Raw genomic sequence first — 114,336 nt, forward strand, 5'->3', positions numbered from 1 at the left:
CGACACCCTGGCTCACCGTCAGTGGCTTAGTACCCAGGAGCGGCTCGCCTTGCTGCGACTTGCCCACGTTGACCCAGGCCTAGACTGGCAGGCCAGGGTCGCCTCATCCCTGGGCAGTGGATCCCTGAGCGGTTCGGCCCCGTTGCAGCTGGGCGCCCCCGAGGCACTGGCCGCCAGCGCCGTCACCAACGAGGGCAAGGGCTCTCTCTATGTGCAGCACACCCTGATCGGCTACCCCGAACGGGCTCCTGCCCGGTTAAGTCAGGGGATAAGCGTGACCCGCAGCTGGTTCAACAGCGATGGTCAGCCGTTTGATCCCGCCAAGGTGAAGGTCGGTGATCTGGTGGTGGTGCGGCTCAATGTCAGCAGCAAATCGGCGGTGCCCGATGCTCTGCTGGTGGAGATGGTGCCCGCTGGTTTTGAGCTGGAGAATCCGGCCCTTGGCAACAGCATCAAGCTGGAAGAGCTCTCCATCGAGGGGAAACCGGCGTGGCAGAGCGAGTGGAACGACTACTTCAAGCATCAGGAGTTTCGCGACGACCGCTACACGGCGGCGCTCGAACTGAGCGAGGGGAGCAACCAGCAGCTGGTCTACCTGATGCGGGCGGTGACGCCGGGTCGCTATCAGGTGCCGCCGACCCAGGTGGAGGATATGTACCGGCCCGAGCTGCGGGCCGTGGGAGAAGACATTCACGAGGTCGTTATCTCTGAGTAGCTGGCGCTTTATGAGTCGCAGACGCCCGCTGCGTAACGTCCCCCCCCTTGAGCGGGGCCACCCGCTCACTTTATGGCAGCGCGGTTGCCTGAAGCTTCGCCACAGTGGCCGCGCTTGTCGGCGTTGGCTGGGCCGTCTGCCACGTTGGCTGCGCTTCTCGGCGCTGGGGGCTGTTGCCCTGTTCCTGTCGTTGCTGGCGCTGGATCGTATTTTCCCACCGCCGCCGCTCGACCCCGCCTACGCGCGGGTGGTGCTCGACATGAAGGGGAGGCCACTGCGCGCCTTTGCCGACACCAGCGGCGTGTGGCGTTACCCCGTGACCCTGGATCAGGTATCCCCCCGCTATATCGAGGCATTGCTCGGCTACGAGGATCGCTACTTCTGGCGCCATCCCGGGGTCAATCCGCTGGCCATGGTGCGCGGGGTCTGGCAATGGCTGCGCTACGGTCGGGCCGTCTCGGGCGGCTCGACCCTCACCATGCAGGTAGCGCGCCTGATCGAGCCCTACCACAGAAGCGTGCCCGGCAAGCTGCGCCAGATGGCGCGCGCGCTGCAGCTGGAGTGGCACTACGACAAGCGCACTCTGCTCACCGTCTACCTCAACCGGGCTCCCTTTGGCGGCAATCTGGAGGGGGTGCAGGCGGCAAGTTTTGCCTATCTTGGCAAGAGCGCGGCCAAGCTGACCTACGCCGAGGCATCGCTGTTGGCGGTGCTGCCACAGGCCCCCAGCCGCAACCGGCCAGATCGCCATCCCGAGCGGGCTCGCGCCGCCCGCGACAAGGTGATGCAGCGACTGGTGGCGCAAGGGGTCTGGCCCGAGCAGGTGTGGCAGGAGGGGCGCATCGAGCCGGTGCTGGCCCGCGGTCACTTCACGCCGATGGAGGCGCCGCTCTTTGCCCGCCTCGCCGCCGACCGTCAGGCGGGGGCGCTGGTGCACACTACGATTGATGGCGATCTGCAGCGCTGGCTGGAGACGCGGGTGGCGAGCTATATCCGCCGCTTCCCCGAGCAGACCTCCGCTGCGTTGCTGCTGGTGGATAACAAAACCATGGCGGTGCGTGCCTATGTGGGCAGCGCCGAATATGGCAATTTGCGCCGCCACGGTTACCTCGACATGGTGCAAGCGATCCGCTCCCCCGGCTCCACCCTCAAGCCCTTTATCTACGGTCTGGCGATGGACGAGGGGTTGGTGCACTCGGCCTCCCTGCTCTCCGACGCGCCAAGGCTGGGCTCGGACTATAGACCCGCCAACTTTTCCGGCGCCTTTCAGGGGCCGGTGACCCTTGCTCAGGCGCTGCAGCAATCCCTCAACGTGCCTGCGGTGCAGGTGCTGGAGGCGCTCGGGGCCGACAAACTGGTCAGCCGCCTCGACAACGCTGGGGTGCGGCTGGCGCTCTCCGACAAACCAAATCCGGCCATTGCGCTGGGGGCGGCAGGCATTCGGCTCGAGCAGTTGGTGGCGCTCTACAGCGCGCTGACCCGTGAAGGGCAGGTTGCGATGCCGGTCTGGCTGGCGGGGCAGCAGGCGGTGCCCCGCCCCTTGCTGAGCCCGGGTGCCGCCTGGATCATCTGGCAAATATTGAGCGCGCAGGGGCGGGCGGATCAGCCCTTTGCCAGCGAGGCGACCGGCCGGATCAACCGGCTGGCCTGGAAGACCGGCACCAGTTACGGCTATCGCGACAGCTGGGCGATGGGGGTCTCCGGTCGTTGGACCATCGGCGTCTGGCTGGGGCGCCCCGACGGCACCCCCTTGCCCGGTTTTTACGGCCAGAGTGCAGCGGTGCCGCTGCTGCTTTCGGTCTACTCGCGACTGGCTGACAACAGCCCCTTGCCGGTGCAGCCCAACACTGTGAGCGAGGCCGAGATCTGCTGGCCGCTGGGGCGCAAGGCGAGTGCGACCCTGCCGGAGGCCTGTCTGCAGCGCCAGAGCGCCTGGTTGCTGGAAGGGAGTGATCCTCCCACCTTGCCGGATCCCATGGATTGGCCCTCGCCGCTGCGCCAAGTTGCGCTGACCGCCGAGGGCAAGCCGACCCTAGCCCGCTGCCAGGATGCGGCGCAATCCGGTTTTCGGGCCCTGTGGCCGCTGTCGCTGGAGCCGTGGCGGTTACCCGGCGAGCGGCGCCAAGCCTTGCTCGCCAGCGGTTGTGCGGGGGAGGGGCAGAGCGCCGAGCTGCAGGCCCCGATCCGCATCGTGGCGCTGGGGGAGGGCAACCTTATCTGCAGTCAGCGCTATCGGCTGCAACCCAAGGTGCTGGGCGGTGTCGGCAAGCCGTTCTGGTTTCTCAACGGCCAGCGGCTGCGCTGGGACGGGGATCAGGTGCTGAGCGTGGCGGGACGCTATCAGCTGGTGGTGGTGGACGAGGCGGGCAACAGCGATAGAGTCGAATTTCGGCTGGAAAACCCCTCCTGAGAGGGCGACTGGTTCGCGCTGGCCGAGCGCCATAATATTGACGGCGCCTCATGTCACCAAGACGGGATCAGGCTTTGAGCTGATCCCGTTGGGCCATATGGGCTGCTGGTTGGCTCAGGATTTGACTTGCCCCAACCGGGTGAAGAAGTGCTGGCTCTTGCGCTGGTGGAAATGACTCTTCTTGATGGGATGGAAGATCAGGCGGCTCTTTGGGTGTCTGGTCCCAGCAGCTGATTGAGCCCCTGTTGTGCTTGTTCGAAACGGGTCAGAGCCGTCGGGTTAGCATAGCCACTGCCGAGCATGGTGAGCATGGCATCGAAGGCTTGATGGAACTCAGCCAGTTGCTGGCGAAAACCGCTGCGAGCACGCAGGGCAATCAGCTCGGCAAACGGGATGTCGCTAAGGTGAGTGGGCACTTGCAATGGTATCTCGAGGTGGAAGCAATCCTGCCCGCCCCGGTTGTGGTAGCGAGACTCCAGCAGGTGCAGCAGGCGGTCGAGATAGTCGTGATCCGTGATGAGCGCACCCTCATTGGCGAGTGCCCATTCACGGGCGAGGCGCATGGAGAGCAGATTGGCAAAGCGTCGCGCCATCCTGACCCCTCCCTTATCCGACGTGGCAAAGCCGTGGGCGAGGCAAAAGCTGTGTAGCCGCTCAAGACCGGCCTGAGCGGGGCAGAAGCAGTCGTGGTTGGTAGGTTGGCGCCAGCGAGTGATGAGCGCCTTGTTGCCAAACACCTTGTGGCGGACAAAATCGGGGGCGACAAGGCCGCTGATCTGGCTCTCCAGCTGCGGGGTGATGTCTGCAAAGAAGCTTGGCTCAGGCCGCTTTGCCAGCAGATCGGTCTGCTCTTCCAGGGTATGGAGCAGGACGGTGAGGCTGCTCTGTTCACTGACGGTAAAGACGAAGGCGAGTCGCTCCAGATAGAGCAGGGCAAACTTGAGCCAGAGCTCGTCGCGAACCTCCATGCCGGGGTAGTAGATAAAGGTCTTCATCGAATCTGTCTGTTGTCAGGGGGTGGCCAGGGCGCAGGTTTGGGAATATACGCAAGATTGCCGCCGCGTCGCAAACGTTGCATGAGGGAATGTGAGTAAACGCGCATCCAGTAGGCGCTGGCTACAAAGTTCTGATATAATTCGCGCCCTTAAATCAAGGCCACCCGAGTCAAAACCATGAAGTTCATTATCAAGCTGTTCCCGGAAATCACCATCAAGAGCAAGTCAGTTCGCCAGCGCTTCACCAAAATGTTGCAGGGCAACATTCGCAACGTGTTGCGCCGCTTCGACGAAGACGCCCGCGTACGGATGGATTGGGACAAGCTGGTAGTGAGCTCTCGCAACGATCAGTTTCACGCCCAGTATCTGGAGACGCTCAGCTGTATTCCTGGCATCCAGTACTTCCTCGAAGTGAAACTGAGCAACTTCACCGACCTGCACGATATCTTCGAGCAGACCCGTGCCGTCTGGGGCGATCGCCTGAAAGGCAAGACCTTCTGCGTGCGTGCCCGCCGTGTCGGCAAGCACGACTTCAGCTCGCTGGAGCTGGAGCGTTATGTAGGGGGAGGCCTTAACCAGCATTGCGAAACCGCCGGTGTGCGCCTGAAAAAGCCTGACATCCAGGTCAACCTGGAAGTGGAAAATGACGAGCTCTACATCATCAGCGCCGTCCACCACGGCATGGGGGGCTTCCCCATGGCGACCCAGGAAGATGTGCTGAGCCTGCTCTCCGGTGGCTTCGACTCGGGTGTCGCCTCCTACCAGTTCATCAAGCGCGGTTGCCGGGTGCACTACTGCTTCTTCAACCTTGGCGGCGCCGCCCACGAGATCGGTGTCAAACAGGTGGCCTATTACCTGTGGAACAAGTTTGGCGCTTCCCACAAGGTGCGCTTCACCGCCATCGATTTTGAACCCGTGGTCGCCGAGATTTTGGAGAAGGTGGATAACGGTCAGATGGGGGTGGTGCTAAAGCGGATGATGATGCGCGCCGCCGGTCATGTGGCCGACTACTTCCAGATCCCGGCACTGGTGACAGGCGAGTGCGTGGGTCAGGTATCCAGCCAGACTCTGACCAACCTGAACGTCATCGATCGGGTGACCGACAAGGTGATCCTGCGCCCGCTCATCACCTGGGACAAGCCGGACATCATCAGTGAAGCCCGCCGCATCGGCACGCTGGAGTTTGCCGAGACCATGCCGGAGTATTGCGGCGTCATCTCCAAGAAGCCAACCATCAAGGCTGTGCTGTCCAACATCGAGGCGGAAGAGGCCAACTTCGACTTCGCCATCCTGGACAAGGTGGTGTCCGAGGCCCGTTACCTCGATATCCGCCGTATCGGTGAAGAGACCGCCGCTGAAGTGCAAGAGGTCGAAACGACTCAAGTGCTGGGCGCTGATGAGGTGATCCTGGATATCCGTTCCAGTGATGAGCGAGACGAGAAGCCGCTGGTGGTGGAAGGACGTGAGGTGCTGCACCTTCCTTTCTTCAAGCTGGCCACCGCCTTTGGTGATCTGCCTGGGGAGAAGACCTATCTGCTCTACTGCGATCGCGGCGTGATGAGCAAGCTGCAGGCGCTCTATCTGAAAGAGAAGGGCTTTGACAACGTCAAGGTCTACCGCCCGTAACGGCACACGCTTCCCATAAAAAATCCGGCCAATGTGCCGGATTTTTTATGTCACTCTGATGGGGTCCTGACGTCGCACGCGGCTCAGGGGCAGGGGACGGGTGTAAAGGTCGATTGCCCCTGACAGCGCCAGCCCATTTCGGCTTGCCGCATCTGCCACAGGTTGTTGCTGCGAAACAGGGTCAGGATGTAGATCATGTCGCTCTTGTTGCCATCGAGGGCCACCGAGAGCACCAGATCGTTGTCCAGTTGTTGTGCCTGGATACGACTGGGTATGTCGCTGTGGCCGACAAAACGCAGTGCCACTTCACGATAATCGTTGACCCAGGTTTGCTGGGCAGTGTTTGCCTGGCGGATCTGCTGGTTGAACTGCTGTACCGGGGTAGAAGCCAGTCGTCCGAACAGTATCTGTGCATCGGCTTGCGCCGTTGCCACATTCATCAGTAACAGGGAAGTGATGAGCCCAAGTTTTTGCATGAGGGATTCCGGCTTACAACGACTGGATCGTATGACAACAGAAAAGCTTGCTTGGTTCAACGTAACTCGGCCGGGAGTGCGACACAGCGCCCCCGGCCTGGATATCAATGGCGTTGCAACGAGAAGGTGGGCAGTGACAGGTGCCAGTAGATGGCGGCAACCCGTAAACCAAACACGGCCGTCATGCAGATGAGCATGGCGGTGACCCTGTCCATATTGACCTCAAGCGCCAGGGTATAGAGGATGCCTCCCAGGATGCAGGCGGTGGCATAGATCTCTTTTTGCAGCACCATGGGTACTTCCCGGGCCAAGACATCCCGGATCATGCCACCGGCCACCCCTGTCATGGTTCCCATGATCACGGCAATCAGGCCGGGGGAACCAAAGTTGAGGGCCTTCTGGGTGCCGATCACGGTGAAGAGGGCCAGCCCGAAGGCGTCTGCCACCGGCAGCACATACCAGGGCATGCGACGGGGCAGCTTGACCATCCACATCCCGATCAGCGCTGTGGCGATGACGATCCAGATATAGAGGGGGTCGCGCACCCAGAACACAGGGGTGGCCCCCAGGATCATGTCACGTATGGTGCCGCCGCCGATGGCGGTGACGGCTGCCAGTACCATGACGCCGAAGCCATCCATCCTGAGCCGCCCCGCAACCAGCACGCCCGAAAACGCGAATACCGCAGTACCAAACATGTCGCTGATGTAAACAATCTGCTCAACCAGTGTCTGCATGGAGAACAACTCACGTCCAATTGTTGATGGGGCCGCGATTTTAGGGGCTGGGCCAGCATCTGACCAATGGCGGCCTGCAAAAATGGGAGCCAGACCCAGTTTTTGCAGGCGGGATACGGGGTGAGCAGAGGGGAAGTGGCTGCTGGCTTGAGGCGGGAGCCGAAGCTGACAAGGGGCAGGACGTCTCATGACCCTCTGTCTATGCCTGCATCCCGCTGATAAGGGGGACTTTTTGAATTTTTTTGCTTAAGTCCTGCGAGAGTGTGCCGATAAATAGGGTAAGCGGCGTTAATGCGATGAAGCGTTAAAAATAATGCTAAAGACATCGAAAAAGAGGCCGTTAAATAAGACGCATCGGACATGAAAGACAATAAAGTTCGAGCAAATTAGATAGCAAATTTAATAGCTTAGGAGAATAGTTATGGCCATGTATATCAACACCAACGTTTCATCGCTCAACGCTCAGCGTAATATGACGAACTCGACCAAATCATTGGATACTTCTTATACCCGTTTGGCATCTGGTCTGCGCATCAACAGCGCAAAAGATGATGCCGCCGGTCTGCAAATATCCAACCGTCTGACTTCCCAGATCAACGGGTTGGATCAGGGTAACCGTAATGCCAACGATGGTATCTCTCTCGCGCAAACTGCCGAAGGGGCCATGGATGAAGTGACCGGTATGCTGCAGCGGATGCGCACCTTGGCTCAACAATCTGCCAACGGTTCCAACTCAGCAAAAGATCGTGAAGCCCTGCAAAAAGAGGTGGATCAGCTGGGTGCAGAGATAAATCGTATCTCTACTTCTACCACTTTTGCGGGTACCAAACTGTTGGATGGATCTTTTGGTGGCACCTTCCAAGTCGGTGCTGATGCCAACCAGACTATCAGCTTTAGCCTGTCCCAGGCCGCTGGCTTCAGCATCTCCGGGATTGCTACTGCGGCATCAGCTACGATTGCAACCACAGGGACTGCCGTCGGTATCTCGACCATTTTTACTGGTGGTGGCGTGGGTGGTATCAGCATCAGCAGCCAAAGTAATGCCCAGAATGTGCTAGCGGCCGTTGACTCCATGTTGGAAGTTGTTGACAGCAAGCGTGCTGAGTTGGGTGCAGTACAGAACCGCTTGGATTCCACCATTCGCAACCAGGCTAATATCTCGGAGAACGTATCAGCTGCCCGCTCCCGTATTCGTGATGCGGACTTTGCCACCGAGACCGCCAATATGACCAAGAACAACATTCTGCAGCAGGCTGCATCCAGCGTTCTGTCACAAGCCAACCAGCGCCCGCAGGCTGCACTCCAACTGTTGCAGGGCTAACAAAAGAAAACAGGGCGGTTGTTCAGGCCGCCCTGGTCAAGAGATGGAACAAAGGGGTGTTCGGGTTAGCACTCTGTTCTATCGGGAGAGAATAAAATCTCTATTAGTAGTGCCAAGTGTTGTCCAGCTGTTCAGTTCTGCCACGCTTGGTCGTATTCTCCTGAGCATATGCTCATTTTAGGCCGGATTTTCCGGCCTCTTTTTATTGTGCCGTCAAATTGACGCCACTCCATCCTACTAAGCACAAACCGTGCCAAAACCAAATTCTCCTATGTGTTAGTCGTCATGGTGACTGATGTCAGATGGCGAGTCTTCTGATGCCTGTGATTTTGCCGCTGGCCGGATAAAACTTGCCGCCTTCGGCAATTATTTTCCTAAAGCTTGTGTTCATGCGGCCGTTACATAAAGTGAAGCAATCGAGGGGTGTTCGGAATCCAACGTTTGCACTACTGCGGGTGGCCTGTTCGTTCAAACAACCACCCGCCAGAAGACACAGGATTGTTCAACCTGCTCTTCTAACGGTGGGACGTCGCCTTGGCGGCGCAACCCGCAGTCGCATGTTCTTCGGGAGATTTTATTATGGCCATGTTTATCAACACCAATACGTCATCACTGAACGCCCAGCGTAATTTGATGAATACCACCAAATCTTTGGATACATCGTATACGCGTTTGGCGTCCGGTTTGCGTATCAACAGTGCCAAGGACGATGCGGCTGGTTTGCAAATATCCAACCGTTTGACCTCTCAGATCAACGGCTTGGATCAGGGTAACCGCAACGCTAACGACGGTATCTCTCTGGCGCAGACGGCGGAAGGAGCGATGGATGAAGTGACCGGTATGCTGCAGCGCATGCGCACTCTGGCTCAACAGTCTGCCAACGGCTCCAACTCAGACAAGGATCGTGAGGCCCTGCAAAAAGAAGTGGATCAGCTGGGTTCTGAGATCAATCGTATCTCTACCGATACCACCTTCGCTGGTACAAAATTGCTGGACGGCAATTATGGCGGTACCTTCCAGGTGGGGGCCGATGCTAATCAGACCATAGGTTTTAGTTTGAGTCAGGCTGGCGGCTTCAGTATTTCAGGGATTGCGACGGCGGCCTCCAATTTTACCAGTGGTCCTGCAGGCTCTATTACCACTGCGGTTTCAAGCATCTTCACCAGTGGGTCAACCCCTGGTGGTATTAGTATCAGCAGCCAGGGTAACGCCCAAAACGTGCTTCAGGCCGTTGACTCCATGCTGGAGGTGGTGGATGGCAAGCGTGCCGAATTGGGTGCGGTGCAGAACCGACTGGACTCCACCATTCGCAACCAGGCCAACATCTCCGAGAACGTCAGCGCCGCCCGCTCCCGTATCCGGGATGCGGACTTCGCGACCGAAACCGCCAATATGACCAAGAACAACATTCTGCAGCAAGCGGCCTCAAGCGTGTTGGCCCAAGCTAACCAGCGTCCTCAATCTGCCTTGTCTCTGCTCGGCTAATGATGGACAGTGCTGATTGAAATGGGAGAAATAAGATGACAACTGAACTCGGTAATGTGTCATCTGCCAATGGCGCTTCCTTACAGCTAAGTGATAAGGGCGGCCAAGTGGCCGCTCAACTGCTTTCTGGTTTAGTGGAAGAACCTGGCGTTGCACTGCGGAAAAATCAGGATGCGGCAAAAACTGATCGCCAGCCGGTACAAAGCCAAGCAGAGATTGAAAAACAGGTACAGAATTTGCAATCATTTAGCTTGCAACAAGGTTGGACGGTTAATTTCAGCATGGAGCAAGACTTGGGGCAGGTGGTGATCAAGGTGGTTGACTCAGACACCCGATCCGTTATACGGCAAATTCCGAGTGAAGAGCTGCTCGAAATTCACAAGCGGATCCAGGCCTTGCGTCAGGGAGATGCGGGTGCTAATCCGAAACTTGGCCTGTTGCTAGATAGTGAAATTTAAATCGAACAAATGAGGAGACGATAACATGGCAATTACCTCTGCTGGCGCTGGTTCTCAACTTGATCTCGAGAGTGTGATTGCGGCCAGTGTGGCGGCTAAAAAAGCACAGTTACAACAACCGATCATCAAAAAACAAAACAGTACCCAGATCGCGATTTCTGGTATTGGTCAGCTAAAATCATCCCTCACCACCTTCACTGATATTCTCGATACATTGAGCAAACCTGGCGCTTTCAACAAACGTGCTATCAATATCACCCAAGATAAAGATAACCCGGTGATGAAAGTAGAGAGTAAAAGTGGTGGCTCAAATGGTCAGTATAATGTCACCGTAAAACAATTAGCGACCACCAGTCGCCAAGAGGGTCTCTTTGATAGCTCAACGACTTCACTTATTACCCAAGATGGTCAACTGACGTTCAAAGCTGGTGATAAAGAGTTCAAGGTTGATGTTAAAGCTGGCGATACCCTGCAAGATATTCGCAAGAGTATTAACAGCAATAGTGATAACTTTGGGTTAAGTGCCAATATTGTTAACACCGCAGATGGTAAAGCAAAATTAATTATTGATTCAGGTGTCTCTGGGGATGGTAAGGGTCTTACTATCACCGGCAATACATCAGAGCTTGGCATGTTTTCGATTGGAGAGCCTGGTAGTGTCATGAGTCAGACACAGGCCGCGAGCAGTGCTGAAATTCTGATTGATGGTAATGAGCTTAAAAGTGATACCAATGTTTTTGATGATTCGATACAGGATCTCAAACTTACTGTGCTACGCGTATCGGATGAAGATAGCAGCGGTGGTCTAAAGTCTAACAAAGTAGATGTATCTACCGATAAGTCTTCAATTGAAGACATGGTGAAACAGTTTATCGATGGCTATAACGCACTTCAGGACAAGATGGATGCGCTGGGCAAGCGAAACAGTATTGTCGGTGGAGTCAGACAAGATGATGGTGGAGCTCTTGCAGGTGATGCAAGTACACGGACAATCAGTAGCTTTATGGCTAATACCATCACTGGAAACACAGGTTCGAGTACAACATATTCAAGTATTTTCGAAATTGGTATCAAAATGGATAATAAGGGAAAGTTATCTGTAGATAAAGAGAAGTTTGGCCAAGCAGTGGATAAAAATTTCGATCAGGTAGTGGCCTTATTTGGTGGTGATGATGGTCTTGCTGGTACTTTGAATAAAGGGCTCAAGGAGTATACCAAGTCAGGTGGTATGTTGGCTGAACGCACAGATACACTTAATGCGGACTTACGCAGTCTGAATCAAAAGCAGGCAACATCAAATGCTCAACTGGTTAAGTATGAAGCTTCACTGCGTGCACAATATGGTAGTCTGGATGTGTTGCTAGCTAAAATGAATAACTCCGCATTAGCATTGAAGTCATTACAGATTAACAACAACAATAACAGATGATTGTTATTAGAGGTAGCATATGATGTACCAACGTAATCTAAAAGCATATAAAGCAACCAGTATTGCGGCTGATCTTGCTGTTGCAGATCCACATCGTGTTATTCAACTCATGATGCAAGGGTTTTTAGAACGGTTGGCTCAATCTAAAGGCGCGATAGAGCGTGGTGACATGGAAGCAAAGTCTATTGCTGTTTCGAAAGCTCAGGGACTATTACATGGATTACAGGATGCACTAGATATGAGTCAGGGTGCGATTTCTGAAGATTTATACAAACTCTATGCATATATGGATGAGCGCATTTGGGATGCCAGTCTGGCACGGGATGTCGCGCCCCTCGATGAGGTTATGGCACTGATGGTGACGATCAAGTCTGCTTGGGATCAATTGCCGGAAGCCGAAAAGCAGCAGGGCTATCAGATGAGACAACAGTTGGGTGAGCTGTGAGAGTCACTCTTACCTGCCTCGATGAGGCATTACGGGATAATCTCTACTTGATAGAGGATCTATTGCAACAGCATCAATATGATGAGGCTTTGCTCTGCATGGATGATCGGCTGGCGCTGATAGGTCGTCTGGTGCAGCTTGCTCAAGATGAACCTGAGCAGCAGCAGGCTGTTGCGGCCTTGGCTGGTGAACTGTTCATTCAAGAAAAGAGCACGAAAGCCCTGGTAGCCAGCCATCATCACGCCATTTTTGAACTGCTGACCCAAGTCGGCAAAGCCAACAGAGCTGGGCAAGCGTATCGTGCGAACAGCAAGGAGTTCTGATGCCAGGCAATATTGATGCAGCCCTGATAAAAGCGGAACAGGATGCACTGCGACTTCAGCAGCAAGCAGAGCAAGAAGCCGCAATGAAGGTGGCGTTGCCCCTTCGCTTTGCACAAAACATGGCGGTGTTTCGCCAATATATTCCCCATATCGCCGACATGTATGAGGACTATCAGCCCGCCCGTCCATTCAAGTTTTTCTGCAGTGAAAACGGTCAACCCAATCTGACCTGGCTCGATGATGATGTGGCCGTATACGGTGCCGAACCTTATCTCATCTGTGAGACGCTGGTGAGCGAGTTCATGGAGAAGGGGGGGTTGTCCAAGTTTTCCTTCAGTCAGGAGGCCAACCCCCTTGGCTTCATGCATGTCGAGTACCTTAATAAGCTGAACGCCTATCTTGACGACATTTCCTCGCGAGAAGAGAGGCTCGACCAGGTACCCCATGAGGTACCGAGTGCCCTGATATTCGGAGTCGGTCTGGGGTATCACCTCGGTTATCTCTATGAAAGGTGCAAGATTGGGACTCTCTTTCTATTTGAGCCGGACCCGGATCTCTTTTACGCTTCTCTGTTCTGTTTCGACTGGGCGCCATTGCTGACTTATCTGCATCAGGAGAATCTGGGGTTGCACATTCTGCTGGGGCAGGATGAAGAAACCATAGTGAGAGATTTTTCTGCGGCCATTCAAAGCCGTGGCTCTTTCCTGATCGCCAATGCATTCATCATGTGGGGCTATCAGAATGAGGAGATAAGAAAGCTGATAGAGAAGGTGCAGCAGGAATATTATCTGCTGATAATGGGGTGGGGCTTCTTCGATGACAATCTGATCGCACTGTCTCACACAATCAATAATATCGAGCGTGCTGTACCATTTTTGAAAAAGGGGGGGAGGATCCCATCGGATTATTATCGGACCCCTGTCTTTATTATTGCCAATGGCCCTTCTCTGGATGATTCCATCGCGGTCATCGAGAAAAACAAATACAAGGCCATCATTATTTCCTGTGGCAGTGCCATTTCAGCCTTGCACAAGGTCGGCATCAAGCCGGACATTCACGTTGAGACGGAGCGGACCAAGATAGTCTATGACTTCCTGGTCAATCTGAACGATCCTGATTACCTGCGCGATGTCCTGTTCCTGAGCACGGATGTGATTCACCCCGATTGCGCTACACTTTTCAATCAGTCAGTATTTACCTTCAAGCTTGGTGAACCAGGAGTGGCGCTCTACCACAATTATTTCTCCCATTTGAACGCCTGCGCTGCCCTCGGTGGGGTGAACCCCCTGGTGGGCAATATAGGTATCAGTGCCCCCATCCACCTTGGTTTTAAAAACCTGTATCTGTTCGGTCTAGATAACGGCTACAAGCACAAGGGGCACCATCATTCCAAACTCAGCTCGTACTATAACAATGAGGAGAGTGCAGGGGCGCTGGGCGAAATGATGTATGGCGATAGTCAGTGGCGGCGCGAGGGGAATTTTGGCGGCATGGTGATCAGTAATGCCATGTTTGATACCTCGCGACGCGTGATCGAGCAAGTACTGGCTACCAATGAAGATGTACGCTGTTTCAATTGCAGCGATGGTGCCAAGATAGATAAGACGAGGGCCTTGTCGAGTGCCGAGATAAGCCTCTCTATGCCGGTTGACAAGTCCGCCCTGCTGGGGGAGATAGTCGCCTTGTGTGCACCTATCCCCTTATCAAAGCAGGATGTCGAGTCGTTGCTAGATATCGAGTTCTTCAATATCTTCATCGACAAGATGGTGGCCGAATGGCAACAGGATTTCACATCTCGCAATGAGATAAATCAGTTGATGCTGCGCAACTTTGGCTATCTTGCCCAGATTTCTGCCACACGCCAGCAGCATATTTCACAGACCATGATAGGGTCTATGAATTATGTGTTTACCCTGCTGAGCTCCATCCTCTACTCCTTCAAGGGGGAGGAGGAGACGCTGGTGCTGATGAAGCCGGCCATCGAACTCTGGTTGGAATTCTTGGCGAAAGTGAGAGACATGTATCCAAAGGCACTCGATAGCGTCGATATGATAGATAACGAAGTAATGGCGCTGTTTAGAAAATAAAGGAAAAGATTCAAATAAATTAAAAACACCGACCCAAGGGTCGGCGTTTTTTTATCCCTTGGGATAGGGATTCTGCGCCGCTAGCAACCGCACATCTTTTCGCAGGATCTGTACCGAGATCAGCGCATCCGGCTCCAGTTCTACACTACCGTCGTGATGCTGTACGTGTTCAAACAGGCGATGGTAGCCCGGGTGCCAGCCAAACAACTCTCCGTAATTCATCTTGTAGCTGAAGAGATTGGCGTGATGCTGATAGTCGTTGCGATAGTGGCCCGCCGGGGGATTGAAATCCAGTATGGTCATGAGGCCCCGATCGGCCAGCAGGGCATCACTGCCGGCGGCAATCCTGAACAGATCTTGAGGATCGCACAGATAGAGGCAGAAGCCGAAGATGATGAGATCGACCTGATCTATTTCGGGCAGGCTGTCGGCTGTCCCCACCGTAAGTTGCAACCCTGGATAGCGAGAGAGCCCATCCTGGATGGCGCTGGCTGAGGGATCAACCCCATAGCAGCGGGCGCCGTAGTACTCGGCCAGTTGCGCCAGTCGCCAGCCGTTGGCACAACCTATCTCCAGGATCCTGGCAGGTTTGCTGCCGAGGTATTTCAGCGCCTTGAAGATGGGGTCACTAGCCAGAGATTTCTCGAGGATGGCGGTCTTGTTGCGCTTATACCACTCATTCCCTTCTTGGGCCATGAAGACGTTTTTCTGATGCATATGCCCTTCCGTTATTTAAAAACGTCGTTGTTTACCGGCGTGTTTGCCAATATAGGTTGAGTAACCGTTTTTCCTATCACATCAGGAAGATACTTGGGCGCCAATCCAAAGCCAGGACGTACACTGCGGACCGCATCTGCCGTGATGGTTTCTCCCACCTGCAGGTCTTTGACAAAATAGAGAGAGCGCCGAAATTTTACATTTCCCACTTCGCTGGATTTTCGGCTGTAATCTACTTGACCCAGTGCAGACCATGCTGTTCTGGCACTGATACATAGTTGCTTTAATTCTGCTGGCTCCAGCGAAAAACTATCGTCAGGACCACCGCCATTTCGATCCAGAGTAAAATGTTTCTCAATGATCGATGCTCCCAACGCTACACTCGTAATAGCAGTCGTATTATCGAGCGTGTGATCTGATAACCCTGTCACTAGTCTGAATCGCTGTTGCATATCCAGCAGAGTTCGTAGATTGTAATCCTCTGCTGGAGCCGGGTAGCCACTGACACAGTGCAATATGGCCAACTGTTCGCATCCACCTTCATACGCAGCTTCGATAGCTTCTTTAATTTCTTCAGCGTTAGCCATACCAGTTGATATTATCATCGGTTTACCGGTACTCGCAGCATACCGGATCAACGGAAGATCGATTGCTTCAAAGGATGCAATTTTGTAAGCTGGCGCGTTTATATTCTCAAGAAGATCCACTGCGGTGGTATCAAAAGGAGAGCTGAAAATGGTAATACCGATCTGGTGTGCATGTTCAAAGAGGGGGGCATGCCATTCCCAAGGCATCTGTGCCTCTTGATAAAGTTGGTAGAGATTTTTACCACACCACAGCCCTCCATGAATACGAAAGTCTGGTGCATTGCTGTTGAGAGTAATGGTGTCTGCTGTATAAGTCTGTAATTTTATAGCACTAGCACCAGCATGCTTAGCCTCTGTAATTAAGCGTAATGCATTATTTAGCTTGCCATTATGGTTAGCAGACATTTCTGCTATCACATATGGAGGAAAACCATCACCAATGCCAACATCGTTAATAAATATTTTTGGTTTCATATATTATCTGCTCCTGAATGCTATTATTCTTTCTAGTTGAGCAGTTCTATTGCACTCCCATTGTTTTTTTAAAATAGCCAGCCTGTGAACGTTGATAAACTCGCCATTAATAAAGTGATGAGCCTTAAAAACTCCCTCGGTTTCAAAACCAAACTTGTGGTGCAAGGTAATTACAGGGCGATTAAAATCTAATACCTCACAGTATAGTTTGTGTAAGCCAAGTGTAATGAATGCCAGATCGAGCATCAGAAACTCCATCTTAGCTCCAGATCCTCTTGGTGCTGAAGGTGATGTATAAAATGCCCAGGCTGAATTTTTATTACTCAAGTCTACATTGTTAAATGATGTTATGCCACATGGCTGTCCGTCGTATTCATACATATAATATCTTTGGTCTTCACAAACTTTAATTCTCTCCCACCAAGAATAATGTTCTTCTTGCGATATCACATGCTGAGTATACATGTTATTTCTTACTTTTGGTTCATTACGCCAAGCGAGCATAATATTTAGCTCATCTTCCTTTATATTTCGCAAGACACCAAGAGTATTCATACGTATCTCTCCATTGAAGTGGATACTATTACATCTGAAACCCGCCAGGCCCCTAAGCCATCTATAATACTAATGGCGCACCTTGTCATTTTAGTACTGATTCCCGGCGCTGAAATATAATTATTAAACCAATTTATAATATTCTCTTCCATATTTTCTGTCTGTATACATTCAGCAGCTCCTGCTGACATTAAATAGCCTGCAACCTTTCGTTGATTGTCTGCAATTATCATCATCAATGTAGGTAAACCGAGACAGCATCGCTCCCAAGATGTACTACCCGCAGCACCGATCGCCAAGTCACTACTCGCCATCAGTTGCGCCATATTGTTAGCATTAACCAGTACTTCGGTTGGCCAGTGTAGAGTTGCAGCGAGATCTTCAATCTGTGTTAGCCATGGGGCCTTTGGTCCCATTACTACAAGGATCCGGCAATCGTCAGGCAAGGGGGCACAGCGTAATGCATTCAACACTTGGCCAGTTACATTAAACTTGTCGACTCCCCCCATAGTGATCAGCACTTGTTTTAGCACCGGGAGTTGGCGCCGTTCTAGAGAGTATCCTCGTAATGCAGCAAACTCTGGGCGAAGCAGGGCATAGCGGGGACCTGTCAGGAGTGTGCAACCGGGTGGGACAAGTTCTCGGTAGTCATCGGGCTGGCGGCCCAGATTCTGATCGAGCAGTAGATCGCAATCGTGGGGGCGATCTGCAAGGTCATCGATCACCATGATCCGACCAACATGATGGCGCAGCCTGCTCTCCCAGCTGGCATCGAGAGCATAGTGGTCGACAACCAACCACGCCGGATGCAGCTCGGCCAAGATATCTCGGCTTTGTGCAGCATCCAACACCCAGTCGCATCCAAGCCAGCGAGCGTGTGCGGGTGAGGATGCACTTGCAGTGTCTTGTTCTGACTCGGGTGTTGTGTCAAGGAGATGGCAGTGATGGCCACGTGAACGGATAAGTTCAGCAAGGTGTCCTGGATGAGCGCGGCAGACAAACCAGCACTCAGCCCCTTTCTCACGCAATGCATCGGCCAGGGTCAGGCAGCGCATCACATGACCTGTACCGGCCTCCAGCGATGCATCGGTACGAAAAGCAACCCTTTGGTTGTCCAACCTAGTGCGATCCGATGCTGTGAAACCAGCCTGCTGAATGTTAGGTAGCACTCAGCGTACCTTGAACACCGGCTGGATCGGCTCGCCATCCAGAGATTGATTAATGGCCTTGTCGGCATCCAGACGGATAAGCGTTGGTAACACCTCGGCATAGACACCCAGCAGGGTTCGAACGTCCTGCTCGCTGTGGGCGAGATTGAGGTTGTGGCTGCCGAGGCTGAGAATGCCACGTTTGCACAGCTCCTGCATGAAGTAGCTTTTTAACTGCCAGTTGGTGTGGTTGGCCGAATCACCTATCAGTAAGAAACACCAACTGGGGTGGCCAGCGCTTTGCAGCCAGCTCGGGGCGTTCACTTGCAGCAGCAGTGCGTTGAGCCCATCCAGCAGTTGCTGGCCCCGTTCGGCAAGTCGCGCAGGCACGTCGAGCAGGCGCATCTTCCTGATGACGGCGTTGGCCGCCGCCAGGGCGATGGCATCGCCGCCAAAGGTGCCGGAGAAGAAGATGTCTTCCATGCGGCGCATGTACTGGCGGCGACCCACCACGGCGGAGATGGGGAAACCATTGGCCATGCCCTTGCCAAAGGCGGCCAGATCCGGAGTGACCCCGAACAGGGTCTGGGCGCCTCCCAAATGATTTCTAAAACCAGTGATGGTCTCATCGAAGACGAGCAGGGCGCCATGCTCGTCGCAGAGCTGGCGTAGACCGGGCAGGAACTCGGGTGTGGGCCAGGCGATGTTCATGGGCTCCAGGATCACGGCGGCAAACTCGCCGGGGTGGGCCTCCAGCTGGGCCTTCAGCGAGCCAAGGTCGTTGTAGTCGAAGCGATGGGTCAGCTCGCGCACGCACTCGGGTACCCCCAGGTGGCGGGTGGTGGAGCCTATGTACCAGTCCTGCCAGCCGTGGTAGCCGCAGACGGCTACTCGCTCCCGACCGGTCACGGCGCGAGAGAGGCGAATGCAGGCTGAAGTGGCATCTGTGCCGTTCTTGCCAAAGCGCACCATCTCGGCACAGGGAATAAGCTCGATTAGCTGTTCGGCGACCTCGGTCTCAAGCCGGTGGGGAAGTGAGAAGATGGAGCCCAGATTGAGCTGCTCCAGCACGGCCTGGTTTACATCCGGGTCACAGTAACCCAGGCTGATGGCCAGCAGACCGCTGGCAAAGTCCAGGTACTCGTTGCCATCTACGTCCCATACCCTGGCTCCTTGGCCGCGCTCGATAAAGAGCGGGGCGGCGCCATAGGGGAAGCAGAGGCGGCTCTTGGAGAAGGTCTGGGAGCCCAGAGGAATGCTCTGCTCGGCACGGGCAGAGAGCGCCAGTGAATGCTGATAACGTGAGGTCATGAATGCTTCTCCTTAGCGAGGGAACGCGCCAGCCCCTCATTGCGTTGGTGATGGATGTTCAGGGTCGCCAGTTGCGGCTCCCGCGCCAGCAGGGCGAGGATGTCTTCGGTGGTGAAGGCGGGCTTGGCCGGATAGAGCTGGCGGTAGACTTGCTCGACCAGCTCGAAGTCGGCGGGCTCGTCCACCGTCCAGCGCAAATGGGCCAGGCTGGGGGTGCGGTTCAGTGTCCCTATCTTGAACTGATCTTCATGCTGGCGGATGTAGTAGGTCACATGCTCGCGCTCGACCGGGCTCTGGGCGCGTTCGGCCAGCAGGTCGAGGGTGGCGGCGCTCAGTATCTCCGCATCCAGTCCGTCCGGGTAGCTGGGATCCCAGCAGTTGCTGCTGTAGTCATAGCCACCGGTCAGATGAAGCTCGATGAGCTCGTCGATGAGGACGGGATCCGCTAGGGGGCAGTCGCCGGTGAGCCTGACAATCTGGCTGGGTTCAAAGGGTTGCGCCGCCAGATGAAAGCGCTGCAGCACGTCGTCCAGGGGGCCGCGATAACAGGGAACATCCAGCTCTGCGCAGAGGGCCGCTATGGCTAGGTCGTCGGCCTGGTCACTGGTGGCGACCACCAGTTGATCGAGCCTGGCCGAGCGCTGGAGCCGCTCTATCTGGCGGGCTAGCATGGGGGCGCCTAGCAGGGGCTTGAGCACCTTGCCCGGCAGTCGGCTGGAGCCGGCTCTGGCCTGCAGGATACCGAGGATCATGATGTTCTCCACAAGGCTGGGTTGATGAGGGCCGGCTCGTCACAGGCGATGGCAGCCAGCTCGTTGTCATGGCACGGATGCAGATGGGCATAGGCCGATGCGATCGCCGCCAGCTCATGGGTATGACAGACCCCTACCACGAAGCGGCTCACCTGGGGCAGGGCCGGGATCAGGGAGAGCGCCTTGTGGAGGGGGGAGCGATGGGGCTGCCACCCATCCAGTCGCGTCAACTGCTCGCTGAAGGCATCAAAGTGGTCGGGACGCAGGTCCGGCTGCATCAACAAGAGGCCTTGCAGGAAGAGGGAGCGAACATGGATTTCGCACCCCAAGTCCTGCAATCGGTCGAGCCAGCCCGAGCGTAAAAAGCGCTGATCGAGCAGGTTGGCCGGTAACTGCACCAGCTCCAGGGGGTAACCCTGATCCAGCCACAGTGCCAGCTCCTCGGGGGAGTAGACGGAGATCCCTGTCTTGCCCACCTTGCCCTCTTGCTGCAGTATCGCCAACGCTTCGAACAGGGTAGGGCTGGCATCTTGGCTGCGGTGCAGCAGCAAGCCATCCAGCCTGGTGCGCCCCAGCCGTTGCAGGCTGCTCTGTACGCAGGCGTTGACCTCGGGGGGCCTGATGCCGGGTGCCAGCTTGTTTACCAAGCGAAAGTCGGCAGCCGGCCTGGTGCCAAGCCGTGACTCGGCATTGCCATAAGCCTGAGCCGTATCCAGGGTATCCATCCCCAGCTGGCGCGCCAAGGCCAAGATGGCGTCGAGTTCGTCATCCGCTACCTCGCCCGCGCGGTTGCTGATGCCATAGGCGAGCCCGAACTGCACAGTCCCCAAGGCTAGGCGCATAGTACCCGCTCCAGGGTCTGGATGACCTGATCCTGCTCTGCTGAAGAGAGGGCTGGGAACAGGGGGAGGCTGATGGCTTGCCGATAGTAGGCTTGGGCGCCGGGGTAATCGGCGGGGTCATGGCCAAGACCACGGTAATAGGGCTGGGCCGGAATGGGCATGTAGTGGACGTTGACACCGATGCCAGCTTCTCTTAGCTGGGCAAACACACGGTCCCGGTCGGCGATCTGGACCACATAGAGGTGGTAGCCGCTGCAGCGGTCATCCCTTTGACGCAGGTGCTGCACCGGCAATCTGGTCAGCAGGGCGTCGTAACGGGCTGCCAACTGCTGGCGCCGGTCGATAAACAGGGGCAGGCGGCGGAGCTGGCTTGAGCCCAGCGCCGCCTGGATGTCGGTCAGGCGATAGTTGAAGCCCAGCACCTGCTGCTCGTAGTACCAGCCACCTGGATTGGGAAGGCTCAGTTGCTCGGGGTCCCGGGTGATGCCATGGCTGCGATAGAGGCGAAGCCTTGCCGCCAGCTCGGCACTGCGGGTGGTCACAGCGCCTCCTTCCCCCGTGGTGATGGGTTTCACGGGATGGAAGCTGAAGACGGTCATGTCGCTGTGGGCACAGCTGCCGATGGGTTCCCCCTGATAGCTGGCCCCCAGGGCATGGCAGGCATCCTCGATGAGGTGAACGCCATATTGCCGGCATAGGGCACCAATCTCGGCGAGATCGCAAGGCTGACCCGCCAGATGCACTGCGACAAGGGCCCTGGGTTGGCGAGAGCTGCCCTGAACGCTTTGCAGCTTAACGCGCAGCGCCGCCACGCAGAGGTTGCCGGTATCGGGCTCCACGTCGACGAAATCCACCTGGGCACCGCAGTAGCGGGCACAGTTGGCCGAGGCGACGAAGCTGATAGCTGAGACCCAGACCCAATCCTTCTCACCCAGTTCAAGCGCGGCGCAGGCGAGATGCAGGGCAGTGGTGCCATTGCTGCAGGCGATCACATGGGGAGCCCGGCAGTAGTCGGCCAGCCCCTGTTCAAAGGCTGGGACCATCTGACCTTGTGTTAGATAGTCCGACTGCAGAACGGCGACGACGGCCTCGATATCTTCATCTGTGATGGATTGGCGTCCATAGGGGATCATTCGGCTAGCACCTGCTGGTTCATGGTTTTCAATTCCTCTATCGACAGGAAATCGTGATTATTGAGGGAATTGTATTCGAAGCCAGGCTCGACCAGGGTCGCCTTCTCCTCCAGGGCATTGATCGCGAAATCATTGTTTCGACTCGTGAAGGTGATGCTTGGGGCGATGACGTAATAGTCCTTGAACTCATAGGTATGGTAGGAGTCATCGGCCGGGCACATCACCTCGTGCAGCTTCTCGCCCGGGCGGATGCCGATGATCTCTTGGGGCAGCTCGGGGGCCATGGCGCTGGCGAGGTCCGTGATGCGCACCGACGGGATCTTGGGAACGAACACTTCCCCCCCCTTCATGCGGACAAAGTTGGTCAGCACGAACTCCACCCCCTGCTGCAGGGTGAGCCAGAAGCGGGTCATCTCCCCATGGGTGATGGGCAGGCGGCTGGCGCCCTCTTTGATCAGCCGATCGAAGAAGGGCACAACAGATCCACGGGATCCCACCACGTTGCCGTAGCGCACCACTGAGAAGATGGTCGGGTGCCTGCCCGCCATATTATTGGCGGCCACGAACAATTTGTCTGAGCAAAGCTTGGTGGCGCCATAGAGGTTGACCGGGTTGGCGGCCTTGTCGGTGGAGAGGGCTATCACCTTCTCGACCCCGTTGTTGAGCGCCGCCTTGATGACGTTTTCGGCGCCCCCGACGTTGGTCTTGATGCACTCCATGGGATTGTACTCGGCGGCCGGCACCTGCTTGAGGGCAGCGGCATGGACCACGAAGTCCACGCCGTGCATGGCCATATTGAGCCGCTCGGCATCGCGTACATCGCCGATGAAGTAGCGCATGCAGGGATGGTTGAAGCACTGCTGCATCTCGAATTGTTTGAGTTCATCACGGGAATAGACGATCAAACGGCTCGGCGTGTACTGGGAGAGGACAGTTTCGATGAATTTCTTGCCAAAGGAGCCGGTACCTCCGGTGATCAGGATCGTTTTTCCGTTGAACATGTCATAGTCCCGTTATGGAGTGAGTATCTGTCAGAGTGGAAAGCATATTTTATGCCATATCTTGTGGTGAGCCATCCGCTGTGAAGCCCGGGATCAGGACGATGGCGGCTTGCTGCGGGCTTATGGCATCACACACCTGCTGCACGGCATTGAGTGCCCTCGGGGTGAAGCGGTGTAGCTCATCCGAGTTGATGAGTTGCAGGCGCTGGTGTTTGACCGCATCGATCATGGGCCACTGCTGCCAGTGACGCAGGGCGCCGGGATCTTGACTCCCCGCCAGGATCAGTGCCGGGTTGGCCTTGATCACCTGCTCCAGACTGACTTGAGGGTAGGGGGTCTTGGCCTTGGCCATCAGGTTCTCCCCCCCGCATAGTTCGATGGCCTGAGCTGGCCAGGCGGCACTGCTGACGCTGGTCAGAGGGGGATGCCAGAGCTGATAAAACACCTTGATATGCTTGGGCTGGCCGTAGCGTTGCTTGAGTTCTGCCAATCTGGCGAGATAGGCATCGGCCTGGGAATTGGCTGCTTGTTCCAGCTCCAACCGTTTTCCCAGCGCCCGTATTTCTGTGGCCAGGGAGGCGAAGTCCGTGGGCTCAGAGTAGAACACGGGAATGCCCAGCTGCTCTATGGGAGCGAGCATGCGGGATTGGGCAGAGTGCCAGGCCACCACCAGATCCGGTTTCTGGGCCAGCAGGGCTTCCAGGTTGATGCTGCGGTAGTTGGCCACGTGTGGCCGAGTTGTCACCTCGGGCGGAAAGTCGGAGGCATCATCGGTGGCGACGATGCGATCGCCGGCACCGATGGCAAACAGCAGCTCGGTCAGATGGGGCGTGAGGCTGACGATGCGCATCGGCGCAGCCGCCAGCAGCGTCAGTGGCCAACAGAGCAGACAGATCAGGGCGACATACCTAGCCATGCAGTTGCTCCAGTGCAGTGAAGAGGAGTGCCAGTGCCAGCCAGCCCCAGCCAACCTGTTGCAACCGGTTGAGCAAGCGCAGTGCACTGCTGGCATCAGGGTCGTTCACCGCATCGAACACCGGGAATCGGAACAGGGTGTTCTGGTAATAGCGTGGGCCACCCAGCCGGATACCCAGCGAGTGGGACAGCAGCGTCAACAAGGCGCCCATGGCAGGGTAGGGCCACTGTATGGCCGTGCGCAGGCGAGCCCCCAGTTGGCGCAGCCGGATCAGGCCAAGGGGCAGTACCAGCAGCAGGATGGCGGGGGTACAGAGTCCCTGGTAAAGCATGGCAGCGGCACGGCCGAAATGGCTGAATGCCGCTTGCTTGGGGCTCCAGCCCAGGTTCATCAATTGAGCGAGTCGCCACAGCAGGGCACCTTGAACGCCTGCCAGCGCAAACCCGAGCAAGGGGCCGGCCCACTGCCCTGTCAGCCGCAGTGCACAGGTCTCGCTGACCGCCTTGGTGACCCCCATCACGGAGAGTTTGCCGGTCTCACGCCTGAGCCAGGGGGCGGCCTGCAGGCGGGCAACCACCAGGGTTTCCTGACATGCCAGTGAACGGGTGGACTTGGCCAGCTCTCGCAGCGGGCGCGATTCTATCATCAGCAGCAGAAACAGCAGATCAAACAGCGGCTCCGAGAGGGAGAGGTTGCGCACGGCCCAGAGTCCGGCGGCGCATGGCAGCCAGACGACCAGCAGGGCCAGCAGGCCGGCCCGAAATTGCTGCTGGGGCGCGCCATCGGGACGGTGAACCTTGTGGCCCAAGCGAGTCAGCAGGGGCACCAGAGCGGAGAGTCTGAACTGGGCAGGCCAGGGCAGTATGGCTTCCAGCAGCGCGGCCCCGAGCAAAATGGCCGCCGGAGTGGCGGCCATGTGTTCCAGCGTGGCGAGGTCGATCACAGCTTGCCGAGCATCTTGATGATCATCTCGGCCGAATGCTTGCCGGCCACCTCGATAAAGGCGTCGAAGGATTCAACCTGTTCCTTGCCGGCGATGTCTGACATGGCGCGCACCACCAGATAGGGGACCTTGAACATCTGGCACACCTGGCCGATGGCGGCCCCTTCCATCTCGACTGCCAGCATCTGCGGGAAATCGGCACGGGCCTTGGCGATGGCGTCCGGTTTGCACATGAACTGATCGCCGGTACAAATAAGGCCAATTTTGGTTTGATGCTTGCCTTGCTCGGCGATGCAATCTTGGGCCACTGCGATCAATTTATCATCGCAGGGGAAGGCGGCGGGTTGTTGCGCCATCTGGCCCATCTCGTAGCCGAAGGCGGTCACATCCACGTCGTGGAAGCGCATTTCGCTGGCGATGACCACGTCACCTATATGAAGATCCTGGGCAAAGCCGCCGGCAGAGCCGGTGTTGATCACGCAATCCGGGGCAAATTTTTCCAGCAGCAGGCTGGTGGCGACGCTGGCGGCAACCTTACCGATGCCAGAGCGAGTCAGGATCACCTCTTTGCCCGCCAGCATTCCCTGATAGAACTCGCAACCGCCCAGTTGCAGGGTGGTTGGCTCGTTCATCTGGCTGCGCAGCAAGGCCACTTCCTGTTCCATGGCGCCGATAATACCTACTTTCATCACTCACCTCGTCTCGATGGCCGTGTGGCCGAATAAGTTGTTGTGGATCATAACAAAAGTTGGCGATGGCGCCGAGCATTCCGAGATTATCGCCAGGAGGAAGATAAAAAGGGGACAGAGGTGGAAGTGATATGTCCCCGTTTCATCAGCCGCTTGTCGCAGTGGGTCCGGTTGCGGATCCCGCCGCGATTGATGAAGAGCCCGCCGATGGCTTGCCGCCGCGCTATGGCGCCGTTGTCATGGTTGCTGAGGACGACGCAGACCCGGCTGACGTGTCCATCCCGGTTGTCGATCTATTTTGGGAGCGATTCCAGCTGCGTCACCGTGTGATAGATCTCTATGGCACTGGCGGCCAAGCCGGCCGGTCCGCCGATGAGGCCATAACGGGCACCGCTAGCCCGTGTAGCGGGATTGAGCTGGAGGAAACTGGCAGCGCCGACGCGTTATCCATAAGCAGGACCTCGATTGGCAGCGGATGAGGATGCTCATCATCATGGTGTTGCATTACACCGAGGCGGGCCTGCGGCATGGGTCCATGCCCGCTGACCGATTGCATTCATCGGCTAACGATTTGATATGTTTTGGTCGCTATAAATAGTTTGTGATGAAAGTCTGGTTGTTAGGAAAAGTAACTTGCTTTCACACTGCGAATTCCGGTGAAGGGAGTAGGCCGTTCTGTGATAACATGCCGCCCTCGCGAAACCAGCCCTTCCCTTGGTTTTTCGCAACGTCTCATCTCCCGTCAGGAATGTCCGGGTATTAGCTCACACGGATGTGATCGCCACAGTGCACCTGCTTGTCAGCAGTTGAGGATCACCAGTCACCATGTTTTATAAAAATCTGTCTATCGGCAAGAAGATTGCCGTGGTCTTTGCGGTCATTGCTGCCGTCAACGTGATATTCGGTATTTTTCTCTCCAGCGAGCTGCGCGGCGTGCGCGACCGCGTGTTGAACTTTACCGACTCCACCCTGCCGAGCGTGCTTTCGGTGCAAACGCTGCTCTACGACGTCTCTTATGTGCGTCGGGCCCAGTTCGCCCTGCTGATGGTTGACGATGCCGCCGATCTGCAGGCCCGTCGTGGCCGTATTCAGGACAGTGTCCAGAAGGTCGAGCGTGCTTTTCGTGGCTACGAGTCAACGGTGGGTGCTGAACATGAGCGCCGGGTGTTCAACCGTGCCAAGCAGGACTGGCAGCAGTACCTGAACTCGGTCAATGCAGTCGATCAGCTGTTGGTACAAGGCCAGCTGGCCCAGGCCAAGGCACAGCTGTTCCAGTCCAACGCCGCCTATGGTGCACTGGAGCAGTCGGTCAACAGCCTGGTGGAGGTGAACCTCGGCTTCGTGAAGGAGAATCGTGGCAGCCTGCTCGACAGCGTCAACATGGTGACCCGTTTTGCCATGGTGAGCATCGGTGGTCTGCTGCTGTTCATGATGGCCATGACCTGGTTCCTGACTCGCCAAATCTGTTTGCCGCTGCAAGCCGTGGTGGCGCAGGCCAACGCCATCGCCGCAGGTGACCTGACCCATCAGTTGGATCGCCAGCACATAGGCCGTGATGAGCTGGGCATGCTGGCCAAGGCATCCCTCAAGATGCAGGACAATCTGCGTGGCCTGATTGAAGAAGTGGTCGCCGCCGTGACCCAGCTTGGCACCGCCATCGAAGAGGTGAGTGCCGTCTCCGCACAGTCGGCGCAGGGGATCCAGAGCCAGCAGCAGGAGATCACCCTGGTGGCGACCGCCATGACCCAGATGAAGGCGACCGTGGCCGATGTGGCCGGCAACACAGAGACCGCCTCTGAGTCCGCCAGCTCTGCCAACGCCTTGGCCCGTCGCGGCAATCAGGATGTGCAGAGCTCGCTGGTGGCCATTACCCGGGTTGCCGAGGAGATTGAACAGGCGGGGACCCTGGTCGCCGAGCTGGAGCGTGAATCTGCCCAGATCAACGTGGTGGTTGACGTGATCCGCGGCATCGCCGATCAGACCAACCTGCTGGCGCTCAACGCCGCCATCGAGGCGGCCCGTGCCGGTGAGCAGGGTCGTGGCTTTGCCGTGGTGGCTGATGAGGTGCGTACCCTGGCGGGTCGCACCCAGGCATCCACCGGCGAGATAGTGGCCATCATAGAAACCCTGCAGGCGCGCGCCAACCAGGCGAAAGAGGTGACAGGTCAAAGCTGCGATATGATCCGCCAGTGTGTGGTGCAGAGCGAACAGACCAGCGATGGCATCCAGCAGATCGAAGAGGCGGTCGCCCAGATTGCCGACATGGCCATTCAGATTGCCAGTGCCTGTGGTGAGCAGGATGCGGTCTCCGATGAGCTGGGTCGCAACGTGGAGCGGATCAATGAATCTTCCAACGAAGTTGCCATCGGGGCCGATCACACCGCCCGCGCTTGTCTGGAGCTGAGCCAGCTGGCCGCCGGCCTGAAGCAGACCATAGGTCGCTTCCGTCTGGCTTGATGATATAAAGGGCTGTGCTGGGTCGGCTCACGCTGAGCAGGCACTGTCCCCGTTGGATTGATAACAAAACCCGGCTCAGGCCGGGTTTTGTTATTTGGCAAAGACAGTACTGAAAAGGCCGGCGCCCAGTGGATAAACCCCTTTTTGTGGTTGATTGAGCCGTTGCAAAGGGGAGGGAGTTGATATCGGTTGCAAGACACTTGCTGAGAGCATGTGTATATCAAGCTCCCGGCTGAGGGTAAGGTAGGTGCCGGGCAGGATTGTTTTGCGGCTTTGCAGATAGATGGCTTTGCAATAGACATAAAAAAACCCGGCCTGGACCGGGTTCACTGTGCGTGCCTCTGCGAGGCGCTGGCTTATTTGGCCAGGGATTCAGGCAGGTTTTCACGGATCTTGCCGAGCATCTCTTTCAGGACGCGCGGGTTGGCAACCACTATGTTGCCGGAATTTTCGTAGTTGTGACCACCCACGAAGTCGGTGACGATGGCGCCGGACTCTTTGGCCAGCAGCTCACCGGCAGCGGTATCCCAAGGCTTGAGGCCGATTTCCCAGAAACCGTCGACGCGACCGGCAGCCACATAGGCCAGATCCAGCGCGGCAGAGCCGGAGCGACGGATGTCAGCACATTCGATGAACATGCTCTGGAACATCTTCAGGTACGGTTCTATGTGGTGTTTCTGTTTGAATGGGAAACCGGTGGCCAGTACGGTGCCAGCCAGCTCTTTGGCCTTGCCGACACGGATGCGGTAGCCGTTCAGCTGGGCGCCGTTACCACGGGTCGCGGTAAACAGCTCGTCACGGATGGGATCGTAAACGACGGCCTGCTCGGTCTTGCCCTTGACGCGCAGGGCGATGGAGACAGCAAAGTGCGGAATGCCCTTGACGAGGTTGGTCGTGCCATCCAGTGGGTCAATGATCCATTGGTAGTCCGGATTGGTTCCGGCAATCTCACCAGACTCTTCAGCTATGATGCTGTGTTCCGGGTAAGATTTTTTGATGGTGTGAATGATGGCCGCTTCGGCGTCACGGTCAACGTTGGTCACGAAGTCATTGCTGCCTTTCTGGATGGCCTCGATGTTTTCGGGCTGGGAGAAGGCTTTTACTACTACTTGACCGGCGTTGCGCGCAGCGCGCACGGCGATATTCAGCATCGGATGCATAGGTTCACCACTGGATGTTAAAGAACGGGGGATAAAAGGACGCGGTATAATAGCAGTCTTTTCGATAATGGCAACCGTTATACGCCTTCTCCCTGACCTTGGCGACTGCCAGATCTGACGGCTCCAATACAGACTCTTTTTGGTCTAATCTTATGGCGGTAGCCGAATAACAGGCTGCATTGAGCATAGGGACGTGGATCATGAATCTGTCATTAGTCAGTCAAAAACCGTCGGCAGCTACCACTCAAGGTCTGCTGGCTGCCTTGAGAGCATCAACCGGATATGGCGACTACTTCAACGAGGTGAGCATTGCCCAGCCATCACTGTGGCAGCCGGGTAAAGAAGAGGCGGCCATATTGCTGTTAGATGGCGATACACCCTGGCCCGAGTTTGCCTGGCAGCGCAGCGGCGAGACGTTCGGTTTGCCGGTATTACCGCTGTTGATGCGCGGCGGGGACGAGACCCTTACTATTCAGGGGCCGGATGTGCGGGATCCGCGTTTCTATTTTGTCTCCAATGGCATAGTGCTGGACGAATCCGAGCTGGCCGATCCCGCCTGTAGCAGAGTGCTATTGAGCAAGCTTGAGTCCTATTTTCCGCTGTTGTCCCGTCTCATCTTGTTGCGTCAGCGCCAACCCATGGGGCTGTATAGCTAGCGTTTCCTTTCCTGCTTTCGGCCTGTTAAAGCGGTGCAATATTTGTCATAACTGACCGTATTGTGCCGCTTTGCCATGCCGGAGCGCGGGAAGATGTCCGCATGGGTCTACCCCGTAGTCGTTAACGATCTGGCATAAGCACAGTAGTGGCCATCTCTGTGCCAATGTGTGGATCACAAGGAGTTCATGATGATTGATTTTTATACTGCAGCTACCCCCAATGGTTTCAAGGTGGCGATTGCCCTCGAAGAGTTGGGGCTGCCTTATCGGGTGATCCCGCTGGATTTGTCGGCGCTGGATCAGAAAAAGCCCGAGTTTCTGGCCATCAACCCCAACGGACGGATCCCGGCCATCGTCGATCGGGATAACGGTGACTTCGCCGTGTTCGAGTCCGGCGCCATCCTGCTCTATCTGGCTGAGAAGGCGGGCAAGTTGCTGCCGCAGGATCCCAAGCGTCGTTCCCAGGCCATCCAGTGGCTGATGTTCCAGATGGGCGGGGTGGGCCCCATGATGGGGCAGGCCAATGTCTTCTATCGCTACTTCCCGGAGAAGATTCCGGCCGCCATCGAGCGCTACCAGAAGGAGGGACGCCGCCTGTTCGAGGTGCTCGACAGTCACCTGGCGCAGCATGAATACCTGGCCGATGAGTACAGCATCGCCGACATCGCCACCTGGCCCTGGGTGCGCATTCATGACTGGAGTGGTATCTCCATCGAGGGTCTGCCGCATCTGCAAGCCTGGATGGTGCGCATGGCAGAGAAACCCGCCTGCCAGAAAGGGATTACTATACCGCCGCGCAACGAGACACCGGAGGATCTGGTCAAGCAGGCACAGCGGATGGTAACGCGTTGATTTTTATTGCTGACGGGGCAAATTGCCCCGTTACATTAGAAAAACTTGGGAAAGCTGATTACAAAGATTCGTTCGTTTTTCGTGATCTGAATCACTAAGATCACGCCAAGCCAAGGGAGTGCCCTGCTCCCGGCCGGTGCGGGTTCTCCGCCTTGTATTTTCACCTTTGATTGACTCTTTTTTTGGATCCCCTCTGCAGGTTTCTGTCAGGGATGCGGCAGCTTTTTGATGATTTTCGGGACTGAGATATGTATCGGCACAGTTTTTACCCTCTGTTTTTTCTGACCATCCTGATGGTCGCTGTGGGCCAGATGACCCAGACCCTGTATGTGCCCTCCATTCCTATGATGGCGGGGGACTTCAACGTGGCCTCCGGCCAGTTGCAGGCGGTGATGGCCTGTTACCTCATTCCGTACGGGCTATCCCAGTTTGTCTATGGCCCGCTGTCAGATCGCATCGGCCGTCGTCCGGTGTTGCTTATCGGCATGATGGTGTTTCTGGTGGGGACTCTGACCATTCAGCTGATCCCGAGCTTCACCGCGCTGCTGGTGGGCAGCCTGATCCAGGGGATGGGGACGGGTGCCGGTGGTGCCATGAGCCGTACCGTGATGCGCGATCGCTACAGCGGCGCCGAATTGAACCGGGCCAACAGCCTGGTGAGCATGGGGGTGATCTTCTCCCCGTTGCTGGCTCCCGTACTGGGCGGCTGGTTGACCGAGCTGTTCAACTGGCGCGCCGGTTACTGGTTCCTGTTCGGCTTTGGTGCCGTGACCACCCTGGCACTGCTGGCCTGGTTTGGTGAAACCCTGCCGCAGGCTGCCCGGCAACAGCCGCTGCGAGTCGGCGCCGCCTACCGCCACGTACTGGGCAATCCGCGCTTTCAGGGTAACCTGCTCTGCCTGATGGCGACCTTTGCCGGTCTGGCAGTGTTTGAAGCGGCGGCCGGCGTGCTGCTCGGCGATGTGCTCAAGCTGAGTGCCCGCACCGTGAGCGTTCTGTTCGTGTTGCCGCTGCCCGGCTACCTGTTCGGCGCCTGGCTCTCCGCCAAGCTGAGCTTTCGCCTGAGTCAGGGCAAGCTGATGCGTCTGGGCATCGTCTTCCTGGCGCTGGGGTCGCTGATCATTCTGCTGCCTGGCTTGTTTGGCGTGGTAAGTGCGGCTTCTTTGGTAGGCGGCGCGGCCGTCTACTTCATCGGTAGCGGCATCCTCTATCCGACCGCCACCTCCTGCGCCATCGAGCCCTTCCCGGGACAGGCGGGAACAGCCGGCGCGATCCTGGGTGGCATGCAGAACCTGGGGGCGGGGATAGTCACCCTGCTGGCCGCCGGCTTCCCGATGGAAGGGCAGGTGACCCTGGGGGTTATCATGACGCTCATGGTCCTGCTGGTGGCCCTGAGCTTTGCCTGGCTACGCCACCACGGCTCGCCTCACGAGCAGATGGCCGTCTGATCGTCTTCTGTCACAATGACAAGCCTGCCCTCGTCGGCGGGCTTTTTATTGGCTCGATAGCCGGTGCCGCGTGGGCATCGACCGGGGGGAATCTGAGCAGACAAGAATGCGCTGCGCCTTGGTAAACGGCAGGCAAAGAAAAAGCCCGTCATCTGGATGACGGGCTTTTTGCTGTTGGTACCCCGGAGATGCCGTTGCCGGTTTGGGCCCTTGAACCGTAGGTTCAAGGCGGGAATCGAATCTGACCGCAGGCTTCTCGGTCGTGCCGAGCATGCGCAATAGCCAGAAGGCCGATCCCCTGGTGGGTATGATTATCGGCTCGGGGACTTGAACCGGCTGACAAACATCCCAGGGAATTTTAAAACGGTATGCGATTAGGGCTGCAGGCCCTCGCCGCTGGATTCGCCATACTGTCCGTGCTCGATCAAGGCCGCTTCTATGGTGCGTTGCAGCATCTTGATCCGCTTATCCATGGTCTCAGAGTATTGGTGATTCTTCTCTTTTTCAAGGCAGAGCTCATGGCAAAAATTGAGCGCGGCCATCACCGCCAGCTGTTCATTGCTGGAGACCTTTGATCGTTGACGCAGCTCGATGAGTTTGTCAGTCAGCTGGTCGGCGGCCTGGCGCAGGGCATCCTGCTGTCCCAAGGGACAGGATACCTTGTAGGGACGTCCCAAAATGACGATTTCTACGGCCTCTGTGCTCATGCCTTCCTCAATACGGCGGTGCTGATTTCCGCCTTTATCCACGTGGACAACTGGGCGGGACTATATAGCGCAGATGCAGAAGTTTCAAGGCCTTGCTGGCTCTGGAAGGGGGAGAATGCTAGGATCCTGACCATTAATTTTGCATATTTGCCTGAACTTTGAGCGGATCTTCGATGAGCAAAACGAACCCCCTGAAATACACGGCCGTGGCCGACCTGATGGAACAGCATGAGCTGATGGCAACGGCGGTGGAGGCCCATGGCGTGATCTGCGGTCTCGTCTGCGGTGGCGTGGCACTGGATGACAAGAGCTGGTTGCCGCCCTTCAACGATCTGGTCAACGACGGTTTCGGCTTGCCGGCCCCGGTGCGCCAGGTGATGACAGATCTCTATCACGAGATAGTCGAGAGCCTGATGGCCCAGAAGGGCGTCGAGCTGCTGCTGCCAAGCGATGAGGCGCCGCTCGATGAGCGCATCGACTCGCTGGTGGACTGGTCACAGGCATTTCTGGCCGGGTTTGGCGTGGTGCAGCAGGAGCTTTCCAGGGCGTCCGAAGAGTTGCAGGAGATGATCCAGGACATCGCCAGCATCACCCAGGTCTCTGCCGAGTTCGATCAGGAGGATGACGAAAACGAAGCCTCCTTCCTGGTGCTCTACGAGCATGTACGGCTGGGGGTGATGATGACCTTCGAGGAGTTTGGCAAGCGTCCCGATACCCCGATCGCGCCGCCGACCTTGCACTGATGGCCCTTGCGACAGAAACAGCATAATACAACGCAGAGCGCCCTGGTGGCGCTCTGCTTTTATCCGGCCTGATGGAGATAAGCCGGGCATTTTTTCAACCAGATCATGGTCGTGACGCCGTTTTTTGCCCGTGGCTTCGCATCCCGGCCCCCCGCTTTGTGATAGCATGGGGCCACGTTTCCAGCTTCTTCCTCTCATCTCATGTCTCAATCTGATCTGGTTCATGTCGACGTGGCTATCGTCGGCGGTGGAATGAGTGGCGCCGTGCTGGCGCTCTCTCTTGCCGCGTTGCGAGGTGCCGACGGCGAGCCCCTGCAGATCCTGCTGCTGGAGGCGAGCGCCCCCGAGCTCAATGCCCATCCCGGCTTCGATGCCCGCGCCATCGCGCTCTCTGCGGGCACCTGTGATGCGCTGGCCCGTCACGGCCTCTGGCCTCGCTTCGCCCCCCACTGCACCCCCATCACCCAGATCCATGTCTCGGATCGGGGCCATTGTGGCCAGGCCAGGTTGTCGGCGGCGGAATATGGTCTGCCTGCGCTCGGCCAGGTGATCGAGCTGTCAGCGGCCGGCATCACACTGCAACAGGGAATGGCGACCTGTCCTCACATCCATATGCGGTGCCCGGCCCAACTCTCGACCATTGAGCCGCTTGAGGAGGGCGTGACCCTGGTGCTGGCCAGTGGCGAGCGTTACCAGACCCGGCTGCTGGTGGCGGCGGATGGCGGTCACTCCTTCGTGCGTCAGCACTTCAAGCTGCCGGTCACTCGTCACGACTTTGAGCAAAGTGCCATCATCGCCACGGTCAAGACCGCCGAGGATCCCGCCGGGCGGGCGTTCGAGCGCTTCACCCAGGGGGGGCCGCTGGCTTTGCTACCGATGCAGGATGGGCTCTCTTCCCTGGTGTGGAGCGTCGGGCGGGATCAGACGGATGACCTGATGGGACTGGATGACACCGCCTTTCTCGCCCGGTTGCAGCAGGCGTTTGGCTGGCGGCTCGGCCGTTTCGAGCGATGCGGCCAGCGTCACGTCTATCCGCTGGTGCAGACGGCCACCGACTATCCGTTGGCTCAGCGCACCGTGCTGGTGGGCAATGCCGCTCACCTGCTGCACCCCATCGCAGGGCAAGGCTTCAACCTCGGCATGCGCGATCTTGACCTGCTTGCCCAGGCGGTTGCTGGCGCGCTCGCGGTGGGGGAGGATATCGGCAGCTTTGCTGTGCTCAACGGTTACTGGCAGCAGCGCAAGGAGGATCAGGCCCGCACCATCTGGCTCACCTCCTCGCTGGCCCAGCTCTTCTCCAATGGCCACGATCCGTTGGTGGTGGGCCGCAACCTGGCGCTCTCCCTGATGGGGCGGCTGGCTTGCCTCAAGGCGCCGCTGGCCTCCCGTACCCTGGGGTTTGTGGCTGACGTGTGCCGTAGTAAATGAGGTGCGTTGCCCTGCAGCGGTCAAACGCGAATTGAAAGGGCTGATGCCAACGGGCGTCCCCTGCTGACCCGACGGTCAGCCACGAAAGGAACAGATGATGCAGATGCAAAACGTGGATGTGGTGATTGTTGGGGGCGGTATGGTAGGCCTGGGGCTCGCCGCCGCACTCAAGCAGAGCGGCCTCAAGATTGCCATCGTGGAGGGGCAGTTGCCCGATCCTGCGCTTGGTGACGCGCCGGACAACCGGGTCAGTGCCTTGAGTCTGGCCAGTCAGCGCATCTTGCAGCAGGTTGGCGCCTGGGCCGGGATCGAGTCGCGCCGCCTGCAGCCCTACGAGAAGATGCAGGTGTGGGAGCAAGACAGCTTCGGCCAGATTGGCTTTGATGCCGCCGGTCTGCGCCAGGCGGCGCTCGGTCACATCGTCGAGAATCGGGTCATTCAGCTGGCGTTGCTGGAGGCGATTCTCGATGACAGTAACGGGGGGGCGAGCAACATCAGTCTGCTGAGCCCGGCCCGAGCCGCCAGCCTGCAAAGTGGCGAGGCGGGTTCGCTCCTGCTGCTGGACGATGGCCGCGCCCTGTCGGCCAAGTTGGTGGTGGCCGCCGATGGCGCCCACTCCTGGGTGCGCCGGCAGGCGGATATTCCGCTCACCAGCTGGGATTACGGTCATCACGCTTTGGTGGCGACGGTGCGCTGTGCCGAGCCCCACGAGGCGGTGGCCCGCCAGATCTTCACCCCCGATGGTCCACTCGCCTTCCTGCCCCTGTGGCAACCCGATCTCTGCTCCATCGTCTGGTCTGTGCCCGCCACGCGGGCCGAGGCGCTGTGTGCCTGCGATGACGAACAGTTCAACCGCCAGCTCACCACCGCCTTCGATGGCCGGCTGGGGTTGTGCAAGGTGGAAGGGATGCGCAGTGCCATCCCGCTCACCGCCCGCTATGCCCGCGATTTCGCTCGCGAGCGGTTGGTGCTGGTGGGGGATGCGGCTCACACCATACATCCGCTGGCGGGGCAGGGGGTCAACCTGGGCCTGCTGGATGCGGCAGCGCTGGCGGAGCAGATTGTGCACACTCATCGTGTCGGTGGGGATATAGGCCTGCTGGCCAACCTGCGCAGCTACGAGCGCTGGCGCAAGAGCGAGGCGGCCCGCATGCTGGCGGCGATGGAAGGGCTCAAGCGGCTGTTCAGCGGGGCCAACCCCCTCAAAAAGCTGGTGCGCGGGGTGGGATTGTGTGCTTTCGACGCACTGGCGCCGCTCAAACAAGGGGTGATCCGGGCTGCCATGGGGCTCGATGGCGAACTGCCCATCCTGGCCAAGGGTGAAAAAATCTAATACTACTCAGGTTTTTTTACAACAAAACTAATCTGACGAGGCTGATGACCTATTTTGGGCATCAGCCTTTAATCTGGGTGGCGGGCGAAACGTTTTTCTGTAAATTGTGACGAAACGGTAAAAATCAAAATTTAATCTCGTGTGAGTCGCTTTTTTACTGTTTTTATCACTGTTTTTACCTTAGTGTCTGGGGTCTGTTTACTGGCAGTGGATTAGTTTTTTTTGAGCGGCCCGCTCGCCCGCTTGTCATATAATCCGCTGCGTTCAAGGAATCACTCTTGCCCTGCGGGGCTGGAACGAGCACAGACTCCGACCGTCTCTTCTCTTTTTCTGTTGCACAGACGATGGCATGTTCTGTTGGCTGTCAGGGGAGGGCGGATTGCGAGTGTTGTCGCGAACGCTTAAGGAAACACAGCGATGATCCAGACTACAGTATTGCATCCCAAGCACTTGGAAGCCGGCGCCAAAATGGTGGACTTCCACGGTTGGGAAATGCCCATCAACTACGGCTCCCAGCTGGAAGAGCACCACGCGGTGCGCACCGATGCCGGCATGTTCGACGTCTCCCACATGACCATAGTCGACTTGACTGGCGAGCGGGTCAAAGCCTTCCTGCAACACCTGCTGGCCAATGACGTGGCCAAACTCACTGTCTCCGGCAAGGCCCTCTACAGCGGTATGCTCAACCCCGATGGCGGCGTCATCGATGACCTCATTACCTACTATCTGACCGATACCTTCTATCGCCTGGTGGTGAACTCGGCTACCCGCGAGAAGGATCTGGCCTGGATCCGTCACCACGCCATCGATTTTGCCGTGAGCGTGACCGAACGTCCCGAACTCGCCATGATCGCGGTGCAGGGCCCCAACGCCAAGGCCAAGGCGGCCAAGGTGTTCACCCCTGAGCAGAACGCGGCAGTGGAAGGGATGAAACCCTTCTTCGGCGTGCAGGCAGGGGATCTCTTCATCGCCACCACGGGTTACACAGGCGAAGACGGTTACGAAATCGTGGTGCCGGGATCCCGGGCGTGCGACCTGTGGCAGGCGCTGCTGGACAACGGCGTGGCCCCTTGCGGGCTGGGCGCGCGAGATACCCTGCGCCTCGAAGCCGGCATGAACCTCTACAGCCAGGACATGGACGAGAGTATCAGCCCACTCGCCGCCAACATGGCCTGGACTCTGGCCTTCGAGCCGGCCTCCCGCCAATTTATTGGTCGCGCCGTGCTGGAAGCACAGAAGGCGGCGGGCACCCAGCCCAAGCAGGTTGGTCTGGTGATGGAAGAGAAGGGGGTGCTGCGTGCCGGCATGCCGGTCACCTTCACCACCGCCAGCGGTGAGAAGCGGGAAGGTGTGATCACCTCAGGCTCGTTCTCGCCGACCCTGGGCTACAGCATCGCCCTGGCGCGGGTGCCCCGCGATATCGGTGAAGAGGCCCAGGTAGAGATCCGCAAGAAACTGGTCACTGTGAAGGTCACCAAGCCCGCTTTCGTGCGCAACGGCCAGAAGCTGGTGTAACAACCCCATTGCGGCGAAGGGGCAGCCCTTCGCCAGTACCCCTTGTACGCGGTCCAGGTACGAGTGATCCAAGTGAATAAGAAGGAAGCACAAATGAGCCATATCCCGAGCGAACTGAAATATGCCACCTCCCACGAGTGGATCCGTGTTGAAGCCAACGGCGAGGCCGTGGTCGGTATCACCGAGCACGCCCAGGATCTGCTGGGAGACATGGTGTTTATCGACCTGCCGGAAGTGGGCAAGCAAATTGGCGCCGGTGATGACTGCGCCGTGGCCGAGTCGGTCAAGGCCGCCTCTGACATCTACAGCCCGGTGAGCGGTGAGATAGTTGCCATCAACGAAGAGCTGGAAGGCAGCCCGGAGCTGGTCAACTCAGACCCCTACGGCGCTGGCTGGCTGTTCCGCATCAAGCTGGACGATGCGGGCGAGCTCGCCAACATGCTGGATGCGGAAGGCTACCAGAACGTGGTGGACGAAGAGTAATGCCCCCGGGCCCTGCCACACAGCAGGGCCCGTTTGTATGACCGCCAGCCTCTGGTAGAAGGGTGACGTCGCCCGCGCCTGCCGTTTGCCAACCTGGCCTTGCCACGGGGCAAGCAGGCCGGTACGCAACAAGGCGATCCCCTGTCGATGCTGGTGCCGCACTCTGCCTGCGGGACCCAGAACATGAGTGGAGCTGGTATCTGCCGGCTATCAGGAACATCAGGTCTTGGTTATCAGGACTTAAAACCAGGAATAGGGAAATGACCCAGTCACTGTTTGAACTCGAGCAAAAAACCAATTTCATCCGTCGCCACATAGGCTCGGGTGAGGAAGAAGTGCGCGCCCTGTTGGCCATCGTTGGCGCAGAGAGCCTGGACGATCTGATTGAACAGACGGTCCCCGCCGCCATTCGCCGGCCGGGCCCGCTCGGTATCGGCGCCTCCATGACGGAAGTGGAGGCGCTGGCCAAGCTCAAGGGCTACGCCGCTCAGAACAAGATCGCCAAGAGCTACATCGGCATGGGCTATCACGACACCCATGTGCCCCACGTCATCCTGCGCAACGTGCTGGAGAACCCGGGCTGGTATACCGCCTACACCCCGTACCAGCCCGAGCTGGCCCAGGGGCGTCTCGAAGCCCTGCTCAACTTCCAGCAGCTGACGCTGGATCTCACCGGCATGGATCTCGCCAGCGCCTCCCTGCTGGATGAAGCCACCGCTGCCGCCGAAGCCATGGCGCTGGCCAAGCGCATGGCCAAGTCCAAATCCAACCTCTTCTTCGTGGCTGACGATGTGCACCCGCAGGTGATCGACGTGGTCAAGGAGCGCGCGGTTCACTTCGGTTTCGACGTGGCGGTCGGCGCCGCGAGCGATGCGGTGAACGAAGAGGTGTTTGGTGCCCTGTTCCAGTACCCCACCACTACCGGTGAGGTGAAAGATCTGCGGGCCCTGATTGCCGCGGTACAGGCCCAGAAAGGGCTGGCCTGTGTCAGCGCCGATATGCTCTCTCTGCTGCTGCTCAAATCCCCGGGCGAGCTGGGTGCCGACGTGGTGTTGGGCACCGCCCAGCGTTTCGGCGTGCCCATGGGTTACGGTGGCCCCCACGCCGCCTTCTTCGCCACCCGCGATGCTTACAAGCGCTCTATGCCGGGCCGCATCATCGGTGTCTCCAGGGATGCCCGTGGCAAGAGTGCCCTGCGCATGGCGATGCAGACCCGCGAGCAACATATCCGCCGCGAGAAGGCCAACTCCAACATCTGTACCGCACAGGTGCTGTTGGCCAACATGGCGAGTTTCTACGCCGTTTATCACGGCCCGGTGGGGCTGAAAACCATCGCCTCCCGCGTTCACCGTCTCACCACCATTCTGGCGCTGGGTCTCAAAGCCAAGGGCGTGGCCCTCAAGCACGCCAGCTGGTTCGATACCCTCACAGTGCTGACGGCTGACAAGGCGGCGCTGATCGCCAAGGCCGAGGGGCTGGGTATCAACCTGCGTGCCGATCTCGATGGCGCCGTGGGGGTGTCGCTCTCTGAAACCACCACCCGCGCCGATGTGGCCGAGCTGTTTGATCTCTTCCTCGGTCAAGGCCACGGCCTGGACGTGGAGGTGCTCGACAAGGCGGCCCAGACCCATCACGGCATCCCGCAGGATCTGCTGCGCACCGATGCCGTGTTGACCCACGAGGTGTTCAACAAGTACCACTCCGAGACCGAGATGCTGCGCTACATCCACCGTCTCGAAGCCAAAGATCTGGCCCTCAACTACGCCATGATTTCGCTGGGTTCCTGCACCATGAAGCTCAACGCCACCGCCGAGATGATCCCGGTGACCTGGCCCGAGTTTGGCAAGTTGCACCCGTTTGCGCCGCTGGCCCAGGCCAAGGGCTACCAGCTGCTGCTGGCCGACCTCGAAGACTGGCTGGTGAAGGTGACCGGTTACGATGCGGTCTGCATGCAGCCGAACTCAGGTGCTCAGGGTGAGTACGCGGGCTTGCTCGCCATCAAGAAGTACCACGAGTCCCGTGGCGATGGTCATCGCGACATCTGCCTCATTCCGGCCTCTGCCCACGGCACCAACCCGGCCTCCGCCCAGATGGCGGGGCTGCGGGTCATCGTCACGGCCTGCGACAAGTTCGGCAACGTGGATCTCGACGACCTGCGCGCCAAGGCCGCTGAGGCGGGGGATCAGCTCTCCTGCCTGATGGTGACCTATCCCTCCACCCACGGTGTGTATGAGGAGACCATCAAGGAGGTGTGCGACATCGTTCACCAGCACGGTGGTCAGGTCTACCTCGACGGCGCCAACATGAATGCCCAGGTGGGCCTCACTGCCCCGGGCTTTATCGGAGCGGACGTCTCTCACCTCAACCTGCATAAGACCTTCGCCATTCCCCATGGCGGCGGTGGCCCGGGCATGGGCCCCATCGGCGTGAAGAAACACTTGGCACCGTTTGTGGCCGGTCACTCTGTGGTCAAGACCAACAAGGAGAGCCGTAACAACGGCGCCGTGTCGGCGGCGCCGTTCGGCTCGGCCAGCATATTGCCCATCAGCTGGATGTATATCGCCATGCTGGGGGATGCAGGGCTGAAGAAATCCACTCAGGTGGCTATCCTCAACGCCAACTACCTGGCCAAGAAGCTGGGTGAATCCTTCCCCGTGCTCTACTCCGGTCGCAATGGTCGGGTGGCCCATGAGTGCATCCTGGATATCCGCCCGCTCAAAGAGGCCTGTGGCATCAGCGAGATGGACGTGGCCAAGCGGCTGATGGACTATGGCTTCCATGCGCCGACCATGAGCTTCCCGGTGGCGGGCACCCTGATGGTCGAGCCGACGGAATCCGAATCCAAGCGCGAGCTGGATCGCTTCATCGAGGCGATGACCGCCATCCGTGCCGAGATTGCCAAGGTGCAGGACGGTCACTGGAGCCTGGCCGACAACCCGCTGGTCAACGCGCCCCATACCCAGGATGACGTGATGGACAGCGAGTGGAACCGGGGTTACAGCCGCGCCGAGGCGGTCTTCCCGACCGACGCCGTGCGGGCCAGCAAGCTGTGGCCGTCGGTGAACCGTATTGACGACGTCTACGGCGATCGCAACCTGTTCTGCGCCTGCATCCCGACTGAGGATTACGCCAAGTAATGGCGCGTGATCACGACCATTTAAGTTAGAAATGAAAGAGGCCCTGCAATCGCAGGGCCTCTTTCATTTCTACTGTAGTGCTATTGAATGATCATCTTGGTTAACGGTGTCTGCGTCTACAGGTGATGTCAATTTGAGAGCGGAGGCCTCAGCCAACTTGGCAGCGGTAAGCCCTATGGCGCTGAACATACTGCGCTCGGAGCCAAGCAAAAAGGTGGGCGTCGGGCGCAAGCAAGAGATGGTAGCAATGAGCAGCAGCTATCTGGAGCAGGTGATCCTGAGTGGCTTTAACGGAGTGAATAAAAGTGAGTAGTCATGAGTTTACCCTGGCCTAACGGGGTGTCCGGACTTGGTTGATCATTGCGTCAATGAACGATAAATTAATCACATATTGAAGATGTGATGGGTTTACATGTTAATGAATGTACGTAAACGTGACCTTGTTGTATTTTTTAGGGTTGCCGTAGCGGCAGTAGGGATGACTTCATTTGTAGAAAAGTTGAATGTAAATGTAAATGTAAATGTAATTTTTTGATGCGTCTCGTTCATTGTTTCGGTGGTTATCTCTTGATAGTGGAGTAAGAGATGCCGTTAAAACAACAATGTGCAAGGAGCACAACGTTTATAGTGGGTTCCTGCCGGAGGGGGCGTCAATTGCAATTTTGTATTCGGGTGAATCTTTTCTATGGCGTGTAACCTCGAGGGGGGGGATGAAATAATATTTGACATGGAAGAACGCTTTCTATAGACATAACATGTTTGTTTAATTTTCCATTTTTAATTAATGGTGCTTAATGATGATTGTTTTAAACATTAAAAGATGCGTTGGTTTTTTTCTAACGTTGATTTCATTGCTTTTTATATCAGGTTGTAGTGGAGGTTCAAATAGCTCTGAGAGACCTACTGATATACCTCCGGATGTATCGGTAGTGAGTTTGCAGATCACCCCCGCCGTTTCCTATCTGCCGGTAGATCTACATAAGTCCCTCAAGGCTGAAGCCATCCTTGAAGATGGCAGTGTACTGGACGTCACCGCTGATCCTGCAGTCCAGTGGAGTAGCAGCGACCCAGACGTAGCCACCGTCGACCAGGGCATTGTCACCGGCCATAAGGTTGGCACCGTCATCATCACTGCATCCGGTGAGGCCAATGGCCAGTCGTTCAGCGAAACGGTTAAGGTGAACATCACCAATAGAATCGTGACTGATCTACAGATCACCCCCAAAAAATACGATTTGCCAATAGGGATACAGAAGGATTTCGAGGCTATAGCCACCCTGGATAATGGCGATAAACTGCCCGTCACCACTGATAGTACAGTCAAGTGGAGTAGCGACGCCGAAGACATAGCCACCGTCGACCAGGGCACTGTCACCGGCCATAAGGTTGGCACTGCCACCATCACTGCATCCGGTGTGGCCAATGGCAAGACGTTCCGCGACTCTGCCGTGGTGACCATCACACCTGAAACCGTGAAGGAGCTTCAGATCAACGGCCACGCTGGCACTCTGCCGCTAGGGCAAACTAAGAACCTCACGGCTCAAGTCAGGATGTCTAATGGCGTTACGCACGATGTCACCACGAATCAGTATCTCAACTGGGAGAGTAGCGACGAAAAAATAGCCACCATCAGCCCCATCGGTTTTGTTACTGCCATATCGGCTGGCACTGTCGAGTTCACTGCATCCGGTGTGGTCAATAACACGCAGTTCAGAGACACGACTCGCTTGAGGATCACTCCTGCCTTCGTGCAGTCACTGGCGATCCTCGACAAGGAGGACGAGCCGATCGTAGCGCCGAACAATCTGGCGGCTGGGCTACATCAGCAGCTTCGGGCTCAAGCCACCATGTCTGATACCACCTTAGAGGACGTCACCGAGCAGAAGGCTCTCAACTGGGTCAGTAGCCATTCAGACGTAGCCACAATCGATCAGAAGGGTGAGGTTACTGCCCACAAGCCGGGCACGGCCACCATCACTGCTCGCTACATTACTGATGGGCAGCCCGATGTAGTGGCAGCAGCTGTTGTGACCGTCACAGATGCCTTCGTGACAAGTCTGGCGATCCTAAACGGAGTTACCAATGAGCCGTTCGAAGCGCCGATCGAACTGCCGGTTGGGGGTATACATCTGGAGCTTCTGGCTAAAGCCACCCTGTCTGATCGAAGTACTGCGAACGTCACCACGGAGGATGATCTCACCTGGACGAGTGAGTTCCAGGACGTAGCCAGCATCGACGATGAAGGCGTGGTTGAAGCCCTCGCGGTCGGCCAGACTACCATCACTGCCACATACAAAATTGATGAGGAAAACAGTGTAAAGGAAGACATTGTTGTGCGCGTCACAAATGATGTATTCGTGGAAAGGATAGAGGTCGAACCCAGCGATAACGTTATGCTGGTAGGCGGCTATGTAGATTTAACTGCTGTAGCCATCATGTCTAAAGGTGAGAATCGTAACGTAACCACTGATGTCAGCTGGGAGAGTGACGAACGCAGCATCGCCATCGTCGACGACAGCGGCCCTAACAAGGGCAGGGTTACCGGCCAGGGATTGGGCCGCACCACCATCACTGCTACATACGATGGCAGTGTCGTCGGGGAGGCTGCTGTGGTAGTTACGGGTTCTCTATTAGCCAAATTCGACACTCCTGACACGACAACGCGGGATAGGACTGATGCCTTTAGTCATTGTCGCAATAAGCCAGGGTATCGCTTGCCAACTATAAAAGAGCTGCGAGATCTATTTACAGAACAGACAGCTGCCAATCCGACTAGTAATATTGTGATGTGTACTGAGAACTATTGGCCCCTGAATGGGCAGTGCGGGGGGGCGAGTAACCGTTACTGGTCAAGTGAGGCATCATTGTTCGGTGGAGCATTCAATACTGCCTATATAGTCGACATGCGATACGGCACACAAACGTGGGGTTGGAGAACGACTCACTATCATGTTGCGTGTATTAACCCGAATAAGGGTTCTTAGCTGTTAATCTTAATGCAAGTCAGTTAACAGAAGGTGAGGCCCAACCCGCGAGGTATCAGGGCCAAAGAGTGAGGGAGGCATCATGCCTCCCTCTTTTTATTGGGTGAAGGGGGCGTCAAATGGACTGGTTAACCATGGCGCGGTTCCTGTTATTCAACCTTTCGATTATTCAGTCGCAAAAGTGGCTAACTGTGCCACAGAAAGGACCATCTCTTTGCCTCGGAAGCTGTGTTCGGGGCCGGTTTCGACATCGGCGGCGTAGTTGCATGCCGCCCGGTGCCCGGTTCGCAATCCCATCTTGTCTTGCCAGACCAGCCCCTGGGCACGTCAGTGGACACCGGTGCGGGGATGGTGAGCGCCGCCGTGATTTTCTCGGCAACTTCGGCTGGCACCATCTCCATGAGCCGCCGTCGGCCCTGCCCAGTGCCTGGCGCCGCACCTGGACCCTAGTCATGAAGATCGTGGTGCAAAAGAGGCCGCCACTATGAAGGAAAGGGGGACGCTGCCGGTGATGATGCCAGTCAGAGGCTGATATGCCGGTGCGTGCCGCCCAGACTGTTGCCAGTAAAAAGCCCCCGCCAGTTTGGCGGGGGCTTGCTCTTGTTGAGTCACCTACAGTTGCCCTGCATCAGGGCAACCTCAGTCGTGGGCTGCGTCAGGACTTGGCCGGTGCGAGCAGGGCCAGGGCTTTGGCCAGGGTATCGACGGATGCCTGATGTTTGCCCGCATTATGCAGGGTTTCTCCTTCGGCCCTGAGCTGCTTCACCTCGGCCAGCTGCTCGGCGCTGAGGGCGGGGCCTGCGGCGAGGGCATCATCGATCTTCTTCATGTCTGCGGGGCAGTGAAACGCGAGGGCACTGCCAGCAAAGAGCAGGCCAATCAATAACAGGACAGGTTTCATCTTGGTTACCTCAATGGTGGGTCTCATCAAGCATAGTGTGGTCGTGGCAGGGCCGGTTGGGTTGAAGTGGGGGGGAAGCAAACGGTACCATGGTTGTTTAGCCCGACAGGAAGACCCCATGACGCTCACAAGGTTGTTCTCACCCTTGGCCAGTCTGGTGATATTCATTCTGGGCCACGGCATGTTCAATACCCTGCTGACGGTGCGCCTCTCGGCCGAGCAGGTGTCGGTACAGGCCATCGGTCTGGTGTCGGCTGCCTATTTCGGTGGTCTGGTGCTGGGGCTTCGTCAACGCTCGCCTTATCATACGGGTCGGCCATATCCGGGCTTATGCGGCCTACGCCTCCCTGCTCTGTTTTCTGTTTCTGTTGCACGGCATGGTGGTGGACCCCGTCAGCTGGGCCGCACTGCGGCTGGTGGGGGGCTTTGCCACCGGTGGCCTGTTCGTGGTGCTGGAGTCCTGGATGCTGGTTTCAAGCACCCCGCTCAACCGGGGGCGGTTGATGTCGCTCTACATGATCCTGCTCTACGGATCCTTGGCGATGGGCCAGTTGTTGCTCAAGTGGGTGGACCCCATGGTGCTGACCCCGTTTGCCCTGTGCGCCATGGCAGCCACCTTGTCTGTGGTGCCGCTGGCGCTCTCCCGGGTGGCGACGCCCGCCATGGTCGCGCCCCAACCGGTCGGGGTGATCGATCTGGTGCGGCTCACCCCGGCTGGCATGGGCAGCTGCTTCCTCTCTGGCCTGATCCTCGGCGCCATCTACGGCCTGCTGCCACTTTACTTTACCGACAGCGGTGCCTCGCTTTCGCGGGTGGCGGAGATGATGGCACTGGTTATCCTGGGGGGCATGTGCCTGCAGTACCCCATAGGCCGTATGTCAGATCGCTATGACAGGCGGCTGGTGATCCTGCTGCTCGGCGCCGTGCTGACTCTGCTCGCCCTGCTGATGGTGCTGTTGCCGGAGGATTGGCGCGAACCTGTCACCGGCACTCTGGTGTTCTTGCTGGGAGGGATGGCGTTTTCCATCTATCCCCTGAGCCTGAGTCACGCCTGCGATGAGCTGCGTCCGGATCAGGTGCTGGGGGCCAATCAGGGGCTGCTGCTCGCCTACAGCCTGGGGGCCATGATAGGGCCGCTGCTGGCGCCTTTCGTCATGCTGCAGTTTGGGCCGCAGGGCTTGTTTGTCTATTTCGCCCTGTGCGGCACCCTGCTGACAGCGTATCTGGGGTGGCGCAAGCGACAGCGGGCCCCCATTCCCCTGGCCGATCATCAGGTGTTCATGCCGGTGCCGCCCAATACGCCCATGACGCCTGAGCTGGAGCCGAGAACGGATCTGGCGGGGGAGGCCGTTCCTGCCAGCTATGCCACGCCTGAGTCGTCCGGGCCGGCCTAGCGGTCTGAATGACGTGGACAAAAAAGCCGGCTCCAGGGAGCCGGCTTTTTATTGGTAAAAGGATTATCAGGCGGTCACGCCATCGGCCTTGGCGGATGCCTCGGTGGCGTCCGGCGCCGCATTGCGGATGAGGTAATCAAACGCACCCAGTGCAGCAGTGGCACCCGCTCCCATGGAGATGATGATCTGCTTGAACGGCACGGTAGTGGCGTCACCGGCGGCATAGACGCCGGGCAGGGAAGTGGCGCCCTTGGTGTCGATCTCGATCTCGCCAAAACGGGTCAGGGCAATCTCGCTCCCTTTCAGGAACTCGGTGTTGGGGATCAGGCCTATCTGCACAAAGATACCCGCCACGCCTAAGTGCTTGATCTCACCAGTAGTGCGATCTTCGTAATCCATGCCGACCACCTTGCTGCCATCACCAATCACTTCGGTAGTGCGGGCGCTCATGATGATGTCGATATTGCCCATGGAGCGAGCCTTCTTCTGCAGCACCTCGTCGGCACGCAGGGTATCGGCAAATTCCACCACGGTCACATGCTCGACTAGGCCGGCCAGATCGATGGCAGCCTCGACACCTGAGTTGCCGCCCCCGATCACCGCCACCCGCTTGCCTTTGAAGAAGGGGCCATCGCAGTGCGGGCAGTAGGCCACGCCCTTGGTGCGGTACTCAAGCTCGCCCGGCACGTTCAGGTCGCGCCAGCGGGCACCGGTTGCCAGGATCACGGCGCGGCTCTTCAAGGTGGCGCCGGAGGCGAGATCCACATTCACATAGCCATCTTTGCTGATGGCGGCGGCGCGCTGCTCTGTGATCACTTCCACGCCGTACTGCTTGACGTGTTGCTCCAGGCTGGCGGTCAGCTTGGGACCTTCGGTGTAGGGCACGGAGATAAAGTTCTCGATACCGACTGTGTCCATCATCTGACCACCGAAGCGCTCGGCGACGATGGCGGTGCGAATGCCTTTACGAGCGGCATAGATGGCGGCTGCGGCGCCAGCCGGGCCACCACCGACCACCAGCACGTCGTAGGGGGCTTTTTCACTCAGCTCGGTGGCCTTGCGATCGGCCGCGCCGGTATCGAGCTTGGCCACTATCTCTTCCAGCGAGATGCGGCCTTGGCTGAATGGCTGACCGTTCATATAGACGTTCGGCACCGCCATGATTTGACGTTCGGTGACTTCGTCCTGGAACAGGGCGCCGTCGATCATGGTGTGGGTGATGCCGGGGTTTAAGGTCGCCATCAGGTTCAGCGCCTGCACCACGTCCGGGCAGTTGTGGCAGGAGAGGGAGATATAGGTCTCGAAGTGGAACTCGCCCTTGAGATTGCGGATCTGCTCCTGCACGGCCGCATCGGCCTTGGAGGGGTGACCGCCGCTTTGCAGCAGGGCGAGCACGAGAGAGGTAAATTCATGACCCATGGGGATGCCGGCAAAATGAACGCGCGGGATCTCGCCCTTCGGCGCGATGCTCATGGAAGGCTTGCGGGCATTGTTGCCATCAGTCATGGCAATCTTGGGGGACATCTCGGCTATCTCGCGGGCCAGCGCCAGCAGCTCGGCGGTTTTGTCACTGTCGTTGCCGGACACGCTGATCTCGATGGGACTGACGATGTACTGCAGATAGGTGTTCAGCTGTTGTTTGAGGTTGGTATCCAACATCTTCCAATTCCTTCTTGTGATTGCGGGTCGGCGTTTTGTCAGGCCAGAAAGCAGACCGGCCCTTGAATGGGCCGGTCTTGGAAGCGGAGGCTTAGATTTTGCCTACCAGATCCAGGGACGGGGCCAGGGTGGCATCGCCTTCTTTCCACTTGGCCGGGCACACTTCACCCGGGTGGGAGGCAACGTACTGGGCCGCTTTGACTTTGCGCAGCAGTTCCAGAGCGTCACGGCCGATACCGCCAGCGTTGATTTCAACGATCTGGATGATGCCCTGCGGGTCGATGACGAAGGTGCCGCGGTCAGCCAGACCGGCTTCTTCGATCATCACGCCGAAGTTGCGGGTGATGGCGCCTGTCGGGTCACCAATCATCGGATACTGGATCTTCTGGATGGTGTCGGAGGTGTCGTGCCACGCCTTGTGAGTGAAGTGGGTGTCGGTGGAGACGGAGTAGATCTCGACGCCCAGCTTCTTGAATTCGGCGTAGTTGTCAGCCAGGTCACCCAGCTCGGTCGGGCAAACGAAGGTGAAGTCTGCCGGGTAGAAGAACACCACGGACCACTTGCCTTTCAGGTCAGCGTCAGACACCTGAACGAATTTGCCATTGTGGTAGGCGGTGGCGTTGAACGGCTTGATTGCAGTGTTGATGTAGGTAGACATGTATTTGCTCCTTGGTGATGTACATATGCCCGTCTGGTGTTGAAGAGTCTATCCGGATCAGGCGTTTAACGTTCGATGGATTCATCATAGGGGCTTCTCCTAATCGGCTAAAGCCGCAATTTTGAATCACTTCAATCTATCTATTAGATAATCTACCGCTGCTGTACTAAACATGATTATTTCTGACGTGCCAAGGTAACCCCTTGTCGAGATTAACATCTGTGCGGCACCCTGGATTTTCAAGGGCCGAATGGGCATCCCCTTCAGGGACGGGCAGGGCGTGGCAGTGACGTGCTGCGTGACGCATGTAACAAAGTGGGGTGGGGCAGGATCGTGCAGATAAAAAAAATCCCGGCGCTGTCGTGAGGACAAGGCCGGGTCATCAAACAAGGAATGGCTATGTAAACAAAAGCTTTACAGCAAAGACTAACTACGGGGTGTGCAAACTTGCAGACATATGAGAGGAAGAGGCTGGGTGCACAATCCCTCGTCTCCCTCTCGGCAACTATTGCATGGGGCAGATAATAGTGTGATGTAGATCACAAAGCAAGTCTGTGGTGTAATTTTTCAATCAAAATGGAAGTCTTTCAGCTTTATTGCTGATTTCATGTGCTGAAAACGCTTTTATTGTAATTTTATTACAGAATTTAAAGATCAGAATCGCTGGGCGGCTCCTGTTCTTCCATCAGTTCGAGCAGGTTGATGGCAACTGCAATGAAATCTGACTCCGTGACTATGCCTACCAGTTTGCGCCCCCTGAGCACCGGCAGGCAGCCATATTTGTGGCGTTGCAGGTAGAGGGCCGCTTCCTTGATGCCGGCGTGGGGATCCACGCTCGCCACCTGGCGGGTCATGATCTCGTCGAGCTGGACGCTGTCGGTGAATTCCGCTTCCCGCTCCGGGTTGATGAGCAGCAGCTTGGACTCGCGGGTGGCCAGGATGTCTGTGAGGGTGACCAGACCCAGCAGATGACGGTGCTCGTCGACGATGGGGATGTGGCGGATCTGCTCCTGTTGCATCAGATCCATCGCCTGTTTGACGCTGTTTTCCGGACCCAGGGTGAAGGGATGTTCTGTCATGATCTCGGATAAAGTCATCATGGTGGGCCTCCTTGTGTATCTGCTTTCACCCTAGCTCACCCCTCCTGAATAGAACATGATCAGGGTCAATACAGATCATTAAAGAATCATTAACCGGAGGTGTGTCTCAATATTGCTCGCTATCCCTTGTCTCTCTTGGGTTTTTGGTCTTTTGGGTTGCCTTGGAAGAGGGGGATAACTAGACTAGCCGCCGATTCCCCCGAGGTGAAAGATGCAAGTATCCGATTTTCATTTTGATCTGCCAGACGAGCTGATTGCCCGCTATCCGATGGCAGAGCGTACTGCCAGCCGCCTGTTGCAGCTCGATGGTCAAAGCGGCGCCCTGCGCCATGGTCAATTTGTGGATGTGCTGGACCAGCTCCACCCCGGTGATCTGCTGGTATTCAACAACACCCGTGTCATTCCGGCGCGCATGTTTGGCCAGAAGGCCAGCGGCGGCAAGCTGGAGGTGCTGGTGGAGCGCATCCTGGACGAGCACAGCGTGCTGGCTCACGTGCGTTCCTCCAAGTCGCCCAAGCCGGGCACCCGGATGATCATGGATGGTGGGGTGGAAGCCGAGATGCGGGCCCGCCACGATGCCCTGTTCGAGATCCATTTCCTCGACCCGCGTCCGGTGTTGGAGATTTTGGACGCCATCGGTCACATGCCGTTGCCGCCCTATATCGACAGGCCCGATGAGGATGCCGACAAGGAGCGCTACCAGACTGTCTACAACCAGAAGCCGGGTGCAGTCGCCGCGCCGACCGCCGGCCTGCACTTCGATGAGCCGCTGTTGGCAAAGATCCGCGCCAAAGGGGTTGAAACGGCCTTCGTCACCCTACATGTAGGGGCGGGGACCTTCCAGCCGGTGCGGGTGGACAAGATTGAAGATCACCACATGCACTCGGAATATGCCGAAGTGCCGCAGGAGGTGGTGGATGCCATTACGGCGACCCGTGCCCGTGGTGGTCGCGTCATCGCCGTCGGCACTACCTCGGTACGCTCCCTGGAGAGCGCCGCCAAGGTGAGCCTGGCCCAGGGCAAGCCGCTGGCGCCATTTTTCAGCGACACCGACATCTTCATCTTCCCCGGCTACCAGTTTCAGGTAGTCGATGCCATGGTCACCAACTTCCATCTGCCGGAGTCGACCCTGATCATGCTGGTCAGTGCCTTCGCCGGATACGATCAGGTGATGGCAGCCTATCAGGCCGCCGTGGCCGAGCAGTACCGTTTCTTCAGCTACGGGGACGCGATGTTTGTCACCCGTCGCCGGGCAGTGGCATAAGCCTCGCCCTTATATACCGGGCCTTTGGGCTCTCTATTGTCAGACTGTTTCTCTGACGCAACGAGGTAACAATGAAATTTGAACTGAAAACCACTGATGGCCGTGCCCGTCGCGGTCAACTGGTGTTCGAACGTGGCGTGGTACAAACGCCGGCCTTCATGCCGGTTGGTACCTATGGCACCGTCAAGGGGATGACCCCGGAAGAAGTGCGTGAGACCGGTGCCCAGATCCTGCTTGGCAACACCTTCCACCTCTGGCTGCGGCCGGGGCAGGAAGTGATGCGCGCCCACGGCGATCTGCACGACTTCATGAACTGGCAGGGCCCGATCCTGACCGACTCAGGTGGTTTCCAAGTGTTCAGCCTGGGACACATTCGCAAGATCACCGAGGCGGGTGTGCACTTCCGTCACCCCATCAATGGCGAGAAGATCTTCCTCGACCCCGAGAAATCCATGGAGATCCAGTACGATCTGGGCTCCGACATCGTGATGATCTTCGACGAGTGCACCCCCTATCCGGCCACTTACGAAGAGGCGCGCAAGTCCATGGAGATGTCCCTGCGCTGGGGCAAGCGCTCGCGCGACAAGTTTGATGCCATGGGCAATAAAAATGCCCTGTTCGGCATCATCCAGGGCTCGGTATATGAAGATCTGCGGGATGTGTCCCTCAACGGCCTGCTGGAGATCGGCTTTGACGGTTATGCGGTTGGCGGTCTGGCGGTGGGCGAGCCCAAGGAAGACATGCACCGGATCCTCGAGCACGTCTGCCCGAAAATTCCGGCCGACAAGCCGCGCTACCTGATGGGGGTGGGCAAGCCGGAAGATCTGGTTGAAGGGGTGCGCCGCGGGGTCGACATGTTCGACTGCGTGATGCCGACCCGCAATGCCCGCAACGGTCATCTGTTTACCACCGATGGTGTGGTCAAGATCCGCAACGCCAAGTATCGCAGCGACACCAGCACTCTGGATGCCGATTGCGATTGCTACACCTGCAAGAACTACACCCGCAGCTATCTGTACCATCTGGACAAGTGCAACGAGATCCTCGGTGCCCGTCTGAACACCATTCACAACCTGCGTTATTACCAGCGTGTGATGCAGGGTTTGCGGGACGCGATCGAGCAGGGTAAATTAGACGACTTTGTAACTGAGTTTTACCGTCGGCAAGGGAAGCCTGTGCCTCCATTAGCTGAAAATGACGTTAAATAACAACGATATATAAGTTAGTTATCAAATCTACATCAAATAAGAGGTTGTTAAATGAGCATTATCTCCAAGGCATATGCAGAAGGCGCAGTTCCGGGTGCACAGAGTGGTGGCATGGAAATGATCATCATGCTGGCCGTGTTCGGCCTTATCTTCTACTTCATGATCTATCGTCCCCAGGCCAAGCGTGCCAAAACTCATCGTGACCTGATGAGCTCCCTGGCAAAGGGTGATGAAGTGCTCACCTCAGGTGGCCTGGTTGGCAAGATCGCCAAGGTGTCCGCCGATAGCGAATACATAGTGCTGTCCCTGAATGATCAGACTCAAGTTACCATCAAACGTGATTTCGTCTCTGCCGTTCTGCCCAAGGGTTCTATCCAGTCCCTTTAATCTCCCGAGGAGCACAGCGTGTTAAATCGCTATCCGCTGTGGAAATACCTGATGGTGGTCTTCGTGATCGCCATCGGTTTTCTATATGCAGCCCCCAATCTTTACGGCGAAGACCCGGCCTTGCAGATCTCTGCCAGCCGGGGTGCCGAAGTCAAGCTAGAGACGCTTGATCTGGTGAAAGAGGCCCTAGAGGCGGCTCAGATCCCGGTCAAGCATGCTGCGTTCGAGCATGGTTTCATTCTGATCCGCTTCAGGAACACCGAAGAACAGCTCAAGGCGCGCGACGTCGTCGCCAACAAGCTGGGCGACAACTTCATTACCGCCCTCAACCTGGCGCCCTCCACGCCGGCCTGGCTTGAAGCCATCGGTGCTGCACCGCTGAAGCTGGGTCTGGATCTGCGCGGTGGTGTGCACTTCCTGATGGAAGTGGACATGGCCGAGGCACTGACCAAGCAGCAAGAGCAGATGGTGCAGGATTTTCGCACCGAGCTGCGTACCCAGAAGATCCGTTACTCCGGCGTGCGCCGGGTCGGTGATCAGGTACAGGTTCTGTTCCGTGATGAAGCGGATCAGGAACGCGCCATCTCTTATCTGCGTCGTCAGAACCCGGATTTGAACTTCACCACAGAGCAGAAAGGGGACGAGTTCGTTCTCAACGCTGCCCTCAGTGATGCCAAGATCAAAGAGGTGAGAAAGTATGCTCTCGAGCAGAACATCACCATTATCCGTAACCGGGTGAACGAACTGGGGGTGGCTGAGCCGCTGGTCCAGCAGCAGGGCGCTGAACGCATAGTGGTCCAGCTGCCCGGTATTCAGGATACTGCCCGCGCCAAGGAGATCCTGGGGGCAACCGCGACCCTGGAATTCCACATGGTCGATGAAACCGCTGATATCCAGGCTGCCGCTGATGGCCGTGTTTCGCCGAGCTCCAAGGTCTATACCGACCGCCACGGCCGTCCGGTTGTGCTGCAAAAGCGGGTGATCCTGACCGGTGACCACATAGTGGGTGCCCAGTCCGGTTTCGATGAGTACAGCCGCCCTCAGGTCAACATCAAACTCGATGGCCAGGGTGGTAACAAGATGGCCAACTTTACCAAGGACAACGTCGGTAAAGGGATGGCGACCGTCTTCATCGAGTACAAGCCGGTGGGCCAACCCGGTCCGGATGGCAAGCGCAAGTTCCGCAAGCAGGAGGAGGTGATCAACGTCGCCACCATCCAGTCGCGTCTTGGCAGCCAGTTCCGCATCACGGGTATCGACAACGCCAATGAAGCCCATAACCTGGCGCTGCTGTTGCGTGCCGGTGCCCTGATTGCCCCCATCCAGATTGTGGAAGAGCGCACCATAGGCCCAAGCCTGGGTCAGCAGAACATCGACAGCGGGATGGAAGCCATCGGCTGGGCCATGCTGGTGATCGTACTGTTCATGGGGATCTACTACCGTGCCTTCGGCTGGGTGGCCAACCTGGCGCTGGTGATCAACCTGGTATTGATTGTCGGCATCATGTCGATGATCCCGGGGGCCACCATGACACTGCCGGGCATTGCCGGTATCGTCTTGACGCTGGGAATGGCGGTGGATGCCAACGTGTTGATCTTCGAGCGTATCCGGGAAGAGATCCGCAACGGTCGCGGTGTGCAGCAGGCCATCCATCTGGGCTTTGATCGCGCATTCTCGACCATCGCCGACTCCAACGTCACCTCGCTCATCACCTGTGTGATCCTGTTCGGTATCGGTACCGGTGCCATCAAGGGCTTTGCCTTGACGCTGGGTATTGGTCTGACGGCTTCCATGTTTACTGCCATCACGGTTTCCCGCGCCATTATCAATCTGGTCTGGGGTGGACGGCATATCGACAAGCTGCCGATCTAAGGAAGAGACATGTTTCAGATTCTACATTTTGAAAAACCTATCCCGTTTATGCGCTATGCCAAGCCGGGTGTGGTTTTCTCTACCCTGCTGATGGTGATCTCCCTGTTCTTCCTGTTCGATCGGGGTCTGAACTGGGGTCTGGACTTTACTGGCGGCACCACCATAGAGGTGGGATTCCCGCAGTCGGTGAGCCTGGACAAGATCCACAAGGTGCTGGATGAGCAGAAGATTGCAGGGGCAACCCTGCAACACTTCGGCTCCAGCCGTGACGTGTTGGTTCGTATGACTCCGCAAGAGGGGGTCAGGGTAGAGCAGCAGGGCAATCAGGTGCTGGCAGCTGCCCAGCAGATTGATCCGGAGGCCGTGCTCAAGCGCGTCGAGTTCGTCGGCCCTTCAGTGGGCGATGAACTGGCTACCGATGGTGCCCTGGCTATGCTGGCATCCATCCTTTGCATCATGGCCTACGTGGCGGTGCGCTTCGAATGGCGTCTGGCGTTGGGGGGGATCGTTTCCCTGGTGCACGACGTTGTCATCACCCTGGGCGTATTTGCCTTCTTCCAGTATGAGTTCGATTTGACCGTGCTGGCGGCGCTGATGACGTTGGTAGGTTACTCCTTGAACGACACCATAGTGGTGTTCGATCGCCTGCGGGAAAATTTCCGCAAGGTGCGCAAGGGGGATACCGAGTACATCCTGGATCTCTCCATGACCGAAACCTTGAGTCGGACCGTCATTACCTCGGGTCTGACTTTCGTGGTGGTGCTGGCGTTGCTGCTCAAAGGCGGCGCCCTGCTCCACGGGTTTGCGGTAGCCATGGTGATAGGTGTGGCATTTGGTACCTATTCCTCCATCTATGTGGCGAGTTCGTTCGCCATGTTCCTCGGGGTTAAACGGGAGCACATGCTGCCGACTCCGGTGGAAAAAGAGGGCGCGGATCAGCAAGAGATCCTGCCGTAATCGACAAGGGCGCCGTGAGGCGCCCTTTCTCTTATGGGCCGAGTGAGTCATGATGCTACTCATCATCAATGTCCTATTACTCAAGGCAAGGAGCAAACCATGCAACATAATCCACGTTTTCTGGCGCTGGTCGAGGCGATCCGTCCTCAGGTAACAGAGACTGACGTGCACCAGATAAAACGTTGGCAGAATGAGGGACGTGCCTTTCACCTGATCGACGTGCGTGAGGAGAGCGAGTGGGGCAGGGGCCATCTGCCTGGCGCGGTTTACCTCGGTCGTGGCGTGATTGAGCGCGATATCGAGACGCGCTATCCGGATCCGGCCACCGAGCTCTACCTCTATTGTGGTGGGGGATTTCGCTCCATCCTGGTGGCGGATAACCTGCAGAAGATGGGGTATAGCCGGGTTGTCAGCGTCGATGGTGGTTTTCGGGGCTGGTGTGATGCCGGATACCCTGTCGAATCCTGATTTATTTGAGGGAGAGAGGTTCAGCCACATGACAAAGTGTCGGTTGACCTTTACCATATGCGGGGTCAAGCGTCAGCGTCGGAGTGTTCATTGAACGTCAGGAAAGGGATTGGATACCTCCTTGGTATCCTGTTGCTGCTCCCCATGTGGGGTTGCAGCAGTAGCAGTCAGGTTGAAGCGCCTCAAGTTCCCAAGCCGCAACCCGCTTCACTGGTATTGGCGACCCCCCTGCAGGTCTCTTACCAGAGCGAGTTGGCGTTGGCACGACTCGGGCAAATGCTCGGTGAGATGGAGTTGACCACCGAGCAACGGGCTGAACTGTTTTATGAGCGTGCCGTGGTGTTTGACCGGGTTGGCTTGCGCTCCCTGGCGAGGCTGGATTTCAACCGGGCCTTGCGGGAGAAACCGGATTTTGCCGAGGCCTACAACTTCATCGGCGTTTATCTGGTGCAGCAGCAGAATTATGACGAAGCCTACGAGGCATTTGATTCTGCCCTCGAGCTGGCTCCCGATTATGACTATGCCTATCTCAACCGTGGCATTGCGCTCTATTACGGCAATCGTCCCGAGCTGGCCGCCGCCGATATGAAACGCTTCTATGAAGCGCAGCCAGAAGATCCCTATCGGGTGATCTGGCTCTATCTGGCCGAGCAAAAGCTCAATGCGCCAGCCGCCATGAGCCGGATGCGCGAGCGTCTCAACAAGTATGACGACGACGCCTGGAACTGGGATCTGGTGCGCCTTTACACCGGCGAGATCAATGCGACCCAGTTGATGAGCAACGTGGTTAAAGGGGTGAAGGATAACCGGGAGCTTGCCGAGCGCTTGAGTGAAACCTACTTCTACCTCGGCAAATTTGAACTGGCCAAGGGCAACCGCAAGGAAGCCATCAGCTACTTCAAGCTGGGACTCGCCAACAACGTGTACGACTTCATCGAGCACAGATATGCCCTGCTCGAGCTGGAACTGATGGCGCGCAAACCCGTGCCGCCGGGGACCCAGAGCGCACAGGGCAAGAGCAGCAAGCAGGCCTACTGATTGCTGGTGCTCGCGATGTAAAAAAGGCCTCAATGATGAGGCCTTTTTGCTGTCTGCATTCTGGTATCGGTACGGCGTTATTCCACCAGACTCATACCGGGGATATTTGGCACCAGTAACCGTGGTGGCCGCGCTCAGGCCTGCCTGCGTTCTGGTATCGGTACGGCGTTATTCCACCAGACTCATACCGGGGATATTTGGCACCAGTAACCGTGGCGGGCGCGCTCAGGCTTGCCTGCGTTCTGGTATCGGTACGGCGTTATTCCACCAGACTCATACCGGGGATCTGGCGCCAGTAACCGTTGCAGTCACGCTCCCGTTGCAGGGAGAGGGGGGCCTGACCTTGCTGATTGGCCTTGAAGCGATCCAGCATCTCAAGGGTGTCCAGTCCTTCGGGGGAGAGGCGTACCACGTCCACCAGACCCTCCATGCCTGTGATCTCGTTGCCCAGGTTGTAGCAGTAACCTGACTGGGTCTGGATACCGTTGAGGTTGAACACCTTCTGCCCCTCGCGGCTGCTGGCCAGCCGGCCTGTGGGATAGTGGATGCAGGCGAGTTCGCAGTTGTCCTTTGGCTTGTCGAGGGAGCGGGCGGTGAAGCAGCGCGCTGAGTAGGCGAGCGGCAAGTGGCCGTAGGCGAACACCTCCACGTCGAACTGCTGGCGAGCGCTGCCCAGATCCTGATTGAGCTGCATCAGCCAGTCGCGCGACAGCTCCACCGGCATCACCCAGCGTGTCATCCCCTGTTTGAGCAGCATACGCAGCACGTCGGCGTTGTAGGCATTGATGGCCGGGCCGCAGACAAACGGGATCCCCGCCTCCCAGGCAAGTTGCACCGTGCCGAGATCGTTGGCTTCGACCATCAGATCGCCATTGTCGACCAGCCGTTTGACCTCCTTGAGCTCCGAGGGGGCCGAGATCAGCGCCAGGGTGGAGAGTACGACCTGCTTGCCTGAGGCCGCCACCTGGCGGGCGAGGGAGATCCAGTCATCCACCTTGAGTTCACGGCGCTTGCTGCAGACCGTTTCCCCCAGATAGATGATATCCGCCTGGCTCTGTGTCGCGGCGTCATAAAAGGCCTGGAGATCGGCTTTGGGCCAGTAGAAGAGCAGAGGCCCGAGAGAGAATTGCATGTGGTTGAGATCCTTTATTGCCACTGACGATGATAGGCGCCGAGAGTAGTCTGACTCCCCTCGGAGACGCGGGCGAGCTGGGTATCCCACTCGGCTTTGACGCTATAGGCCTCGGGATTGGCCTGGTAGGCGTCGATGGCCGCGCGCCAGACCCGGGTGACTTGCTCCACGTAGGCGGGACTGCGCTGGCGCCCCTCTATCTTGACCGACTGGATCCCGGTCTGGAACAGCTCTGGCAAGAGCCCCAAGGTGTTGAGGCTGGTCGGCTCCTCCAGCGCATGGTAGGTCTGGCCATCCACCTCAAAGCGGCCCTTGCACAGGGTAGGGTAACCGGCGTTTTCACCCGGGCCGTAACGGTCGATCAGCACCTCGTTGAGGCGGGACTCGAGGCCACTCGGTGTTTCCTCCCAGCGTACAAACTTGGCCGGTGAGCAGGCTCCCACCGTATTGGGACTCTCACCTGTCATGTAGGAGGATAAGTAGCAACGTCCCTCCGCCATGATGCAGAGGCTGCCGAAGGCGAACACCTCGAGACCGACGTCAGTCTCGCGGGCCAGCTGCCTGACCTGATGCATGGAGAGCACCCGTGGCAACACCACTCGGCCAACGTTGAAATGCTGCTGATAGAAGCGGATGGCGGCAGCGTTGGTGGCGCTGGCCTGCACTGAAACGTGCAGCTCCATGTCCGGATGGTGGCGGCTGGCGTAATCGAGCACGGCGAGATCGGCGATGATCAGGGCGTCGGCCCCGAGCGCCACACCCCGGTCCACTGCCTGCTTCCATCTGGTATCCGATCCCGGATGGGCGAAGGTATTGATGGCGATGTGCAGCTTGCGGCCATGCTGGTGCACGTAGTCCACCGCTTTTTCCAGCTTGCTGTCGGTGAAATTGAGGCCGGCAAAGTGGCGGGCATTGGTGTCATCCTTGAAACCGATGTAAACCGCATCGGCCCCGTTATCCACGGCTGTTTTCAGTGCCGGCAAACTACCTGCCGGACAGAGTAATTCCATCGGGTACGCTCCGAGAGGGCAAAAAATGCAAAAGTGGCCCGATTGTATTCATCGATGCCTTCCCACTTTTTGACCTGAGGCAGCTTTGTGTGGCTTTACCCTTCTTGAGGTAAGTCGGCACAAGTTTGATTTTCAACAGGATCCAGCGCGTGGCCTTGTGTTTGAATGCGCAAAAACTGGGAGTTTATCGTGTTTCAACAACTGCAATCTCGCCTGGTCGAACAGGCTCCCCGCTTTCTGCGCCGCCCCCTCAAGCTGGTGCCGTTTGCGCTGCAGCAGCACCTGATGGAGCGCCTGCTGGCGCGGGTGTTCAAGGAAGCCATCCAGGAGGGTGATTTCGAATTTCTGGCCGGCAAATGGCTCAGGGTCGAGGTGTCGGATCTCGAGCTCAGCTGGTTCATCAGCGAACAGGATGGAAAACTGGTGGTGGCCCGCCATTGTGAGCGGGCAGATGTCTGCTTCAGCGGCACCACCAATGACCTCATCCTGATCGCCGGTCGCAAGGAAGATCCTGATTCTCTCTTTTTTCAACGCAAGCTGAAGATTGAAGGGGATACCGAGCTGGGACTGGAGGTGAAGAACCTGATGGACAGCCTGGACCTGGATGGCTTGCCGAGCCTGATGCGCTATCCGCTGATGGATCTTGCTACCTTCATCGAACGGGCGCGCACCGCGTCAGCGCAGGAGTCGCACTCTGCGCCGACGGGCGGGGTCCCGTCTCAGGTGTAATACCAGGCCACTGGCATGGTGGCGGTAGTGACTGCGAGCCCACAGGCAGCGACAGGCCCAGACACAAGGGATCACAGCCAGCAGGGCGGCAGCGTTGGGGAGGCGGGAGAGCAACAGACCCAGCGCCAGCCAGACGAAGGGTTGCGCCTCGTACAGCCACTCCGGTTTGAACCAGCGTTTGGTCGGAAAGATGATCAGGTCGGTACGTCGATAGCTGGAGCGCATCATCCAGATGACAGCGCCTGCGACAAACAACAGGCTGCCCGCCAGCCAGAGCAAGGGGGTTTGGGTGAGCGTGATCATACCGACCGCGGTCAGCAGATAGCAGACTGGTAACCTCTCATAAAGCCAGTGCGGGCACATGTTGCCTCCGTTCCTAGATCCACGCATCCTCCAAGTTTAGCCAGTGGTCAGCCTCTGCTCATGATGCTTTGTTCTACACAATGAGGGTTTTGTTGTGAAATGGCGCGCCTTTTACGGTGCCAAAATAGCGATTGGCTATGTTACAATTGCGCGCCATTTTTGACTGAAGATTGACAGGGCATGTTGGATCAGATTCGTATCGTGTTGGTAAACACTTCTCACACCGGCAACATGGGCTCTGCGGCACGCGCCATGAAGACCATGGGACTGACCCAACTGGTGTTGGTTGATCCGCAGGCCTTGCCAGATGACAACGCCATGGCCCTGGCGGCAGGTGCCAGCGATGTCCTGGCCAATGCCCGTATAGTGCCGACGCTGGATGAAGCCATTGCCGATTGTGGTCTGGTCATAGGCACCAGTGCCCGTTCCCGTACCCTGAGCTGGCCCATGCTGGATCCTCGCGAAGCGGGGGAGAAGGTGGTGGTGGAAGGCATGAAGCATCCGGTGGCCCTGGTGTTTGGCCGTGAACGCACTGGCCTCACCAACGACGAGTTGCAGAAGTGCCACTACCACGTGGCCATTGCGGCTAACCCCGAATACAGCTCTCTTAATCTGGCCATGGCGGTGCAGACTATCTGCTACGAAGTGCGGATGCACTGGTTGCAGGATCAGGCTCCCGAGGTGGTGAGTGAGGCGGATTATCCCAGTGCCGACCAGCTGGAAGGCTTCTATCAGCACCTGGAGCAGACCCTGCTCAAGACGGGTTTCATTGCTGACGACCATCCCGGGCAGGTGATGAGCAAGCTGCGTCGCCTGTTCAATCGGGCCCGTCCGGAAACGGTGGAGCTGAACATTTTGCGCGGTATTTTGACCTCGGTACAGAAGCCGAAACCGCAGGATTAAACCTGACTGTATTACTCAACCATATACTTGACTGTTTTAGTCGGGTATGTGACCATATGCCCATGTTGATTGGTTCGCAAGACGGTAAGGCATATGAGACTGACCTCAAAAGGACGTTACGCTGTGACTGCCATGCTCGACGTGGCGTTGCATGCAGAGCAGGGGCCTGTGCCTCTGGCTGATATTTCAGAACGCCAGGGCATCTCTCTGTCCTATCTGGAACAGCTGTTTGCCCGCCTGCGCAAGCATGGCTTGGTGAGTAGCGTACGTGGCCCGGGTGGCGGTTATCGCCTCGGTCTGGCCCCTGACGCCATCTCGGTCGGTCAGGTGATCACCGCAGTCGACGAGTCGGTGGATGCCACCAAGTGCCTCGGCAAAGGCGGTTGCCACGGCGGCACCCAGTGCCTCACTCACTCCCTGTGGCGTGATCTTAGCGAGCGCATTTCCAGTTTCCTGGGGGATATCACCCTGGCAGAGCTGGTGAGTCAGGCGGATGTGCGCCGGATCGCTGGCAAGCAAGACGAACAAATGAAAACCGTGTTGTCCTTGGTTGATCGGGCAGAACGCGGCGATGTGAGCTTGAAAGTCCAACTATAAACAAACGTGCTTTCCACAGTCGGTCGATGTGTGACCCTGGCTGTAACGGAGAAAAACATGAAACTGCCTATTTACCTTGATTATTCGGCAACCTGTCCGGTGGACCCGCGTGTCGCAGAAAAAATGATGCAGTGTCTCACCATGGATGGCCTGTTTGGCAATCCAGCATCCCGTTCCCACCGCTTTGGCTGGCAAGCCGAAGAGGCGGTAGACTTGGCCCGTAATCAAGTGGCAGACCTGATCGGTGCCGACCCGCGCGAGATCGTCTTCACCTCCGGCGCGACCGAATCCAACAACCTGGCCATCAAGGGCGTTGCCCATTTCTATGCTGGCAAGGGCAAACACATCATCACCTCCAAGACAGAGCACAAGGCAGTACTCGATACTTGTCGCCAGCTGGAGCGTGAAGGCTATGAGGTGACTTACCTCGAGCCGATGCCGAACGGCCTGTTCACCCTGGAGCAGATCGAAGGCGCCCTGCGCGATGACACCATTTTGGTCAGCATCATGCATGTGAACAACGAGATCGGCGTGGTGCAGAACATTGCCGCCATCGGCGATCTGTGCCGCTCCCGCAAGATCCTGCTGCACGTGGATGCGGTCCAGAGCGTGGGCAAAATCCCGGTGGATGTGGAAGCCCTGAAAGTGGATCTGCTCTCCGTGTCCGCCCACAAGGTATACGGCCCCAAAGGCATAGGTGCCCTCTACGTGCGTCGCAAGCCCCGCGTGCGTCTGGAAGCCCAGATGCACGGTGGCGGTCATGAGCGCGGCATGCGTTCTGGCACCCTGCCGACCCACCAGATCGTCGGCATGGGCGAAGCCTTCCGCATCGCCAAGGAAGAGATGGTGAGCGAAGGTCAACACATCATGGCTCTGCGTCAACGTTTGTGGGATGGCATCAAGGACATCGAAGCCGTTTATATCAACGGTGACCTGGAACAGCGTGTGCCGGGCAACCTGAACGTCAGCTTCGCCTATGTGGAAGGGGAATCCCTCATCATGGCGCTGAAGGATCTGGCGGTCTCTTCCGGCTCTGCCTGTACCTCGGCCAGCCTGGAGCCCTCCTATGTGCTGCGTGCACTGGGTCTGAACGACGAGCTGGCGCACAGCTCCATCCGTTTCAGCTTGGGTCGCTTCACTACAGAAGAAGAGATTGATTACGCAATCAAGCTTATCCGTGACTCCATCGGTCGTCTGCGCGAGATGTCTCCTCTGTGGGAAATGTACAAAGATGGCGTCGATCTGAACACGGTCGAATGGGCTCATCACTGATCCACAGGATCAGTGATCAACGGAATTAGCAGGAGTTAGATATGGCTTACAGTGAAAAAGTAATCGACCACTACGAGAATCCCCGCAACGTAGGTGGCTTCGACAAGAACGATCCCAACATAGCGACCGGCATGGTTGGCGCCCCGGCTTGTGGCGACGTGATGAAGCTGCAGCTGAAGATCAGCGACGATGGCATCATCGAAGATGCCAAGTTCAAGACCTACGGCTGTGGCTCTGCCATTGCCTCCAGCTCCCTGGTGACCGAGTGGGTCAAGGGCAAGACGCTGGACGAGGCCGCCGGCATCAAGAACACCGACATCGCGGAAGCGCTGGCCCTGCCGCCGGTGAAGATCCATTGCTCCATTCTGGCTGAGGATGCCATCAAGGCCGCCATCGCCGATTACAAGCAGAAGAAAGGTCTCTAAGGTCAGGAGCGCAGTATGGCCATTACCATGACAGATGCCGCAGCGGCACGGGTTTCCTCTTTTCTGACCAACCGGGGCAAGGGCATTGGCCTTCGCCTCGGCGTCAAGACCACCGGCTGTTCGGGTCTTGCCTATGTGCTCGAGTTTGTCGATGAGCTGGCGGATGAAGATCAGGTGTTTGAGCAAAACGGTGTCAAAGTCATCGTCGATGCCAAGAGCCTGATCCATCTGGATGGCACTGAGCTGGACTTCGTCAAGGAGGGGCTCAACGAGGGCTTCCAGTTCAACAACCCCAACGCCAAGGGCGAGTGTGGTTGTGGCGAAAGTTTCAATGTCTAACCGGTTTGACATACGGTATGTTTTGCCGCTTGAACTGGCCGGAAACGGCCAGTTCAATATCGCCCACCTCAGGGGCGAGTGTGGTGGTGGCGAACGTGTCTAAGAGGCTTGCATGAATCATTTCGAGCTGTTTGGGCTGGTTGAAGGCTTCGAGCTCGATACCCGTCAGCTGGCGGATACCTACCGTCAGTTGCAAACCCAGTTCCACCCCGATCGTTTTGCCACGGCTCCCGAGCGGGAGCAACTGGTTGCGGTGCAACGTGCCGCCCAGATCAACGATGCCTTCACGACCCTCAAGGCGCCCCTGCGCCGAGCCGAGTATCTGCTCTCCCTGCGCGGCACCGAACTTCGTGGCGAGCAGCAAACCCTGCAAGACACTACCTTCCTGATGCAGCAGCTGGAGTGGCGTGAGCGGCTGGCCGACCTGAAAGGGGAGTCCGAGCCTGAGCGTGCCATCAAGGATTTTCGCCACGAAATCAGGCATGATCACCAGTTGTTGATGCAACGCCTGACGCAGGATCTCGCCGCTGGCGATGATGTGAGCGCGGCTGATTGCGTTCGCAAACTCAAGTTTGTCGACAAGCTCCTCGAAGAGCTGGAACGATTCGAAGACTCGCTGTTCGAGTCTTGATCCTTTAACGCTGGAATTTTGATTACCCATGGCATTACTGCAAATCGCCGAGCCCGGCCAGAGCGCCGCACCTCATCAGCATAAACGTGCCGTTGGCATCGATCTTGGCACCACCAACTCTCTCGTTGCTGCGGTTCGCAGCGGTCACGCCGATACCCTCTGCGACGAGCAGGGGCGCGATCTGCTGCCGTCTGTGGTGCACTATCAGTTTGACAATGGCCAGGCTGATGCCATTCGGGTCGGCTTTGACGCCAAACGCGAGGCGGCCCTCGATCCGCACAACACCATCGTCTCCGCCAAGCGGATGATGGGCAAGGCGCTGGCCGATATCGATACCCGCCAGCAGCCTTACCAGTTTGTGGCCGCCGACAATGGCATGCCCCAGTTTCAGACCCGTCAGGGGCTGGTCAACCCGGTGCAGGTCTCTGCCGAAATCTTGAAGAAACTGGCCGAGCGGGGCGCCGCCGCACTGGGCGGTGAGCTGGATGGCGTTGTCATCACTGTGCCTGCCTATTTCGATGATGCCCAGCGTCAGGGCACCAAGGATGCGGCCCGTCTGGCCGGCTTACACGTGCTGCGCCTGCTCAATGAGCCGACCGCGGCCGCCATCGCCTACGGCCTCGACTCCGGTCAGGAAGGGGTGATAGCGGTCTACGATCTCGGCGGCGGGACCTTCGACATCTCCATCCTGCGGCTGCATCGCGGCGTGTTCGAGGTGATGGCCACCGGCGGCGACTCCGCCCTTGGGGGCGATGATTTTGATCACCTGCTGGCGGACTGGATCAAGGAGCAGGCCGGCCTTGAAGGTCTGCTCGACGCCCGTACCCAGCGCGAGCTGCTGGACGTGGCGGCGGCTGTTAAACATGGCCTGACCGATGCCGTTCGGGTGCCCTGTGCCTTTGCCGGCTGGCAGGGAGAAGTGAGCCGCAGCCAGTTTGATGCGCTCATCATGCCGCTGGTCAAGCGTACCCTGCTGGCCTGCCGCCGCGCTCTGCGCGATGCGGATCTTGAGCAGGTGGAAGTGCTGGAAGTGGTGATGGTCGGTGGCTCCACCCGGGTGCCGCTGGTGCGCGAGCGGGTGGGCGATTTCTTCCAGCGTCCGCCGCTGACCCGTATCGACCCTGACAAGGTAGTGGCCATCGGCGCCGCCATTCAGGCCGACATTCTGGTGGGCAACAAGCCCGATGCCGAGATGCTGCTGCTGGACGTGATCCCGCTTTCCCTGGGGCTCGAGACCATGGGCGGCTTGGCCGAGAAGGTGATCCCGCGCAACACCACCATACCGGTGGCCCGCGCCCAAGAGTTCACCACCTTCAAGGACGGCCAGACCGCGATGGCGATCCATGTGGTACAGGGTGAGCGCGAACTGGTGGCCGATTGCCGCTCTCTGGCGCGTTTCACCCTGACCGGTATTCCGCCGATGGCGGCGGGTGCGGCCCACATTCGTGTCACCTTCCAGGTGGATGCGGATGGTCTGCTGTCGGTCAGCGCCATGGAAAAATCCTCTGGTGTGCAGGCCGAGATCCAGGTCAAGCCCTCCTACGGGCTGGGGGAGGAGGACATACTCACCATGCTGAGCGCCTCCATCGCCAATGCCCAGCAAGACATGGATGCCCGCATGCTGGCAGAGCAGCAGGTGGAGGCCGATCGTGTGGTCGAAAGCCTCAACGCCGCGCTGGCCGCTGACGGTGATATGCTGCTGAGCGCCGCCGAGCGCGCCACCATCGACAGTGCGATCACTCATCTGCTGGCCATGCGCGCCGCAGGGACAACCAATCAAATCAAAGATGCCATCGAGGCGGCGGACGCTGCCAGTGGCGAATTTGCAGCCCGCCGGATGGATGCCTCCATCCGCAAGGTGCTGACCGGACAAAACGTCAACAAGGTGTAATATGCCAAAAGTGATTATTCTGCCCCATCCCGAGCTCTGTCCGGACGGTGCTGCCCTCGAAGGCCAGAGTGGCGAAACCATTCTGGACGTGGCACTGCGCAACGGTATCGAGCTCGAGCACGCCTGCGAGAAGTCCTGCGCCTGCACCACCTGTCACTGCGTGGTGCGGGAGGGGTTTGACTCCCTCGAGCCGAGCGATGAGCTGGAAGATGACATGCTGGACAAGGCGTGGGGACTGGAGCCGGAATCCCGCCTCAGTTGCCAGGCTAGACTGGCAGACGAGGATCTGGTGGTGGAACTGCCCAAGTACACCATCAACCTCGCCTCAGAACGCCATTGATGGCACCTTAATTACACATGAGTGAATTGAGCGTGCAGCATCTCATGGTGCAGTAATGATATGGTGAAGGCCGTGACCCTCGAGGGGAACGGCCTTTTTTGTACTCGTTATTTCCCTATTCATTAATGCAAGTGCCAATAAAAAGGAAGCAAGAGAAGATGGCTGACATGATGAAGGTAGTGTTGTCCACCCAGGCCGCTGCCGCCCATTGGGGCGAAGGCGCCCTGCTCAGTTTCAACGATGACCAGGTGTTGATCCATCTGGACCTTGCCCGCCAGGAGCAGGATGCACTGCGTGCCATCCAGCGTGCTGGCCGTCGACTCGAGTCGACCGGTATCAAGCGGGTCAAGCTGGCCGGCGAAGCCTGGGATCTGGAGCGCCGCTACGCCTTCGCCCAGGGTTTCTATGCCGCCAAGGGAGTGCGTGAGCTGGACCTCGGTGAGCAGAGTGTTTCTGATGCCCGCGAGCTGGATGCGCTGATCAAGGCGAGCCGCTGGGTGCGCGAGGTGACCAACGGTTGTCCGGAAGAGATTTATCCCATGAGCCTGGCGGAGTCAGCCCTGCTGCTCATTCGTGGTCTGGCCGGGGATGAGGTGACTGCCCGTATCACGGCTGGCGAGGCGCTGCGTGAGGCCGGCCATATCGGGATCTGGTCGGTGGGCCGTGGCAGCGAGCGCGAACCCGTGCTGCTGGAGCTGGACTACAACCCGACCGGGGATCGCAATGCCCCCGTGGTGGCTGCCCTGGTGGGCAAGGGCATCACCTTCGACTCCGGTGGCTACTCCATGAAGTCCTCTGACAACATGCTGCCGATGAAGTCCGATATGGGCGGCGCCGCCATGGTGACCGGCGCCCTGGCGCTCGCCATCAGTCGCGGCCTCAAGCACAGGGTCAAGCTCATCCTCTGCTGCGCCGAAAACCTGGTCTCCGGCCACGCCTTCAAGCTGGGTGACATCCTCACCTACAAGAACGGCATCTCGGTCGAGATCCAGAATACCGATGCCGAAGGGCGTCTGGTGCTGGCCGACGGCCTGATGGCGGCCTCCGACAGTGGCGCGGCCTATATTCTCGATGCGGCTACCCTGACCGGCGCCGCCAAGACGGCGCTGGGTCGCGACTACAACGCCGTTTTTGCCCTCGATGAGACCGAGCAGCAGCGTGCCCTGGCTGCCGCCAGGGCCGAGCACGAGAAGGCCTGGGCCCTGCCGCTGGAGCCCTGGCATGTGGGCCAGCTCACCTCCGCCTTTGCCGATCTGGGCAATGTGGCTTCCGCCGAAGGCACGGCCGGTGCCACCACGGCGGCTGCGTTTTTGTCCCGCTTCGTGCGCGATGAGGGCAAGGGGTGGGTACACCTGGATCTGGCCGCGGCTTATCAAAAATCTGGCAACGATCTCTGGGCGACCGGTGCCAAGGGCCACGGTCTGCGCACGATCGCTCGCTGGCTGCAGGAGGTGACGATATGAACGTCTGGTTAAACCGTGAGTTCGCGCCAGCCGAGTGGGGGGAGGGAGCACTGCTCTCTCACCGTGCCGATGGCATGGTGATCCATCTGGTCACCGCCACGCCACTGCTCGATATCCAGCAGGCAGCGCGTCGCCTGTGCAGTCAGGGGATCCAGAAGGTGGCGCTGGCCGGTCATTGGGAGCGCGAGCAGCAGTGGGCCTTTGCCCAGGGGCTGCAAACTCCCAAGGCCGAAGTCGAGCTGCAGTGGGCCACCTCGTCGGAAGAGGACAGGGAAGAGCTGGAGGCACGCTGGTTGTGCGGGCGTTGGGTACGCGAGATGACCAATGCGACCCCGGAACAGCTGGGGCCGCTGGATCTGGCGGTGGAGGCGGCGGCTTTCATCACCGAGCTGGTGCCGGACAAGGTGAGCCACCGCATTTTGAAAGGTGAAGCCCTGCAACAGGCTGGCTGGGTCGGCCTCTATCAGGTTGGCCGTGGCAGCGAGCGCGAGCCCGTGCTGCTGGAGCTGGACTACAACCCGACCGGGGATCGTAACGCCCCGGTGGTGGCGGCCCTGGTGGGCAAGGGCATCACCTTCGACTCCGGTGGCTACTCCATGAAAACCTCCCAGGGCATGCTCACCATGAAGCATGACATGGGGGGTGCGGCCATAGTGACCGGTGCCCTGGCGCTGGCCATACTGCGCGGCCTCGACAAGCGGGTGAAGCTCATCCTCTGCTGCGCCGAGAACCTGGTCTCTGGCCACGCCTACAAGCTGGGTGACATCCTCACCTACAAGAACGGCACCACGGTGGAAATCGTCAACACGGATGCCGAGGGGCGCCTGGTGCTGGCCGACGGCCTGCAATTGGCTAGCGACAGCGGGGCGCCGCTCATCATAGATGCAGCCACCCTGACGGGCGCCGCCGTGATGGCGCTGGGGGGGCGTTACAACGCCCTGTTTGGACTGGACAAGGGACTGGTGAGTCGTGCCATGGCTTACGCCGATGCCGAACAGGAGCCCGCCTGGCCGCTGCCGCTGGAGCCCTGGCACCGCCAGCAGTGCCCGTCCCACTATGCCGACACGGCCAACAGCCGCCCTGTGCCGGGCGGTGGCCCGGGCGGCGCTTCCAACGCGGCGGGCTTCCTCTCTCGCTTCGTCGGTAATGAAGGACGGGGTTGGTTGCACGTCGATCTGGCCGCCTGTTTCAGCGAGAACGGTGACAGCCTGTGGGCGCCGGGCGCCAACACCCTTGGCATGCGCACCATAGCGCATACCCTGCTGGCGGAAGCGCGCTGAGCAGAATGACAATCGTCAAGGAAGGGCACCTGAGGGTGCCCTTTTCAACTGTGCTGGATTAGTGAGCAATAGGCTGGGTTTTAGAGGCTTAACAGGACTATCGTGCACAAGCGCACATTTTTTCCTGCTGCACTGGGTCAAGATGAGTGGTGATGTTGTTTTGAGGACGCTTTTGTTTAATAAAAAGTTGCTTTTTTGTGTGTTGTTTCGGTTTTTGTTTACGTATAATCGCCGCCGAACATGGATTCTAACAATAAAACTCTGTAGTTAAGGAAAGATCTCAATGGCCATCGAACGTACCTTCTCTATCGTGAAACCGGATGCTGTCAGCAAAAACCTGATCGGTGCCATCTACAACCGCTTCGAGAGCGCTGGCCTGAAGGTCATCGCCGCCAAGATGCTGCACATGAGCAGCGAGCAAGCCGCCGGTTTCTACGCAGAACACCAGGGCAAGCCTTTCTATGATGCACTGGTCAGCTTTATGACCTCGGGCCCTGTGATGGTACAGGTGCTGGAAGGGGAAGAGGCCATCCGCCGTCACCGTGAAATCATGGGGGCGACCAACCCGAAAGAGGCCCAGCCCGGTACCCTGCGTGCCTGCTACGCCGAGAGCATCGACCGCAACGCGGTGCATGGCTCCGACGCCCCGGCCTCTGCCGCCCGTGAAATTGCCTACTTCTTCTCTGACAACGAGATCTGCCCGCGCCGCTGATCTTGTCCTGAGATGATCAAGGGAGCCTCGGCTCCCTTTTGTTTTTTGGCCTTTTGGTCAATATCCCCTTATTCTCCGGGTAGAAAGCCAGACCCATTATTTGTACAATGCCGCCCCCTGACATCGTCAGCCAATAATTTATGTAGTTTGTGGACTGAGGCCTTTGATGAGCGAAATAAAAACCAACCTGCTGGATCTTGATCGGGATGCCATGCGTGCCTTCTTCGTCGAACTGGGCGAGAAGCCATTCCGGGCAGATCAGATCATGAAGTGGATCTATCACTTCGGTTGTGATGATTTCGATCAGATGAACAACGTCAACAAGGTACTGCGCGAGCGCCTGAAGGCGATCGCCGAGATCCGCGCGCCTGAAGTGAGCCGTGAACAGCGTTCCGCGGATGGCACCATCAAGTGGGCGTTGCAGGTCGGCGGTCAGGAAGTGGAAACCGTCTACATCCCGGAAGAAGACCGAGCCACCCTGTGCGTCTCCTCCCAGGTCGGTTGCGCGCTGGCGTGCAAGTTTTGCTCCACCGCCCAGCAGGGTTTTAACCGCAATCTGAAAGTGTCCGAGATCATCGGCCAGGTGTGGCGCGCCGCCAAGATAGTCGGTGGCAAGCGCCCCATCACTAACGTAGTAATGATGGGCATGGGCGAGCCGCTGCTCAACCTCGCCAATGTGGTGCCTGCCATGCGCCTGATGATGGATGACTTCGGCTACGGTATCTCCAAGCGCCGCGTGACCATCTCCACCTCGGGTGTGGTGCCAGCGCTGGATATCCTTGGTGATCAAATTGACGTGGCCCTGGCCATCTCCTTGCATGCGCCGAACGACAAGCTGCGCTCCGAGATCATGCCGATCAACGACAAGTACAACATCGAGGACTTCCTCGCTGGAGTGCGCCGTTATCTGGCCAAGTCCAATGCCAATGGCGGCCGTGTGACGGTGGAGTATGTGCTGCTCGATCATATCAATGACGACATGCAGCATGCCCACGAGCTGGCCAAGGTGCTCAAAGACACCCCGAGCAAGATCAACCTGATCCCGTTCAACCCCTTCCCGGGCAACCCCTATGGCAAGCCGAGCAACAGCCGCATCGACCGTTTCTCCAAGGTGTTGATGGAATATGGCTTCACCGTCATCGTCCGCAAGACCCGTGGTGACGACATAGATGCCGCCTGCGGTCAGCTGGTGGGGGAGGTGATAGATCGCACCAAACGCACCATGAAAAATCGGATGCAACAGGATGGGATTTCCGTCAAAATGGTTTAAATAGCTAAGCCATTGTATAGTCAGGGAATGGATACACGTACATTGATCGTAGTGGCAGCGCTCTGCGCGCTGCCAGGCTGTGTTACCGAGACCACTTACGCGGGCCAGAATTCGACCCAGCGTGAAGTGGGTCCCGACCTCAAGGCTGCTGCCCAGACTCGTCTGGACTTAGGCATTCAATATCTTCGACAGGGCAATGCCGAGCAGGCCAAGTTCAACCTTGATCGCGCCCTTCAGTACGACCCCGACAACCCTCAGGTCTATATCGGCTTCGCTTACTTCTACCAGCAGGTAGAGGATTACAACGCGGCCGAGGAGAGCTACAAAAAAGCCCTCGCCATGGATCCGTCCAATGCTGACGCAATGAACAACTATGGTGCCTTCCTGTGCAACCGTGGTCGCTTCGACGAGGCGGAGAAGGCCTTCCTGCAGGCGATCAGCCAACCCAATTACATCAAGATTGCTGATACCTATGAAAATGCGGCACTTTGCGCCGCGCAAAATCGTAGAAATGATAAAGCAAGCGAGTACTATCGCTTGGCCTTGGGGTATAATCCCCGCAATCCAAGGTTATTGCTGGACATGGCTGAGCTTTCCATGAAAGATGACAAGCTGCCAGATGTGCAGGCCTATCTCGCTCGTTTCGCCGATGCGTCAGACGAGAACGAGAGCAGTCTCTGGTTGAGATTGCGGCTGGCTCAGGCCATGGACAAACCGGCACTCCTTCACCAATTCGGCACTGAGCTGGTAAGGCAATATCCCTCTTCGCAACAAGCCAAGCGTTACTTAGCCAATGACTACTGAACAGCCACACGATTTTCAAGACGACTCTCAGGTAGCAGGCCCAGGCCAGCTGCTGCGCAACGCCCGTGAACAGCTTGGCTGGACACGAGAACAGGTTGCGTCCCGCATTCACCTTCGTCTGACCCTGATTGCTGCGATAGAATCAGATACGTATGACAAGCACACTTCCCATACCTTTATCCGGGGCTACCTGCGTACCTACGCCAAGCTGGTCGGCATCCCGGATGAAACCATCCTGGCCGCCTACGACAAGCTGGGGCTGACCCCTCCAGACAACATCGATATGCAGAGCTTCTCCCGTCGCTCGCGCCAGCAGGCCAACGACAGTCGGCTAAAGGTGGTGACCTGGCTGGTGATCTTGGTGCTGATCGCGCTCTCCGTCGCCTGGTGGTGGCAGAGCACGGCGCGCCGCTCCGCCGGTGACGAGGCCCTGGCGGCCACTGAAATGAGCGCTACCATCGTGGTGCCCTCTGCCGAGGCGTCGCCAGAGATTGTTAACCCTGTTCTCATTGAGGGGGCGGTGCAATCACCGGTTGCAGTCGACGCTAGCGTGGCTGCACCGATCTCCGCGGCGACCGGCACCGAGGCTGCGGTCTCTGCTCCCGTAGCCGATGCCGCCGTGGCGACTGTGGCCGCTGCGGGTGTGTCGACGCTGGCGGTAGCAGACGATGCGACGACGGATCCCGCCAAGGCACCTCAGCTCAAGATGAGTTTCACCGCCGACTGCTGGCTGGACGTCAAGGATGCCAAGGGCAAGACACTGTTCAGCGGCCTGAAAAAGGCAAATGATCAACTGGTATTGGAAGGACCCGAGCCGCTCAAGCTCATCATTGGCGCGCCCATGGCGGTCAATATGGAATATCAGGGCAAGTCCATCGACATGAGCCGTTACAACAACGGCCGGACTGCTCGCCTCTCACTGCCGCAGGAGTAATCTGTCCGCCATGTCCGCTCACGAATCTCCCATCATTCGTCGTAAATCCAGGCAGATCATGGTCGGTAACGTACCGGTTGGGGGCGACGCACCCATCACGGTCCAGACCATGACCAACACCAAGACCACGGACGTAGCCGCCACCGTCGAGCAGATCCGGCGGATCGAACGGGTTGGCGCCGACATAGTCCGGGTCTCGGTACCCACCATGGAAGCGGCGGAAGCCTTCAAGCTCATCAAGCAGCAGACCCGTATCCCCATCGTTGCCGACATCCACTTCGACTACCGCATCGCGCTCAAAGTGGCCGAGTATGGCGCCGACTGCCTGCGCATCAACCCGGGCAACATAGGCAACGAAGAGCGGGTGCGTGCCGTGGTCGATTGCGCGCGCCACTACAACATTCCGATCCGCATCGGCGTCAACGGCGGTTCTCTTGAGAAAGACATTCAGGAGAAGTACGGTGAGCCGACCCCGCAGGCGCTGCTTGAGTCGGCCATGCGCCACGTGGATTACCTGGATCGCTTCAACTTCGACAACTTCAAGGTGAGCGTCAAGGCGTCAGACGTCTTCCTGGCCATCGGGGCCTATCGCCTGCTGGCCAAACAGATCGAGCAGCCGTTGCACCTTGGCATCACGGAAGCGGGCGGTTTTCGCGCTGGCGCAGTGAAATCCGCTGTCGGGCTTGGCATGCTGCTGGCCGATGGCATAGGCGATACCATCCGCATCTCGCTGGCGGCGGATCCGGTGGAAGAGATCAAGGTAGGCTTTGATATCCTCAAATCCCTGCGCATCCGTTCCCGCGGCATCAACTTCATTGCCTGTCCTTCCTGTTCTCGTCAGGAGTTCGACGTGATCGGTACCGTCAACGCCCTGGAAGAGCGGCTGGAAGACATCATCACCCCCATGGATGTCTCCATCATCGGCTGTGTGGTGAACGGGCCGGGCGAGGCGCTGGTCTCCGATCTGGGGCTGGCGGGGGCCGCCAACAAGAGCGCCTTTTACGAAGGCGGTCAGCGGGTCGACCGGCTGGACAACAAGGATCTCATCCCGATCCTGGAGCGCCGCATTCGCGCCCGGGCGGCCATGCTGGATCCGGCCAACCAGATCCTGGTGGACGAGGGTTGAGCCAGTGCGGGGCCACCTAGGGTGGCCCCGTCTTTAGGTTGCTGATTTTAAATCCCGCATTGGAACGCCCCGATTTTACCTCAGGGTCGAAAATCCCTATAATGCGGCCAAATTTCACGTCTTTTTCTCGAGTATCAACGTGGCAAAACAGATCCAAGCTATTCGCGGTATGAACGATTGCCTGCCGGAGCAGAGCCCGGTATGGCAGAAAGTAGAACAGATACTGCGCCAAGTGGTCGCCAGCTATGGCTACAGCGAAGTGCGCATGCCGATCGTCGAGCAGACTCATCTGTTCAAGCGTGCCATCGGTGAAGTGACCGACGTGGTTGAAAAAGAGATGTACAGCTTCGAAGACCGCAACGGCGATAGCCTGAGCCTGCGTCCGGAAGGGACCGCCAGCTGCGTCCGTGCCGGTATCGAGCACGGTCTGCTCTATAACCAGGAACGCCGTATGTGGTACATGGGTCCCATGTTCCGCCACGAGCGTCCCCAGAAGGGCCGTTACCGCCAGTTCCATCAGTTCGGGGTCGAGCTGTTTGGCATCAACGGGCCGGATATTGACGCCGAACTCATCATGCTGACCCACCGTCTGTGGCGTCTGTTCGGCATCAGCGATCATGTCACCCTGCAGCTCAACACCCTGGGTCAGAGTGCCGAGCGCGCCGCCTATCGCGATGCCCTGGTGGCCTACCTTGAGCAGTACAAGGATCAGCTGGACGAAGAGAGCCAGCGCCGCATGTACAGCAACCCGCTGCGGGTGCTCGACTCCAAGGATGCCAAGGTACAGGCCATTCTGGTGAATGCCCCGCGTCTGTTCGATCACCTGGGTGAAGAGAGCCTGGCTCACTTCGAAGGGCTCAAACGCCTGCTCACCGCCGCTGGCATCCAGTTCGAAGTGAACGAGCGTCTGGTGCGCGGCCTTGACTATTACAACCTCACCGTGTTCGAGTGGGTCACCACCAGCCTGGGTGCTCAGGGCACCGTCTGTGCCGGTGGCCGTTACGACGGCCTGGTGGAGCAGCTTGGCGGTCAAGCGACCCCGGCCGTCGGCTTTGCCATGGGCATGGAGCGTCTGGTGCTGATGCTGGAGACTCTCGAGCTCAACGGCGATATCCGTCCTGCGGTGGATGCCTATCTGGCCATGGTGGGTGAGGGGACCGAGCAGGCTGGTTTCGCGCTTGCCGAGCGTCTGCGTGATGCCCTGCCTGACTTGCGCCTGATGAGCCACTGCGGTGGCGGCAACTTCAAGAAACAACTCAAGCGTGCCGACAAGTGCGGTGCGGCCATTGCCCTGATCCTTGGTGAAACCGAGGTGCAAAACGGGGAGATCACCATCAAATATCTGCGTGGCCAGGCCGAGCAACAGACCGTCACGGTCGACGCCGCCATTGCCCTGCTGGCAGCCAAAGGAGAGTAAGCAGTGGAAGTTTATACCACCGAAGAACAACAGGTTGAGGTCATCAAGAGCTGGTGGAAAGAGAACGGAACCTCGGTGCTCGCAGGAACTGTTATCGGTCTGGTTGGGCTCTTTGGCTGGCGTTATTACAACGAGCGTCAGCAGACCAACCAGGAAGCCGCTTCCCAGGCCTACAACGAGATCTCGGCCCAGCTGGCCAAAGGGGATGCCGCCGCCTTCGAACAGGTGCAAAGCTTCATCAGTGCCCACCAGGGTGATGCTTACGCCGAGCTGGCCGCCCTGCAACTGGCTGCGGCTGCCGTCAAGGCAAACAAGCTGGATCTGGCTGCCGAGCAGCTGACCCTGGTGGCGAACAGTGGTGATGAGAGCATTCGTCCCATCGCTGGCCTGCGTCTGGCCCGGGTCTTAAATGATCTGGGCAAGGCCGATGAGGCCCTGGCCCAGCTTGGCAAGATCAACAATGACGCCTTCAAGGCCCAAGTGGCGGAAGTGCGTGGCGACATCCTGCTCAAACAGGGCAAGGCCGAAGAGGCGCGTGATGCCTATCAGGCGGCGGCCGATGCCGGCGGCCTGCAGGGCAGTGGCGAGCTCAAGCTGAAGATGGACGATCTGGCGCTGCCAGCCGTGACCACGGGTGGAGCTCCGGATGCGTAATCTGTTCAAGATGATGGTGTTGGGGGCGGCAGTCTCCTTCGCCCTGCAGGGGTGCTCCCTGTTCAGCTCCGAAGAAGATCTCAATCCGATGGCACCTTTGCCCGTGGTTGAATCTGCCTTCACTGCCAATATCGTCTGGTCCTCTTCCGTCGGGAATGGCATAGGTGACTTCTACTCCCAGCTCAAACCTGTGGTGGAAGAGGATCGCATCTTTGCCGCTGCCCGCGATGGCACTGTGAGTGCCTTCGATCGCGCCAGCGGCAAGGTGCTGTGGCGTGTGGACTTGGCTGACTTGCCCATCAACGCCGACAAGCGCAGCGCCCGTCTCTCCGGCGGCCTGGTCTCTCGCTACGGCAAGCTGTTCCTCGGCTCCGAGAACGGGGTGGTTTACGCCCTGAACGCAGAGAACGGGGAAGTACTGTGGCAGACCTCGGTGCCGGGTGAAGTGGTGGCAAGCCCTGCCGTCGAAGATGGTCGTGTGGTGGTGCTGACCACCTCGGGTCGCCTGGTGGCGCTCGATACCGATGAAGGCAAGTTGCAGTGGACCCTGGCGGAAGAGCAGCCGCCGCTGACCCTGCGCAGTGCCGGTGCCCCGGTCATTACCAATGGCGCGGTGATTTATGGTCGTGCCGATGGCAAGGTTGGCATTGCACTGCTGAGCAACGGTCAGCCGGTTCGTCAATCCAAGGTGGCTGATCCCCGTGGTGCCACTGAGCTTGACCGCATGGTCGACGTCGATGCCAGCCCGCTGATCGCCGGCGATGAGCTCTATGCCATCGCCTACAATGGTCAGCTGATGGCACGCAAGCTGATGACGGGTGACGAGGTGTGGAAGCGCAAGTACTCCGGCTACCGCGACATGGCGGTGACCGGCAATGCCATCGTGCTGACCGACAGCCGCAGCCATCTGTTTGCCGTTGACAGACGCAACGGGCTTGAGCTGTGGTCCAATACCCAGCTGGAAAACCGAACCGTGACTGCCCCTGTCATCTTGGGTGACTATGTGGTGGTCGGCGATGTGGAAGGTTACCTGTATTGGCTGGATCGTACCGACGGTACCATCAAGGCCATGCAGCAGCTCGACAGCAGTGGTCTCTACGCCGCCCCCTTGGTGGACGGTGACACCCTGTATGTGCAGAGCCGTGGCGGTAAGTTGTACGCAATTTCGCGTCCCTGATCGCCCGTCAATGTGAATATCCGGCTCCTGGTCTTCGGACCCGGAGCCTTTGTCGTCTTGAGAATGAGGCTTTTATGACTCCTGTAGTAGCCCTGGTGGGCCGCCCCAACGTGGGGAAATCCACCCTGTTTAACCGCTTGACCCGTACCCGGGATGCCCTGGTGGCCGACTTCCCCGGTTTGACCCGGGACCGTAAATACGGTCAGGCGAAGTTGGGCGAGCTGGAATTTATCGTGGTGGATACCGGTGGTATCGATGGCACCGAAGAGGGGATCGAGCTGAAGATGGCCGAACAGTCCCTGCTGGCCATCGAAGAAGCCGATGTGGTGCTGTTCATGGTGGATGCCCGTGCCGGTCTGACCGCGGCGGATCAGGCCATCGCCGAGCACCTGCGCAAGACCCACAAGACGGTGTTTCTGGTGGCCAACAAGACCGATGGCATCGACGGTGACTCCGCCGTGTCCGAGTTCTACGGTCTGGCGCTGGGGGAGGTCTATCAGATTGCCGCCGCCCACGGCCGTGGCGTGCTGAGCCTGCTGGAGCTGGCGCTGGCCCCCCACCTGGAAACCCTGGTCGACGCCGCTGCCGAAGAAGATGCGCAGGATGAAGAAGAAGAGGACTTCGACGAAGAAGCCCTGCTGCGCATGGTAGCTGCCGGTGATCTCGATACCAGGGAAGATACCAAGGAGACCCCGTTCGCCGACTTGCCCATCAAGTTCGCCATCGTCGGTCGCCCCAACGTCGGCAAATCGACCCTGACCAACCGCATGCTGGGTGAAGACCGCGTCATCGTCTATGACATGCCGGGGACCACCCGTGACTCCGTCTATGTTCCGATGGAACGTGACGAGCAGAAGTACGTCATCATCGACACCGCCGGTGTGCGTCGTCGTGGCAAGGTGCACGAGACGGTGGAGAAGTTCTCCGTCATCAAGACGCTCAAGGCTATTGAAGATGCGAACGTCTGCCTGCTGGTGATCGATGCCCAGGAGACCATCACGGATCAGGATTTGAGCATCCTCGGCTTCGTGCTTCACTCAGGCCGCTCAGTGGTGCTGGTGGTGAACAAGTGGGATGGCCTGGATCAGAAGGTGAAAGAGGACGTCAAGAACGAGCTGGACAGACGTCTGGGCTTCATTGATTTTGCCCGTGTCCACTTCATCTCTGCTCTGCACGGCAGCGGCGTCGGCCACCTGTTCGAATCCATCCAGGAGGCGTACCAGTCCGCCACCCGCCGTACCAGCACAGCCATGCTGACCCGCATCATGCAGATGGCGCAGGAAGATCACCAGCCGCCCATGGTGAACGGTCGCCGCGTCAAGCTGAAGTATGCCCACGCCGGTGGTTACAACCCGCCCCGTATCGTGATCCACGGCAACCAGTTGAACGACCTGCCGGATTCGTACAAACGATATCTCATCAACTATTTCCGCAAGTCGCTCAAGATCATGGGCTCCCCGATCCGGGTCGAGTTCCAGGAGTCGGCCAACCCGTTTGAGGGGCGGAAGAACACCATGACCCTGAGCCAGGAGCGTCAACGCAAGCGCCTGCTCAAGGCCAAAACCAAGAAATAAGGCCCAGCGGCTGCCCTCACCGGCAGCCGTTTTTTCTGGGTAAGAGGCGAGGGGGATCTGCTGTGGGGTGGCCCACAGCACATTCACTTTGAGAGGCGTCGAGTATGAGCACCCTGATATGCCCGGCCTGCAGCGCCGAGCTGGACAGCCGCAGCCCCGAGATCCGCTGTGGTCAGTGCCAGGCCCGTTATCGCATCCGGGCCCAGTGTCCGACCTGCCAGCAAGAGCTGGAGCGGCTCAAGGCCTGCGGCGCTGTGGATTACTTCTGTAACCACTGCAACAGCCTGGTGTCGAAGCGCACGGTGATCTTTGAGGCGACCCCGGCAGGTGCAGGCGTGAGGCAATAAAAAACCCGGCAAATGCCGGGTTTATGCTGTGTGTTCTGCTATCAGCAAGGTGTAGGAGCGGTTTCTGCGCCATATCTTGCGTTTGATGTCATTGAGCTTGAGTTTACGTCTGGGGCTCCAGGCGCACTTTGCTTTTCTGACCAGTGTGGTTCTTCTGCGAGCTCGCATCTTGGTCTCCTCCCATTGGATGGCCATCCCGGCCTTGATGAATGGAGCCCATCTGAAAATGCGGTCATCCAGCTGGCAAGCTGATGAAATCAGGCGATAAAAACAGTTTCGGACAGGCCCCGGCACATCCGGATGGTAACAGAGAACCGACCCGTAAAACAAACTGGTCAACAGGCTTCAACGCAGGGTGATCTGTTTGACCACTTCGGCGATGACGGTGGGGCGTTCGGCACTCTGTGGCTCGCTGCTGTCGTCGTCATCCAGCTCCTCGCGGCGGTGGGCCTTCTGCTGCTCGTTGTCGAGCCAGAGCAGGCTCTGGTAATACTGACGCACGTTGTTGACGTAGTTGCGCGCCTCGCCGCCCCGGGCATAGCCGTAGCGCGCCTTGCGGTGCCAGCGCGCCTGCTGCAGCAGGGGCAGCACCTCTTTCACGTCGCTCCAGGCGTCGGGGTTCTTGCCGAGCTCCTTGGTCAGGCGGCGGGCATCCATCATGTGGCCGTAGCCGATGTTGTAGGCGGTGAGGGCAAACCACACCTTCTCGTCATCGGGCACGGAGGCGGGCACCTTCTCCATCATCTGTTGCAGATAGCGGGCACCGCCCTTGATGCTCTCCTCCGGGTGCAGCCGGTTGTTGACCCCCATCGCCTTGGCGGTGGGTTCGGTCAGCATCATCATGCCGCGCACGCCTGTGTAGGATCGCGCTTCAGGATCCCAGTGGGACTCCTGATAGCTGATGGCGGCCAGCAGGCGCCAATCCACCACGCTGGCGTGAGTCTTGAACAGATCCTGATACTTGGGCAGCAGGCTTTTGGCCCGCTGCAGGAAGGTGCGGGTGTCGACGAAGTCGAAGTTCTGCACATGGCCGAAGTACTTCTCGTCCAGCTTGGCGATGGCGCCATCCATGAAGCGCTGACCGAAGAAGTCGATGATGCTGGCGTAGAGGCTGTCATCGGGCAGCTTGGTCATGGCCCAGGCCACGGTCTGGTTTTTGGAGAGGGTCAGCCCCTCGGTGAGCTCGGGGTAGTAGCGCTGGGTACGGGCCAGCACCGTATCTTGCACCACTGTGTAATCAATCTTGCCGTCGGCCACCTGCTTGAGCAGCTCTTCCACGTCTGCGTCCCGGTTGGTACTCCACTTCAGATTGGGGTGCTGTTTGCTGAGCTCCTTGAGCAGGTCTTCACCGGTGGAGCCGGCAGGCACCACAATGGATCCCTTGAGATCCCCTATCTCCTTGGGTTTGGGGGAGCCGTTGCGATAGACCAGCTTGGGGGAGACCTGATAAAAGCCTGGGCCGAAGCGAAACAGGGCACGCCGCTCCGGGGTCACGACGATGGCGGCGGCGGCGAGATCCAGCTTGCCCTTCTTGAGCAGCTCGACCAGTTCGGCGGTGGAGTAGACAGGGACTATGGTGAGCTCGACGCCCAACCAGTCGGCATAGCTTTTCGCCAGCTCGTAATCGAAGCCCTGGGCGGTCTCGTCACGCTGGTAATAGGAGGTGGGGCCATAGATGGTGCCAACCCGGATCTCGCCTCGTTGGCGGATCTGTTCCAGCTGGCTGGAGGGGGTGTAGAAGTTACAACCGACCAGGGGCAGCAGCAACATCAGCCCGATAAGCAGTCGAAAAATGCAGCGCAAGTAGCGGAGTACCCTTGTTGAAAAAATCAGCATTTGTCAAAAAAGAGGGACCTTTATACCAGAGAGTGTGCACCGAGTCACACTCGGTAAATCAAGAAAAACGTTTGTCCGGCGTCGGCCTGATCCCTATAATATGCGCGTCTCAATTCCCCCCCACTTTAACACTTGGTGAGAAAGGTCATATGGATATCTTGCGTGGTGCCCCAGCACTGTCTGATTTTCGTGTCCAAAAACTGCTGCAACACTTCGCACAGATGAGAGAGGAGAACGGAGTAGAGATAGAGGATGTCTATGCCGAATATGTGCACTTTGCCGAGCTCTCGAGCCCGCTGTCACCGCCCGAGCGAGCGACATTGGGCCAGCTCCTGCGCTACGGCCCGACCATCCCCGAACACACCCCCAGCGGTCAGCTGTTTCTCGTTACCCCCCGCCCCGGCACTATCTCCCCCTGGTCTTCCAAAGCAACCGACATCGCTCACAACTGCGGCTTGAATCAGGTCAAGCGGCTGGAGCGTGGTATTGCCTATTACCTGACCATCAAGGGGCAGGGTGAGCTGAGCGCCGCCCAACGCAGCGCCATTGCCGCTGTGCTGCATGATCGGATGATGGAAGTGGTGTTTGCCGACATGGACGCTGCGAGCGCCCTGTTTGCTCACCACGAGCCGCGCCCCTTCACCCAGGTGGATGTGCTGGCCGGTGGTCGTAGTGCCTTGGCCTCGGCCAACGTGGCGCTGGGTCTGGCGCTGGCCGATGACGAAATCGACTATCTGGTGGAGAACTTCACCCGCCTGGGTCGCAACCCCAACGACATCGAGCTCTACATGTTTGCCCAGGCAAACTCCGAGCACTGTCGTCACAAGATCTTCAACGCCGACTGGACCATAGACGGCGAGCAGCAGCCCAAGTCGCTGTTCAAGATGATCAAGAACACCTTCGAGCAGACGCCGGATCATGTCCTCTCTGCCTATAAAGACAACGCCGCCGTGATGGAAGGCAGCCAGGGTGGTCGCTTCTTCCCGAGCCCCGCCAGTGGTGAGTACCAGTATCATCAGGAGCGCGTCGACATCCTGATGAAGGTGGAGACCCACAACCACCCGACCGCCATCTCCCCCTTCCCGGGGGCGGCCACCGGCTCCGGCGGCGAGATCCGCGACGAGGGTGCAACCGGCCGTGGGGCCAAGCCCAAGGCGGGTCTGGTGGGCTTCACTGTCTCCAACCTGCGCATTCCCGGTTTCGAGCAGCCCTGGGAGCAGGATTTCGGCAAACCGAGCCGTATCGTCAGCGCCTTTGACATCATGCAGGAGGGGCCGCTGGGCGGCGCCGCCTTTAACAATGAGTTCGGTCGTCCGGCCATTCTCGGCTACTTCCGCACCTTCGAAGAGGAGGTGCCAAGCCACAACGGCGTTGAGGTGCGTGGCTATCACAAGCCCATCATGCTGGCGGGCGGCATGGGCAACATCCGCAGCGAACACGTCCAGAAAGGGGAGATCCCGGTCGGCGCGGCGCTGATCGTGCTGGGCGGCCCGGCGATGAACATCGGTCTGGGCGGCGGTGCGGCATCAAGCATGGCCTCCGGTCAGTCGGCCGAAGATCTCGACTTTGCCTCGGTGCAGCGTGACAACCCCGAGATGGAGCGCCGTTGCCAGGAGGTGATCGATCGCTGCTGGCAGCTGGGGGATGAGAACCCCATCGTCTTCATCCACGATGTGGGGGCCGGTGGCCTCTCCAACGCCATGCCGGAGCTGGTCAACGACGGCGAGCGTGGCGGCCGCTTTGATTTGCGCGCCATCCAGAGCGACGAGCCGGGCATGAGCCCGCTGGAGATCTGGTGCAACGAATCCCAGGAGCGTTACGTGCTGGCGGTGGCCCAGAACAAGCTGCCCCTGTTCAAGGCACTGTGCGAGCGCGAGCGCGCCCCTTATGCCGTGATCGGTACCGCTACCGAAGAGAAGCATCTGACGCTGTCGGATGCACACTTTGACAACCAGCCCATCGACCTGCCGCTGGACGTGTTGCTGGGCAAGGCGCCCAAGATGCACCGCGACGTGGTGACCCTGCCTGCCCAAGGCAAAGCGCTCCAGCTCGATGGCATCACCCTGAGTGATGCGGCCGAGCGGGTACTGCGCCTGCCGACCGTGGCGGAGAAATCCTTCCTCATCACCATCGGCGATCGCAGCGTGACCGGTCTGGTCAACCGTGACCAGATGGTCGGCCCCTGGCAGATCCCGGTGGCCGATTGCGCCGTCACCGCCGCCACTTACGACAGCTATCACGGCGAAGCCATGTCCATGGGCGAGCGCACCCCGGTCGCGCTGCTCTCCCACGCCGCCTCTGCCCGCATGGCGGTGGCCGAAGCGCTCACCAACCTGGCTCCGGCTCATATCGGTTCCCTGAAACGGGTCAAGCTCTCTGCCAACTGGATGTCCGCAGCCGGTCATCCGGGTGAGGATGCCGGCCTCTATGAGGCGGTCAAGGCGGTGGGCGAGGAGCTCTGCCCGGCCCTTGGCATCACCATTCCGGTCGGCAAGGACTCCATGTCCATGAAGACCCGCTGGCAACAGGATGGCAAGGAGCACAGCGTCACCTCGCCGCTCTCCCTGCTCATCACCGCCTTTGCCCGGGTTGAGGATGTGCGCAGCACAGTCACCCCGCAGCTGCGTACCGATCTCGGTGAGACCGACCTTATCCTCATCGACCTTGGCAACGGCAAGCAGCGCCTCGGCGCCTCTGCCCTGGCGCAGGTTTATCGCCAGCTGGGTGACAAGGCGCCGGATCTCGACAATCCGGTGCAGCTGAAGGGCTTCTTCAACGCCATTCAGGCGCTGGTGGCCGATCGCAAACTGATCGCCTATCACGACCGCTCCGACGGCGGCCTGTTCGTGACCCTGACCGAGATGGCCTTTGCCGGTCACTGCGGCCTCGACATCCAGCTCGATCGCATCGGTGGCGAACTGTTGCCGGCGCTGTTCAACGAGGAGCTGGGTGCCGTCATTCAGGTGCGCCGTGACGACAAAGAGGCTGTGATGACCCTGCTGGCCGGTCACGGTCTGGCGGCCTGCTCCCACGTGCTGGGCACTGTGCGCGAGGGGGATCTCATCACCCTCACGCGTGCGGGTCAGGAGGTCTATCACGCCAGCCGCACTGCGCTTCGCACCCTCTGGGGCGAGACCAGCTGGCAGATGCAGCGTCTGCGTGACAACCCGGCGTGCGCCGATCAGGAACATGCGGCCCGTCAGGACGCCACCGATCCGGGTCTGCAGGCCAGGCTCAGCTACAACCCGTCTGAGGATGTGGCTGCGCCCTATATCGCCCGTGGTGTCTCCCCCCGTCTGGCTGTGCTGCGCGAGCAGGGGGTCAACTCCCACGTGGAGATGGCGGCGGCGTTTGATCGTGCCGGCTTTGCCGCAGTGGATGTCCACATGAGTGACATTCTCTCCGGTCGCATCAAGCTGGAGGAGTTCCAGACCCTGGTGGCCTGTGGCGGCTTCTCCTACGGTGACGTGCTGGGAGCGGGTGAAGGCTGGGCCAAGTCCATCCTGTTCAACGACAACGCCCGCGCGCAGTTCCAGCGCTTCTTCGAGCGTGGCGATACCCTCTCCCTTGGGGTGTGCAACGGTTGCCAGATGATGTCCAACTTGCGCACCCTGATCCCGGGGGCCGATCTGTGGCCGCGCTTTGTGCGCAACCGCTCTGAGCGCTTCGAAGCGCGCTTCAGTCTGGTGGAGGTACAGGAGTCTCCCTCCGCTTTCTTCGCCGGCATGGCGGGTTCCGTGATGCCCATTGCCGTCTCCCATGGGGAAGGGCGGGTGGAGGTGCGCGATGCAGCTCACCTGAGCGCGTTGCAGGCCAGCGGTCTGGTAGGGCTGCGGTTTGTCGATAACCGCGGCAGCGTGACCGAGCAGTATCCGGCCAACCCGAATGGCTCACCGAACGGTATCACCGCGGTGACCACGCAAGATGGCCGCGCCACCATCATGATGCCGCACCCGGAGCGGGTGTTCCGCACCGTGGCCAACTCCTGGCACCCGGACAACTGGGGCGAGGACGGAGCCTGGATGCGGATGTTCCGCAACGCCCGGGTGCAACTGGGTTAATCTTGCAGCGCAATCTGCAGTAATCAAAAACCGGCCAGCTGGCCGGTTTTTGTCTCTCTGTTTACTGCTAGGCTGCGTTCCTAACGTGGTTGAAAAACGGTCTCCTCATGCTATGGGGGCCCATCCTTCCTGAAATACCGCATCTATTCACGTCACAACCACCTGAATGGGCCTCTTTAGAGGCCCTTTTTATGGCTTGCCATTGCCGCGCCTGAAGTTTGAACACCTTGAGCACAACCTAGCTGTTGCCCAGCTCGTGGGGGGTGAAATCGCCCCGATCCAGAATGCGCAGGCAGGCATCCACCACCGCCTCGTCCAGTTGGGCTCCCCGCATCTGTATGATGTGAGCCCTGGCCTGGGGAATGCCGAGGGCGGCACGGTAGGGACGATCCGAAGACATGGACTCGACAATGTCGGCCACGGTGAGAATGCGCGCCTCCAGCAAGATCTGATCCCCCTCGAGACCCTCGGGATAGCCGGAGCCGTCGAGATACTCATGATGCTGGTGGATCATCTGGGCGATGGGCCAGGGGAAGGCGATGTCCTTGAGGACCTGGTAACCGGCAGTCGGGTGCTCCTTGACCAGATTGAACTCCTGGGGTGTCAGCTTGCCCGGTTTGGTGAGGATGTCGACCGGTACCTGGATCTTGCCGATGTCGTGCACCATGGCCCCCAGATAGAGGCCGCGAAGCTGTTTGTCGCCCAGTACCAGCTCGCGGCCTATGGCCATGGCCAGTGTGGCGACGTGTTTCTGGTGACCTGCGGTGTAGGGATCGCGCTGCTCCAGTACGGCGGCGATGGCACCCAGGGCATCCTCCAGCGCGAGCTCCAGTTGACGGGCATACAGCACCTTGTCCCGCTGCGCGGCGAGATAGGCCTGTTGAGTGCCACGGGCTTGCAGGCCATAGGCCAGGTAATCGGCCAGTTGGCTGAAGAGACGCACCTCTTCCCCGGTGAAGGCCCTGGCATGCGGGCTATGGATGAGCAGAGCGCCCCGCCCGGTGGAATGCCATTGTAGCGGCAGCAGCAGGCGGGCCCGCAAGGTGGCCGAATGATGGACAACCTCGCTCGCCAATGCTTCGTTGCGTGGCTCGCCATCGCAGATGGTCTGACGCAAGGCCGGATCCCGGGTGAGCCAGTGGTCGTTGGCAAACCAGGTGGCGTTGCCCGCCTGCGCCAGTATCTGCAGCGCATCCTGATCCACGGCCTCCTGCAGCACAGTCACGAGGGGAAAACGGCCATCAAAGGTGATGGCGTCACAGATCTCCTGCAGCAGCACCTGCTCATCCCCCTGCCTGAGCATGGCATGGTGGGCGCGGCCAATGGCCTCCAGCGTCCAGGTATATTGCAGCAACTGCTCCTGCTGCTGTTTCTGCTCCGTGATGTCATCGAAAAAGACCCCGACGCCGATCACCTCGCCCAGCTCATCGCGCAGGGGGAACTTGGTGGTGCTGAGCCAGCGAGCCTCGCCGTCCTTGAGGTAGGGCTCTTCGTGCTGGTGCGTGGTGCCGTTGGTCATGACCCTGAGATCGTCATCCCGATAGCGTTGGGCCAGTTCGGCCGGGAAAAAGTCGGCATCACACTTACCGATGATCTGGGCAGGTTCCAGGGCGAGATCATCGGCCAGCAGTCGGTTGCAGGCAGTGAAGACGGAGCGGGTATCCTTGAGCAGGACACGGTAGGGCAGCTGATCCATCACCTGAGCGCAGAGGGGGCCAGCGGGCAACGGCAGCTGGGCGCCGAGCTGACGGCGGGACGAGGTATCCGGTCTTGAAGTCATTTGTGCTCCTGCGGCAGATCAGGGGGTAGTGAAACGATAGCCTGCTTGCCACACGCAGAGGCAGGCATTCACCACCTGCTCGTCATAGTGGATGCCGGCATAGCGCGTCAGCTGGGCGAAGGCATCGGTCAGCGACATGGCGCGGCGGAAGGGGCGGTGGGCCGTCATGGCGGCCAGCGAGTCGGCCACCCGGATGATGCGCGCCTCCAGGCAGATGGCATCACTCTGCAGGCCTTGCGGGTAGCCGCTGCCATCCATGTTTTCGTGATGCTGCAGCACTATGGTGGCGATGGGCCAGGGGAAGTCTATCTGTTGCAGGATGTCACAGCCGGCCTGAGGGTGTAGCTTGATCAGTTCAAACTCCACCGGCCTGAGCTCACGGGGGCGGGTGAGGATGTCGGCCGGGATCTGCAGCAGGCCTATGTTGTGGACCATGGCCGCGAGACCGAGTCCATCCAGCCGATCCTGTGGCAGCTGCAGGTGCTGACCAATGGTCAGTGCGAGATCGTGTACGCGCTTTTCATGGCCAGCCGTACCGGGATCCTTGTGGGCGATGGCGGAGGAGAGTGCCGCTATGGTTTGAAACAGCAAGGTGCGCTGATGCTGTTCGCTCTCCCTGATATGGGTGATATCGACCAGTGCCCCTATGATGCCGGCCACCTTGCCCTGATGGTCGTAGAAGAGATCCTTGAAGTTGAGCACCTGATAACGATGGCCGCTGCGATCGATCAGGCTGTGTTCGAAAGATTGCGGCTGCTTGCTGCGAAGCACCTCCAGGTCCCGCTGGGTGTACTCGTCCGCCATCTCGGGCGGCAGAATATCATCCACACGCTTCCCCAGCAGCTCTGCCCTGCGGATACCGGTTATCTGGGTAAAAGTCGGGTTGCAGCCGATGAAGCGTCCCTCGACGTCCTGGTAGCACACGGGAATGGGGATCGCCTTGAGCAGGGATTCGTTGACGTGCTGCATATCCACCCGCTCTGCTTGTTGACGCAGGGCCAGTTGCTCGCTGTCCCGGCACAGCTGGATCGCGCGTGCCAGGTTGCCGAGGATGGGGCTGAACAGATGGCACAGCTGTTCATCCCCATCCTCAGTTCTCGGGGAGAGCAGCAGCATGAGATAGCCCCCCTCTATCCGCAAGCGGTAGGCAAAGGGATAGGGACGGGAGCCGGGCAGGGGAATGGCGCCGTGCAGGGAGAACTGCTCGCCGTCACTGACCCAGGCGGGTAGCGCCAGTGGTTGCCCGTGCTGCTGGATCAGCTGCTCGTCCCCGATGGCCTTGACGATCATGTACTCCCCCTGTGGCAGCTGCTGCAGCACCAGCCCAACCGGGCAGGCACAATGAAACAGAAAGCGTTGCAGCACCTGGGTCAGCAGGGCATCCAGGGTCACCTCGCGGCCGATGCAGAGGGCAAGATCGCAGACGATGGCCATGGCATGGTCGTTGTTCATGACGGCCTTGCTCCGTTGCAGAGAATGGCGCCATTGTGGAAGAGAGAATAATCCCCTGCCCGCAAGCTACCCATCTCGCTGAGTGAGAGTGCGCTAGCCAGTTCGTGGGCGTCGCCCTGGGTAAACAGCGCGTTCAGCTCCCGCTGCTGGCCAAAGCGCTGCTGACGGCCGGTGCAGTCATTGCGCTCCAGTGTGTCGACCGGGCCGTGCTGGCTCTCTTGCTGCCGCCCGGCGACACGACCGATATCCTGTTCGGCCAGCAGCCCATCAAGTCGACCTCCTCGAGAGGGGAGCGGCGCATCAGCCAGCGGGCGGGCATCAAAGAGGTAAAAGGAGGGCAGCGTCATAACACCAAGTTCCATTCCTGTATCTCATGAATATATCAGTAAGGGGCGGGGTGATGATACTCAGCTGTGACCTGTGATGTGACATAAGCGGTTAGAAAGACGCATAAAAAGTGAGCTTGCCGCCTTGAGGCTGTGAGCTTGCTCAACCAGCAATAAAAAACCGGCCACCCGGGCCGGTTGTGTGTTGCTGGCAGCGGCGCGACTTTTAGCGCAGTACCACGTTTTGAAAGCCCTGTACCAGGCTGATGACCGGCTGGGGGTAGATGCCCAGTGCCACCACTATGATGGCGGAGAGCAGCACCACCATGCCGCCCGAGGAGACGGCCCAGTCGGCCTTGGCATCGCGCAGCTGCATGCCGGGTTCCAGCAGATAGAGGGTGACCATGACGCGCAGGTAGTAATAGAGACCCATGGCGCTGCCCAGCACGATGGCACCACAGAGCCACCACAGCTTGGCATCGACCGTTACCCCGATCAGATAGAACTTGCCGATGAAGCCCAGCGTCATGGGGATACCCGCGAGCGACAACATCATCACCGTCATGACGGCGGTCAGGTAGGGGCGGTGCCAGAACAGACCACGGTAGCTGTGCAGGGAGTCCGCATCCTTGCCGCGATAGGGGCTGGACATCATGCTGATGACGCCAAAGGCCCCCAGGTTGGTGAACAGGTACATCAGCAGGTAGACGCCAGCCGCTTCCACTGGCATCTGGCCGAGGCGGCTGGCGACGATCACCGCCAGCAGATAACCGAAGTGGGAGATGGAGGAGTAACCCATCATCCGCTTGATGTTGGTCTGCAGCAGGGCCAACAGGTTGCCGATGACGATGGAGATGACCGCCATGGCGGCCAGCAGCCAGTGGATCATGGGATCCGCCGCGGCAGGCACCGCCAGATAGAAGCGCAGCAGCACGCAGAACACGGCTATCTTGCTGACGGTGGCCAGAAAGGTGGCCACCGGTGCCGGGGCGCCTTCGTATACGTCAGGTGTCCAGAGGTGGAAGGGGGCCAGGGAGAGCTTGAAGGCAAATCCCACCAGCATCAGCCCCAGACCGCCCATCAGCAGCGGGTGGTGAGCCGGGGTGGTCGCCAGGGTCAGGCCGAGATCGCTGAAGCTCAGGCTGCCCGCCTGGGCGTAGAGCAGCGCCATGCCAAACAGCAGGAAGGCGGTGGCGGCGGCGGAGAGCACCATGTACTTGATGCTGGCCTCCAGCGAATGGCGCTCGCGGTAGGCGTAGCCCACCAGACCGAACATGGGCAGGGTCAGCATCTCGATCCCGATGAACAGGGAGGCGAGATGGCGGGAGCCTGCCAGCACAAGGCCGCCGGCGGTGGCGATCAGCAGCAGCAGATAGAACTCTTCCCGGTTGTCCGGATAGCCCTTGAGCCAGGAGCGACCGAAGGTGCAGGTGGCCAGGGCGCCGATGAGCACCAGCCCCATGTAGAAGACGGCGTAGCCGTCAATCTGCAGCAGAGGGGTGACCCCCTGATCACCCTGCGCCATCACGATGGGCAGGGAGAAGAGCGCCAGGTTGAGGCCCGTGATGGTGACGACGAAGGCGGTGTCGTCACAGCGTCGCCAGGCGATGGCCAGCATCAGGGCCAGCATGGCCCCCGTTGTCAGCAACAGGGGCAACAGGGCCAGCAGTTGAGAAGCGGTGAATGTCATTGCAGTGCTCCTGTAAGGGACAAGTAAGGCAACAGGGCCAGCGGTCGGAAAACAGTCAGGTTCATTGCAATGCTCCTGCAGACGGCAGTGCGTACCAGTGCAGCACGCTCATCAGGCTGCTGCCTGCGGTATCGAGCACCGGCTGGGGATAGACACCGAGCAGCACCAGCAGGCCGGCTATGGTCATCATCATCACCAGCTCGCGGCGATCCAGACCCTTGAGCACCTTCTCGTCCTTGGGCGCACCGAAGCAGACCCGCTGCAGCATGATGAGGGAGTAAACGGATGCCAGTACCAGACCGAAGGTGGCGATGACGGTGATGATGGGGGCAACCTGGAAGCTGCCGATGAGGATCAGAAACTCGCCGACAAAGTTACCTGTGCCCGGCATGCCAAGGGAGGCCACCGAGAAGAACAGCATGACGCCGGGCAGGTAGCGCAACCGGCCCCACAGGCCGCCCATCAGGCGCAGATCACGGGTGTGCAGCCGCTCGTAGAGCTGACCGCACAGGATGAACAGACCGGCGGCGGAGAGGCCGTGAGCAATCATCTGCACCACGGCACCTTGCAGAGCCAGCTCGCTGCCCGAGTAGATGGCGATCATCACGAAGCCCATGTGGGAGATGCTGGTGTAAGCGACCAGGCGTTTGATGTCGGTCTGGGCGAACGCCACTATGGCGCCGTAAACGATGCCGACCAGACCCAGCAGCATGGCGTAGGGGGCAAACTCGGCGGAGGCTTCCGGGAACAGTGGCAGTGCGAAACGCAGCAGACCGTAGGCGGCGGTTTTCAGCAAGATCCCGGCGAGATCCACCGAGCCTGCGGTCGGCGCCTGACTGTGGGCATCCGGCAGCCAGCCGTGCAGCGGCACCAGCGGCATCTTGACCGCGAAGGCGATGAAGAAGCCCAGCATCAGCAACCACTGGACGCCCTTGCTCATCGGGGTGTTGAGCAAGTCCTGATAGTTAAAGGTGAAGACGCCGGTGGCGGCATGATGGGTCAGCACCAGACCCAGAATGGCGACCAGCATGATGAGGCCGCTGACCTGGGTGTAGATGAAGAACTTGGTGGCTGCGTTGATCCTGGACTTGCCGTCGGTGACCGAGTGGCCCCACAGCGCGATCAGGAAGTACATGGGGACCAGCATCATCTCCCAGAAGAAGAAGAACAGGAACAGATCCAGCGCCATGAAGACGCCGAGCACCCCCCCCAGGATCCAGAGCAGGTTCAGGTGGAAGAAGCCGATGCGCTGTACGATTTCCTTCCAGGAACAGAGGATGGCCAGCACGCCGATGAAGCAGGTGAGCATTACCATCAGCAGGGAGAGGCCATCCACCGCCAGGTGCAGGGAGATGCCGAAGCGGGGGATCCAGGGCAACTGCAGTTCGGCAGCCCAGGCGGACACGCCCGTCTGGGTCGCAAGGGAAAAGTCACCGCTCCACCAGATGGCGCAGGAGAGCAGCAGGCAGGCGCTCATGGATAGCAGGGCAACCCAGCGCACGAAGTATTCACCGAAGCGCTCCGTCTGCCAGCAGAGCAGACCGCCGATGAAGGGTATTAACAAGATCCAGAGTAAGGTCACGATATCAGCTCTCGTCTATGTTCTAGTCACTGTGCAGGCCCGTGGGCTTGCTGCGAGTTCAGGGGCTGCATCACGGGATCAGCCGAGCAGCAGCAGGGCCAGGATCAGGACGGTGCCCATCCCCATGGAGGCTGCATACCAGCGCAACTTGCCGGAAACGGTCCAGGCCAACAGCTGGTGGCCACGCAGGGCCAGCCAGGCCGGCAGATTCATCATCCAGTCCAGCGGATCCTTGCCAAGCAGGCGGGTGCTGAGCAGGTAGGGTTTGACCCACAGCTGATGGTACAACCAGTCAAAGCCCCAGGCATTGAACCAGAGGGTGCTGAGCAGCCGGCCAGGCGCGCTGTTCGCCACGCTGGTGGCCAGCCGACGCTCACCCAGGAACAGGAAGGCGGCCAGGGCGATGCCCGCGATGGCGACGATGCCGGAGGTGATCTCCAGCGTGTGACGACCCGCCTCTATGTGATCTCCCGGCCCAGCCGGCAGCACCCCCGCCAGCGGCGGTACTATCAGGGCCCCGATCCCGGTGGAGAGCACCAGCAGCACCAGCAGTGGCAGCTGGTGGGCCAGACCGTGGCCGGCGTGGGCCTGCGTCTGCACCTTGCCGTGGAAGGCGATGAAGATGAGGCGGAAGGTGTAGAGGGAGGTCAGGAAGGCCCCCACCAAGCCCGCCCACAACAGGGTGGTCTGGCCGGATGCCTGCACCTGCCACAGGATGGCGTCTTTACTGTAGAAACCGGCGGTCACCAGCGGCAATGCAGCCAGCGCCGAGCCCCCCACCAGGAAGCAGGCATAGACCAGCGGCAAGCTTTTGCGCAGGCCCCCCATCTTGAAGATGTTCTGCTCGTGGTGACAGGCAACGATGACGGCACCTGCGGAGAGGAACAAGAGCGCCTTGAAGAAGGCGTGGGTCATCAGATGGAAAATGGCCCCTTCCCAGGCACCGACCCCGAGGGCCAGAAACATGTAACCAATCTGGCTCATGGTGGAGTAGGCGAGGATCCGCTTGATGTCGGTCTGCACCAGGGCCGCAAAACCCGCCAGCACCAGGGTAATGGCACCGACCAGCGCCACCAGATGCAGGATCTCGGGGGCCAGCAGGAAGAGGCCGTGGGTGCGGGCAATCAGGTAGACACCGGCTGTCACCATGGTGGCGGCGTGGATGAGGGCCGAGACCGGGGTCGGGCCCGCCATGGCATCCGCCAGCCAGGTTTGGAGCGGCAGCTGGGCAGATTTGCCGACCGCACCGCCCAGCAACATCAGGCAGGCCAGGGAGAGGGCAGGGGAGCCCTCGGCAAACATGACAGGGGCGCGCACCAGCAGCTCGTGGATGTTGAGGGTGCCCAGCTCCCGGTAAAGGATGAACAGGCCGATGGCGAGGAAGACGTCGCCGACCCGGGTCACCACGAACGCCTTGAGGGCGGCAGCCCCGTTGGCCGGGTTGCGGTAGTAGAAGCCGATCAACAGGTAGCTGCACAGCCCCACCCCTTCCCAGCCGAGGTAAACGAACAGCAGGTCATCGGCCAGCACCAGAAACACCATGCTGGCGATGAAGAGGTTGGTATAGGTAAAGAAGCGGGAATAGCCCTCTTCCCCGCGCATGTACCAGGAGGCGAACAGGTGGATGAAGAAGCCCACCCCGGTCACCACCCCCAGCATGGTCAGCGACAGGCCGTCCAGCGCCAGGCGGAAGGTGGGATTGAAGCTGCCCACCGACATCCATTGCCACAGGGTCTGGGTGTAGACACCACCGACCGGCATGGTATTGAGAAAATCGATGCCGACCCACAGGGTGGTGAGGGCCGACAACCCTATGCTGCCGACGCCGATGAGCGCCGAGCTGCGCTCGCCGAAACGGCCGAGGGAGAAGGCCAGCACCAGCCATCCCAGCAGCGGAAATAGAAAAGTCAGGTATAAGAGGCTCATCCGCGCATCTCGCTCACAGTGTCCACGTTGAGGGTGTGGTAACGACGATAGAGCAGCAGTAGTAAAGCGAGGCCGATACTGGCCTCCGCTGCCGCCAGAGAAATCACCAAGATGTACATGATCTGGCCATCGGCCTGGGCCCAGCGGCTGCCTGCTACCACGAACGCCAGCGCGGACGCATTCATCATGATCTCGATACTCATGAGGATAAACAGCAAGTTACGGCGGATCAGCAGACCGCACAAACCGATGCAAAACAGCACGGCGGCCAGCAGCAGACCGTGTTCCATGGGGATGCCACTCATGACTGACCTCCTTCTTGAGATGGACTTGGTGCTGGGCGCCCGGCCGTTTTGGGAACGGAAAGCACTTCCCCGCTCTTGTCTTCACGGCCCAGGTGGTAGGCGGTCACCAGACCCGCCAGCAGCAGGATGGAGGCGAGCTCCACCGCCAGCACGTAAGGGCCGAACAGGGCGATGCCGACCTCTTTCGCGCTGACGTCGGTCAGGCCAAGCTGTCCCCCTGTCACGCCGAGAATGCCGTAGACCAGAAAGCCCAGCAGGATGAGAGAGAGCAGGCCGGGACCCACCCAGGTGGTGGGGGTGAGCCAGTTCTTCTCCTGATCCTGGGATGACCCCAGGTTCAGCATCATCACCACGAACACGAACAGCACCATGATGGCGCCCGCGTAGACGATCACCTGCAGGGCCCCCGCGAAGGAGGCACCCAGGCAGAAGAAGATAATGGCCACGGCGATGAGCGAAATAATGAGATTGAGCAGCGCATGCATGGGATTGCTGGTGCTGATCACCCGCAGCGTGCTGTAAACGGCGACCAGGGCCGCGGCATAAAATGCCAGTTCCATGATTGACTCCTCAGGGCAGCAGGCTCTTGACATCGATAGGTTTGGCTTCGTGCTCGGCATCCCCTTTCGGCTTGCCGTCGATGGCCATCCCGCTCATGCGATAGAAGTTGTAATCCGGGTATTTGCCGGGCCCGCTGATCAGCAGATCTTCCTTCTCGTACACCAAATCCTGGCGGCGGTATTCACCCATCTCGAAATCCGGCGTTAGCTGGATGGCGGTGGTGGGGCAGGCCTCTTCGCACAGGCCGCAGAAGATGCAGCGGGAGAAGTTGATGCGAAAGAACTCCGGATACCAGCGACCATCGTCCCGCTCTGCTTTCTGCAGCGAGATGCAGCCGACCGGGCAGGCCACGGCGCAGAGGTTGCAGGCCACGCAGCGTTCGTCGCCGTCCGGGTCGCGGGTCAGCACGATGCGCCCGCGAAAACGAGGGGCGGCATAGACAGTCTCTTCCGGGTAGCTCAGGGTTTCGCGAGGGCGCCAGGCATGGGAAAACACCATGCCCAGACTGCGAAGCTGGGTACCGATACCCTTGATTATGCTAACAATTTTCATAGTCGTGCCTCACTGCACATTCATCAGCACCACAGCCCCAGTGTCTTGCATCCCGGGTGGGGAGCAAGGCGCGAGGCAAGCAGACGTTCCAGCCAAACGGCATCACAATAGTCATATCTATTCCGGCCTCACTGCGCGCTCATCAGCACCACGGCACCCGTGATCAGCATGTTGATCAGGGTCAGCGGCAGGCAGACTTTCCAGCCAAAGGACATCACCTGGTCAAAGCGCGGACGGGGCAGAGAGGCCCGCAGCAGGATGAAGAACACCATGAAGCAGGCGGTCTTCAGTGCAAACCAGATGAAGGGTGGCAACCAGGGGCCATGCCAGCCACCGAAGAACAGGGTCACGATGAGGGAGGAGATCAGCACGATGCCGATGTACTCGCCCACGAAGAAGAGACCCCATTTCATGCCCGCATACTCGATGTGATAGCCATCGGCGAGCTCCTGCTCGGCCTCCGGCTGGTCAAACGGGTGGCGGTGGGTGACGGCGACACCGGCAAACAGGAAGGTAATGAAGCCCAGGAACTGGGGTATCACGTTCCACAAGCCCTCCTGTGCCTCGACTATGTCTCTCAGGTTGAAGCTGCCGGTCTGGATCACTATCCCCATCAGGGAGAGCCCCAGGAACACCTCATAGGAGAGGGTCTGGGCCGAGGCGCGCAGGCTGCCGAGCAAGGAGTATTTGTTGTTGCTCGACCAGCCGGCGAACAGCACCGCATAGACTGCCAGTCCCGCGATGGCCAGGATGTAGAGCAGACCCACGTTGAGATCCGCCACGCCCCAGGTGGGGGTGATGGGCACCACGGCAAACGCCAGAATAAAGGCGGTGAAGGCGATGATGGGGGCCAGGATGAAGATCCGGCGATCCGCGAACGGTGGGATCCAGTCCTCCTTGAAAAACATCTTGACCATGTCAGCCGCCAACTGCAGCAGGCCGAACGGGCCCACCCGGTTGGGGCCGTAGCGATCCTGCCACAGCGCCAGCAGGCGACGTTCGATGAAGCTCATGAAGGCGCCAGCCCCCACTATCCCCACCAGCACGATCAGCGCTTTGCCGACTTCAATCAGCAGCGCCATCAGGGAATCACTCATGCGATCGCCTCCTGCAGGTTGTTGATGTAGACCTGTTGCAGCGCGGTTGGCAGGCCGTTGACGCCGAGCGGCAGACCCAGCAGGCCCTGTGCCAGGGCATCGCTCAGCCGCAGCTTGAGGCGCCAGTGGCTGCCACCCCAGGAGAAGCTCACCTGGTGGCCCGCGTTGAGGGCAAGGCGGTGGGCATCGGCCGGGTTCAGCACCAGTTCGGGCTCATTCATGCGGGCCTGGATGACGGGGCTGCGAGCGGAGAGCTCCTCGCCGCCAAACAGCTGGTCATAGTTGACCACCTGCAGGGCTTCCTGAGCCACGAAGGGGGCAGGTATGGCATCAAACCAGCCGAGGGTATCTTCACCCGGCTCCAGCAGACGGCGACCGGGATCGCCAGCGCGCAGATGACCACCGACTTCATCCTGGAACTTGTTCCAGGCGGAGGGGGAGTTCCAGCCCGGTGCCCAGGCAAAGGGCACTTGCGGCATGTTCTGGCGGGCACCGGCATAGCCTTCCATGGAGAAGTTGAAGGGGGAGTCGGGATCCTGCGCCACCCGCGGCTCGCTGACGTTCTGATCCGCCAGCATGGAGGTGCGACCGCTGTAGCGGTGCGGCTCACGGGCCAGCCGCATGCCACGGATGCGCAAGCCCGCGTTGGGCGCCGCTTCCAACATGGTGGCCAGCAGCGGATGGCTGGCAGCGCAAGCGTGGCTGATCTGGTCGAATGTCTGCCAGCGCAGCGGCGTGTGCTCGAGCGCCCCTTGCAGCGCGGCCAGCCAGCGCCACCCTTCCCGGATCTGGATGTCGGCGTGATAGAAGGCCGGTGCATAGACCTGGAAGTAGCGCTGGGCACGCCCCTCCATATTGACGAGGGTGCCATCGGCCTCGGCAAAGCTGGCGGCAGGCAGTACCAGATCGGCCTTCTGGGCTGTCTGGGTATCCTGATGTTCGACCACCAGCAGGTGTTGCAGGCGGGCGATGGCCGCATCGACCCGATTGCGCGGAGCGCGGCGATAGAGATCGTTCTCCAGGGTCACCAGCGCCAGGTTATCCCGGGCTTCGATGCGCTCAAGGGCCGCTTCCAGCGATTTGCCTGACGACCTGCCTGCATCCAGCATGGCCAGCCCCAGACTGTTGGCCTCTTGCGCCACCAGTGCCAGGCTGACGTCCTGACCACGGCCCTTGAGGGCGCGGGCTATGTTGCTGGCAGCATCGATCAGTGCCGGGGTGCGAGCCCCCGAACCTGCGATGATGAGCGGTTTTTTGGCATTGCCCAGCAGGTCGGCCCAGCGCGCGGCTTGCGCCTGCTGCTCTTGGCCGAGATCGGACAGGGCCGGCGCCGAGCTGTCGAGCAGATGGGCGATGGCAAAGCCGAGGCGGGCTTGATCCGCGTGGGGGGCGTGCAGTTTTTCTGCCGCCACGTCGTCGAGGCGGGTGCTGTCCAGGCTGGTGATGAGCAGCGGGTAGCGCGCATTCTGGCCCAGGGTCTGCACCGCGGCGACCTGCCACACGTCCACCTTCATCTTGCGGGCGATGTCGCGCGCCTTGCCCTTGACCGATTGGCGCAGGGCCAGGGCGATGCGGGCGGCGCTCATGGTGACATCTTCACCCAGCAGCAAAATGGCGTCGGCCTCTTCCATGTCCCGCAGGCTCGGGGTACGGATACCGCCGTGTTGCAGTATGTGCAGCATCTTTTGCAGGCACTCCCATTCGCTCTGCTCGACGCCGCAATAGAAGTTGTCGGTACCAACCAGCTCGCGCAGGGCGAAGTTGCTCTCCAGCGATGCGCGGGGAGAGCCGATGCCGATGACGCCGGCGGCGGTGCGCAGGGCATCGGCGGCGCGGTTCAGGGCGCCGTCCACCGTGATGGTCAGCTTGTCGTTGCCGTCACGCAGAAATGGTTGACGCGGGCGATCTGCCAGATTGACGTAGCCATAGCCAAAGCGGCCCCGATCGCACAGGAAGTAGTGGTTAAGGCCACCGTGGAAGCGGTTCTCGATGCGGCGCAGCTCGCCGTAGCGCTCGCCCGGGCTGATGTTGCAACCGACCGAGCACTGCTGGCAGATGCTGGGGGCAAACTGCATGTCCCACTTGCGGTTGTAACGCTCGGAGTGGGTCTTGTCGGTGAAGACGCCGGTGGGGCAGACCTCCACCAGGTTACCGGAAAATGCACTCTCCAGAGTGCCATCTTCGACCCGGCCGAAATAGACGTTGTCGTGAGCGCCATAGACACCCAGATCCTCGCCGCCAGCGTAATCCTTGTAATAACGCACACAGCGATAACAGGCGATGCAGCGATTCATCTCGTGATTGATGAAGGGGCCCAGTTCCTGATTCTGGTGGGTACGCTTGGTGAAGCGGTAGCGACGGCTGTTGTGGCCTGTCATCACCGTCATGTCCTGCAGGTGGCAGGCGCCACCCTCTTCACAGACCGGGCAGTCGTGGGGGTGGTTGGTCATTTGCCACTCCACCACGCACTTGCGAAACTCTTTCGCCTCTTCATCTTCGATGGAGATATAGGTGCCATCGGTAGAGGGGGTCATGCAGGACATGACCAGGCGGCCGCGCTTGTCGTCGGCATTCTGATACTGCTTGACCGCACACTGGCGGCAGGCGCCGACGCTACCCAGCGCCGGATGCCAGCAAAAATAGGGGACGTCCAAGCCTAAGGAGAGACAGGCTTGCAGCAGGTTGTCTGCCCCGTCTACCTCGTACTCTTTACCGTCTACAAAAATGGTGGCCATACAACTTCCCTGACATCAATTAGATAAAACGCACAGATTGGATCAGCCGGCAGGCGTAATCAGACAATGGCGTCATCAAACATTTGTGAACCCTGGTTTGCACCGGTTTTGCATGAGACTGCCGCTCCTCGTCTTACCAGCGTTCACCCAGCAGATTGGGCTGGATCCCTTTGAACAGCGTGTGATTATCCTGCGGCCCCTTGATCCCGGCCTCGAATTCGGCGCGGAAATACTTGAGGGCGCTGCCAAGCGGCTCGACGGCGCCGGGGGCGTGGGCACAGAAGGTCTTGCCGGGCCCCAGGAAGTTGCACAGTTGCTCCAGGGTTGCCAGATCCCCAGGTTGACCCTGGCCCCGCTCCAGCGCCCGCAGCAGCTTGACGCTCCAGGGCAGGCCGTCGCGACAGGGGGTGCACCAGCCACAGGATTCGCGGGCGAAGAACTCTTCCATGTTGCGCAAGAGCCCCACCATGTTGATGCTGTCATCCACCGCCATGGCGAGGCCGGTGCCCATGCGGGTGCCGACCTTGCCGATGCCGCCGGCATACATCTGGGCATCCAGGTGCTCGGGCAGCAGGAAGCCGGTACCGGCTCCGCCCGGTTGCCACGCCTTGAGGCGGTAGCCGGGTTTCATGCCACCGGCGTAGTGCTCGAACAGTTCACGGGCCGTGATGCCAAAGGGCAGCTCCCAGACCCCGGGGTTGTTCACCTTGCCGGAAAAACCCATCAGCTTGGTGCCGTGATCTTCCGAGCCCGGCAGCGCTAATCCCTGATACCAGGCCACGCCGTTGCCGATAATGGCGGGTACGTTGCACAGGGTCTCGACGTTGTTGACGCAGGTAGGCTTGCCCCAGACGCCGGAAACCGCGGGGAAGGGAGGCTTGGCGCGCGGGTTGGCGCGGCGTCCCTCCAGGGAGTTGATGAGTGCCGTCTCCTCGCCGCAGATGTAACGACCCGCGCCCGTGTGGACGAACAGCTCGAAGTCAACACCCGAGCCGAGAATGTTCTTGCCGAGCAGGCCGGCGGCCTTGGCCTCTTCTACGGCCCGGCGCAGGTTGATGGCGGCATCCACGTACTCGCCACGCAGGAAGATGTAGCCGCGATAGGCCTTGAGAGCCTTGGCGGAGATGATCATCCCCTCGATCAGCAGGTGGGGCAGCTGCTCCATCAGCAGCCGATCCTTGTAGGTATTCGGCTCCATCTCGTCGGCGTTGCAGAGCAGGTAACGGATGTTCATGCTCTCGTCTTTGGGCATCAGGCCCCACTTCACGCCGGTGGAGAAGCCTGCGCCACCGCGGCCCTTGAGGCCGGCATCCTTGACGGTGCCGACAATCTCATCCGGGCTCATCTGGCCAAGGGCTTTGCGGGCCGCCTCATAGCCCTGCTTGCTCTGGTATTCATCCAGCCAGACCGGCTGGCCGTCGTCACGTAGCCGCCAGGTGAGCGGATGGGTTTCGGGGGCGCGTGCGATCAGGTTGGCCGTGCCGATGGAGGCCAGGGGTGTGGTCGGCCGTGGGCTCATGGACATAGATTGGCCTCCGGGGTCTTGTACCGTTCAAGGCGCATGGGCAGATTGCCCTTGTGAAGACTCATGGGTAGGCCTCCAGTGTCTTGAGCAGGCTGATAGCATCGAGCCCGCCATAGGTGTCGTCGTCGATCATCAGCGCCGGTCCCTTGTCACAGTTGCCGAGGCAGCAGACGGGCAGCAGGGTGAAGCGGCCGTCGGCGCTGGTCTGGCCGGGGGCCAAGTCCATCACTTCCTTGAGGCCGGCCAGCAGCTCTTCGTGGCCGTTGATGTAACAGACCATGCTGTCACAGACCCGGATGATGTGGCGCCCGACCGGCTGGCGGAAGATCTGGCTGTAGAAAGTGGCAACCCCTTCCATGTCGCTGGCGGGAATGCCGAGTTCGGCAGCGATGGCATGGATGGCACCGTCCGGTACCCAACCGCGAGCCTGCTGCACTATTTTGAGTGCTTCTATGCTGGCGGCGCGGGGATCTTCGTAGTGGTGTATCTCATGCCCGATGGCATCGCGTTCGGCCTGGCTCAGGACGAAGCCGTCCCCCTTGCCCTGGCACGCACTCTGCCCCTGCGGGGTCTGATTGTTTTGGCACTGACATTGCTGGCTCATGGCTTAACCTTTTGTGGCTTGTCCTTTTTGTCGCGTAACGGTTGTTTAGTAACAGCGGTTACTCAACGATCCACATCCGACATAACGAAATCGATACTGCCCAGGTAGGCGATGAGATCCGACACCATGCTGCCTTTGATCACCGAGGGGATCTGTTGCAGGTGAGCAAAGCTCGGGGTGCGGATCCGGGTCCGGTAGCTCATGGTGGAGCCATCGCTGGTCAGGTAATAACTGTTGATCCCCTTGGTCGCCTCTATCATCTGGAAGGATTCGGCGGCCGGCATTACCGGGCCCCAGGACACTTGCAGGAAGTGGGTGATCAGGGTCTCGATGTCTTGCAGGGTGCGATCTTTCGGCGGTGGTGTGGTGAGAGGGTGATCTGCCTTGAATGGCCCCGCCGGCATGTTCTTCACACACTGATCTATGATACGCAGGCTCTGGCGCATCTCTTCGAGGCGTATCATGCCACGGTCGTAAACATCGCCATTGGCACCGACTGGCACCTCGAATTCGAACTGATCGTAGCCCGAATAAGGGCGCCATTTGCGCACGTCGAAGTTGAGGCCGGTGGCGCGCAGACCGCCCCCTGTGACGCCCCACGCCAATGCCTGCTCTGTGGTGTAGGAGGCGACGCCTATAGTGCGGCCGCGCAAGATGCTGTTGCGCATTGCAGCCTTCTCGTAATCCATCAGCCGCTTGGGCAGCCAGTCCAGCAGGTTCTCCTGGATGAGACGAGCCCAGCCCACCGGCAGATCGTGCGCCACGCCGCCAATACGGAACCAGGCCGGGTGCATGCGCGCGCCCGTGATGGCTTCGATGATGGTGTAGATCTTCTGGCGATCGGTGAAGGTGAAGAAGACGGGGGTCATGGCACCCACGTCCTGGATATAGGTACCGAGGAACAGCAGGTGGCTCTGGATACGGAACATCTCCGCCAGCATCACCCGGATCACGTCGACCCGGTGGGGCACCTTGATACCCGCCAGCTTCTCGACCGCCAGCACATAGGGCAGGTTGTTCATGACGCCACCCAGGTACTCGACCCGGTCGGTATAGGGGATGTAACTGTGCCAGGACTGGCGCTCCCCCATCTTTTCGGCCCCACGGTGGTGATAGCCGATGTCTGGCACGCAGTCGCGGATCTCCTCACCATCGAGCTGCAGCACCAGCCGGAAGGCGCCGTGAGCGGAGGGGTGGTTCGGGCCGAGGTTCAAGAACATGTAGTCCTCGTTCTCGTTGCCCCGGTTCATGCCCCACTCTTCGGGTTTGAACAGCAGGTTATCCTGCTCCTGATCCTGTTTGACCGTATCGAGCATGAAGGGATCGAATTCGGTGGCGCGCGCCGGATAGTCCTTGCGCAGCGGGTGTCCTTGCCAGCTTTTGGGCATCATGATGCGGGTCAAATGGGGGTGACCATCGAAGTGAATGCCCATCAGATCCCACACTTCCCGTTCGTACCAGTTGGCGTTGGGGAAGTGGCGGCTGACGGTTGGCAGGCTCAGATCGCTCTCTTTGAGCGGCACCTTCAGCATCAGATCGGCGTTACGGTCGATGGAGATGAGGTGATAGAAGATGGTGAAGTCGCTCTCGGGCAGGCCGTCGCGATGGCTGCGCATCCGCTCGTCGGTGGCGCTGAGATCAAACAGCATGACGAACGGGGAGGGGAGCTTGCGCAAGAAGCCCATCACGTCCAGCAGCAGCTCGCGGGAGAGCCAGAGCACAGGCACGCCGGTGCGGGTGGTCTGAACTGTGAAGCGCTCGGCGCCGAAGTGGGCAAACAGCTCGCCGACCACCTGGGCATCCTGGTGATCGCCCGGTTGCCACTGGGCCATGGTGTAGTTACTGGGGAATTCTCGGGTCAGTTTCATGATCAGATCTCATCCGGCGTGCGCAGGTTGGTTACGTTGATCCGCTCGCCGCGCTTGCGTTCCTTCTCGGCCTGCATCTGGGGACGGTAGATCCCCTGATCGCCCACCACCCAGGAGAGGGGCCGGCGCTCCTTGCCGATGGAGTCTTGCAGCAACATCAGGGCTTGCAGGAATGCCTCGGGACGGGGCGGGCAGCCAGGAATGTAGACGTCGACCGGCAGGAACTTGTCCACGCCCTGTACCACGGAGTAGATGTCATACATACCGCCCGAGTTGGCACAGGCGCCCATGGAAATGACCCACTTGGGTTCGAGCAGCTGCTCGTAGAGGCGCTGAATGACTGGCGCCATCTTGATGAAGGGCGTCCCTGCTATCACCATGAAATCGGCCTGACGCGGCGAGGCACGGATGACTTCCGCCCCGAAGCGAGCTACGTCATGGGGAGAGGTGAAGGCGGTACACATCTCCACGTAGCAGCAGGAGATGCCGAAGTTGTAGGGCCAGAGGGAATTCTTGCGACCCCAGTTGACGGTGTCTTGCAACACCTCCTCGAGACGCCCCATCATGATGCCGCGTTCAGCCTGTTGCGCCAGCGGATCATCGACGGTCTGGCGTTGTTCCTGGGGGTAGCGCTCAACTGGCGCATCCGGGTCAATCCGGGTCAGGGTGTACTTCATGGTGCAACCTCAAAGGGAATATCGGTCATTCAGTCTGGCTTCTTGTCAGTCAGAGCGCGTTTCTTTGGTGCCCAGTCGAGGGCGCCGATGCGCCACAGGTAGATAAGACCTACCAGCAGCAGAGTGATAAAGATGGTGGCTTCGATAAAGCCGACCCAGCCACTCTCCCGAACGGAGACGGACCAGGCGAACAGATAGAGGGCCTCGACGTCGAAGATGACGAAGAACATGGCGACCAGGTAGAACTTGGCGGAGAAACGCAGACGGGCATTGCCAACCGAATCTATGCCCGACTCGAAGGGCTTGTTTTTGGCTCGGCCGTAGGCTCGGCCTCCCAGCAAGGCGGCCAGACCTATCATGATCAGACACAGGCAAATGGCTGCAACGACATAGATAGCAAAAGCCCAATGCTGGACAGCGATATCAGCAAACATATAGGTTTTCCCTAACCGAATTAATCATGTGACTTAACAATGGTGTTACGCATTATGCCACTTCCATACTGATTTACATGTCATTTCAAAGGATTAATTATTAATCATCGGGAGGAAAATCGTATTTTGCTAGCAATGTCAATTTTCTCATTTGAGAATCATTTTCAACGGCGAGAATAGACCCGGAAAAGGGCGCTCAGCAGAGTTTGCCTAGGCGCTGCCTGCAGAGGAGAGCAGGGGATACGGGTCGGATGACAGGAGCAAGTCAGGCAGGGTGAGGTGCAAAGAAAACCCCGCAGGGCGGGGTGTGTTGATCATGGTTTGAGGATGGGGAGCGCCTCTTCTGCGGCCTTGCCCTGAGAGAGGGTGATCTCGACCCGGCGGTTGGCCTGTCTATGCTCCGGCGTGTCGTTAGCATAACGTGGCTGGGCATCGGCCACCCCCTGAGCGATGACCCTGGTTGCATCCAGCTTGGGGTTGGTGAGCAGGGTATGGACGATGGAGGCCGAGCGCAGCACCGATAGCTCCCAGTTGCTGCGATAGAGCTCTATCGGCGCCTGTGAGTTGTCTGTGTGGCCGGTCACCACCACCTTGCCCGGGATGTCTGCCAGTATGCCGGAGATCTTGTTGACCAGCGGGATGAACTGGGGCTGCAGGAAGGCCGAATCGGCCGGAAACAGCGCCTTCTCGCCGATGCGGATCACCAGCTGGCTGCCAAGCTGCTCCACCTCCAGATCCTTGGATTCAATCTGTGCCTTGAGCTGCTGCTCGAGCTTCTTCTTGGTGACCTGTACCCACTCCTGTTCCTTGGTCTTGTGCGGCCATGCCTCGGTGGCACTCGGCTTCTCAGAGGCCCCTATGGTTTCGTTGAAGGGATCTGCCGCTGCGGTCGGTGCCTCTTTTTCCAGCACAGTCTCTTTATCCGGACTGCTGGGGGTCGTCCTGGATTCGGGCTCCAGGATCCCGGTGCCGCCCTGCATCACAGGAGAGCCTGCCGGTGGAGAGATGAGGCCGATTTTACCCAGCGACTCGATGAAGCCCTGGATCAGCACCCGGGTCTCGGACTGTTTGGCCATGGCAAAGGAGTAGAGCACCACGAACAGGGCGAACAGCAGGGTCATGAAATCGGCATAGGAAACCAGCCAGCGTTCGTGGTTTTCCGGCGCTTCAGGCTTTTTCTTTTTGGCCACCATGGCCTCCCAGATAAGGTTCGAGGGTAACTTGTAACCGGGCTTGCGACTCGCCATCCACGATGCAGAGGATACCGGTCAAGGTCATCTCCTTGTAGTGGCGGATATCATGGGCAAACCCCTTGTAGCGGTTACCGAAGGGAAGAAAGATCAGGTTGGCGGCACCCACCCCGTAGATGGTGGCGATGAAGGCCACCGCGATGGCCCCCCCCAGCTTGTCAGGGGCATCGAGCAGGCCCATGGCGTGGATCAGGCCAAATACCGCACCCACTATCCCCATTGTCGGGCTGTAGCCGCCCATGGCCTCATAGAATTTGACGGTCTGCTCGAGATCCTCATGCTCGAACTCGATCTCGTTTTCCAATACCTCGTGGATCTTGGTTTTCTCGTAGCCATCGACCATCATCTGCACCCCTTTTTTCAGGAAGGGATCCTTGATATCGTCGATCATGCCCTCCAGAGCCAGCATGCCGCTGCGTCTGGCGTTGCCGGCCAGGGTCTCCAGCAACTGTGCCTGTTCCAGCATGTCGAGCTTGGGGGGGGAGAGTAGCCACTTGAAGCGCTTGAAGGTTTTACCGACGACGGAGAAGGGAAACTGAGTCAGTGCGGCACCGATCGTACCGCCTATCACTATGAGGAAGGCTGGCAGATCGAGCAGGGCGCTGGGATGGCCCCCCTCTATCATGTTGCCGCCAAGGATGGCGAGCAACGCCAGCATCAAGCCAATCAAGCTCATTTTTGTACGTCCCTGGATATTGATAATGGCTAGTGTAGCTATTTAAGTATCAGTTTTTCAAAATGATATCCAATCGGTGAGCAATAAATCAGAGTCGTGTCCGGCGGGAACATATGTTACAGCGCAGGGCTGAACGCCGCTCTGGGCAGGGTGAGAAACAAGGCATGCTCATACCGAGGTGGGCAAGGACGCCTGATAGGGAGAATGTCACCGCGGGGATGCCGGTGTGTTGCGAGAGGAGGGGGAGAGCATTCGCCGATCGAGAGCAGATGGCGCAGGCCAAAAAGCAAAAAACCCGACCAGTTAGGTCGGGCTTAGCGATTTGGCGGTGAGGGAGGGATTCGAACCCTCGATACGTTGCCGTATACACACTTTCCAGGCGTGCTCCTTCAGCCACTCGGACACCTCACCAAATTTTTGACCAGGGTTTAACGTGTTTGGCCAACACTTCATTCGCCGCGCCGTTGCGCTGGAACGGGGCGTAATTTAGGGGAAAGGGCTGCCAGGGTCAACCATTTTTCCCCTTATTTTTCATAATCTTTATCGAATGCCTATCCCTTGAACAGAATGCCGGTTTTTTAAACTTGATCAGGGCTTGTCCAAGATGATCAGACTGTCGGGCAGCTCATTCTGATCCCGGGTCGCCGGGAAGGCATCGGTCAGGATGGCGCGGGTGCGCTCCACGCACTCGATGAATCCCTGCTCCACCTCCCGGTTGCGTACCCGTTGAGTGAAGTCGTCGATGATCGCCTGCCACAGGGCATTGTCGATATGCTGGGCGATGCCGTCATCCACCAGTATTTCCACATAGTGTTCGGCCACCGAGACGAAGATCAGCACCCCCAGCCGGTCCCGAGTGCGGTGCAGCCCCTGTTCGACAAACTGCAGGCGAGCCATCAACGCCGCCCTGCGCTGGCGTACCTGCTTCGGGATCAGATACATCTTGATGGGGGTCCAGTGGAACAATATGCTCAGCAGCAGCCACACCGACCACTGTGCTAGCAGGATCTCGTACCAGCCGAGCCAGAAGCCGAGCTCAAACACCAGCAGGGGGGTGAGCATGGCAATCAGCGCAGCCCACAGGGTGGGAATATAGCGATAACCGTCACTGGCTGGCGCCAGCACTGTGACCAGTTCAGCATCCGTTTCCAGCTCCGCCTCGCGAACCTTGGCCTGTAGCGTGTGGAAGAACTGTTTAGAAATCATAGTGTCGTCTCTTCATGCCTGTATTCCTGTTACCAACCACCGGAGGCTCCGCCGCCGCCAAAACTGCCGCCGCCCCCACTGAAACCGCCACCGCCGCCGCCCCGGCTGCCGAAGCTGCCTGCACCGAAGCCTCCTGTCAGCAAAGCCGCGCGGCGTCGGCCACCGCTGCCGCCCCCGCCACCGCCGCGCAGGTTATGCAGCACTAGCATCACAATCACTATCAGGATGAACAGCCAGGGACCGCCCAGCCTCTCCTTTTGTTTGGGAATGTCCACCGGCGTGTACTCACCCGCCAGCGCCTGCATGATGCCCCTGCTGCCTGCGACCACACCGGCGGCCATGTTGCCACGCTTGAAGGCGGGCAGTATCCGGGCCTGGATGATGTTGGCCGCAATGGCGTCGGGCAGGGCACCTTCCAGCCCATAACCCACTTCGATGCGCACCTTGCGCTCATCCTGTGCGATCAGCAGCAGGACGCCGTTGTTTTTGCCTTTCTGACCAATGCCCCAGTGGCGACCGAGCTGGTAGCCATACTCCTCTATGGTTCCACCATCCAATGTATCGATTGAGACCACCACCAGCTGGATGCCGCTACGCCTTTCAAATGCGGCCAGTTGCTGGGTCAGCTGATGAGCTTGCTTACGGGACATCAGGTTTGCCTCATCCACTACCCGGCCGCTGAGGGCTGGAAAGGTGGGGGCGGCTTGCAGCGCTGCCATCCACAGCAGCAGACAAGGCAACAGCCAGCGGGCAAGCCTGCTCATTGGAAGTTGACCTTGGGCGCCTCATCGGCACCTGGCTTGGCACTGAAGCTCGGTTTGGCCTCCAGATCCGAATAGAGCAACTTGGACCAGATGACGCCGGGGAAGGTACGGATCTCGGTATTGAACTGGCGCACCGCCTCAATGTTGTCGCGGCGGGCCACCGAGATACGGTTCTCGGTGCCTTCCAGCTGTGCCTGCAGGGTGAGGAACTGCTGATCTGCCTTCAGATCCGGATAGCGTTCGACTACCACCATCAGCCGGGCGAGGGCGCTGGAGAGCTGGTTCTGGGCCGCTTCAAACGCCTTGAGCTGGGCAGGATCGCTCACCTGCACGCTGCCGACCCGGGCTCGGGCGTCGGTGACCGCTTTCAGGGTCTCTTGCTCGTGGCTGGCGTAGCCCTTGACGGTGGCCACCAGATTGGGAATGAGATCGGCCCGGCGCTGGTACTGGTTCTCGACCTGGCCCCAGCTCGCCTTGACCTGTTCATCCAGGGTCGGAATGTTGTTCATGCCGCAACCCGTCAGTCCCAGCAGCAGGGTCAGGGTCAACAGGCTCTGCGTTGTCCGGCGCCAGAGTGAAGTGGCCATCTTGTTGTTCTCCATTGAAATTTCTAGCGGATATAGGTGCACCATAACAGCTTGTGGTCAACTGCCACAACGGGCGGGCAGCCTGGGTTTGCTGTACGTCATCGAGACCTTGGGTAATTGCGGCTTGTCCTTGAGCCAGGAGGCCAGCTCGGCGTCGCAGCCATTGCCGGGCGGGATCGGGGCCTGGGGTTCGCAATCCGGACTGCCAGCCGGACAGTGCAGCCGCACATGGAAGTGGCTGAAGTGGCCGACCCAGGGACGTAGCTTGGCGACCCAGGGTTCATCAGCGGCCCGCTTGCACACCTCGCCCTTGAGCACCGGATTGATAAAGATGCGGGCAACCTCGGGCTTGCTGGCCGCCAGGCGCAGCAGTTCCAGTTGCTGGGGACCGAAACGTCCCGGCAAGACCCGGTAACTGGGCTCGTCGATCAGCGCCCACTCCTTGGGGGCATCCTGTTCCCATTTGCTGATGGGCTGGTTGGCCATCCGGAACCAGATGTCGGCATCGAGCCCGGTCTGGTGGCTGCGATGGCCCGAGCTGAAGGGGCCGCCGTGGGCCATGGCCAGATCGGCGATATAGAGATCCGGCATGCCGGCCATCCGGGTCTGGTTTGCCAGGGTCGTGAGATAGTGAATAAGGTCGGGGTGACCGTAGTAGCGCAGTCGTTTGCTGCGGATCACCTGATAGCCGGGCCCTGTCAGCGGGAGGGCCATGCTATGTTTGAGGCAGCCGGCCGAATAGCCGCCAATGGCTTCAGGAGCGATTGGGTGGGCACCGGAATGCAGGGCACTGGCCATGAACAGCAGGGTGGTAGCAAGCATGAGACTCCCGACAATTACGCTAAGAGATGGGCTCAGATAACCCCAATCATATCAAGAGTCTGGCGAGGTCGTCACCCGACTTGCCGGTCGGGTTGCATCTTGGCGTCCGGCTCCCGCACAATGCGCGACACATCTAGGTGAGCGCACGAGAACATAAGGAGAGCGAGATGAAGGTGAGTGAGCTGGTGGATAAGGCGGGGCTCTGTTGCCTGATGCCTCCCGCCCGACGTTTTTATCCTGTGATGGGGATCTTACTGCTGGCGAGTCTGGTGACTGTGCTGGCCGCCGTCGGCCTGGGCTATCCGGCGATGGGGCTGCTGCCCTGGGTGGGGGTGGTGTTTGGCGGCATAGTGCTGTTGATGATGGTGTTGCCTCGCAACTGGCAGCGCTGGCGACTGGCCGAACTTGCCTGGGACGACGAGCGTCTCTACCTGCTCAATGGCAGCGATGACAGGGCGCTGGCTCTGCCAAGAGCGGCTCTGGTCGGCATTGAGCGGGATCGCACGGTGGGCCACGACGGCCAGTGGCTGGCGTTCAGCCTGGATCTTCGGCTCGATGGTGAGCAGCTTGCGGCGGCGACCAAACTGATGGGGCTAGGTCGTGAGGGAACCCACGAAGTCGCACCCGGCATTTATCGCTTTGGCTTTAAACGGGCCTGGCACGGTCGCCGCGCACTCAAGGAGATGCTCAAGGCGCTGCTTCCCATGTGAGCTGACTATTTTCTCGACAATCCGCCTCAAAGCTCAGATACTGCCAGTGACTCGAATTGATCTTGCCTGTTCTGTTCACCCAAGAGATCAATGGCTTGAGTGAACAAAATGGGGAGTGCCTCGGCATGATGCCCTGGCAGGTCCGGCATGGAGGGTGTGCCCTTACTTCTGTGTTGGTGATTAAATAGAGAAGGCACCTTGAATCGAGAGTGGATGGCATGAAGATTTACGTAGGTAATCTGTCGTACCGGATGACGGCCGACGAACTGACAACCGTGTTCAGCCAATTTGGGCAGGTAGAAAAGGTCGATATCATCATCGATCGCGATACCGGTCAGTCCAAGGGGTTTGGCTTTATTGAAATGCCTGTCAATGGCGATGCTGAGAAGGCTATCGCCGGTTTACATGGCACCGAAATCGGTGGCCGCACCATCACAGTCAACCAAGCCAAACCGAAGACAGATGCACCACGTGGTCGCCCCCAGCGTCATCGTTGAGTTGCCTTGATAATGCAGAACGGCATGGGTATCCCCCATGCCGTTTTTGTTGGTGCGTTATGCGGCTGTCATACAGGGTCAGGGCACGTCATACCCGAGCGCCGCCTTGCGAATGCGGAACCACTGCTGGCGGTTGAGTACGATGGACTCGGCGGCCACGGCGGCGGCGATCCGCTCCCGCTTGCCTGAGCCTATCAGCGGCAACGGCTGGCTTGGCAACATCATCACCCAGGCGTAGACCAGCTGCTCTATGTGCTGAGCGCCCACTTCATGGCGGATCTGCTCGAGCTCGGCGCGTAGCGGCGCATACTCCTGGCCGTTGAACAGGCGTCCGCCACCGAGGCAGGACCAAGCCATGGGCTTGATGCGAAGTTGCTGGCATTGATCCAGGGTGCCATCCAGGGTGGTGCTCTGGTTCAGCGGCGAGATCTCCAGCTGGTTGGTGACCAGCGGGAAGGGCAGGCGTGACTGCAGCAGCTCGAACTGGCGAGGGGTGAAGTTGGATACCCCGGCGTGCTTGATCTTGCCTGCCTGCCTGAGGGTGATGAAGGCATCGGCCACCTCGTCGGCATCCATCAGGGGGTCGGGGCGGTGGATCAGCAGCAGATCCAGATAGTCGGTGCTGAGTTTGCGCAGGGAGTTCTCGGCACTGGCGATGATGTGCGCCTTGCCGGTGTTGTAGTGGTTGAGCGCATGTTCCGGCTTGGCGGTGAGGGCGATGCCGCATTTGCTGACGATTTCCATTCGGGCGCGCAGGGAGGGCTCAAGGCGCAGGGCCTTGCCGAACGCCTCCTCGCACAGGTAACCGCCGTAGATGTCGGCGTGATCCAGGGTGGTCACTCCCAGGTCCAGGTGGTACTTCATCAGATCGAGCAGCGCTGCCGGGGAGAGTTGCCACTCCATCAGACGCCAGTAGCCCATGATGAGGCGGGAGAAGGTCGGGCCCTGCTCGTGCAGGGCGACGCGAGATACAGACATGAGTGACTCCTTGGGAAATTAATGCTGCCAGCATCTTGGTCTCTTCTGCCTGGCAAGGCAATAATGCGTTTTTTGTTCACTCGAACTTTGGTTCTGACAGGAGACATATGGAAGGATTTGCCGAGCGGTTGCGGAGTCTGATCGGGGTGGGCAGCATCAGCGCGTTTGCGCGTAAAGTCGGTTTGAGTGAAGCCCTGATCCGCAAATATCTGAAGGGGGCCGAGCCTGGCCTTGGCAAAGCAAACCAGATCGCCATGGGGGCCAACTGCTCGCTGGAGTGGCTTGCCACCGGTTGTGGTTATCTTTACCGACAGGCAGAAGTGGTGGATCGGGAGGCGCTGGCCGCCGCAGGTACCCTGCTGCAGGAGTTGCAGCCGGAGCAATCCCTGCCTGATGAAAGGCAACTGGTGACCCTGCTCGCCTACTACCAGTTCTTGCGCAGCCACAAGAGGGCCGACGGCTTCCTGGATCTGGCGTTGGCGCGCGAATTTGGCAAGCACCTCAATGAGGCATAAACCCGGATGGGCATAGCCAACCAACTCTTGGCGGCAGCCGATTATTATTCTGATAACCTCTAAACAGACGGCAGATCCGGGGAGAGGGCGATGGGCTATCTGATCTTGGGCAGTGGTGGATTGGGCACGGCGCTGGCCAGGGAGCTGTCGGCTCGTGGCGAGGAGTGGGTGCTGGCCGGCAGGCAACTGCCCAAGGGGCTGGATCCGGCCTGCTACTTCCCGTTGCAGGATGTGGAGCCACTCTCTTTCGATGCGCTGTTCACCCTCTATGACACAAGCCCCCTGCCGAGCGTGGTGATCAACACCATAGGCCTGTTGCACGACATCAACTTCATGCCGGAGCTGTGGGTGGAGGAGGTCAATCCCAAGTGGCTGTGCGACAGCCTGCTGGCCAATGCCTGGCCACATCTGGCCCTCGGCGCCTGCCTGAGCCGCCGCATGACCCCGGATGCCAGCTTGTGGCTCTGTTCTCTCTCCGATCTGGCCGGTAGCCTGACCGCCAATGAGACGGGCTGCCGCTACAGCTACCGGATGAGCAAGGCGGCCCTCAACATGGGGGCCAGGACGCTGGCGCTCGAATGGCGGGATCGTTTCCCCAGCGCTGGGGTGATCACTGTGCACCCGGGCCCCATGGACACCCCCATGAACCAGCCCTTTCTCCATGCGCTGGCCCCCGCCAGCCTGCAGGATCCTGCATTGATCGCCCCCCGTTTACTGGCTCTGATCGCCGGTTTGTCGTTGGCACAATCCGGCGCCTTTGTGGATCTGCAGGGGCAGCCGCTGCCCTGGTAAGCCGTCACCGGGCTCACATTCCAGTGACGCCCTGCTTGCCAAGCCCGCCCGGGCTGGCTAACGTCGTCCTCCTGCACCAGGAGGGATGTCATGCGCTATATCGATTTACGAAGTGATACGGTCACCCAGCCCACGGATGCCATGCGTCAGTGCATGCTCCATGCCGAGGTCGGGGATGATGTCTATGGGGAGGATCCGGGCGTCAACGCGTTGGAAGCCTATGGCGCCGACCTGCTTGGCAAGGAGGCTGCGCTGTTCGTGCCATCCGGCACCATGTCCAACTTGCTGGCGGTGATGAGCCATTGCCAGCGTGGGGAAGGGGCTGTACTGGGCTCGGCAGCCCACATCTATCGCTACGAGGCGCAGGGTTCTGCCGTGCTGGGGTCTGTGGCTCTGCAACCTGTGCCCATGCAGGCTGATGGCTCGCTGGCGCTGGCGGATGTGCGGGCGGCCATCGCCCCTGACGATGTCCATTTTACCCAGACTCGCCTCGTCTGCCTCGAAAACACCCATAACGGCAAGGTGCTGCCCTTGCCTTATCTGCGTGAGATGCGCGAACTGGTCGATGAGCATGGTTTGCAGTTGCATCTGGACGGTGCTCGTCTGTTCAATGCCGTGGTGGCGAGTGGCCATACGGTGCGCGAGCTGGTCGCGCCGTTTGACAGTGTCTCCATCTGCCTCTCCAAGGGGCTGGGAGCGCCGGTGGGATCGCTGCTGGTGGGTTCTCATGCCTTCATCGCCCGTGCCAGAAGGC

General features: G+C 59.1%; 104 protein-coding genes, 1 tRNA gene, 1 other RNA gene and 3 pseudogenes (2 of these 109 cut by a window edge). 58 read left to right on the plus strand and 51 right to left on the minus strand.

Going from position 1 to position 114,336, the window contains the following annotated elements; translation table 11 throughout:
* Positions 1-715 carry the 3' portion of an alpha-2-macroglobulin family protein gene (locus WJM78_RS07400; protein ID WP_422388439.1) on the plus strand. It extends 4,238 nt beyond the left edge of the window, so 715 of the gene's 4,953 nt are visible here — the last part of the coding sequence; its start codon lies beyond the left edge, outside the window; it ends in the stop codon at positions 713-715.
* A gap of 10 nt (positions 716-725) precedes the next feature.
* The gene (pbpC, locus tag WJM78_RS07405; RefSeq protein WP_339014844.1) at positions 726-3,125 is read left to right on the plus strand and encodes a penicillin-binding protein 1C; all 2,400 of its coding nucleotides are present in this window, start codon (positions 726-728) and stop codon (positions 3,123-3,125) included.
* Positions 3,126-3,239: 114 nt separating this feature from the next.
* Here pbpC and WJM78_RS07410 read toward each other — a convergent pair.
* Positions 3,240-4,120: pseudogene (locus WJM78_RS07410) on the minus strand (hypothetical protein).
* A gap of 177 nt (positions 4,121-4,297) precedes the next feature.
* On the opposite strand from WJM78_RS07410, the gene thiI reads away from it, so the two are divergent.
* Positions 4,298-5,746 carry a tRNA uracil 4-sulfurtransferase ThiI gene (gene thiI, locus WJM78_RS07415; RefSeq protein ID WP_108535522.1) on the plus strand — a complete coding sequence of 483 codons (1,449 nt, stop codon included), beginning with the start codon at positions 4,298-4,300 and terminating at the stop codon, positions 5,744-5,746.
* 83 nt (positions 5,747-5,829) lie between these two features.
* On the opposite strand, the gene WJM78_RS07420 is transcribed toward thiI, so the two are convergent.
* Positions 5,830-6,222, minus strand: a complete 393-nt coding sequence (locus tag WJM78_RS07420; RefSeq protein WP_339014847.1) for a hypothetical protein — start codon at positions 6,220-6,222, stop codon at positions 5,830-5,832.
* Between the two features lie 104 nt (positions 6,223-6,326).
* A complete protein-coding gene (locus WJM78_RS07425; protein WP_042034478.1) occupies positions 6,327-6,959 on the minus strand; it encodes a trimeric intracellular cation channel family protein in 633 nt (210 codons plus the stop codon).
* A 421-nt stretch (positions 6,960-7,380) separates the two neighbouring features.
* On the opposite strand from WJM78_RS07425, the gene WJM78_RS07430 reads away from it, so the two are divergent.
* The 7 genes from WJM78_RS07430 to WJM78_RS07460 all read left to right on the plus strand — a co-directional run bounded on the left by WJM78_RS07430 (position 7,381) and on the right by WJM78_RS07460 (position 14,507).
* Positions 7,381-8,280, plus strand: a complete 900-nt coding sequence (locus WJM78_RS07430) for a flagellin (protein ID WP_339014849.1) — start codon at positions 7,381-7,383, stop codon at positions 8,278-8,280.
* 579 nt (positions 8,281-8,859) lie between these two features.
* Positions 8,860-9,765 (plus strand): flagellin, encoded by a 906-nt coding sequence (locus WJM78_RS07435; protein ID WP_339014851.1) that lies wholly within the window; start codon positions 8,860-8,862, stop codon positions 9,763-9,765.
* Positions 9,766-9,800: 35 nt separating this feature from the next.
* Positions 9,801-10,223 (plus strand): flagellar protein FlaG, encoded by a 423-nt coding sequence (locus tag WJM78_RS07440; RefSeq protein WP_339014853.1) that lies wholly within the window; start codon positions 9,801-9,803, stop codon positions 10,221-10,223.
* Positions 10,224-10,248: 25 nt separating this feature from the next.
* A complete protein-coding gene (gene fliD / locus WJM78_RS07445; RefSeq protein ID WP_339014855.1) occupies positions 10,249-11,652 on the plus strand; it encodes a flagellar filament capping protein FliD in 1,404 nt (467 codons plus the stop codon).
* Between the two features lie 22 nt (positions 11,653-11,674).
* Positions 11,675-12,097 carry a flagellar export chaperone FliS gene (gene fliS / locus WJM78_RS07450; RefSeq protein WP_339015791.1) on the plus strand — a complete coding sequence of 141 codons (423 nt, stop codon included), beginning with the start codon at positions 11,675-11,677 and terminating at the stop codon, positions 12,095-12,097.
* A gap of 62 nt (positions 12,098-12,159) precedes the next feature.
* Entirely contained in the window at positions 12,160-12,420 is a 261-nt protein-coding gene (locus WJM78_RS07455) for a hypothetical protein (protein WP_339014857.1), read from the plus strand.
* Positions 12,420-14,507, plus strand: a complete 2,088-nt coding sequence (locus WJM78_RS07460; RefSeq protein ID WP_339014859.1) for a 6-hydroxymethylpterin diphosphokinase MptE-like protein — start codon at positions 12,420-12,422, stop codon at positions 14,505-14,507. The genes WJM78_RS07455 and WJM78_RS07460 overlap by 1 nt, the downstream gene beginning before the upstream one ends.
* A 51-nt stretch (positions 14,508-14,558) precedes the next feature.
* On the opposite strand, the gene WJM78_RS07465 is transcribed toward WJM78_RS07460, so the two are convergent.
* Genes WJM78_RS07465 through mtnN form a run of 12 tightly spaced genes read right to left on the minus strand, consistent with a single transcriptional unit; the run spans position 14,559 to position 25,575 of the window.
* A complete protein-coding gene (locus WJM78_RS07465; protein WP_339014861.1) occupies positions 14,559-15,224 on the minus strand; it encodes a class I SAM-dependent methyltransferase in 666 nt (221 codons plus the stop codon).
* Positions 15,225-15,235: 11 nt separating this feature from the next.
* On the minus strand, positions 15,236-16,285 hold the full coding sequence (gene pseI / locus WJM78_RS07470) for a pseudaminic acid synthase (protein ID WP_339014863.1): 1,050 nt from the start codon (positions 16,283-16,285) through the stop codon (positions 15,236-15,238).
* Between the two features lie 3 nt (positions 16,286-16,288).
* Complete coding sequence (gene pseH, locus WJM78_RS07475; RefSeq protein ID WP_339014864.1) at positions 16,289-16,840, minus strand: UDP-4-amino-4,6-dideoxy-N-acetyl-beta-L-altrosamine N-acetyltransferase; 552 nt, start codon at positions 16,838-16,840, stop codon at positions 16,289-16,291.
* Positions 16,837-18,009, minus strand: coding sequence for a UDP-2,4-diacetamido-2,4,6-trideoxy-beta-L-altropyranose hydrolase (gene pseG, locus WJM78_RS07480; RefSeq protein WP_339014866.1), 1,173 nt, complete (start codon positions 18,007-18,009; stop codon positions 16,837-16,839). Before pseG ends, pseH begins: the two co-directional genes overlap by 4 nt.
* Positions 18,010-19,299 carry an aminotransferase class III-fold pyridoxal phosphate-dependent enzyme gene (locus WJM78_RS07485; protein WP_339014868.1) on the minus strand — a complete coding sequence of 430 codons (1,290 nt, stop codon included), beginning with the start codon at positions 19,297-19,299 and terminating at the stop codon, positions 18,010-18,012. It abuts the gene before it with no gap.
* Entirely contained in the window at positions 19,296-20,051 is a 756-nt protein-coding gene (locus tag WJM78_RS07490) for a cytidylyltransferase domain-containing protein (RefSeq protein WP_212512639.1), read from the minus strand. Before WJM78_RS07490 ends, WJM78_RS07485 begins: the two co-directional genes overlap by 4 nt.
* Positions 20,048-20,893, minus strand: coding sequence for an aldo/keto reductase (locus WJM78_RS07495; RefSeq protein ID WP_339014871.1), 846 nt, complete (start codon positions 20,891-20,893; stop codon positions 20,048-20,050). The genes WJM78_RS07490 and WJM78_RS07495 overlap by 4 nt, the downstream gene beginning before the upstream one ends.
* On the minus strand, positions 20,884-22,026 hold the full coding sequence (gene pseC / locus WJM78_RS07500; RefSeq protein ID WP_339014873.1) for a UDP-4-amino-4,6-dideoxy-N-acetyl-beta-L-altrosamine transaminase: 1,143 nt from the start codon (positions 22,024-22,026) through the stop codon (positions 20,884-20,886). Before pseC ends, WJM78_RS07495 begins: the two co-directional genes overlap by 10 nt.
* A complete protein-coding gene (pseB, locus tag WJM78_RS07505; RefSeq protein ID WP_339014875.1) occupies positions 22,023-23,027 on the minus strand; it encodes a UDP-N-acetylglucosamine 4,6-dehydratase (inverting) in 1,005 nt (334 codons plus the stop codon). The genes pseC and pseB overlap by 4 nt, the downstream gene beginning before the upstream one ends.
* A 49-nt stretch (positions 23,028-23,076) precedes the next feature.
* Positions 23,077-23,943, minus strand: a complete 867-nt coding sequence (locus tag WJM78_RS07510; protein ID WP_339014877.1) for a cobalamin-binding protein — start codon at positions 23,941-23,943, stop codon at positions 23,077-23,079.
* On the minus strand, positions 23,936-24,886 hold the full coding sequence (locus WJM78_RS07515; protein ID WP_181364856.1) for a cobalamin biosynthesis protein CobD/CbiB: 951 nt from the start codon (positions 24,884-24,886) through the stop codon (positions 23,936-23,938). The genes WJM78_RS07510 and WJM78_RS07515 overlap by 8 nt, the downstream gene beginning before the upstream one ends.
* A complete protein-coding gene (mtnN, locus tag WJM78_RS07520; protein WP_339014880.1) occupies positions 24,883-25,575 on the minus strand; it encodes a 5'-methylthioadenosine/S-adenosylhomocysteine nucleosidase in 693 nt (230 codons plus the stop codon). Before mtnN ends, WJM78_RS07515 begins: the two co-directional genes overlap by 4 nt.
* 131 nt (positions 25,576-25,706) lie before the next feature.
* Here mtnN and WJM78_RS07525 point away from each other — a divergent pair, with 131 nt between their 5' ends.
* Together WJM78_RS07525 and WJM78_RS07530 are read left to right on the plus strand one after the other, a co-directional pair.
* Positions 25,707-26,054, plus strand: a complete 348-nt coding sequence (locus tag WJM78_RS07525) for a hypothetical protein (protein ID WP_339014881.1) — start codon at positions 25,707-25,709, stop codon at positions 26,052-26,054.
* 346 nt (positions 26,055-26,400) lie between these two features.
* Positions 26,401-28,032 carry a methyl-accepting chemotaxis protein gene (locus WJM78_RS07530; protein WP_042034450.1) on the plus strand — a complete coding sequence of 544 codons (1,632 nt, stop codon included), beginning with the start codon at positions 26,401-26,403 and terminating at the stop codon, positions 28,030-28,032.
* 90 nt (positions 28,033-28,122) lie between these two features.
* Here WJM78_RS07530 and WJM78_RS07535 read toward each other — a convergent pair whose 3' ends face one another.
* Positions 28,123-28,362, minus strand: coding sequence for a hypothetical protein (locus WJM78_RS07535; RefSeq protein WP_339014883.1), 240 nt, complete (start codon positions 28,360-28,362; stop codon positions 28,123-28,125).
* A 26-nt stretch (positions 28,363-28,388) separates the two neighbouring features.
* Positions 28,389-29,192: an inositol-1-monophosphatase gene (suhB, locus tag WJM78_RS07540; RefSeq protein WP_005310327.1), complete on the minus strand. Its 804-nt coding sequence runs from the start codon at positions 29,190-29,192 to the stop codon at positions 28,389-28,391.
* Between the two features lie 200 nt (positions 29,193-29,392).
* Here suhB and WJM78_RS07545 point away from each other — a divergent pair, with 200 nt between their 5' ends.
* The 3 genes from WJM78_RS07545 to emrD all read left to right on the plus strand — a co-directional run bounded on the left by WJM78_RS07545 (position 29,393) and on the right by emrD (position 32,148).
* A complete protein-coding gene (locus WJM78_RS07545) occupies positions 29,393-29,848 on the plus strand; it encodes a hypothetical protein (RefSeq protein WP_108537705.1) in 456 nt (151 codons plus the stop codon).
* Between the two features lie 189 nt (positions 29,849-30,037).
* Positions 30,038-30,700: a glutathione S-transferase family protein gene (locus WJM78_RS07550; RefSeq protein WP_042034446.1), complete on the plus strand. Its 663-nt coding sequence runs from the start codon at positions 30,038-30,040 to the stop codon at positions 30,698-30,700.
* 248 nt (positions 30,701-30,948) lie between these two features.
* Complete coding sequence (gene emrD / locus WJM78_RS07555; protein ID WP_287146619.1) at positions 30,949-32,148, plus strand: multidrug efflux MFS transporter EmrD; 1,200 nt, start codon at positions 30,949-30,951, stop codon at positions 32,146-32,148.
* 175 nt (positions 32,149-32,323) lie between these two features.
* Here the strand turns inward: emrD and ssrS are convergent.
* Together ssrS and zapA are read right to left on the minus strand one after the other, a co-directional pair.
* Positions 32,324-32,506, minus strand: a non-coding RNA gene (gene ssrS, locus WJM78_RS07560) — 6S RNA.
* A gap of 16 nt (positions 32,507-32,522) precedes the next feature.
* On the minus strand, positions 32,523-32,855 hold the full coding sequence (gene zapA, locus WJM78_RS07565; RefSeq protein WP_042034444.1) for a cell division protein ZapA: 333 nt from the start codon (positions 32,853-32,855) through the stop codon (positions 32,523-32,525).
* A gap of 173 nt (positions 32,856-33,028) precedes the next feature.
* Between zapA and WJM78_RS07570 the strand changes: the two genes are divergently transcribed.
* The 8 genes from WJM78_RS07570 to WJM78_RS07605 all read left to right on the plus strand — a co-directional run bounded on the left by WJM78_RS07570 (position 33,029) and on the right by WJM78_RS07605 (position 44,478).
* Positions 33,029-33,598: a UPF0149 family protein gene (locus WJM78_RS07570; protein ID WP_042034443.1), complete on the plus strand. Its 570-nt coding sequence runs from the start codon at positions 33,029-33,031 to the stop codon at positions 33,596-33,598.
* 201 nt (positions 33,599-33,799) lie between these two features.
* A complete protein-coding gene (ubiH, locus tag WJM78_RS07575; protein ID WP_287146620.1) occupies positions 33,800-35,026 on the plus strand; it encodes a 2-octaprenyl-6-methoxyphenyl hydroxylase in 1,227 nt (408 codons plus the stop codon).
* 97 nt (positions 35,027-35,123) lie between these two features.
* Positions 35,124-36,359 carry an FAD-dependent 2-octaprenylphenol hydroxylase gene (locus WJM78_RS07580; protein ID WP_339015793.1) on the plus strand — a complete coding sequence of 412 codons (1,236 nt, stop codon included), beginning with the start codon at positions 35,124-35,126 and terminating at the stop codon, positions 36,357-36,359.
* 417 nt (positions 36,360-36,776) lie between these two features.
* Entirely contained in the window at positions 36,777-37,874 is a 1,098-nt protein-coding gene (gene gcvT, locus WJM78_RS07585; RefSeq protein ID WP_108535607.1) for a glycine cleavage system aminomethyltransferase GcvT, read from the plus strand.
* A gap of 93 nt (positions 37,875-37,967) precedes the next feature.
* The gene (gene gcvH / locus WJM78_RS07590; protein WP_339014888.1) at positions 37,968-38,357 is read left to right on the plus strand and encodes a glycine cleavage system protein GcvH; all 390 of its coding nucleotides are present in this window, start codon (positions 37,968-37,970) and stop codon (positions 38,355-38,357) included.
* Positions 38,358-38,617: 260 nt separating this feature from the next.
* Positions 38,618-41,494: an aminomethyl-transferring glycine dehydrogenase gene (gcvP, locus tag WJM78_RS07595; protein ID WP_339014890.1), complete on the plus strand. Its 2,877-nt coding sequence runs from the start codon at positions 38,618-38,620 to the stop codon at positions 41,492-41,494.
* A 175-nt stretch (positions 41,495-41,669) separates the two neighbouring features.
* Positions 41,670-41,807: a hypothetical protein gene (locus WJM78_RS07600; RefSeq protein WP_339014892.1), complete on the plus strand. Its 138-nt coding sequence runs from the start codon at positions 41,670-41,672 to the stop codon at positions 41,805-41,807.
* 616 nt (positions 41,808-42,423) lie between these two features.
* The gene (locus WJM78_RS07605) at positions 42,424-44,478 is read left to right on the plus strand and encodes an Ig-like domain-containing protein (RefSeq protein ID WP_339014894.1); all 2,055 of its coding nucleotides are present in this window, start codon (positions 42,424-42,426) and stop codon (positions 44,476-44,478) included.
* 655 nt (positions 44,479-45,133) lie between these two features.
* Here WJM78_RS07605 and WJM78_RS07610 read toward each other — a convergent pair.
* Positions 45,134-45,379: a hypothetical protein gene (locus WJM78_RS07610; RefSeq protein WP_339014896.1), complete on the minus strand. Its 246-nt coding sequence runs from the start codon at positions 45,377-45,379 to the stop codon at positions 45,134-45,136.
* 118 nt (positions 45,380-45,497) lie between these two features.
* On the opposite strand from WJM78_RS07610, the pseudogene WJM78_RS07615 reads away from it, so the two are divergent.
* A pseudogene (locus WJM78_RS07615) lies at positions 45,498-46,773 on the plus strand (MFS transporter).
* Positions 46,774-46,839: 66 nt separating this feature from the next.
* Here the strand turns inward: WJM78_RS07615 and ahpF are convergent.
* The 3 genes from ahpF to WJM78_RS07630 form a co-directional block, all read right to left on the minus strand.
* Complete coding sequence (ahpF, locus tag WJM78_RS07620; RefSeq protein ID WP_339014898.1) at positions 46,840-48,432, minus strand: alkyl hydroperoxide reductase subunit F; 1,593 nt, start codon at positions 48,430-48,432, stop codon at positions 46,840-46,842.
* A 91-nt stretch (positions 48,433-48,523) separates the two neighbouring features.
* On the minus strand, positions 48,524-49,090 hold the full coding sequence (gene ahpC, locus WJM78_RS07625) for an alkyl hydroperoxide reductase subunit C (RefSeq protein WP_042034429.1): 567 nt from the start codon (positions 49,088-49,090) through the stop codon (positions 48,524-48,526).
* 647 nt (positions 49,091-49,737) lie between these two features.
* Entirely contained in the window at positions 49,738-50,190 is a 453-nt protein-coding gene (locus tag WJM78_RS07630; protein ID WP_339014900.1) for a CBS domain-containing protein, read from the minus strand.
* 211 nt (positions 50,191-50,401) lie between these two features.
* Between WJM78_RS07630 and queA the strand changes: the two genes are divergently transcribed.
* The 7 genes from queA (at position 50,402) to nlpI (ending at position 57,384) form a co-directional block, all read left to right on the plus strand.
* On the plus strand, positions 50,402-51,454 hold the full coding sequence (gene queA, locus WJM78_RS07635; protein WP_042034427.1) for a tRNA preQ1(34) S-adenosylmethionine ribosyltransferase-isomerase QueA: 1,053 nt from the start codon (positions 50,402-50,404) through the stop codon (positions 51,452-51,454).
* Between the two features lie 71 nt (positions 51,455-51,525).
* Positions 51,526-52,662: a tRNA guanosine(34) transglycosylase Tgt gene (gene tgt, locus WJM78_RS07640; protein WP_339014902.1), complete on the plus strand. Its 1,137-nt coding sequence runs from the start codon at positions 51,526-51,528 to the stop codon at positions 52,660-52,662.
* 51 nt (positions 52,663-52,713) lie between these two features.
* On the plus strand, positions 52,714-53,049 hold the full coding sequence (yajC, locus tag WJM78_RS07645) for a preprotein translocase subunit YajC (RefSeq protein ID WP_042034425.1): 336 nt from the start codon (positions 52,714-52,716) through the stop codon (positions 53,047-53,049).
* An 18-nt stretch (positions 53,050-53,067) separates the two neighbouring features.
* Positions 53,068-54,921, plus strand: a complete 1,854-nt coding sequence (secD, locus tag WJM78_RS07650) for a protein translocase subunit SecD (protein WP_042034424.1) — start codon at positions 53,068-53,070, stop codon at positions 54,919-54,921.
* 9 nt (positions 54,922-54,930) lie between these two features.
* Positions 54,931-55,878, plus strand: a complete 948-nt coding sequence (secF, locus tag WJM78_RS07655; protein ID WP_108536491.1) for a protein translocase subunit SecF — start codon at positions 54,931-54,933, stop codon at positions 55,876-55,878.
* Between the two features lie 99 nt (positions 55,879-55,977).
* Positions 55,978-56,346 (plus strand): rhodanese-like domain-containing protein, encoded by a 369-nt coding sequence (locus WJM78_RS07660; RefSeq protein ID WP_042034422.1) that lies wholly within the window; start codon positions 55,978-55,980, stop codon positions 56,344-56,346.
* Between the two features lie 90 nt (positions 56,347-56,436).
* Positions 56,437-57,384, plus strand: a complete 948-nt coding sequence (gene nlpI / locus WJM78_RS07665; RefSeq protein WP_282960468.1) for a lipoprotein NlpI — start codon at positions 56,437-56,439, stop codon at positions 57,382-57,384.
* Between the two features lie 259 nt (positions 57,385-57,643).
* On the opposite strand, the gene WJM78_RS07670 is transcribed toward nlpI, so the two are convergent.
* Positions 57,644-58,516 carry a U32 family peptidase gene (locus WJM78_RS07670; RefSeq protein WP_339014910.1) on the minus strand — a complete coding sequence of 291 codons (873 nt, stop codon included), beginning with the start codon at positions 58,514-58,516 and terminating at the stop codon, positions 57,644-57,646.
* Between the two features lie 14 nt (positions 58,517-58,530).
* Entirely contained in the window at positions 58,531-59,526 is a 996-nt protein-coding gene (ubiU, locus tag WJM78_RS07675) for a ubiquinone anaerobic biosynthesis protein UbiU (RefSeq protein WP_339014912.1), read from the minus strand.
* 189 nt (positions 59,527-59,715) lie between these two features.
* Between ubiU and ubiT the strand changes: the two genes are divergently transcribed.
* Positions 59,716-60,255 (plus strand): ubiquinone anaerobic biosynthesis accessory factor UbiT, encoded by a 540-nt coding sequence (ubiT, locus tag WJM78_RS07680; protein WP_339014914.1) that lies wholly within the window; start codon positions 59,716-59,718, stop codon positions 60,253-60,255.
* Here the strand turns inward: ubiT and WJM78_RS07685 are convergent.
* Complete coding sequence (locus tag WJM78_RS07685; RefSeq protein WP_339014915.1) at positions 60,202-60,618, minus strand: hypothetical protein; 417 nt, start codon at positions 60,616-60,618, stop codon at positions 60,202-60,204. The genes ubiT and WJM78_RS07685 overlap by 54 nt on opposite strands.
* Positions 60,619-60,798: 180 nt before the next feature.
* Between WJM78_RS07685 and trmJ the strand changes: the two genes are divergently transcribed.
* The 20 genes from trmJ (at position 60,799) to WJM78_RS07785 (ending at position 79,774) form a co-directional block, all read left to right on the plus strand.
* Positions 60,799-61,521, plus strand: a complete 723-nt coding sequence (gene trmJ / locus WJM78_RS07690) for a tRNA (cytosine(32)/uridine(32)-2'-O)-methyltransferase TrmJ (protein WP_339014917.1) — start codon at positions 60,799-60,801, stop codon at positions 61,519-61,521.
* 93 nt (positions 61,522-61,614) lie between these two features.
* Positions 61,615-62,118, plus strand: a complete 504-nt coding sequence (gene iscR, locus WJM78_RS07695; RefSeq protein ID WP_042034415.1) for a Fe-S cluster assembly transcriptional regulator IscR — start codon at positions 61,615-61,617, stop codon at positions 62,116-62,118.
* Positions 62,119-62,175: 57 nt separating this feature from the next.
* Positions 62,176-63,390 (plus strand): IscS subfamily cysteine desulfurase, encoded by a 1,215-nt coding sequence (locus WJM78_RS07700; protein ID WP_108536485.1) that lies wholly within the window; start codon positions 62,176-62,178, stop codon positions 63,388-63,390.
* Positions 63,391-63,431: 41 nt separating this feature from the next.
* Positions 63,432-63,815, plus strand: a complete 384-nt coding sequence (iscU, locus tag WJM78_RS07705) for a Fe-S cluster assembly scaffold IscU (RefSeq protein WP_339014921.1) — start codon at positions 63,432-63,434, stop codon at positions 63,813-63,815.
* Positions 63,816-63,830: 15 nt separating this feature from the next.
* Positions 63,831-64,154: an iron-sulfur cluster assembly protein IscA gene (gene iscA / locus WJM78_RS07710; RefSeq protein ID WP_042034411.1), complete on the plus strand. Its 324-nt coding sequence runs from the start codon at positions 63,831-63,833 to the stop codon at positions 64,152-64,154.
* Between the two features lie 112 nt (positions 64,155-64,266).
* Positions 64,267-64,785 (plus strand): co-chaperone HscB, encoded by a 519-nt coding sequence (hscB, locus tag WJM78_RS07715; RefSeq protein ID WP_108536484.1) that lies wholly within the window; start codon positions 64,267-64,269, stop codon positions 64,783-64,785.
* Between the two features lie 28 nt (positions 64,786-64,813).
* Entirely contained in the window at positions 64,814-66,676 is a 1,863-nt protein-coding gene (gene hscA / locus WJM78_RS07720) for a Fe-S protein assembly chaperone HscA (protein ID WP_339014923.1), read from the plus strand.
* Between the two features lies 1 nt (position 66,677).
* Positions 66,678-67,016 (plus strand): ISC system 2Fe-2S type ferredoxin, encoded by a 339-nt coding sequence (gene fdx / locus WJM78_RS07725; RefSeq protein WP_212512669.1) that lies wholly within the window; start codon positions 66,678-66,680, stop codon positions 67,014-67,016.
* Between the two features lie 158 nt (positions 67,017-67,174).
* The gene (gene pepB, locus WJM78_RS07730; RefSeq protein ID WP_339014925.1) at positions 67,175-68,479 is read left to right on the plus strand and encodes an aminopeptidase PepB; all 1,305 of its coding nucleotides are present in this window, start codon (positions 67,175-67,177) and stop codon (positions 68,477-68,479) included.
* Entirely contained in the window at positions 68,476-69,759 is a 1,284-nt protein-coding gene (gene pepB / locus WJM78_RS07735) for an aminopeptidase PepB (protein ID WP_339014927.1), read from the plus strand. The genes pepB (WJM78_RS07730) and pepB (WJM78_RS07735) overlap by 4 nt, the downstream gene beginning before the upstream one ends.
* A 283-nt stretch (positions 69,760-70,042) precedes the next feature.
* On the plus strand, positions 70,043-70,471 hold the full coding sequence (gene ndk, locus WJM78_RS07740; protein ID WP_339014929.1) for a nucleoside-diphosphate kinase: 429 nt from the start codon (positions 70,043-70,045) through the stop codon (positions 70,469-70,471).
* Positions 70,472-70,637: 166 nt separating this feature from the next.
* The gene (locus WJM78_RS07745) at positions 70,638-71,741 is read left to right on the plus strand and encodes a bifunctional tRNA (adenosine(37)-C2)-methyltransferase TrmG/ribosomal RNA large subunit methyltransferase RlmN (RefSeq protein WP_042034400.1); all 1,104 of its coding nucleotides are present in this window, start codon (positions 70,638-70,640) and stop codon (positions 71,739-71,741) included.
* Between the two features lie 12 nt (positions 71,742-71,753).
* The gene (gene tapF, locus WJM78_RS07750) at positions 71,754-72,545 is read left to right on the plus strand and encodes a PilW family type IVa pilus biogenesis/stability lipoprotein TapF (RefSeq protein WP_157013240.1); all 792 of its coding nucleotides are present in this window, start codon (positions 71,754-71,756) and stop codon (positions 72,543-72,545) included.
* The gene (gene rodZ, locus WJM78_RS07755; RefSeq protein ID WP_339014938.1) at positions 72,535-73,479 is read left to right on the plus strand and encodes a cytoskeleton protein RodZ; all 945 of its coding nucleotides are present in this window, start codon (positions 72,535-72,537) and stop codon (positions 73,477-73,479) included. Before tapF ends, rodZ begins: the two co-directional genes overlap by 11 nt.
* Before the next feature lie 10 nt (positions 73,480-73,489).
* The gene (gene ispG, locus WJM78_RS07760; RefSeq protein WP_042034644.1) at positions 73,490-74,605 is read left to right on the plus strand and encodes a flavodoxin-dependent (E)-4-hydroxy-3-methylbut-2-enyl-diphosphate synthase; all 1,116 of its coding nucleotides are present in this window, start codon (positions 73,490-73,492) and stop codon (positions 74,603-74,605) included.
* 139 nt (positions 74,606-74,744) lie between these two features.
* Positions 74,745-76,022 carry a histidine--tRNA ligase gene (gene hisS / locus WJM78_RS07765; protein ID WP_212512673.1) on the plus strand — a complete coding sequence of 426 codons (1,278 nt, stop codon included), beginning with the start codon at positions 74,745-74,747 and terminating at the stop codon, positions 76,020-76,022.
* A gap of 3 nt (positions 76,023-76,025) precedes the next feature.
* Positions 76,026-76,676, plus strand: a complete 651-nt coding sequence (locus tag WJM78_RS07770; protein WP_287146961.1) for a YfgM family protein — start codon at positions 76,026-76,028, stop codon at positions 76,674-76,676.
* Entirely contained in the window at positions 76,669-77,853 is a 1,185-nt protein-coding gene (bamB, locus tag WJM78_RS07775) for an outer membrane protein assembly factor BamB (protein WP_212512675.1), read from the plus strand. Before WJM78_RS07770 ends, bamB begins: the two co-directional genes overlap by 8 nt.
* Positions 77,854-77,927: 74 nt before the next feature.
* Positions 77,928-79,427 carry a ribosome biogenesis GTPase Der gene (gene der, locus WJM78_RS07780; protein ID WP_274452126.1) on the plus strand — a complete coding sequence of 500 codons (1,500 nt, stop codon included), beginning with the start codon at positions 77,928-77,930 and terminating at the stop codon, positions 79,425-79,427.
* Between the two features lie 104 nt (positions 79,428-79,531).
* Entirely contained in the window at positions 79,532-79,774 is a 243-nt protein-coding gene (locus WJM78_RS07785; protein ID WP_339014945.1) for a zinc ribbon domain-containing protein, read from the plus strand.
* A gap of 345 nt (positions 79,775-80,119) precedes the next feature.
* On the opposite strand, the gene mltF is transcribed toward WJM78_RS07785, so the two are convergent.
* On the minus strand, positions 80,120-81,610 hold the full coding sequence (gene mltF, locus WJM78_RS07790; RefSeq protein ID WP_339014947.1) for a membrane-bound lytic murein transglycosylase MltF: 1,491 nt from the start codon (positions 81,608-81,610) through the stop codon (positions 80,120-80,122).
* Positions 81,611-81,759: 149 nt separating this feature from the next.
* On the opposite strand from mltF, the gene purL reads away from it, so the two are divergent.
* Positions 81,760-85,671 carry a phosphoribosylformylglycinamidine synthase gene (gene purL, locus WJM78_RS07795; RefSeq protein WP_339014948.1) on the plus strand — a complete coding sequence of 1,304 codons (3,912 nt, stop codon included), beginning with the start codon at positions 81,760-81,762 and terminating at the stop codon, positions 85,669-85,671.
* Positions 85,672-85,909: 238 nt separating this feature from the next.
* On the opposite strand, the gene WJM78_RS07800 is transcribed toward purL, so the two are convergent.
* The 23 genes and pseudogenes from WJM78_RS07800 to mepA form a co-directional block, all read right to left on the minus strand.
* Positions 85,910-87,451 carry an HD domain-containing phosphohydrolase gene (locus WJM78_RS07800; RefSeq protein WP_339014950.1) on the minus strand — a complete coding sequence of 514 codons (1,542 nt, stop codon included), beginning with the start codon at positions 87,449-87,451 and terminating at the stop codon, positions 85,910-85,912.
* Positions 87,452-87,469: 18 nt separating this feature from the next.
* The gene (locus tag WJM78_RS07805; RefSeq protein WP_339014952.1) at positions 87,470-88,903 is read right to left on the minus strand and encodes an HD domain-containing phosphohydrolase; all 1,434 of its coding nucleotides are present in this window, start codon (positions 88,901-88,903) and stop codon (positions 87,470-87,472) included.
* A pseudogene (locus WJM78_RS22805) lies at positions 88,900-89,118 on the minus strand (hypothetical protein); the annotation flags it as partial. The pseudogene WJM78_RS22805 and the gene WJM78_RS07805, both read right to left, overlap by 4 nt.
* Positions 89,119-89,455: 337 nt before the next feature.
* Positions 89,456-90,919, minus strand: coding sequence for an NADH-quinone oxidoreductase subunit NuoN (gene nuoN, locus WJM78_RS07815; protein ID WP_042034385.1), 1,464 nt, complete (start codon positions 90,917-90,919; stop codon positions 89,456-89,458).
* 61 nt (positions 90,920-90,980) lie between these two features.
* The gene (gene nuoM / locus WJM78_RS07820) at positions 90,981-92,501 is read right to left on the minus strand and encodes an NADH-quinone oxidoreductase subunit M (protein WP_339014957.1); all 1,521 of its coding nucleotides are present in this window, start codon (positions 92,499-92,501) and stop codon (positions 90,981-90,983) included.
* Between the two features lie 78 nt (positions 92,502-92,579).
* The gene (gene nuoL, locus WJM78_RS07825) at positions 92,580-94,427 is read right to left on the minus strand and encodes an NADH-quinone oxidoreductase subunit L (protein WP_339014959.1); all 1,848 of its coding nucleotides are present in this window, start codon (positions 94,425-94,427) and stop codon (positions 92,580-92,582) included.
* Positions 94,424-94,732: an NADH-quinone oxidoreductase subunit NuoK gene (gene nuoK, locus WJM78_RS07830; RefSeq protein ID WP_042034381.1), complete on the minus strand. Its 309-nt coding sequence runs from the start codon at positions 94,730-94,732 to the stop codon at positions 94,424-94,426. Before nuoK ends, nuoL begins: the two co-directional genes overlap by 4 nt.
* A complete protein-coding gene (gene nuoJ, locus WJM78_RS07835; RefSeq protein WP_339014961.1) occupies positions 94,729-95,292 on the minus strand; it encodes an NADH-quinone oxidoreductase subunit J in 564 nt (187 codons plus the stop codon). The genes nuoK and nuoJ overlap by 4 nt, the downstream gene beginning before the upstream one ends.
* 10 nt (positions 95,293-95,302) lie before the next feature.
* On the minus strand, positions 95,303-95,845 hold the full coding sequence (gene nuoI / locus WJM78_RS07840) for an NADH-quinone oxidoreductase subunit NuoI (protein ID WP_042034378.1): 543 nt from the start codon (positions 95,843-95,845) through the stop codon (positions 95,303-95,305).
* 128 nt (positions 95,846-95,973) lie between these two features.
* Positions 95,974-96,942, minus strand: coding sequence for an NADH-quinone oxidoreductase subunit NuoH (gene nuoH / locus WJM78_RS07845; RefSeq protein ID WP_339014964.1), 969 nt, complete (start codon positions 96,940-96,942; stop codon positions 95,974-95,976).
* Positions 96,939-99,677 carry an NADH-quinone oxidoreductase subunit NuoG gene (nuoG, locus tag WJM78_RS07850; protein ID WP_339014966.1) on the minus strand — a complete coding sequence of 913 codons (2,739 nt, stop codon included), beginning with the start codon at positions 99,675-99,677 and terminating at the stop codon, positions 96,939-96,941. The genes nuoH and nuoG overlap by 4 nt, the downstream gene beginning before the upstream one ends.
* A gap of 133 nt (positions 99,678-99,810) precedes the next feature.
* On the minus strand, positions 99,811-101,196 hold the full coding sequence (gene nuoF, locus WJM78_RS07855; protein ID WP_339015795.1) for an NADH-quinone oxidoreductase subunit NuoF: 1,386 nt from the start codon (positions 101,194-101,196) through the stop codon (positions 99,811-99,813).
* A gap of 67 nt (positions 101,197-101,263) precedes the next feature.
* Positions 101,264-101,806, minus strand: coding sequence for an NADH-quinone oxidoreductase subunit NuoE (gene nuoE / locus WJM78_RS07860; protein ID WP_339014968.1), 543 nt, complete (start codon positions 101,804-101,806; stop codon positions 101,264-101,266).
* A gap of 62 nt (positions 101,807-101,868) precedes the next feature.
* Positions 101,869-103,674: an NADH-quinone oxidoreductase subunit C/D gene (gene nuoC / locus WJM78_RS07865; protein WP_422388440.1), complete on the minus strand. Its 1,806-nt coding sequence runs from the start codon at positions 103,672-103,674 to the stop codon at positions 101,869-101,871.
* Between the two features lie 2 nt (positions 103,675-103,676).
* Positions 103,677-104,351: a NuoB/complex I 20 kDa subunit family protein gene (locus tag WJM78_RS07870; RefSeq protein ID WP_042034369.1), complete on the minus strand. Its 675-nt coding sequence runs from the start codon at positions 104,349-104,351 to the stop codon at positions 103,677-103,679.
* 29 nt (positions 104,352-104,380) lie between these two features.
* Positions 104,381-104,785: an NADH-quinone oxidoreductase subunit A gene (locus WJM78_RS07875; protein WP_042034368.1), complete on the minus strand. Its 405-nt coding sequence runs from the start codon at positions 104,783-104,785 to the stop codon at positions 104,381-104,383.
* Positions 104,786-105,099: 314 nt separating this feature from the next.
* The gene (locus WJM78_RS07880) at positions 105,100-105,978 is read right to left on the minus strand and encodes a flagellar motor protein MotB (protein ID WP_042034367.1); all 879 of its coding nucleotides are present in this window, start codon (positions 105,976-105,978) and stop codon (positions 105,100-105,102) included.
* A complete protein-coding gene (locus WJM78_RS07885; protein ID WP_212512688.1) occupies positions 105,953-106,711 on the minus strand; it encodes a flagellar motor protein in 759 nt (252 codons plus the stop codon). Before WJM78_RS07885 ends, WJM78_RS07880 begins: the two co-directional genes overlap by 26 nt.
* 323 nt (positions 106,712-107,034) lie before the next feature.
* Positions 107,035-107,122 (minus strand) — tRNA-Ser (locus tag WJM78_RS07890).
* Between the two features lie 177 nt (positions 107,123-107,299).
* Entirely contained in the window at positions 107,300-107,917 is a 618-nt protein-coding gene (locus tag WJM78_RS07895) for a TPM domain-containing protein (RefSeq protein ID WP_108536120.1), read from the minus strand.
* A 29-nt stretch (positions 107,918-107,946) separates the two neighbouring features.
* Positions 107,947-108,681, minus strand: coding sequence for a TPM domain-containing protein (locus tag WJM78_RS07900; protein WP_339014971.1), 735 nt, complete (start codon positions 108,679-108,681; stop codon positions 107,947-107,949).
* On the minus strand, positions 108,678-109,283 hold the full coding sequence (locus WJM78_RS07905; RefSeq protein ID WP_339014973.1) for a LemA family protein: 606 nt from the start codon (positions 109,281-109,283) through the stop codon (positions 108,678-108,680). Before WJM78_RS07905 ends, WJM78_RS07900 begins: the two co-directional genes overlap by 4 nt.
* Positions 109,284-109,325: 42 nt before the next feature.
* On the minus strand, positions 109,326-110,090 hold the full coding sequence (gene mepA / locus WJM78_RS07910) for a penicillin-insensitive murein endopeptidase (RefSeq protein WP_339014975.1): 765 nt from the start codon (positions 110,088-110,090) through the stop codon (positions 109,326-109,328).
* A gap of 167 nt (positions 110,091-110,257) precedes the next feature.
* Between mepA and WJM78_RS07915 the strand changes: the two genes are divergently transcribed.
* Both WJM78_RS07915 and WJM78_RS07920 read left to right on the plus strand, forming a co-directional pair.
* Positions 110,258-110,800: a hypothetical protein gene (locus WJM78_RS07915; RefSeq protein WP_042034362.1), complete on the plus strand. Its 543-nt coding sequence runs from the start codon at positions 110,258-110,260 to the stop codon at positions 110,798-110,800.
* Positions 110,801-111,018: 218 nt separating this feature from the next.
* Complete coding sequence (locus WJM78_RS07920; RefSeq protein WP_080741091.1) at positions 111,019-111,297, plus strand: RNA recognition motif domain-containing protein; 279 nt, start codon at positions 111,019-111,021, stop codon at positions 111,295-111,297.
* 78 nt (positions 111,298-111,375) lie between these two features.
* Here WJM78_RS07920 and WJM78_RS07925 read toward each other — a convergent pair whose 3' ends face one another.
* On the minus strand, positions 111,376-112,275 hold the full coding sequence (locus tag WJM78_RS07925) for an aldo/keto reductase family oxidoreductase (RefSeq protein ID WP_339014979.1): 900 nt from the start codon (positions 112,273-112,275) through the stop codon (positions 111,376-111,378).
* Positions 112,276-112,382: 107 nt separating this feature from the next.
* Here WJM78_RS07925 and WJM78_RS07930 point away from each other — a divergent pair, with 107 nt between their 5' ends.
* The 3 genes from WJM78_RS07930 to ltaE form a co-directional block, all read left to right on the plus strand.
* A complete protein-coding gene (locus WJM78_RS07930; RefSeq protein WP_042034359.1) occupies positions 112,383-112,790 on the plus strand; it encodes a transcriptional regulator in 408 nt (135 codons plus the stop codon).
* A gap of 90 nt (positions 112,791-112,880) precedes the next feature.
* On the plus strand, positions 112,881-113,582 hold the full coding sequence (locus WJM78_RS07935; protein ID WP_339014981.1) for a short-chain dehydrogenase: 702 nt from the start codon (positions 112,881-112,883) through the stop codon (positions 113,580-113,582).
* Between the two features lie 90 nt (positions 113,583-113,672).
* On the plus strand, positions 113,673-114,336 hold the 5' portion of the coding sequence (ltaE, locus tag WJM78_RS07940) for a low-specificity L-threonine aldolase (RefSeq protein WP_042034357.1). The gene runs 353 nt beyond the window's last position; the window shows 664 of its 1,017 coding nt (coding positions 1-664); its start codon is at positions 113,673-113,675; its stop codon lies beyond the right edge, outside the window.

The sequence above is a fragment of the Aeromonas popoffii genome (assembly GCF_037818705.1).
In the GTDB taxonomy this organism is placed as follows: domain Bacteria; phylum Pseudomonadota; class Gammaproteobacteria; order Enterobacterales; family Aeromonadaceae; genus Aeromonas; species Aeromonas popoffii.

What these genes read in the sequence shown, in the direction of transcription:
- nuoI (WP_042034378.1), bottom strand. Translation starts at nt 95,845, where the DNA reads ATGAAAATTGTTAGCATAATCAAGGGTATCGGTACCCAGCTTCGCAGT.
- WJM78_RS07885 (WP_212512688.1), bottom strand. Translation starts at nt 106,711, where the DNA reads ATGAGCTTGATTGGCTTGATGCTGGCGTTGCTCGCCATCCTTGGCGGC.
- WJM78_RS07800 (WP_339014950.1), bottom strand. Translation starts at nt 87,451, where the DNA reads ATGACTTCAAGACCGGATACCTCGTCCCGCCGTCAGCTCGGCGCCCAG.
- secF (WP_108536491.1), top strand. Translation starts at nt 54,931, where the DNA reads ATGTTTCAGATTCTACATTTTGAAAAACCTATCCCGTTTATGCGCTAT.
- nuoE (WP_339014968.1), bottom strand. Translation starts at nt 101,806, where the DNA reads ATGAGCCAGCAATGTCAGTGCCAAAACAATCAGACCCCGCAGGGGCAG.
- WJM78_RS07875 (WP_042034368.1), bottom strand. Translation starts at nt 104,785, where the DNA reads ATGTTTGCTGATATCGCTGTCCAGCATTGGGCTTTTGCTATCTATGTC.
- der (WP_274452126.1), top strand. Translation starts at nt 77,928, where the DNA reads ATGACTCCTGTAGTAGCCCTGGTGGGCCGCCCCAACGTGGGGAAATCC.
- zapA (WP_042034444.1), bottom strand. Translation starts at nt 32,855, where the DNA reads ATGAGCACAGAGGCCGTAGAAATCGTCATTTTGGGACGTCCCTACAAG.
- WJM78_RS07900 (WP_339014971.1), bottom strand. Translation starts at nt 108,681, where the DNA reads ATGAGCAGGCTTGCCCGCTGGCTGTTGCCTTGTCTGCTGCTGTGGATG.
- WJM78_RS07895 (WP_108536120.1), bottom strand. Translation starts at nt 107,917, where the DNA reads ATGATTTCTAAACAGTTCTTCCACACGCTACAGGCCAAGGTTCGCGAG.
- fdx (WP_212512669.1), top strand. Translation starts at nt 66,678, where the DNA reads ATGCCAAAAGTGATTATTCTGCCCCATCCCGAGCTCTGTCCGGACGGT.
- purL (WP_339014948.1), top strand. Translation starts at nt 81,760, where the DNA reads ATGGATATCTTGCGTGGTGCCCCAGCACTGTCTGATTTTCGTGTCCAA.
- WJM78_RS07935 (WP_339014981.1), top strand. Translation starts at nt 112,881, where the DNA reads ATGGGCTATCTGATCTTGGGCAGTGGTGGATTGGGCACGGCGCTGGCC.
- pseH (WP_339014864.1), bottom strand. Translation starts at nt 16,840, where the DNA reads ATGAATACTCTTGGTGTCTTGCGAAATATAAAGGAAGATGAGCTAAAT.
- ndk (WP_339014929.1), top strand. Translation starts at nt 70,043, where the DNA reads ATGGCCATCGAACGTACCTTCTCTATCGTGAAACCGGATGCTGTCAGC.
- mepA (WP_339014975.1), bottom strand. Translation starts at nt 110,090, where the DNA reads ATGCTTGCTACCACCCTGCTGTTCATGGCCAGTGCCCTGCATTCCGGT.
- suhB (WP_005310327.1), bottom strand. Translation starts at nt 29,192, where the DNA reads ATGCATCCGATGCTGAATATCGCCGTGCGCGCTGCGCGCAACGCCGGT.
- WJM78_RS07925 (WP_339014979.1), bottom strand. Translation starts at nt 112,275, where the DNA reads ATGTCTGTATCTCGCGTCGCCCTGCACGAGCAGGGCCCGACCTTCTCC.
- iscU (WP_339014921.1), top strand. Translation starts at nt 63,432, where the DNA reads ATGGCTTACAGTGAAAAAGTAATCGACCACTACGAGAATCCCCGCAAC.
- WJM78_RS07630 (WP_339014900.1), bottom strand. Translation starts at nt 50,190, where the DNA reads ATGATGACTTTATCCGAGATCATGACAGAACATCCCTTCACCCTGGGT.
- WJM78_RS07545 (WP_108537705.1), top strand. Translation starts at nt 29,393, where the DNA reads ATGAATCTGTCATTAGTCAGTCAAAAACCGTCGGCAGCTACCACTCAA.
- WJM78_RS07495 (WP_339014871.1), bottom strand. Translation starts at nt 20,893, where the DNA reads ATGCGCCTAGCCTTGGGGACTGTGCAGTTCGGGCTCGCCTATGGCATC.
- WJM78_RS07430 (WP_339014849.1), top strand. Translation starts at nt 7,381, where the DNA reads ATGGCCATGTATATCAACACCAACGTTTCATCGCTCAACGCTCAGCGT.
- nuoH (WP_339014964.1), bottom strand. Translation starts at nt 96,942, where the DNA reads ATGAGTGATTCCCTGATGGCGCTGCTGATTGAAGTCGGCAAAGCGCTG.
- iscR (WP_042034415.1), top strand. Translation starts at nt 61,615, where the DNA reads ATGAGACTGACCTCAAAAGGACGTTACGCTGTGACTGCCATGCTCGAC.
- WJM78_RS07460 (WP_339014859.1), top strand. Translation starts at nt 12,420, where the DNA reads ATGCCAGGCAATATTGATGCAGCCCTGATAAAAGCGGAACAGGATGCA.
- WJM78_RS07440 (WP_339014853.1), top strand. Translation starts at nt 9,801, where the DNA reads ATGACAACTGAACTCGGTAATGTGTCATCTGCCAATGGCGCTTCCTTA.
- pepB (WP_339014927.1), top strand. Translation starts at nt 68,476, where the DNA reads ATGAACGTCTGGTTAAACCGTGAGTTCGCGCCAGCCGAGTGGGGGGAG.
- nuoN (WP_042034385.1), bottom strand. Translation starts at nt 90,919, where the DNA reads ATGACATTCACCGCTTCTCAACTGCTGGCCCTGTTGCCCCTGTTGCTG.
- nuoL (WP_339014959.1), bottom strand. Translation starts at nt 94,427, where the DNA reads ATGAGCCTCTTATACCTGACTTTTCTATTTCCGCTGCTGGGATGGCTG.
- WJM78_RS07805 (WP_339014952.1), bottom strand. Translation starts at nt 88,903, where the DNA reads ATGAACAACGACCATGCCATGGCCATCGTCTGCGATCTTGCCCTCTGC.
- WJM78_RS07485 (WP_339014868.1), bottom strand. Translation starts at nt 19,299, where the DNA reads ATGACCTCACGTTATCAGCATTCACTGGCGCTCTCTGCCCGTGCCGAG.
- pseC (WP_339014873.1), bottom strand. Translation starts at nt 22,026, where the DNA reads ATGATCCCCTATGGACGCCAATCCATCACAGATGAAGATATCGAGGCC.
- WJM78_RS07510 (WP_339014877.1), bottom strand. Translation starts at nt 23,943, where the DNA reads ATGGCTAGGTATGTCGCCCTGATCTGTCTGCTCTGTTGGCCACTGACG.
- WJM78_RS07700 (WP_108536485.1), top strand. Translation starts at nt 62,176, where the DNA reads ATGAAACTGCCTATTTACCTTGATTATTCGGCAACCTGTCCGGTGGAC.
- ahpC (WP_042034429.1), bottom strand. Translation starts at nt 49,090, where the DNA reads ATGTCTACCTACATCAACACTGCAATCAAGCCGTTCAACGCCACCGCC.
- WJM78_RS07745 (WP_042034400.1), top strand. Translation starts at nt 70,638, where the DNA reads ATGAGCGAAATAAAAACCAACCTGCTGGATCTTGATCGGGATGCCATG.
- WJM78_RS07880 (WP_042034367.1), bottom strand. Translation starts at nt 105,978, where the DNA reads ATGGTGGCCAAAAAGAAAAAGCCTGAAGCGCCGGAAAACCACGAACGC.
- iscA (WP_042034411.1), top strand. Translation starts at nt 63,831, where the DNA reads ATGGCCATTACCATGACAGATGCCGCAGCGGCACGGGTTTCCTCTTTT.
- bamB (WP_212512675.1), top strand. Translation starts at nt 76,669, where the DNA reads ATGCGTAATCTGTTCAAGATGATGGTGTTGGGGGCGGCAGTCTCCTTC.
- pbpC (WP_339014844.1), top strand. Translation starts at nt 726, where the DNA reads ATGAGTCGCAGACGCCCGCTGCGTAACGTCCCCCCCCTTGAGCGGGGC.
- WJM78_RS07530 (WP_042034450.1), top strand. Translation starts at nt 26,401, where the DNA reads ATGTTTTATAAAAATCTGTCTATCGGCAAGAAGATTGCCGTGGTCTTT.
- WJM78_RS07420 (WP_339014847.1), bottom strand. Translation starts at nt 6,222, where the DNA reads ATGCAAAAACTTGGGCTCATCACTTCCCTGTTACTGATGAATGTGGCA.
- WJM78_RS07685 (WP_339014915.1), bottom strand. Translation starts at nt 60,618, where the DNA reads ATGTGCCCGCACTGGCTTTATGAGAGGTTACCAGTCTGCTATCTGCTG.
- nuoG (WP_339014966.1), bottom strand. Translation starts at nt 99,677, where the DNA reads ATGGCCACCATTTTTGTAGACGGTAAAGAGTACGAGGTAGACGGGGCA.
- rodZ (WP_339014938.1), top strand. Translation starts at nt 72,535, where the DNA reads ATGACTACTGAACAGCCACACGATTTTCAAGACGACTCTCAGGTAGCA.
- gcvP (WP_339014890.1), top strand. Translation starts at nt 38,618, where the DNA reads ATGACCCAGTCACTGTTTGAACTCGAGCAAAAAACCAATTTCATCCGT.
- yajC (WP_042034425.1), top strand. Translation starts at nt 52,714, where the DNA reads ATGAGCATTATCTCCAAGGCATATGCAGAAGGCGCAGTTCCGGGTGCA.
- WJM78_RS07465 (WP_339014861.1), bottom strand. Translation starts at nt 15,224, where the DNA reads ATGCATCAGAAAAACGTCTTCATGGCCCAAGAAGGGAATGAGTGGTAT.
- pepB (WP_339014925.1), top strand. Translation starts at nt 67,175, where the DNA reads ATGGCTGACATGATGAAGGTAGTGTTGTCCACCCAGGCCGCTGCCGCC.
- WJM78_RS07425 (WP_042034478.1), bottom strand. Translation starts at nt 6,959, where the DNA reads ATGCAGACACTGGTTGAGCAGATTGTTTACATCAGCGACATGTTTGGT.
- mtnN (WP_339014880.1), bottom strand. Translation starts at nt 25,575, where the DNA reads ATGAAAGTAGGTATTATCGGCGCCATGGAACAGGAAGTGGCCTTGCTG.
- gcvT (WP_108535607.1), top strand. Translation starts at nt 36,777, where the DNA reads ATGATCCAGACTACAGTATTGCATCCCAAGCACTTGGAAGCCGGCGCC.
- nuoC (WP_422388440.1), bottom strand. Translation starts at nt 103,674, where the DNA reads ATGAAACTGACCCGAGAATTCCCCAGTAACTACACCATGGCCCAGTGG.
- ahpF (WP_339014898.1), bottom strand. Translation starts at nt 48,432, where the DNA reads ATGTTGGATACCAACCTCAAACAACAGCTGAACACCTATCTGCAGTAC.
- nuoF (WP_339015795.1), bottom strand. Translation starts at nt 101,196, where the DNA reads ATGAGCCCACGGCCGACCACACCCCTGGCCTCCATCGGCACGGCCAAC.
- WJM78_RS07525 (WP_339014881.1), top strand. Translation starts at nt 25,707, where the DNA reads ATGTCCCCGTTTCATCAGCCGCTTGTCGCAGTGGGTCCGGTTGCGGAT.
- ispG (WP_042034644.1), top strand. Translation starts at nt 73,490, where the DNA reads ATGTCCGCTCACGAATCTCCCATCATTCGTCGTAAATCCAGGCAGATC.
- nuoK (WP_042034381.1), bottom strand. Translation starts at nt 94,732, where the DNA reads ATGAGTGGCATCCCCATGGAACACGGTCTGCTGCTGGCCGCCGTGCTG.
- WJM78_RS07580 (WP_339015793.1), top strand. Translation starts at nt 35,124, where the DNA reads ATGCAGATGCAAAACGTGGATGTGGTGATTGTTGGGGGCGGTATGGTA.
- hscB (WP_108536484.1), top strand. Translation starts at nt 64,267, where the DNA reads ATGAATCATTTCGAGCTGTTTGGGCTGGTTGAAGGCTTCGAGCTCGAT.
- WJM78_RS07600 (WP_339014892.1), top strand. Translation starts at nt 41,670, where the DNA reads ATGGCGCTGAACATACTGCGCTCGGAGCCAAGCAAAAAGGTGGGCGTC.
- WJM78_RS07785 (WP_339014945.1), top strand. Translation starts at nt 79,532, where the DNA reads ATGAGCACCCTGATATGCCCGGCCTGCAGCGCCGAGCTGGACAGCCGC.
- WJM78_RS07915 (WP_042034362.1), top strand. Translation starts at nt 110,258, where the DNA reads ATGAAGGTGAGTGAGCTGGTGGATAAGGCGGGGCTCTGTTGCCTGATG.
- WJM78_RS07570 (WP_042034443.1), top strand. Translation starts at nt 33,029, where the DNA reads ATGAGCAAAACGAACCCCCTGAAATACACGGCCGTGGCCGACCTGATG.
- emrD (WP_287146619.1), top strand. Translation starts at nt 30,949, where the DNA reads ATGTATCGGCACAGTTTTTACCCTCTGTTTTTTCTGACCATCCTGATG.
- trmJ (WP_339014917.1), top strand. Translation starts at nt 60,799, where the DNA reads ATGTTGGATCAGATTCGTATCGTGTTGGTAAACACTTCTCACACCGGC.
- WJM78_RS07550 (WP_042034446.1), top strand. Translation starts at nt 30,038, where the DNA reads ATGATTGATTTTTATACTGCAGCTACCCCCAATGGTTTCAAGGTGGCG.
- WJM78_RS07920 (WP_080741091.1), top strand. Translation starts at nt 111,019, where the DNA reads ATGAAGATTTACGTAGGTAATCTGTCGTACCGGATGACGGCCGACGAA.
- gcvH (WP_339014888.1), top strand. Translation starts at nt 37,968, where the DNA reads ATGAGCCATATCCCGAGCGAACTGAAATATGCCACCTCCCACGAGTGG.
- fliS (WP_339015791.1), top strand. Translation starts at nt 11,675, where the DNA reads ATGTACCAACGTAATCTAAAAGCATATAAAGCAACCAGTATTGCGGCT.
- tgt (WP_339014902.1), top strand. Translation starts at nt 51,526, where the DNA reads ATGAAATTTGAACTGAAAACCACTGATGGCCGTGCCCGTCGCGGTCAA.
- WJM78_RS07905 (WP_339014973.1), bottom strand. Translation starts at nt 109,283, where the DNA reads ATGGAGAACAACAAGATGGCCACTTCACTCTGGCGCCGGACAACGCAG.
- WJM78_RS07435 (WP_339014851.1), top strand. Translation starts at nt 8,860, where the DNA reads ATGGCCATGTTTATCAACACCAATACGTCATCACTGAACGCCCAGCGT.
- nuoJ (WP_339014961.1), bottom strand. Translation starts at nt 95,292, where the DNA reads ATGGAACTGGCATTTTATGCCGCGGCCCTGGTCGCCGTTTACAGCACG.
- WJM78_RS07660 (WP_042034422.1), top strand. Translation starts at nt 55,978, where the DNA reads ATGCAACATAATCCACGTTTTCTGGCGCTGGTCGAGGCGATCCGTCCT.
- fliD (WP_339014855.1), top strand. Translation starts at nt 10,249, where the DNA reads ATGGCAATTACCTCTGCTGGCGCTGGTTCTCAACTTGATCTCGAGAGT.
- pseB (WP_339014875.1), bottom strand. Translation starts at nt 23,027, where the DNA reads ATGTTCAACGGAAAAACGATCCTGATCACCGGAGGTACCGGCTCCTTT.
- WJM78_RS07490 (WP_212512639.1), bottom strand. Translation starts at nt 20,051, where the DNA reads ATGATCCTCGGTATCCTGCAGGCCAGAGCCGGCTCCAGCCGACTGCCG.
- WJM78_RS07670 (WP_339014910.1), bottom strand. Translation starts at nt 58,516, where the DNA reads ATGCAATTCTCTCTCGGGCCTCTGCTCTTCTACTGGCCCAAAGCCGAT.
- mltF (WP_339014947.1), bottom strand. Translation starts at nt 81,610, where the DNA reads ATGCTGATTTTTTCAACAAGGGTACTCCGCTACTTGCGCTGCATTTTT.
- ubiU (WP_339014912.1), bottom strand. Translation starts at nt 59,526, where the DNA reads ATGGAATTACTCTGTCCGGCAGGTAGTTTGCCGGCACTGAAAACAGCC.
- WJM78_RS07930 (WP_042034359.1), top strand. Translation starts at nt 112,383, where the DNA reads ATGGAAGGATTTGCCGAGCGGTTGCGGAGTCTGATCGGGGTGGGCAGC.
- ubiH (WP_287146620.1), top strand. Translation starts at nt 33,800, where the DNA reads ATGTCTCAATCTGATCTGGTTCATGTCGACGTGGCTATCGTCGGCGGT.
- hscA (WP_339014923.1), top strand. Translation starts at nt 64,814, where the DNA reads ATGGCATTACTGCAAATCGCCGAGCCCGGCCAGAGCGCCGCACCTCAT.
- thiI (WP_108535522.1), top strand. Translation starts at nt 4,298, where the DNA reads ATGAAGTTCATTATCAAGCTGTTCCCGGAAATCACCATCAAGAGCAAG.
- pseI (WP_339014863.1), bottom strand. Translation starts at nt 16,285, where the DNA reads ATGAAACCAAAAATATTTATTAACGATGTTGGCATTGGTGATGGTTTT.
- WJM78_RS07870 (WP_042034369.1), bottom strand. Translation starts at nt 104,351, where the DNA reads ATGAAGTACACCCTGACCCGGATTGACCCGGATGCGCCAGTTGAGCGC.
- WJM78_RS07610 (WP_339014896.1), bottom strand. Translation starts at nt 45,379, where the DNA reads ATGAAACCTGTCCTGTTATTGATTGGCCTGCTCTTTGCTGGCAGTGCC.
- queA (WP_042034427.1), top strand. Translation starts at nt 50,402, where the DNA reads ATGCAAGTATCCGATTTTCATTTTGATCTGCCAGACGAGCTGATTGCC.